The 115,343-nt window shown below is 60.9% G+C and carries 96 protein-coding genes, 1 other RNA gene and 1 pseudogene (1 of these 98 running past the window's edge); 53 read left to right on the forward strand and 45 right to left on the reverse strand.

The genetic code is table 11. The features are described 5' to 3' along the window. Positions 1–175: 175 nt before the first annotated feature. The 3 genes from H7688_RS17710 to ssrS form a co-directional block, all read right to left on the reverse strand. Positions 176–751, reverse strand: a complete 576-nt coding sequence (locus H7688_RS17710; protein WP_183362546.1) for a flavodoxin family protein — start codon at positions 749–751, stop codon at positions 176–178. A gap of 30 nt (positions 752–781) precedes the next feature. Beyond that, positions 782–1,135 carry a hypothetical protein gene (locus H7688_RS17715; RefSeq protein WP_183362547.1) on the reverse strand — a complete coding sequence of 118 codons (354 nt, stop codon included), beginning with the start codon at positions 1,133–1,135 and terminating at the stop codon, positions 782–784. Positions 1,136–1,273: 138 nt separating this feature from the next. Beyond that, positions 1,274–1,453: non-coding RNA, 6S RNA (gene ssrS / locus H7688_RS17720), on the reverse strand. A 257-nt stretch (positions 1,454–1,710) separates the two neighbouring features. On the opposite strand from ssrS, the pseudogene H7688_RS22715 reads away from it, so the two are divergent. From H7688_RS22715 to H7688_RS17750, 5 genes and pseudogenes are all read left to right on the forward strand, one after another. Continuing rightward, a pseudogene (locus tag H7688_RS22715) lies at positions 1,711–2,316 on the forward strand (DUF507 family protein). 259 nt (positions 2,317–2,575) lie between these two features. Beyond that, a complete protein-coding gene (gene groES / locus H7688_RS17735; protein ID WP_183362550.1) occupies positions 2,576–2,866 on the forward strand; it encodes a co-chaperone GroES in 291 nt (96 codons plus the stop codon). Between the two features lie 79 nt (positions 2,867–2,945). After that, entirely contained in the window at positions 2,946–4,598 is a 1,653-nt protein-coding gene (gene groL / locus H7688_RS17740) for a chaperonin GroEL (RefSeq protein WP_183362551.1), read from the forward strand. A 286-nt stretch (positions 4,599–4,884) separates the two neighbouring features. Then, positions 4,885–6,594 (forward strand): HEAT repeat domain-containing protein, encoded by a 1,710-nt coding sequence (locus H7688_RS17745; protein ID WP_183362552.1) that lies wholly within the window; start codon positions 4,885–4,887, stop codon positions 6,592–6,594. 10 nt (positions 6,595–6,604) lie between these two features. After that, a complete protein-coding gene (locus tag H7688_RS17750) occupies positions 6,605–8,035 on the forward strand; it encodes an HD-GYP domain-containing protein (RefSeq protein ID WP_183362553.1) in 1,431 nt (476 codons plus the stop codon). A gap of 74 nt (positions 8,036–8,109) precedes the next feature. Here H7688_RS17750 and H7688_RS17755 read toward each other — a convergent pair whose 3' ends face one another. Further along, complete coding sequence (locus H7688_RS17755) at positions 8,110–8,715, reverse strand: hypothetical protein (RefSeq protein ID WP_183362554.1); 606 nt, start codon at positions 8,713–8,715, stop codon at positions 8,110–8,112. A 317-nt stretch (positions 8,716–9,032) separates the two neighbouring features. Here H7688_RS17755 and H7688_RS17760 point away from each other — a divergent pair, with 317 nt between their 5' ends. The 4 genes from H7688_RS17760 to H7688_RS17775 all read left to right on the forward strand — a co-directional run bounded on the left by H7688_RS17760 (position 9,033) and on the right by H7688_RS17775 (position 16,761). Further along, positions 9,033–11,093: a serine protein kinase PrkA gene (locus tag H7688_RS17760; protein ID WP_183362555.1), complete on the forward strand. Its 2,061-nt coding sequence runs from the start codon at positions 9,033–9,035 to the stop codon at positions 11,091–11,093. 159 nt (positions 11,094–11,252) lie between these two features. After that, positions 11,253–12,620 (forward strand): DUF444 family protein, encoded by a 1,368-nt coding sequence (locus tag H7688_RS17765; RefSeq protein ID WP_183362792.1) that lies wholly within the window; start codon positions 11,253–11,255, stop codon positions 12,618–12,620. 211 nt (positions 12,621–12,831) lie between these two features. Further along, entirely contained in the window at positions 12,832–14,457 is a 1,626-nt protein-coding gene (locus H7688_RS17770; RefSeq protein ID WP_183362556.1) for a SpoVR family protein, read from the forward strand. A gap of 15 nt (positions 14,458–14,472) precedes the next feature. Next, positions 14,473–16,761, forward strand: coding sequence for a serine protein kinase PrkA (locus tag H7688_RS17775; protein WP_183362557.1), 2,289 nt, complete (start codon positions 14,473–14,475; stop codon positions 16,759–16,761). A 133-nt stretch (positions 16,762–16,894) separates the two neighbouring features. On the opposite strand, the gene H7688_RS17780 is transcribed toward H7688_RS17775, so the two are convergent. After that, on the reverse strand, positions 16,895–18,079 hold the full coding sequence (locus H7688_RS17780) for a methyl-accepting chemotaxis protein (RefSeq protein WP_183362558.1): 1,185 nt from the start codon (positions 18,077–18,079) through the stop codon (positions 16,895–16,897). Between the two features lie 270 nt (positions 18,080–18,349). On the opposite strand from H7688_RS17780, the gene H7688_RS17785 reads away from it, so the two are divergent. After that, entirely contained in the window at positions 18,350–18,640 is a 291-nt protein-coding gene (locus tag H7688_RS17785; RefSeq protein WP_183362559.1) for a hypothetical protein, read from the forward strand. A gap of 103 nt (positions 18,641–18,743) precedes the next feature. On the opposite strand, the gene H7688_RS17790 is transcribed toward H7688_RS17785, so the two are convergent. The 10 genes from H7688_RS17790 to H7688_RS17835 form a co-directional block, all read right to left on the reverse strand. Further along, entirely contained in the window at positions 18,744–20,864 is a 2,121-nt protein-coding gene (locus H7688_RS17790; protein ID WP_183362560.1) for a methyl-accepting chemotaxis protein, read from the reverse strand. A gap of 290 nt (positions 20,865–21,154) precedes the next feature. Beyond that, positions 21,155–24,721, reverse strand: a complete 3,567-nt coding sequence (gene nifJ / locus H7688_RS17795) for a pyruvate:ferredoxin (flavodoxin) oxidoreductase (protein WP_183362561.1) — start codon at positions 24,719–24,721, stop codon at positions 21,155–21,157. Positions 24,722–24,749: 28 nt separating this feature from the next. Further along, positions 24,750–24,908: a ribbon-helix-helix protein, CopG family gene (locus H7688_RS17800; protein WP_183353337.1), complete on the reverse strand. Its 159-nt coding sequence runs from the start codon at positions 24,906–24,908 to the stop codon at positions 24,750–24,752. A 320-nt stretch (positions 24,909–25,228) separates the two neighbouring features. Next, positions 25,229–27,481: an NADP-dependent malic enzyme gene (locus H7688_RS17805; RefSeq protein ID WP_183362562.1), complete on the reverse strand. Its 2,253-nt coding sequence runs from the start codon at positions 27,479–27,481 to the stop codon at positions 25,229–25,231. A 378-nt stretch (positions 27,482–27,859) separates the two neighbouring features. Continuing rightward, complete coding sequence (sucD, locus tag H7688_RS17810) at positions 27,860–28,753, reverse strand: succinate--CoA ligase subunit alpha (RefSeq protein WP_183362563.1); 894 nt, start codon at positions 28,751–28,753, stop codon at positions 27,860–27,862. Between the two features lie 39 nt (positions 28,754–28,792). Continuing rightward, positions 28,793–29,950, reverse strand: coding sequence for an ADP-forming succinate--CoA ligase subunit beta (gene sucC / locus H7688_RS17815; protein ID WP_183362564.1), 1,158 nt, complete (start codon positions 29,948–29,950; stop codon positions 28,793–28,795). Between the two features lie 695 nt (positions 29,951–30,645). After that, positions 30,646–32,019, reverse strand: a complete 1,374-nt coding sequence (dctA, locus tag H7688_RS17820; protein ID WP_183362565.1) for a C4-dicarboxylate transporter DctA — start codon at positions 32,017–32,019, stop codon at positions 30,646–30,648. 626 nt (positions 32,020–32,645) lie between these two features. Continuing rightward, positions 32,646–33,959 (reverse strand): dicarboxylate/amino acid:cation symporter, encoded by a 1,314-nt coding sequence (locus tag H7688_RS17825; RefSeq protein WP_183362566.1) that lies wholly within the window; start codon positions 33,957–33,959, stop codon positions 32,646–32,648. Between the two features lie 480 nt (positions 33,960–34,439). Beyond that, a complete protein-coding gene (locus H7688_RS17830; RefSeq protein ID WP_183362567.1) occupies positions 34,440–35,843 on the reverse strand; it encodes a sigma-54-dependent transcriptional regulator in 1,404 nt (467 codons plus the stop codon). Then, a complete protein-coding gene (locus tag H7688_RS17835) occupies positions 35,840–37,657 on the reverse strand; it encodes a transporter substrate-binding domain-containing protein (RefSeq protein WP_183362568.1) in 1,818 nt (605 codons plus the stop codon). The genes H7688_RS17830 and H7688_RS17835 overlap by 4 nt, the downstream gene beginning before the upstream one ends. A 293-nt stretch (positions 37,658–37,950) precedes the next feature. On the opposite strand from H7688_RS17835, the gene H7688_RS17840 reads away from it, so the two are divergent. Next, the gene (locus tag H7688_RS17840) at positions 37,951–38,385 is read left to right on the forward strand and encodes a hypothetical protein (protein WP_183362569.1); all 435 of its coding nucleotides are present in this window, start codon (positions 37,951–37,953) and stop codon (positions 38,383–38,385) included. A 10-nt stretch (positions 38,386–38,395) separates the two neighbouring features. Here the strand turns inward: H7688_RS17840 and H7688_RS17845 are convergent, their stop codons facing one another. The 4 genes from H7688_RS17845 to H7688_RS17860 all read right to left on the reverse strand — a co-directional run bounded on the left by H7688_RS17845 (position 38,396) and on the right by H7688_RS17860 (position 40,799). After that, positions 38,396–38,626, reverse strand: coding sequence for a hypothetical protein (locus H7688_RS17845; protein WP_183362570.1), 231 nt, complete (start codon positions 38,624–38,626; stop codon positions 38,396–38,398). 166 nt (positions 38,627–38,792) lie between these two features. Beyond that, complete coding sequence (locus H7688_RS17850) at positions 38,793–39,134, reverse strand: hypothetical protein (protein WP_183362571.1); 342 nt, start codon at positions 39,132–39,134, stop codon at positions 38,793–38,795. 16 nt (positions 39,135–39,150) lie between these two features. Next, complete coding sequence (locus H7688_RS17855; protein ID WP_183362572.1) at positions 39,151–39,633, reverse strand: DUF4124 domain-containing protein; 483 nt, start codon at positions 39,631–39,633, stop codon at positions 39,151–39,153. Positions 39,634–39,764: 131 nt separating this feature from the next. Continuing rightward, positions 39,765–40,799: a GGDEF domain-containing protein gene (locus H7688_RS17860; RefSeq protein ID WP_183362573.1), complete on the reverse strand. Its 1,035-nt coding sequence runs from the start codon at positions 40,797–40,799 to the stop codon at positions 39,765–39,767. Positions 40,800–41,138: 339 nt separating this feature from the next. Between H7688_RS17860 and msrB the strand changes: the two genes are divergently transcribed. Together msrB and msrA are read left to right on the forward strand one after the other, a co-directional pair. Beyond that, on the forward strand, positions 41,139–41,687 hold the full coding sequence (gene msrB, locus H7688_RS17865) for a peptide-methionine (R)-S-oxide reductase MsrB (RefSeq protein WP_183362574.1): 549 nt from the start codon (positions 41,139–41,141) through the stop codon (positions 41,685–41,687). A gap of 54 nt (positions 41,688–41,741) precedes the next feature. After that, entirely contained in the window at positions 41,742–42,368 is a 627-nt protein-coding gene (gene msrA, locus H7688_RS17870; protein ID WP_183362575.1) for a peptide-methionine (S)-S-oxide reductase MsrA, read from the forward strand. A gap of 408 nt (positions 42,369–42,776) precedes the next feature. On the opposite strand, the gene H7688_RS17875 is transcribed toward msrA, so the two are convergent. Further along, the gene (locus H7688_RS17875) at positions 42,777–43,157 is read right to left on the reverse strand and encodes a PilZ domain-containing protein (protein ID WP_308470311.1); all 381 of its coding nucleotides are present in this window, start codon (positions 43,155–43,157) and stop codon (positions 42,777–42,779) included. A 244-nt stretch (positions 43,158–43,401) separates the two neighbouring features. On the opposite strand from H7688_RS17875, the gene polX reads away from it, so the two are divergent. Together polX and H7688_RS17885 are read left to right on the forward strand one after the other, a co-directional pair. Further along, positions 43,402–45,129, forward strand: coding sequence for a DNA polymerase/3'-5' exonuclease PolX (polX, locus tag H7688_RS17880; RefSeq protein ID WP_183362577.1), 1,728 nt, complete (start codon positions 43,402–43,404; stop codon positions 45,127–45,129). A gap of 93 nt (positions 45,130–45,222) precedes the next feature. Beyond that, entirely contained in the window at positions 45,223–45,699 is a 477-nt protein-coding gene (locus H7688_RS17885) for an EVE domain-containing protein (RefSeq protein ID WP_183362578.1), read from the forward strand. Between the two features lie 3 nt (positions 45,700–45,702). Here the strand turns inward: H7688_RS17885 and H7688_RS17890 are convergent, their stop codons facing one another. Beyond that, positions 45,703–46,611, reverse strand: a complete 909-nt coding sequence (locus tag H7688_RS17890; protein WP_183362579.1) for an AEC family transporter — start codon at positions 46,609–46,611, stop codon at positions 45,703–45,705. Between the two features lie 42 nt (positions 46,612–46,653). Further along, positions 46,654–49,296 carry an aminopeptidase N gene (gene pepN / locus H7688_RS17895; protein ID WP_183362580.1) on the reverse strand — a complete coding sequence of 881 codons (2,643 nt, stop codon included), beginning with the start codon at positions 49,294–49,296 and terminating at the stop codon, positions 46,654–46,656. 295 nt (positions 49,297–49,591) lie between these two features. Here pepN and H7688_RS17900 point away from each other — a divergent pair, with 295 nt between their 5' ends. Beyond that, positions 49,592–50,470 (forward strand): CopD family protein, encoded by an 879-nt coding sequence (locus tag H7688_RS17900; RefSeq protein ID WP_281379510.1) that lies wholly within the window; start codon positions 49,592–49,594, stop codon positions 50,468–50,470. A 62-nt stretch (positions 50,471–50,532) separates the two neighbouring features. On the opposite strand, the gene H7688_RS17905 is transcribed toward H7688_RS17900, so the two are convergent. The 7 genes from H7688_RS17905 to H7688_RS17935 form a co-directional block, all read right to left on the reverse strand. Continuing rightward, positions 50,533–52,227 (reverse strand): sensor histidine kinase, encoded by a 1,695-nt coding sequence (locus H7688_RS17905; protein ID WP_183362582.1) that lies wholly within the window; start codon positions 52,225–52,227, stop codon positions 50,533–50,535. Next, entirely contained in the window at positions 52,224–53,069 is an 846-nt protein-coding gene (locus H7688_RS17910) for a phosphate/phosphite/phosphonate ABC transporter substrate-binding protein (RefSeq protein ID WP_183362583.1), read from the reverse strand. Before H7688_RS17910 ends, H7688_RS17905 begins: the two co-directional genes overlap by 4 nt. A gap of 59 nt (positions 53,070–53,128) precedes the next feature. Beyond that, positions 53,129–53,695, reverse strand: coding sequence for a response regulator (locus H7688_RS17915; protein WP_183362584.1), 567 nt, complete (start codon positions 53,693–53,695; stop codon positions 53,129–53,131). A 59-nt stretch (positions 53,696–53,754) separates the two neighbouring features. Beyond that, positions 53,755–55,314 (reverse strand): response regulator c-di-GMP phosphodiesterase, NosR family, encoded by a 1,560-nt coding sequence (nosR, locus tag H7688_RS17920; protein WP_183362585.1) that lies wholly within the window; start codon positions 55,312–55,314, stop codon positions 53,755–53,757. Between the two features lie 49 nt (positions 55,315–55,363). Continuing rightward, positions 55,364–56,179 carry a response regulator gene (locus H7688_RS17925; protein ID WP_183362586.1) on the reverse strand — a complete coding sequence of 272 codons (816 nt, stop codon included), beginning with the start codon at positions 56,177–56,179 and terminating at the stop codon, positions 55,364–55,366. After that, the gene (locus H7688_RS17930; protein WP_183362587.1) at positions 56,176–59,271 is read right to left on the reverse strand and encodes a PAS domain S-box protein; all 3,096 of its coding nucleotides are present in this window, start codon (positions 59,269–59,271) and stop codon (positions 56,176–56,178) included. Before H7688_RS17930 ends, H7688_RS17925 begins: the two co-directional genes overlap by 4 nt. Before the next feature lie 182 nt (positions 59,272–59,453). After that, positions 59,454–60,722: a sensor histidine kinase gene (locus tag H7688_RS17935; RefSeq protein ID WP_183362588.1), complete on the reverse strand. Its 1,269-nt coding sequence runs from the start codon at positions 60,720–60,722 to the stop codon at positions 59,454–59,456. Between the two features lie 282 nt (positions 60,723–61,004). Between H7688_RS17935 and H7688_RS17940 the strand changes: the two genes are divergently transcribed. Further along, entirely contained in the window at positions 61,005–62,306 is a 1,302-nt protein-coding gene (locus H7688_RS17940; protein ID WP_183362589.1) for a nitrite/sulfite reductase, read from the forward strand. Positions 62,307–62,388: 82 nt separating this feature from the next. Here H7688_RS17940 and H7688_RS17945 read toward each other — a convergent pair whose 3' ends face one another. Beyond that, complete coding sequence (locus H7688_RS17945; protein ID WP_183362590.1) at positions 62,389–63,288, reverse strand: YceI family protein; 900 nt, start codon at positions 63,286–63,288, stop codon at positions 62,389–62,391. A 236-nt stretch (positions 63,289–63,524) separates the two neighbouring features. Between H7688_RS17945 and H7688_RS17950 the strand changes: the two genes are divergently transcribed. Beyond that, entirely contained in the window at positions 63,525–63,959 is a 435-nt protein-coding gene (locus tag H7688_RS17950) for a rhodanese-like domain-containing protein (RefSeq protein ID WP_183362591.1), read from the forward strand. Between the two features lie 525 nt (positions 63,960–64,484). Here the strand turns inward: H7688_RS17950 and H7688_RS17955 are convergent. After that, entirely contained in the window at positions 64,485–67,931 is a 3,447-nt protein-coding gene (locus tag H7688_RS17955; RefSeq protein ID WP_183362592.1) for a pyruvate carboxylase, read from the reverse strand. A 260-nt stretch (positions 67,932–68,191) separates the two neighbouring features. Here H7688_RS17955 and H7688_RS17960 point away from each other — a divergent pair, with 260 nt between their 5' ends. The 10 genes from H7688_RS17960 to H7688_RS18005 all read left to right on the forward strand — a co-directional run bounded on the left by H7688_RS17960 (position 68,192) and on the right by H7688_RS18005 (position 79,202). Further along, positions 68,192–68,866, forward strand: coding sequence for a DUF554 domain-containing protein (locus tag H7688_RS17960; RefSeq protein WP_281379511.1), 675 nt, complete (start codon positions 68,192–68,194; stop codon positions 68,864–68,866). Between the two features lie 226 nt (positions 68,867–69,092). Beyond that, the gene (gene murI / locus H7688_RS17965) at positions 69,093–69,932 is read left to right on the forward strand and encodes a glutamate racemase (protein ID WP_183362594.1); all 840 of its coding nucleotides are present in this window, start codon (positions 69,093–69,095) and stop codon (positions 69,930–69,932) included. After that, positions 69,916–70,578 (forward strand): GerMN domain-containing protein, encoded by a 663-nt coding sequence (locus H7688_RS17970; RefSeq protein ID WP_183362595.1) that lies wholly within the window; start codon positions 69,916–69,918, stop codon positions 70,576–70,578. Before murI ends, H7688_RS17970 begins: the two co-directional genes overlap by 17 nt. A gap of 241 nt (positions 70,579–70,819) precedes the next feature. Beyond that, the gene (locus tag H7688_RS17975) at positions 70,820–73,231 is read left to right on the forward strand and encodes a homocysteine S-methyltransferase family protein (protein ID WP_183362596.1); all 2,412 of its coding nucleotides are present in this window, start codon (positions 70,820–70,822) and stop codon (positions 73,229–73,231) included. A gap of 110 nt (positions 73,232–73,341) precedes the next feature. Further along, the gene (locus H7688_RS17980; RefSeq protein ID WP_183362597.1) at positions 73,342–73,725 is read left to right on the forward strand and encodes a RomY N-terminal domain-containing regulatory protein; all 384 of its coding nucleotides are present in this window, start codon (positions 73,342–73,344) and stop codon (positions 73,723–73,725) included. A 22-nt stretch (positions 73,726–73,747) separates the two neighbouring features. Next, positions 73,748–74,572 (forward strand): transketolase, encoded by an 825-nt coding sequence (locus H7688_RS17985; protein ID WP_183362598.1) that lies wholly within the window; start codon positions 73,748–73,750, stop codon positions 74,570–74,572. A gap of 18 nt (positions 74,573–74,590) precedes the next feature. Beyond that, positions 74,591–75,523: a transketolase family protein gene (locus H7688_RS17990; RefSeq protein WP_183362599.1), complete on the forward strand. Its 933-nt coding sequence runs from the start codon at positions 74,591–74,593 to the stop codon at positions 75,521–75,523. Beyond that, entirely contained in the window at positions 75,520–76,119 is a 600-nt protein-coding gene (locus H7688_RS17995; RefSeq protein WP_183362600.1) for a type II secretion system protein, read from the forward strand. The genes H7688_RS17990 and H7688_RS17995 overlap by 4 nt, the downstream gene beginning before the upstream one ends. Positions 76,120–76,261: 142 nt before the next feature. Continuing rightward, positions 76,262–77,761 (forward strand): two-component system sensor histidine kinase NtrB, encoded by a 1,500-nt coding sequence (locus H7688_RS18000; protein ID WP_183362794.1) that lies wholly within the window; start codon positions 76,262–76,264, stop codon positions 77,759–77,761. Between the two features lie 67 nt (positions 77,762–77,828). Next, complete coding sequence (locus H7688_RS18005) at positions 77,829–79,202, forward strand: sigma-54-dependent transcriptional regulator (RefSeq protein ID WP_183362601.1); 1,374 nt, start codon at positions 77,829–77,831, stop codon at positions 79,200–79,202. A 10-nt stretch (positions 79,203–79,212) separates the two neighbouring features. Here H7688_RS18005 and H7688_RS18010 read toward each other — a convergent pair whose 3' ends face one another. Further along, positions 79,213–79,395 (reverse strand): hypothetical protein, encoded by a 183-nt coding sequence (locus tag H7688_RS18010; RefSeq protein WP_183362602.1) that lies wholly within the window; start codon positions 79,393–79,395, stop codon positions 79,213–79,215. Positions 79,396–79,430: 35 nt separating this feature from the next. Further along, positions 79,431–80,537 carry a DUF362 domain-containing protein gene (locus tag H7688_RS18015; RefSeq protein ID WP_183362603.1) on the reverse strand — a complete coding sequence of 369 codons (1,107 nt, stop codon included), beginning with the start codon at positions 80,535–80,537 and terminating at the stop codon, positions 79,431–79,433. 145 nt (positions 80,538–80,682) lie between these two features. On the opposite strand from H7688_RS18015, the gene H7688_RS18020 reads away from it, so the two are divergent. Further along, positions 80,683–81,417 (forward strand): response regulator, encoded by a 735-nt coding sequence (locus tag H7688_RS18020; RefSeq protein ID WP_183362604.1) that lies wholly within the window; start codon positions 80,683–80,685, stop codon positions 81,415–81,417. Between the two features lie 302 nt (positions 81,418–81,719). Here the strand turns inward: H7688_RS18020 and H7688_RS18025 are convergent, their stop codons facing one another. Then, the gene (locus H7688_RS18025) at positions 81,720–81,986 is read right to left on the reverse strand and encodes a hypothetical protein (protein ID WP_183362605.1); all 267 of its coding nucleotides are present in this window, start codon (positions 81,984–81,986) and stop codon (positions 81,720–81,722) included. Between the two features lie 740 nt (positions 81,987–82,726). Here H7688_RS18025 and H7688_RS18030 point away from each other — a divergent pair. The 4 genes from H7688_RS18030 (at position 82,727) to H7688_RS18045 (ending at position 88,063) form a co-directional block, all read left to right on the forward strand. Further along, positions 82,727–85,714 (forward strand): PAS domain S-box protein, encoded by a 2,988-nt coding sequence (locus tag H7688_RS18030; protein WP_183362606.1) that lies wholly within the window; start codon positions 82,727–82,729, stop codon positions 85,712–85,714. Positions 85,715–85,985: 271 nt separating this feature from the next. Then, entirely contained in the window at positions 85,986–86,513 is a 528-nt protein-coding gene (def, locus tag H7688_RS18035; protein ID WP_183362607.1) for a peptide deformylase, read from the forward strand. A 291-nt stretch (positions 86,514–86,804) separates the two neighbouring features. After that, the gene (locus H7688_RS18040; protein ID WP_183362608.1) at positions 86,805–87,167 is read left to right on the forward strand and encodes a response regulator; all 363 of its coding nucleotides are present in this window, start codon (positions 86,805–86,807) and stop codon (positions 87,165–87,167) included. A gap of 29 nt (positions 87,168–87,196) precedes the next feature. Then, positions 87,197–88,063: a cyclic di-GMP-binding domain-containing protein, MshE-related gene (locus H7688_RS18045; RefSeq protein WP_183362609.1), complete on the forward strand. Its 867-nt coding sequence runs from the start codon at positions 87,197–87,199 to the stop codon at positions 88,061–88,063. A 126-nt stretch (positions 88,064–88,189) separates the two neighbouring features. Here the strand turns inward: H7688_RS18045 and H7688_RS18050 are convergent, their stop codons facing one another. From H7688_RS18050 to H7688_RS18060, 3 genes are all read right to left on the reverse strand, one after another. Further along, the gene (locus H7688_RS18050) at positions 88,190–91,189 is read right to left on the reverse strand and encodes a hybrid sensor histidine kinase/response regulator (protein ID WP_183362610.1); all 3,000 of its coding nucleotides are present in this window, start codon (positions 91,187–91,189) and stop codon (positions 88,190–88,192) included. A 127-nt stretch (positions 91,190–91,316) separates the two neighbouring features. Continuing rightward, positions 91,317–91,613, reverse strand: a complete 297-nt coding sequence (locus tag H7688_RS18055) for an AzlD family protein (RefSeq protein ID WP_183362611.1) — start codon at positions 91,611–91,613, stop codon at positions 91,317–91,319. Further along, positions 91,613–92,380, reverse strand: a complete 768-nt coding sequence (locus H7688_RS18060; protein WP_183362612.1) for an AzlC family ABC transporter permease — start codon at positions 92,378–92,380, stop codon at positions 91,613–91,615. The genes H7688_RS18055 and H7688_RS18060 overlap by 1 nt, the downstream gene beginning before the upstream one ends. Positions 92,381–92,734: 354 nt before the next feature. Between H7688_RS18060 and H7688_RS18065 the strand changes: the two genes are divergently transcribed. Further along, on the forward strand, positions 92,735–93,154 hold the full coding sequence (locus H7688_RS18065; protein WP_183362613.1) for a response regulator: 420 nt from the start codon (positions 92,735–92,737) through the stop codon (positions 93,152–93,154). A gap of 145 nt (positions 93,155–93,299) precedes the next feature. Here H7688_RS18065 and H7688_RS18070 read toward each other — a convergent pair whose 3' ends face one another. The 5 genes from H7688_RS18070 to H7688_RS18090 all read right to left on the reverse strand — a co-directional run bounded on the left by H7688_RS18070 (position 93,300) and on the right by H7688_RS18090 (position 97,012). Continuing rightward, positions 93,300–94,439 (reverse strand): DUF2931 family protein, encoded by a 1,140-nt coding sequence (locus H7688_RS18070; RefSeq protein WP_308470312.1) that lies wholly within the window; start codon positions 94,437–94,439, stop codon positions 93,300–93,302. Beyond that, on the reverse strand, positions 94,324–95,625 hold the full coding sequence (locus H7688_RS18075) for a T6SS phospholipase effector Tle1-like catalytic domain-containing protein (protein WP_183362615.1): 1,302 nt from the start codon (positions 95,623–95,625) through the stop codon (positions 94,324–94,326). Before H7688_RS18075 ends, H7688_RS18070 begins: the two co-directional genes overlap by 116 nt. Next, positions 95,622–95,981, reverse strand: coding sequence for a hypothetical protein (locus H7688_RS18080; protein ID WP_183362616.1), 360 nt, complete (start codon positions 95,979–95,981; stop codon positions 95,622–95,624). Before H7688_RS18080 ends, H7688_RS18075 begins: the two co-directional genes overlap by 4 nt. Before the next feature lie 89 nt (positions 95,982–96,070). Then, positions 96,071–96,652: a DUF4123 domain-containing protein gene (locus tag H7688_RS22940; RefSeq protein ID WP_183362617.1), complete on the reverse strand. Its 582-nt coding sequence runs from the start codon at positions 96,650–96,652 to the stop codon at positions 96,071–96,073. A gap of 3 nt (positions 96,653–96,655) precedes the next feature. Continuing rightward, complete coding sequence (locus H7688_RS18090) at positions 96,656–97,012, reverse strand: PAAR domain-containing protein (protein ID WP_183362618.1); 357 nt, start codon at positions 97,010–97,012, stop codon at positions 96,656–96,658. A gap of 821 nt (positions 97,013–97,833) precedes the next feature. On the opposite strand from H7688_RS18090, the gene H7688_RS18095 reads away from it, so the two are divergent. The 14 genes from H7688_RS18095 to H7688_RS18160 all read left to right on the forward strand — a co-directional run bounded on the left by H7688_RS18095 (position 97,834) and on the right by H7688_RS18160 (position 109,822). Further along, complete coding sequence (locus H7688_RS18095; RefSeq protein ID WP_183362619.1) at positions 97,834–98,934, forward strand: dipeptide epimerase; 1,101 nt, start codon at positions 97,834–97,836, stop codon at positions 98,932–98,934. A gap of 224 nt (positions 98,935–99,158) precedes the next feature. Further along, positions 99,159–99,851 (forward strand): hypothetical protein, encoded by a 693-nt coding sequence (locus H7688_RS18100; protein WP_183362620.1) that lies wholly within the window; start codon positions 99,159–99,161, stop codon positions 99,849–99,851. Positions 99,852–99,901: 50 nt separating this feature from the next. After that, positions 99,902–100,120 (forward strand): Ada metal-binding domain-containing protein, encoded by a 219-nt coding sequence (locus H7688_RS18105; protein WP_183362621.1) that lies wholly within the window; start codon positions 99,902–99,904, stop codon positions 100,118–100,120. A gap of 68 nt (positions 100,121–100,188) precedes the next feature. Continuing rightward, complete coding sequence (locus H7688_RS18110; RefSeq protein WP_183362622.1) at positions 100,189–100,416, forward strand: hypothetical protein; 228 nt, start codon at positions 100,189–100,191, stop codon at positions 100,414–100,416. Continuing rightward, complete coding sequence (yidD, locus tag H7688_RS22945) at positions 100,413–100,622, forward strand: membrane protein insertion efficiency factor YidD (protein ID WP_183362623.1); 210 nt, start codon at positions 100,413–100,415, stop codon at positions 100,620–100,622. Before H7688_RS18110 ends, yidD begins: the two co-directional genes overlap by 4 nt. Positions 100,623–100,749: 127 nt before the next feature. Next, positions 100,750–101,472, forward strand: a complete 723-nt coding sequence (locus tag H7688_RS18120; protein ID WP_183362624.1) for a hypothetical protein — start codon at positions 100,750–100,752, stop codon at positions 101,470–101,472. After that, positions 101,469–102,089: a PM0109 family protein gene (locus H7688_RS18125; protein WP_183362625.1), complete on the forward strand. Its 621-nt coding sequence runs from the start codon at positions 101,469–101,471 to the stop codon at positions 102,087–102,089. The genes H7688_RS18120 and H7688_RS18125 overlap by 4 nt, the downstream gene beginning before the upstream one ends. Before the next feature lie 57 nt (positions 102,090–102,146). Further along, the gene (locus H7688_RS18130; RefSeq protein WP_183362626.1) at positions 102,147–103,361 is read left to right on the forward strand and encodes a T6SS phospholipase effector Tle1-like catalytic domain-containing protein; all 1,215 of its coding nucleotides are present in this window, start codon (positions 102,147–102,149) and stop codon (positions 103,359–103,361) included. Positions 103,362–103,568: 207 nt separating this feature from the next. Next, on the forward strand, positions 103,569–104,861 hold the full coding sequence (locus tag H7688_RS18135; protein ID WP_183362627.1) for an ABC-three component system protein: 1,293 nt from the start codon (positions 103,569–103,571) through the stop codon (positions 104,859–104,861). After that, positions 104,861–105,547 (forward strand): ABC-three component system middle component 1, encoded by a 687-nt coding sequence (locus H7688_RS18140; RefSeq protein WP_183362628.1) that lies wholly within the window; start codon positions 104,861–104,863, stop codon positions 105,545–105,547. The genes H7688_RS18135 and H7688_RS18140 overlap by 1 nt, the downstream gene beginning before the upstream one ends. A 1-nt stretch (position 105,548) precedes the next feature. Beyond that, positions 105,549–107,888: an AAA family ATPase gene (locus H7688_RS18145; protein WP_183362629.1), complete on the forward strand. Its 2,340-nt coding sequence runs from the start codon at positions 105,549–105,551 to the stop codon at positions 107,886–107,888. A gap of 96 nt (positions 107,889–107,984) precedes the next feature. After that, positions 107,985–108,473: a DinB family protein gene (locus H7688_RS18150; RefSeq protein WP_246329875.1), complete on the forward strand. Its 489-nt coding sequence runs from the start codon at positions 107,985–107,987 to the stop codon at positions 108,471–108,473. Between the two features lie 83 nt (positions 108,474–108,556). Further along, positions 108,557–108,964: a bacteriohemerythrin gene (locus H7688_RS18155; RefSeq protein ID WP_183362630.1), complete on the forward strand. Its 408-nt coding sequence runs from the start codon at positions 108,557–108,559 to the stop codon at positions 108,962–108,964. Positions 108,965–109,081: 117 nt separating this feature from the next. Beyond that, positions 109,082–109,822: a DUF4197 domain-containing protein gene (locus H7688_RS18160; RefSeq protein ID WP_183362631.1), complete on the forward strand. Its 741-nt coding sequence runs from the start codon at positions 109,082–109,084 to the stop codon at positions 109,820–109,822. A gap of 53 nt (positions 109,823–109,875) precedes the next feature. Here the strand turns inward: H7688_RS18160 and H7688_RS18165 are convergent, their stop codons facing one another. After that, positions 109,876–110,700: a mechanosensitive ion channel family protein gene (locus H7688_RS18165; RefSeq protein WP_183362632.1), complete on the reverse strand. Its 825-nt coding sequence runs from the start codon at positions 110,698–110,700 to the stop codon at positions 109,876–109,878. A gap of 366 nt (positions 110,701–111,066) precedes the next feature. On the opposite strand from H7688_RS18165, the gene H7688_RS18170 reads away from it, so the two are divergent. The 5 genes from H7688_RS18170 (at position 111,067) to H7688_RS18190 (ending at position 113,912) form a co-directional block, all read left to right on the forward strand. Beyond that, positions 111,067–111,291 carry a YbhB/YbcL family Raf kinase inhibitor-like protein gene (locus H7688_RS18170; protein ID WP_183362633.1) on the forward strand — a complete coding sequence of 75 codons (225 nt, stop codon included), beginning with the start codon at positions 111,067–111,069 and terminating at the stop codon, positions 111,289–111,291. A gap of 289 nt (positions 111,292–111,580) precedes the next feature. Next, positions 111,581–112,537, forward strand: coding sequence for a CsgG/HfaB family protein (locus H7688_RS18175; RefSeq protein WP_183362634.1), 957 nt, complete (start codon positions 111,581–111,583; stop codon positions 112,535–112,537). An 11-nt stretch (positions 112,538–112,548) separates the two neighbouring features. Next, on the forward strand, positions 112,549–112,842 hold the full coding sequence (locus H7688_RS18180) for a hypothetical protein (RefSeq protein WP_183362635.1): 294 nt from the start codon (positions 112,549–112,551) through the stop codon (positions 112,840–112,842). Continuing rightward, positions 112,839–113,198: a DUF4810 domain-containing protein gene (locus tag H7688_RS18185; protein ID WP_183362636.1), complete on the forward strand. Its 360-nt coding sequence runs from the start codon at positions 112,839–112,841 to the stop codon at positions 113,196–113,198. The genes H7688_RS18180 and H7688_RS18185 overlap by 4 nt, the downstream gene beginning before the upstream one ends. Before the next feature lie 12 nt (positions 113,199–113,210). Beyond that, positions 113,211–113,912 (forward strand): GNA1162 family protein, encoded by a 702-nt coding sequence (locus tag H7688_RS18190; RefSeq protein WP_198424510.1) that lies wholly within the window; start codon positions 113,211–113,213, stop codon positions 113,910–113,912. Positions 113,913–114,491: 579 nt separating this feature from the next. On the opposite strand, the gene H7688_RS18195 is transcribed toward H7688_RS18190, so the two are convergent. Both H7688_RS18195 and H7688_RS18200 read right to left on the reverse strand, forming a co-directional pair. Then, complete coding sequence (locus H7688_RS18195; protein ID WP_246329876.1) at positions 114,492–114,926, reverse strand: hypothetical protein; 435 nt, start codon at positions 114,924–114,926, stop codon at positions 114,492–114,494. A gap of 143 nt (positions 114,927–115,069) precedes the next feature. After that, on the reverse strand, positions 115,070–115,343 hold the 3' portion of the coding sequence (locus H7688_RS18200; RefSeq protein ID WP_183362638.1) for a type II toxin-antitoxin system RelE/ParE family toxin. 35 nt of this gene lie beyond the right edge of the window; 274 of the gene's 309 nt are visible here — the last part of the coding sequence; the start codon falls outside the window, past its right edge — the gene reads right to left on this strand; it ends in the stop codon at positions 115,070–115,072.

Raw genomic sequence — 115,343 nt, forward strand, 5'->3', positions numbered from 1 at the left:
AGGCAGGAGGAATGCGAGTGATTTGGGCAGGTTGTTGAGCTTCAGTCATAAAAATACTCCCCCTAACCCGAAGATTAGAGGGAGTATACCTTACGTTACGAGTTTTTCAACACTTTAAGTAAGGGCGTTGAGTCCACGGACTCCGCCCTTTTTGCGTTGCGGCCCCAAGAACCCGTCAATCCTTGAGTTTCTTCAGAAGCCAGGCCATGTTGCGCCCCAGGGTCTCCATGGTCGCCATCCCTTCGGCATCCGCTTCGACCTCCCCGATCTCCCTGCCGATCCCGATGTTCCAGTAGCTCGATCCCGGTACCACCATCTCCGAGATGAGGAAGAAGTGGTTGATGCTGTCGAAGGCGTGGATGGCGCCGCCGCGCCGGACCGCCACCACCGCGGCACCCGCCTTGCGCCGGTACAGGAAGTCGTTGGCGCGCCCCACCATCCCGGCGCGGTCGATGAGCGCCTTGGTCTCGCTGGTGATGTCCGCGAAGTAGGTGGGCGAGGCAATCAGGATCCCGTCCGAGGCGACCATCTTCTCGATGGCGTCGTTCACCAGGTCGTCCTTGATGGTGCAGCGCCGGTCCCGGTTTTTGAAACAGCCGTAGCAGGCGATGCAGCCGCGGATCGGCGAGCCCGCCAGTTCCACCAGCTCGGTTTCGATCCCCTCCTGGTGCAGCTCGGAGAAGACCCGGTTGATGAGCAGGGTGCTGTTGCCCCCCTTGCGTGCGCTGCCGTTGAATGCGGTTACCTTCATCTCTCACCTCCGTGGTGGATTGGGCGGGGATCAGTGTTCCTTGTGCCGGTGCTCGGACTCGGTGCTCTCCTCCTGCAGGAGTTGGCGCACCCAGGCGATCAAGAGCCCCATCATGAGCAAGAAGGCGGTGTCCTGCAGGGAGTTCCAGTAGCTGAAGCGGGTTCCGGTGTAGCTCAGGTAGTCGGAGGCGAGTCGGGCAAGTCCCGAGGCGAGCGAGATCGCCACCGCGCCGGCACGCCCCAGGAACCAGGCCTCGAGTGCCACCGGGATGGCGTAGAAGATGAGCAGCGAGTAGTCGCCGGTGAGATAGTCAAGGACTCCGAGGCAGGCGACCAGCACAAAGCCGATCACCAGCACGAGCCAGGGCGGGAGCTTTTCCAGCATGAGTGCCACCGGTTACCTCGCAGCTAACGTAGAATCAGGTGCATCCTGGTACTGTCAACCAGCTCCCTATATACTGTTAAAAACATAAAGCGCAAGAACAAAAAAAGGGACCGCGGCTACGGTCCCTCATTTCATACTGCTCTCTCCACCATGCCGTTGGTTCGGGGCCTCACAGCGAGTTCCCAATCAGGTGGGCTCCTGTAGATCGCTTTAGGCAATTCCCGCGCAATGGGGCAGCACACCACGATCGTAACAGTCGCCCGTACAATGAATTATTCCGCAGGGGCGTTAGTAACCTAACGGGCAGGGCAGAGAGAGCTAAATCCTGGGCGTATGATAGCTTTGCTGTAGACAGAAAGCAAGGATTTTTAAGCGTTGCAACGTGCGTCTCAGCCTCTGCTTGAGAGGCCGGCGCAGCCTGTGTCGGCGGGGTCTTGGCGACTGAGAAGCAGCAGCAAAATTATGAGGAAAGAGCGGCGCGCCGGCGTGGTGCGCAAGCCGCCGACTGCGGGAAATCAGATTGCTATTTTGCCCGTTTGCCGTAGAATACGCCAACACTTTTATGGGGGGTACCGATGCGGCTGAGAGACGAACAGATCGCGCGCCTTGCTGAGAAGGTCCTGGGAGAGCTGGAACGGGGCGCGCTGATCGACGAGAAACAGGGACGTCCGGCGCTTTTGGCGGCAATCCGCGGGGCGATCGATGCGGACCTGAAGGCGGAGCAGGCGCTGGAGCGGGACGCCGAGCAGCTTCTGGAGCAGTCGCTGCGGGGCATGGGGGGCGGCGCCGGCATCGACCGGCACAAGATGCTCAAGATGATCAAGGACAAGCTCGCCAAGGAACGAAAGATCGTCCTGTAGCCGTCAACCGGCGGCGTAGTCACGCGCCGCTACCACCAGGAGTCAGCCATGCAGATAACCGAAGACCGCATCTCGCATATCGCCCACAAGATCTACGACAAGCTCTACAACGACGACCTGGCCGACTTCCCCGACGAGCGGCGCGCCCTGGACTGCATCAAGGGGTCCATCGAGGGGTTCTTCTCGGTGATGGGGCAGGTGGACCAGGCGGTCCGGGACAAGCTCGCCTCTTACAGCCAGGCGAAGGTCCCCGGCAGCCGCGAATGGGAGATCCTCTACCAGAAGTTCTACCAGGAAGAGTTGTCCAGGCGGAAGTGGTAACCGATTCTGGCCGGGTGATTCCGGCGCTCCCGTCCCGGCCGGCGGAATTTTTTGCGCCGCCGGGAGGCTGGTGCCGCTATCCGGCGGAAAAACAGTAAGTTATGCATCATGAAGGGCCGGTAAATTTAATTTTGCCGGCCCCTTGATTTTTAAAGGCATGCTGTTTATATTTAGCAGGCGATTAGCACTCGGCAGTATGGAGTGCTAATACTTTTTCTACTACGAGAGATCCTCGATCTCAACGAAAGGAGAGTAAGGCATGAATCTGAGACCGCTGCAGGACCGTATCATCGTGAAGAGGGTTGAGGAAGCAACCATGACCGCCGGTGGGCTGTACATCCCGGAGACCGCGAAAGAGAAGCCCCAGCAGGGCGAGGTTGTCGCGGTTGGCAACGGGAAGAGGGGCGAGGACGGCAAGGTGTTCCCGATCGACTTGAAGGTGGGCGACAAGGTACTGTTCGGCAAGTACGCAGGGACCGAAGTGAAACTCGATGGCGAGGACTTCCTGATCATGCGCGAGGATGACATCCTCGGCGTCGTCGAGAAGTAATCCCGTTTCCGGGGCACGTCCCCCGATGCTTTCCCTCAACATCGCTTGACGCATAACATCCCAAGGAGGATATCAAACCATGGCTGCAAAGATCATCAAATTCGACCAGGATGCCCGCAACTGCATCCTTAAAGGTGTCAATACCCTGGCCGACGCCGTGAAAGTGACCCTGGGCCCCAAAGGGCGCAACGTGGTCATCGAGAAATCCTACGGCGCACCGCTCATCACCAAGGACGGCGTCACCGTCGCCAAGGAAATCGAGCTGGAAGACAAGTTCGAGAACATGGGCGCACAGCTCGTCAAGGAAGTGGCATCGAAGACCTCCGACGTGGCTGGCGACGGCACCACCACCGCTACCGTCCTGGCCCAGGCTATCTACCGCCAGGGTTCCAAGCTGGTCGCCGCAGGTCACAACCCGATGGAGATCAAGCGCGGCCTGGACCAGGCTGTGGAGACCCTGGTTGCTGAACTGAAGTCCATCTCCAAGCCGATCAAGGACCACAAAGAGATCGCCCAGGTCGGTACCATCTCCGCCAACAACGACAAGACCATCGGCGACATCATCGCCCAGGCGATGGAGAAGGTCGGCAAGGAAGGGGTCATCACCGTCGAGGAAGCCAAGGCGATGGAAACCACCCTGGAGACCGTGGAAGGGATGCAGTTCGACCGCGGCTACCTCTCCCCGTACTTCGTGACCGATCCGGAGCGCATGGAGGCGAACCTCGAGAACGTCTCGATCCTGATCCACGACAAGAAGATCTCCAACATGAAGGACCTCCTCCCGGTACTCGAGCAGACCGCGAAGAGCGGCCGTCCGCTGCTGATCATCGCCGAGGACATCGAAGGCGAGGCCCTGGCCACCCTGGTGGTCAACAAGCTGCGCGGCGTCCTGAACGTCTGCGCCGTCAAGGCCCCGGGCTTCGGCGACCGCCGCAAGGCGATGCTGGAAGACATCGCCATCCTGACCGGCGGCAAGGTGATCTCCGAGGAAGTCGGCTTCAAACTCGAGAACACCACCATGGACATGCTGGGTAACGCGAAGAAGATCACCGTCGACAAGGACAACACCACCATCATCGACGGCTACGGCGCAGAGGCTGACATCCAGGGCCGCGTCAAGATGATCCGTGCCCAGATCGAGGAGACCTCCTCCGACTACGACCGCGAGAAGCTCCAGGAGCGTCTGGCGAAACTGGTGGGCGGCGTTGCCGTGATCAAGGTCGGTGCCGCTACCGAAGTCGAGATGAAAGAGAAGAAGGCCCGCGTGGAAGACGCGCTGCACGCTACCCGCGCTGCGGTCGACGAGGGGATCGTCCCCGGCGGCGGCGTCGCCTACCTGCGCGCCATGGCTTCCCTCGAGAAGCTGCAGCTCTCCCCCGAGCAGCAGTTCGGCGTCAACGTCATCAAGCGCGCCATCGAGGAGCCGATCCGCCAGATCGCCCAGAACGCGGGCGTGGACGGCTCGATCGTGGTGGACAAGGTGAAAAACGGCCAGGGCTCCTTCGGCTACAACGCCGCAGACGACACCTACGTCGACATGCTCGAGGCCGGCATCATCGACCCGACCAAGGTTTCCCGCTACGCGCTGCAGAACGCGGCCTCGGTTGCCGGTCTCATGATGACCACCGAGGCGATGATCGCCGACAAGCCGAAGGAAGACGGCGGTATGCCGGCAATGCCGGGCGGTATGGGCGGCATGGGTGGCATGGGCGGCATGGGCGGCATGATGTAATTGGCAGCCCAACCTGCCTAGGTACCAGGAAAAGGGGAATCGGCTCAGCGCCGGTTCCCTTTTTTTGCGCCTGCCAAACCGCAGGGTACGGCCCGAACCTAAGAGGTACCTCCTCACATTGAAAGCAATTTCCTGAGCTCTTCATGAATTTGCTTCAGTTTTACGGTAAATAAGCCGAATATAGGTTGCGAAGAGCGCGTGCTGTCGCCGCTCGACCGACCGGAGCGGAGAGTTTCGGGATGGCGGGCAGTGGCAGCGTGAGCCGTAAGGAGGATTTTGCCAGCGCATGGATCACCAGGAACGCTCAGGACAGACTGCAAAAGCACCGGGGACACAGCCGGACCACGCCCAGGAGGAGCTCCGCTCGGCGACCGAGGTGATGGCCGCTCTGCTGCGCAGCGCCAAGGGGGTGCGCACCTACCTGGCCAACAATCCGGTGCTGGTCAAGTACCTGGAGGAACTCGAGGAGAAGCTCGGGGCGCACCTGGCGCGCTACGGCTCCTTCCCTCTCGAGGTGGAACCGTTTTCCCTGAGCTACCGGGGGAGCGAACTCTACCGCAACGAGGATAGGCGGGACAACCTGGCCCTGCGGCTGCACGCCGACGGCATCCGGGTGGTCCAGTTCGCCAGCGGGATCCAGGGGGCCGAGCTGGCCACTTTCCTGGATATTGCCGGGTTCGAGCGCCCGGACCGGGACGACGATGACGTGGTGACCCGCCTGTGGGGAGCACATCTCCCCCACGTGAGCTACCTCCTCGAGGAAGACCTGGTCGGCATCGATACCCTGGTGATCGAAGGCGAGGCGGTGGCCTCCCAGCAGGAGGCTCTCAGCGAGATCACCACGGCGCTCGCGGAACAGCCGGCAACTCCCCAGCAGATGATTCCCAAGCACCTGCTCATGCTGACGGCCGACGAGGCCGGTTGGCTGCGCAAGGCGGTGCAGGCAGATGCGCGCCGCAATCCGGCGGACGATGTGATCAGCATCCTGGCGGCGACGCTGGCCGGTGTGCAGGACCCGGCGAGCTTCGAGGACTTCACCGCCGTCACCGGGAAGCTGGCGATCGACCTGTTTGTGACCGGTCAGGTCCCCCACGCGCAGCGCCTGGTCCGCTTCCTGGGCCAGCTCATGGGCCTGGGGAGCCTCCCCGCCGAGCGGCGCCAGAAGGTGGGTGAAGTACTCGGCGAGATATTCGGCGAGGAGGTGCTGCAGGCGCTGGCCAGGACCATCAACGAGACCGATGCGCTCAGCCGCGAGGATTTGCACGAGCTGCTCCTGGTGTTCGGGGTCCCCTCCCTGGGGGGGATCTGTGAGCTGCTGGGGCGCATCGAGAAGCTGAAGATGCGCAAGGTGGTCATCGAGGTACTCATCGAGCTGGGCGCCCCGCGCCCAGAACTCTTCGCCCCGTTCCTGGCCGATCCGCGCTGGTACCTGGTGCGCAACGTGGTCCTGGTGCTCGCGCTGATCGGTGGCCCCAAGGCGCTTAAGATGATCGTCGGACTCAGCACGCACCGGGAGGCGCGCATCCGCCGCGAGGTCCTCAATTTTCTGGCCCAGTCGCCGGACCCCAAGGCGCGCCCCTACCTTTTGAAGTTCCTGCGCGACGACGCGAGTGCCCTGCGCGTGAGGGCACTGAAGATCATCGCCCAGCAGCAGCTCAGCTTCGCCCTGAAGCCGTTGCTGGCCCTGGCTGCCAGCGAGGAGCTGAAGCACCGCGGGATGGAGGAGCGGCTCGTTGTGTTCGAGACCCTGGGGGAGCTCGGCGCGGGGCAGGTGGTGCCGCTTTTCAAGGAGATGCTGGTGAAAAAGGGGTGGTTCAAGCGCGCGGTGTCGAGGGAGAGTGCGCAGTGTGCGGTCGCCGGGCTGTTGAAGGTCCGTCACGACTCGGCCCGGCAGCTCCTTGATGAACTGCGTCGGCAGGGAAGCTCCGAATTGCGCGCGGTCATCGACCAGGCGGTCCAGGCGCGGCATGGCGATGCGGGAACGAACGCGGCCTGAGGGGACAGAGATGGTGGCAAACAAACGCGACGAATTGGTGCAACTGGGCAAGGGGCTGGTCGGCAGGCTCTTCGTCCTGATCAAGACGTCGCATAACTACGCACCGGGTCATGCGGCCATGGAAACGCCCGTCGACGACCTGCTCAAGACGGTAGAAGAGATCCGACGCCGCAACGAGGAGGCGCTGATCCGGGTCAAGGGGCACACCCTGTACCTGGGAGATGTCCGACTCAAGCCCGACAACGGTGCCTTCACCAGTTTCGGGTTCATGATCGACGAGTTCGCCCGGCAAAACGTGGGTGGCATAGGTTTCGGCGACGGGTTGACCGCGCAGGGGGTGCAGAACTTCATCTACATCCTGCGGGACCTGGAGCCGGCAGGGGGTAACGACCGGTACAGCCGGATCCTGGACCGGATGCAGCAGCTCTCCATCGCCGGTATCGAGGTGGAGGCTCAGCCCGAGGACGTTCCCAAGGTGCCGGTGGGGCGGTTGCACCTGCGCCTGGAGGGGTTGAAGGCGCGGCTTTTGTACCAGCGGGCCGCCGAGGCGATTGCCGGGGAGATGGCCAACGCCGCCGCGGGCAAACAGCTGCGGCTGCGCTCCGCCAAGCGGGTGGTACAGCAGATCATCGACCTGATGGCAAGCGACGAGGCGAGCCTTTTGGGGACCTGCACGCCGAACCGGAACTGGGCCGGCCGCAGTCATGCCACCAACGTCTGTATCCTGTCGCTCGCCCTGGGACGGCGCCTCGGGATGTCCAAGTTCACCCTCTCCGAGCTGGGCATGGCCGCCCTGTTCCACGACATCGGCATGGCCGGGCTCCCCGAGGATCTCAGGGAGCGCGAACCTGCCCTGTTGACCGGCGAAAAACGGCAGCTGCTGGAGAGCCATCCCCTGACCGGGGTGCGTAACGCGATGCGCTCGCGCGGGCTCGACAGCCTCACCTCGCGGATCGTCACCGCGGCCTTCGAGCACCACCTGCTGGCGGATTTCTCCGGCTACCCAAGCTTTCCCTACAAGTGGCTGGGGCTCTTCGGCAGGATCATCAGCATCGCGGACCGCTACGACTTGCTCACCACCCTCCCGCAGGCCAACGGAGTACCCTTCCCGCCGGAGACGGCGCTGCGCTACCTCTTGACCCAGGCTGGCAAGACCTACGACTGGGGGCTCGTGAAGCTCTTCCTGGGCTGTCTCGGGCTGCACCCGGTCGGCTCGCTGTTGCAACTGGACAGCGGTGAGCTGGCGGTCGTGGTGGGGAACCATCGCGACCCGGACCGCCTGGGGCATCCCCGGGTGAAGGTGATCGCCGACCCGCAGGGACGTGAGGTGGACGGAGTGCTGCTCGACCTGGCCGACCCGGCGGTGGGTCGGAGGATCATCGGGACCTTGGACCCGAACCGGCACCAGATCGACGTGAGCCGGTATCTCTTGGCGGGGTAGAGAATAGAGGAAAGGACGCAGGAAAGGGGAACCGTAGCTGGTTCCCCTTTTCTGTTTCAGCGCCCCGGCTTCGGCTAAAAGAAGTCGACCCTCAGCTCGGGTGGGGATGTGGTCTCGTTGATTGAGATAACACCGGGAGGAACCAGACTCGGGCCATACATGATGCGCACCTGGAAGAAGTTGCCGTGGCTCCAGGCAGTTTGGACCAACGGGGTGACCGGGATCTCGATGTAGCCGTCGATGGGGACGATGTTTCCTAAATCCGCAGGTGTAATGGTATCGAGGACTACCGTGGATCCGACCGCGGGGGTATTGAAGTCAGCGGCACTAAGCGGGGGGATAAATTCAACCAGCTCGATACGAATGGGAACCGACGCTCCTCCTGGCAAAATGTCGTTGATGTAGAGCCGTAATCCCGCATAGTCGATCACCGCATTTGGCGGGAGATTAGACGCTAACGAGAAGTCCAAAAAACTCCGGAAATCTCCTCCTAAAGAGTCAATGCCGGCGAACACGTTGGCAGTTCCCAGGTTGACCGAGGTCCCGTTCAGTATGTAGCCATCGACATTGATGTTCCGCGTTATTTGGGTGGTGTACACCGTTGGGCCGCTGCTACTGCCACAACCGGTCAGGGTCAAGGCGAGTATGACAGCAAAGACAGCCGAAAGTTTTTTCCACATAAGTCCCTCCATGTCTTCTTTCTCATGATGCTGGTCCTCTCTGAATAGTAGCAAAGGTTGGTTAAAACGGAAGCGGCTTTTGGTAACTCCTTGTCAACCAACCTGGCACCTGTTGCACTGCGGAACATGGGGTATACAATAGGTGTCTAGTTCATTAGCTGCACGATTAGAAGGCCCGCGCAGCTTCTCATGAAAGCTAAGTCCAGTCGCAGCGGCGAAAAAAAACGGCATAAAATTGGGGAAAGGCGTATCATTTTTTCGAGAGCTTGCAAATCAATGAGAGAGATATCTTGAGCAGTAGGACGCGGAGGAAAACCATGACTGCGCAGAAGAACAACTCGCTCCGGCAGCATCTGACCGCCGTCAAGGCAGGGGAAAGGGTCTTTGAAAACGCGTTCCAAGGCATCAGCCGCATGATCCTGGAACAGGGTTTCGAGAAGGTCGTGGTGAACGCCAAGACTACCTACGACTTCAACATCTTTCGCACCGGACGCAAACACACCATCGGGATGTACGACGAAATCAACAGTTTCGTCTCATTCGTCAAGGATGCGGCCGAAGGGGGCTCCAGCAAGGAGATGGCCTTCGTGCTGGTCGGTGAGCCGGGCAACGGCAAGACCTTCTTCGTGGAGTTCCTCTGCGCCCAGTACCGCAACTTCCTGGCCCGCGAGCGAAACCGCAAATACAGCTTCCGCTTCCTGAACATGGACAAGCTGGGGACCTACGGCAAGATCCGCGAAATCGATTCGCAGACCTACGAGGACCCCATGATCCTGGCCATGAACTTCTACGACAGCGTCGAGGAGAACCGGCGCTTTCTGGCCGAGCAGGGGGGCTTCACCGAGGACGAGCTGGATCTTTTGTACCGGAACTACCGTCCCCTGGGGGCCTGCAGCGGCTACATCTGGAACGACATCCGCCAGCACGCCGACAACAACCTCGAAGCGATGCTGGATCAGTTGGCGGTGATCCCGGTTCCCATGAGCGAGAGCCTGGGGACCCTGACCGGCAAGTATCCCGCCAAGGACAAGATCACGTCCTCGGCGGTGGACCTCCTGGGTGAAGAATCGATCCAGCGCCTGCTGCACATCACCGACACCAACAACCCGTACCGCTTCGACTTGAGACGCGGCGCGCTGGCCCGCGTGGCCGGGGGTGGCATCCACTTCTCGGACGAGATCTTCAAGAACAAGAAGGACCTGGTCCAGGTGTACCTCGGTGTCATCCAGAACCGGGCCATCGAGATCGACGGCTACAAGTGGCCCATCGACTCGATGATCATTGCCACCAGCAACAACTCCGAATTCAACCGCTTCCTGGCCGAGAAGGAAGAGGCGCCGATCGTGGACCGTTGCCGCATCTGCTACGTGTCGCACAACACCAACTACCGAATGCAGGAAGGGCTCACCTCCTATGCTATCGGCTCCGACTCGAAGACGACCTTGACCAAGGAGACGCTGCACCAGGATCCGAACCTGAACTACGCGGCATCGGTAGGCGTGGTGCTGACCCGGTTGCCGCGGAGCGAGAAGCTGACCCCCATCGAGACCATGAAGCTCGCGGCCGGCGAGGTGGCCGGCGAGAAGAGCATCAAGGCGCTCGCCGAGGTGATCGACGCCTTGGGGCAGGAACCGGACATCACCAAGCGCTTCGGACAGCGCGGGCTTGGGCATCGCTCTTTAGGGCGCAGCATCCAGATCCTCAAGGAGAGCTCGGACACCAACGAGGGGCGCTGCATGGTCGCCTACGACATCTTCAAGGCCCTGGAACGGGTGGTGCTCGACTACGTGGTGGATACCAACGAGCGCGCAAAGTACCTCGAGGACCTGAAGACCGGCAAGAAGCTCTACCGTGAGCGGATCATGACCGAGATGTTCAACGCCTACATGGACGAGCCGATGGCCATCCGCAAGGATGTGCAGAACTACGTGAACATGATCATCGGCATCGACGCCGAGAACCTGGGGCCGGACCGGATGTGGAAGTACAAGGATCCCCAGACCGGCGAGTTGCGGGCGCTGAAGATCGACGAGCGTTACGTGAAGAGCGTCGAGGAGCGCATCGGGCTCAAGACCGAGGAACAGCGCGCCTCGTTCAGGACCTCGATCCGCAAGATCTACGGCCAGAAGATCTCGGTCGATCCGAACTACGACTTCATGGACAACCTCGAACTGGTGAAGGCGGTCACCGATGTGAGGCTCAAGTCGGACATTGCCGGCGCGGGAAGCCTGATCGGCGCCTTGGCCAACCGAACCAACGAGGAGAACCAGAAGCTCTACGACCGCATGATCGTGACCATGCTCGGCAAGCTCGGCTACTGCCGCACCTGTGCCCAGAAAACCATCGAGTACTTCTGCACTCAGGAGGACGAGAGCTAGAGGCAGGGGCGCGAAGCCCCCCCTCCCCTTGCGGGAGGTTGCCACGGAGTGACACTCACCCTGGGGTCGCGTCCAGAGCTGGTCAGAGGTTACTGGAGCCTTGAGAGGCTACAGGTCCACTTTAAGTAGGGCAATTGTCAACGAGGGCGGATGGACGCCATGAAAGATCCGGAAAAATACCTGGAAGAGCTGAAAGCGAAGGGGCTGGACCCGGAACGAGCCGAGCGGTTCGCGCGGGAGTTGGTCCTGCCGGGACATCGCGAGATCTCCACCGGTGACCGTGGTGGCCCGTTCCCGCTCTTTTCCCGCGGGCTCTACACCTGGCACGACCTGGCTGTCCTGCAGGCCCAGGAGCGGGTGGCCAACCCCTTCACCATGCAGATGAAGGCGCTCGACGAACTCCTGGAGCGGGACCGGCAGCGCGAGAAGGACGGCTTCCCCCGCAAGATCAAGGTGGGGCGCCTGGTAAAGCCGGGGAAAGGTGGCAAAGGGAAGATCGTGGTGGTCCCCTCGACGGAGGAGGAGAAGCTGGTCCACGACCCGACCATCCGTCCTCCCGGCGAAGGGGGATCGACCGGCGGGGCCGGCAAGGGTGAGGAAGGCGAGGTCATCGGCGAGCAGAAGGTGCGGGAAACCGGTGAGGACTCGGGGCAGGGGCCGGGGCAGGGCGAAGGTGAGGCCCACGAACTGGACACCTCGGCCTACGAACTGGGCCGCGTGCTGACCGAGCAGTTCCAGCTCCCCAACCTGCGCGAAAAGGGTAAGAAACGCTCCTTCACCCGCTACGTCTACGATCTTACCGACCGCAACCGCGGCTCCGGCCAGGTGCTGGACAAGAAGGCGACCTTGCGCAAGCTGGTGGAGACCAACATCGCGCTGGGGAACCTCCCGGACGTGGGGGATATCGACCCGAGCCGTTTCCTGATCTCGCCGCGCGACAAGGTGTACCGGATCTTCTCCATGGAAAAGGACTACGAGCCGCAGGCCATGGTCTTCTTCCTGCGCGACTACTCAGGTTCCATGGCCGGCAAGGTGACCGAGTTGGTCTGCACCCAGCACGTCATGATCTACAGCTGGCTCTTGTACCAGTACGCGGGGCAGGTGGAATCGCGCTTCATCCTGCATGACACCGAGGCGAAGGAAGTCCCCGACTTCAACACCTACTACAACTCGCGGGTGGCTGGCGGCACCGAGGTGGCCAGCGCCTACAAGCTGGTGAACGAGATCGTCGCCAAGGAAAACCTGGCGGCCGACTACAACATCTATGTGTTCCACGGCACCGACGGCGACGACTGGGACACCGGCGGCGACAAGTCGATCCCCGAGCTGGTGAAGATGCTCAGCTACGTAAGCCGCATGGGGGTGACCATCGCCGAGCACAGCGGCACCCAGTGGACCGAGGTGGCACGCTACCTCGAAGGGTCGGGGCTTTTGCGCGACAAGGCGGACCTGCTGCGCATGGACGTGATGACCGAGGACGCCGAGGAAGCCCGGGTCATCGACGGGATCAGGAAGCTGATTTCCTAGGGGCAATCCCCCCTGTCCCCCCCTTTCAAAGGGGGGGACGCGAGGTCAGCTGCAGCGAATCAAGGGCGGCTTCTTCCGCAAGGGACAAGGGCGTTCAGGTAGAGGCGAATAATCAAGCGCCCGACGCTGCTGACCAAGGGCGGAAAGGGGGCAGGCACCTGGCGGAGCCAGTCCCCCTCATAAAACGGATACCGATCATCCAGAGGCTGTTATGGAACTGATCAACCAACATACCAAAGAGATCATGGAAGGGTGCAAGGTACGGGCGCGCGAGGCGGGCCTCTCCTTTACCGACGAAACCCTGGAGTACATCGTCACCAACCGGGACCTGATCGAACTCTCACCCAAGGTGATGATCCCCACGCTCTACGACTACTGGGTGCACGACGTCGAGGTGCTGCGCGGCAAGGGGGAGTACGAGCTCTACCCGCACAACCCCTACGAAACCGTCATCAACACCCGGCCGGCCATCTCTTTTTACAACGACAACAATCCGGACTGGTTGAACGTGATGATCTTCTACCACGTGCTGGGGCATATCGACTTCTTCCAGAACAACCACTGCTTCCGGCACACCTGGGAGTACGACTTCACCGGCGAAGCGCTCTCGGACAAGCGGGTCATCGCCAAGCTGCGCGCCGAGAAGGGGCGCTGGGTCGACTACATCCTGGAGTTCGCCCGTTCCATCGACAACCTGGTGGGGTACCACGAGGAGCTCTCGCCGCTTCTGGCACCGAGTGCCGCAGAGTGCTCGGCACGGCTCAACTACTACTTCGACGTCTTCTTGCAGGCGGTCAAAAAAGTCGCGATCGGCGACTACCTGAAAGAGGTGGCGCACTTCAACGAGTTGGTGCAGGCGCATGGTTCGGAGCGCGGCGAGCAGCTCTTTTTTGCCGACGTGATCGCCAAGTATCCTGAGCTCGATGCCCACTTCGCCAGGAACGCCGGGGTGCAGCACCGTGAGCGCCACGACCTGTTGCGCTTCTTGATCGAGAACTCGGAGTTTCTGGCGCGCGAGGAGAACCAGTGGATGCGCTCGGTACTCGAGGTCGTGAGGAAGACGTCGATCTTCTTCCAGCCCCAGATCCGCACCAAGATCATGAACGAGGGGTGGGCGAGCTACTGGCACGAGAAGCTCTTTCTCGAGGACGACCGGATCAAGGGGCACGAGGTCGACTTCGCCCGGGTGCACGCTGGCGTCACCTCGTTGCCGCGGGTCGGCATGAACCCCTATGCCTTGGGGATGCGGCTCATGCAGTTTTTAAAGGAAGCGGGCGACGCCGGTCGGGTGGGGTACGACTTCCACCGCCTCACTGATGCCGAGGCGCGCAAGAATTACAAAACGGACGCGGGCCTGGGCGACCAACTGATCTACAAGGTGCGCTCCGAGCTCTCCGACTTTTTGTTCATCAAGTACTTCGTGGACCAGGAGTTCACTGACCGCCATAACCTGTTCGTTACCGGCAAGCGCCTGGATCCCCAGCGCATGGTCTGGCAGTACTACGTGAAGAGCCGTAAGGCCGAGGATTACCGGGACATGGTGCTGGCATCCCTGTACCACCCTCCCTACATCGAGATCGCTCCGGAGCGCGGCGAGAACGGCACGCTCTACCTGGTGCACCATTTCGAGGGGAAGCAGCTGGTGCAGGAGTACATCGCCAACACGCTGGTAGGGATCGAGTTCCTCTGGGGTAACGAGGTCCAGCTGGAGACCAGCGAGGCGGTGGTGGACGCGCCGCGCGGCGCCGGCCGTGAGGGGGCCGAGGAACCGCAGATCACCTGGCAGCGGGTGCTCTACACCATGAAGAACAAGACCTTGAATCGTAAGACCCTGTGACAGGCGGGACAAGCCATGCCAGACATCGAAACCGTACTCAAACAGCTAAGCCGCACCATCGTGGAACGGGAAAAGGGTGGCGCAATCTCCTACCAGGAGTACATCAAGCTGGTGGCCGAGCATCCGGCGCAGATGATGCGCAACGTCTTCCAGCTGTTCCACGACATGGTGAAGAGCTACGTGAGCCAGGGGGTAGACGAGTACCCCGACGACCCCGAGTCGATCAACTTCGCCAGCTTCGACACCCGTAGGCTCTTCGTAGAAAATTCAGACCGCCCCTTCTTCGCCGACCGGCTCTTCGCCAACCGGTTCATGAACCATGTGGCCGCTATGAAGAGCGGGGCACGCCAGAACAAGATCTACATCTTCGAAGGACCGCCGGGTTCGGGAAAGAGCACCTTCCTCAACAACCTCCTGATGAAGTTCGAGGAATACGCCAACACCGAGGCCGGGCGCACCTACGAGGTGGTCTGGCACCTGGACCGGCGTATCCTGGGGCGCTTCAAGGAACACCAGGTCGGGGCCTTCATGGAGAAACTGTCGCACCTGTTGGACGAGTACGAGCTCGACCCGCAGGACCTGAACGAGGCCAAGGGGTCACTGCACCGCAACGACGTGGTGGAAATCCCCTGTCCGTCGCACGACAGTCCGCTCCTCATGATCGACAAGGTGCAGCGGCGCCCCTTCTTCGACGACCTGTTCAACAACGACTCCTTCAAATGGCAGCTCTTTACCGAGAAGGAGTACGACTGGGTCTTCAGGGATGCGCCCTGCACCATCTGCAGCTCGCTGTTCCAGGCCCTCTCGGCGCGGCTCGAGGACCCGGCTGACCTCTTCAAGATGATCCAGGTCCGTCCCTACCGCTTCAACCGTCGCCTGGGCGAGGGGATCACCGTGTTCAACCCCGGCGACAAGCCGATGCGGCAGATCGTTCTCACCAACGAGCTGTTGCAAAAGCGGATCGATCACCTGTTGGGTGATTCGAACGAGGTGAAGTACCTCTTCTCCAACTTCGCCCGGACCAACAACGGCATCTACGCCCTCATGGATGTTAAGTCGCACAACGCCGAGCGGCTCTTGGAGCTGCACAACATCATCTCCGAGGGGATCCACAAGGTCGAGGACATCGAGGAGAACGTCCGCTCGCTCTTCATCGCGCTCATGAACCCCGAGGACGAGCGTTCCATCGAAGGAGTACAGTCCTTCACCGACCGCATCGAGTTCATCAACATCCCCTACGTGATGGACCTCAATACCGAGGTGGAGATCTACCGGAACATCTTCGGCAAGCACATCGACGGCAGCTTCCTGCCGCGGGTGTTGCACAACTTCGCCCGGGTGATCATCTCCACCAGGATGAACATCAAGTCGGACGCGCTCATCGAGTGGATCGGCGATCCCGAGAAGTACCGGCTCTACTGCGACGAACACCTGCAGATCCTCAAGATGGAGATCTACACCGGGCACATCCCGGAGTGGCTTACCGAGGAGGACCGCAAACGGCTCACCGCCAAACGGCGCAAGAAAATCATCGCCGAGAGCGAGCACGAAGGGGATCACGGCTTCTCGGGGCGCGAATCGATCAAGATCTTCTCCGATTTCTATGCGGCCTACGCCCGCAAGGACAAGATGATCAACATGAGTCACCTTTCCACCTTCTTCCTGCGCTGGAGAAAGGAACTCAAGGAGCTGATTCCCGAGGGGTTCATGGAGAGCCTGGTGCACAACTACGATTTCGTGGTGCTCCAGGAGGTGAAGGAGGCGCTCTACTACTACAACGAGGCGCAGATCGAGCGCGACACCCTGCACTACATGTTCGCCGTCAACTTCGAGCCGGGTTCCGTCGAGGTGTGCCGGTTCACCGGGGAACGTTTGGAGATTACCGAGGAGTTCCTTTTGGCCATCGAGGGGAGGCTCTTGGGACAGAAGGCAGACGAGGAGAGCCGGCATCGTTTCAGGAGAGAGACCCAGAAGGAGTACACCGGGCGGGCACTTACCCAGGAGATCCTGGTGGAGGGGAAACGGCCGCAGGAGACCGCGCTGTACCAGGACCTGCACGACCGTTACGTGTACAACCTGAAAGAGAAAGTGCTGGAGCCGTTCCTGGAAAATGCCAACTTCCGGCGCGCCATCAAGGACTACGACACCGAGGCCTTCAAGACCTACGACAAGCGGATCCGCGACGACGTGAGCTTCCTGATCAACAACCTGAGCTCTGATAAATTCAAGTACACCAAGCAGGCTGCCAAGGAGATCTGCGTCTACGTGATCGACAACGACCTGGCGCGGAAGTTCCATGTATGAGACGCAGGGACTAGGGGCTGGGGATCAGGGATTAGGGAGAGGCAAAAGCGGGAAGCAAAAAGGGCAGGACGCCGAATGGCGCCTGCCCTTTTTTTGTTTGACAATCGGTGATGGTAATAGGTCGCCCCTGGCCTTACCCCACCAGTTTGAACCGGTTCACAACGGTGTTCAGATCGCGTGCCGAGTGTGCCAGGTTTGCCGCGGCCTGCTCGGACTGGTGGGCACCCTGGGCGGCATCGTGCACCACGCCGGTGATCTGCTGCATGCTCTCGGTTATGGTGGCGCTGGTCGCCGACTGCTGTTCGACGGCGGTTGCCACCTGGTCGACGTACTCCAGAAGCGGCGAAATCTGCTCCTTGATGAAGGCGATGGCCTGGCTGGAGTGCTGCACGTCCTCGCTGCCGGTACGCACGCTCTCGGCACTGCGCTCCATGGAGTCGACGACCTTCTTCACGTCCCCCTGCAGCGCGCCGATGATGGACTGGATCTCCCGAGTCGCCGTGGTGGTCCGCTCGGCAAGCCGGCGCACCTCGTCCGCCACCACCGCAAAGCCGCGTCCCTGCTCGCCGGCCCGGGCCGCCTCGATGGCCGCGTTCAATGCCAAAAGGTTGGTCTGGTCGGCGATGTCCTGGATCGCGACGATGATATCACCGATCCGCTCCGAGTTGGTCCCCAACGCCTTCACGTCATCCATGGTATCGACGACGCTCTTCTCGATGGCACCCATGATGGCCGCCATGTGAGCGATGGTCTCGTCCCCTTTGCGGGTGGCGCTTTCGGTGCTCCCGGCACGCTCGGCCATCTTCTGGCAGCTGAGCGCGATGTCGCTGCTCACGGTTGCCATCTCGACCACGGCCGTCGACACGGAGTCGGACTGCTGCGAGGCCCGTCCTGTCCCCTCCGCTATCTTGCTGGAGGTGGCACTCAGTTCGCCGGAGGCGCTGGTCAGCTGGTTCGCCGTGCTCTGGATCCCGGAGATGATGTTACGCATCGACTCCTGCAGGTTCTGCAGGCTTCTGAGCATCTTGCTGATCTCGTTGTTGCGGTTGATCACGATGCGCTGGGTGAGGTCGCCGTTGGCCATGGTCTCCAGGTACCCCACCGTGCGGATCAGCGGAGCCCGGATCGACCAGATATTGAGTCCACCAAAGAGCGCGCCCAAAAGGATGAAAAGCACGATCGATCCGTAGCGGATCAAGCCGGACTCAAATCCCGCTGCCAGGGCCGCGGCTATGATGCAGAAGCTGTAGCAGACGCAGAGCAGGGTGAGCCGGAACCTGATGCTCATGTTGAGGTAGAAGTTGACGAGTTGGTTCATATAGCGGCCTCCTTTGGCGCGGAACTCGGGCGGGGTGCCCTGCTGCTGACCGCGGTTCTCTCATGAGCTTATCGGCAGCTGCTGTTGTGACTTGAACGGAACTCGCCATTGTAGGAAAAAGTTAGTAGGATCTTGGGTGCTTGGCTGTCGGCCATGGTCATCGCACAGCCAGCGGCCCTCATAAAAAACGCTTGCATGGCGTTGCTAATCTGGTATAAGGATAAATAAGATCGATATGGTCCTGTTGCTTGAGGGCGAAGGGGGGACTCGATGGAACCGATACTGATATGCGCTCTGGCGGTGGTGGTATATGGAGGGTTGATTACCTTGCGCGACTTGGTGCGCGATCTGGGAGTAGAAGGAATCGTGGTGAGCCGGCTTCTGGCGGGGTACTGGCAACGGGCGAAGGCCAGTGTGGTACGCTCCGGGCATGATTTCCTCGGGTGGTTGGCGCCCCCTCGGCAACTGGTTTCCTACCGGTACGCGCGAACCACGGCGCCCCTTTCTTACAGCTCCGCGGTGCAGCATGCCGCACAGCAACGTATTCGCGGCGTAAGGTAATCTACCAAACCGCGGAAGCCAACGAGGCTGCCGCCCATCGAACAACAAGGTCCCAGCTCCTGCTCCTCGGGAAACCGGAGCAGGGAGCTGGGACCGTTTTCGTTTAAGATGAGGTTTGCCAGCCCCTGATCCCTGCCTCTATCCCCTGCTCTTCACCGGTGCGGAAGGCGGCCATCTCCTTTTGCAAAAGGTCTACCTGGGCGGCGAGCCCCTGGACCGCTTCACTCAGACCGGTGCTGGCGGCCAGATTGCCGTCGGCGGAACGGGTGATGGTCTCCATCTCGGAGGCGATACGCACCCCGAAGCTGCGCTGCGCCACGCAGGCCTCCTTGATCCGCTGCACCATCGCGGTGACCCGCTCGGTTGCCTGGGCGATGTCCGCGCTCGCGCTGTTGTGCTCCCGGGTCGAGTTGCGCACCTGGTGGTTCAGGCTCTTCATGCGCTCCACCGTGGCGACGATCAATTCGCCCCCCTTCTCCTGCTCGCGGGTCGCGTTCCTGATCTGCAGCACCATGTCCGACATGTCTTCCATGGCCTTCATGATCATCTGGCCGCCCTTGCCCTGCTCGATCGTGGCACGTGCGATACCTGCCGCGTGGTCCGCAGAAAACTTCACCCGCTCCACGATCCGCTCCAGCGCCTCCCCCGATTGGCGTGACAGCGCGGCACCCGAATCGATGCCGGCCTGGGCCTCGTGGATGGTCTTGACCGCGGTCGCGGTCTTATCAAGGACGTCGTTGATGACCTTGCCGATTTCGACGGTGGAGGATTTGGTCTGGTCGGCGAGCTGCTTGATCTCTCCGGCTACCACCGAGAAGCCTTTGCCGTGCTCGCCCGCCTGGGCCGCGATGATGGCGGCGTTCAGCGCGAGCAGGTTGGTCTGCGAGGTGATCCCGTCGATGACCCCGAGGATGGCGCTGATCCCGGCGGCACTGGAGGCGAGCGTCTCGATGACGTCGGTGGTGGTCTGGGAGGCGCTGCGAATTTCCTCGATACCGGAGATGGTGGCTTGCACCGAGTTCCGGCCGGCCTCCGCCTCGACCAGGACCTCCTGGGAGATCCGCGCGGTGCTCTCGGCATTTTCGCCCACCTGGCGAATCGAGTAGTCCATCTCCATGATCGAGGAGCCGGTGGTAGCGGAGACGTCCATGAGCCCCTGTACGCTCATGCCGATCTGTTTCACGGCGGCGCTCATCTCGGTGACCGACGAGCTCACCTCCTCGACCGCGGCGGCGAGGTTTTCCATGTTCAGGGCGACCTCTTCGACGCTGGCCCGCATCTCCAGGGTCGAGGTCGAGGTCTCGGCTGCCGAACCGGCCAGTACCTCGATCCCCTGGCTGACCAGCTGCACCGAGGCGAGGATGTCCTCCACCGCCTGGGAAGCCTGGGCCACGGCGCGGGACTGGGTGCCGGCCCCCTCGGTGACCTGCAGGGACGACGCGGAGACGGTCTCGGAGATGTCGGAAAGCGAGTGGCAGCTTGCGTTGATGTGGCGCACCATGCTGTTGAGCCCGGTGACCATGGCCTTTTGCGCGGCCAGGAGCCTGCCCAGTTCACCGTGGCTCATCTGCTGGTCCGGCTCCTGGCCCAGGGTGAGGTCGCCGGTCGCCAGGCGGTCCGCGAGTGCTGCTGCCTGCTCGACCGGGCGCGCGATCTTCCTGCTGATGACCAGGCTGGCAACCGAGAGGAGCAGGATGATGACCGCGCCGCACCCCACGTTCCACTTCAAAAAGCTCGCCTTCAGCTGGTCGAAGTAGTCGGCCTTGTTGACCCCCGGCACCACCCAGACCTTCCAGGCCGGCAGGTAGCGATAGGCGACGATCTTGTCCTGCCCCGTGGTCCGCGCGGTGTATTCGTAGAAACCGCTGCCGCGGTGGCTGCGGATGTAGTCGATGTGCGGCTGGCCGGCCAGGTTCTTCCCTTCCTCCTTGTAGTGCACCACCAGGGTGCCCTGCTCGTCGAGCAGAAACGGATAGCCGCTCTTGCCGATTTTCACCTGGTAGATGGACTTCTTGAATCCGGGATCGCCGAGAGCGTCGGGTTTGATCGCGGCGACGTAGTTGATGCTCTTCTCCAGGGCATCGGCCACGGCGGCAACGTCGGTCTTCATGATGGTCTTGATCTCGTTGACGGCCAGGAAGTAGGAGAGGGAGACGCTGAGCGCCACGGCGAGGAAACCGAGGGCGGAAAGGAGGGCGAGCTTTGCCTTGATACTGGTGAACATGGCATCCTTTTGCTGCGAAAAAAATGGGGGGCCATCCCAAGGGCGGCAGGTGCCAGGTGCACGCCTAGGCAATACCCCTAGCAGGATAGGGGATTATGGCATAGCTGCCAATTAATATCAAATAGTTGCAACTCATTGGCGGCAATTGTGTTTTGAGGAGGCAAAAGCCTCAAGTTTCCCGTCCTGACTACCTATGTAAAACAGTAGGAAACTCCCGACGTTTGCACAAAAAGAGCCCTCCCCATCGCCTCGGGGAGGGCTCCTTGTTCGTGCCTGGGCCTCCGGCCCCTCTAGGACTCGAAATCGAGCCCGGCGAGCTTCTGGTAGTAGTCGAAGCGCGCCTTGGCCACCTTGCTCGCCTGCTGCATCAGGCGGTCGGCGACTTCCGGGTTCAGCTTCTTGATCGACTTGTAGCGGTTCTCGCCGTAGGCGTACTCCTCGAAGGCGATGCTGGGCGCCTTGCTGTCCAGCTGCAGCGGGTTCTTACCCTCTTCGGCGAGTGCCGGGTTGTAGCGGTAGAGCGGCCAGTGCCCGGAGGCGACTGCCTTTTTCTGCTCGTCGATGCCCCGGGTCATGTCGATGCCGTGGGCGATGCAGTGGGCGTAGGCGATGATGAGCGACGGACCGTCGAAGGCCTCGGCCTCCAGGAAGGCCTTGACCACCTGGGCCGGATTGGAGAGCGCCACGCTCGCCACGTAGACGTTGCCGTAGGACATGGCCATGAGCCCCAGGTCCTTCTTGGGCATGGTCTTGCCCCCTGCGGCGAACTGGGCCACCGCCCCCAGCGGGGTCGACTTGGAGGCCTGGCCGCCGGTGTTGGAGTAGACCTCGGTATCGAGCACCAGGAGGTTCACGTTCTTGCCCGAGGCGATCACGTGGTCCAGGCCGCCGTAGCCGATATCGTAGGCCCAGCCGTCGCCACCTACGCACCAGACCGATTTTTCCACCAGGTAATCGACCAGCGGCAGGAGCTTCTGGGCGGCCTCCACCGGCGAGGTTCCGATGAGGGCGCGCAGCTTTTCCACCCGTCCGCGCTGGGTCTCGATGCCGGCTTGGTTGGACTGGTCGGCGCCGTTTATCTCGCGCAGCAGTTCGCGGCTCCCTTTAAAGGAGGGGTCCTCGATGAGCTGGTTCACCAGTTCGCGGGCGAACATGGTGAACTTGTCCACCGCAAGACGCATCCCGTAGCCGAACTCGGCGTTGTCCTCGAAGAGCGAGTTGGACCAGGCCGGGCCGCGACCGTCGGCGCGCTTGGCCCACGGGGTGGTGGGGAGGTTGCCGCCGTAGATCGAGGTGCAGCCGGTGGCGTTGGCGATGAGCGCGCGGTCCCCGAAGAGCTGGGAGAGAAGCTTCAGGTACGGGGTCTCGCCGCAGCCGGCGCAGGCTCCGGAGAACTCGAAGATCGGGCGCACCAGCTGGCTGCCGCGCAGGGTGTCGAGCTTGAGGCTCGCCGGGTCAAGGTCGGGAAGTGCCAGGAAGAAGTCGAAGTTGGCCGCCTCCTGGGCGCGCAGCGGGGGCTGGAACTTCATGTCCAGCGCCTTGTGGCCGGGGTTCGTCTTGTCCTTGGCCGGGCAGTTGTAGGCGCAGGCGCCGCAGCCGGTGCAGTCCTCGGGTGCCACCTGCAGGGTGAGCTGCATCCCCTTCACCTCGGGGATCTTCGCCTCGCAGGACTTGAAGCTCGCCGGCTTCCCGGCCAAGAGCTCGCCGGGATAGGCCTTCATCCGGATGGCGGCGTGCGGGCAGACGAAGGCGCAGATGCCGCACTGGATGCAGAGCGCCTCGTCCCAGACCGGGATCTCCACCGCGATGTTGCGCTTCTCGTACTGCGAGGTCGCGGTCGGGAAGGTGCCGTCGCGCGGGATGAGCGAGACCGGCAGCTGGTCGCCGCGACCGGCGATGATGGGGGCGGTCACCTGCTGCACGAACTGGGGGGCCTGGCCGGAAACCGCCGGGGGCATGACCAGCTTGCTGGTGGCCGCCGCCGGAACGATGACCTCGTGGATGTTCTTGAGCGCCTCGTCCACGGCGCGGTTGTTCATCTCGACCACCTTGTCGCCGGCCTTGCCGTAGCTCTTCTTGATGGCCCCCTTGATCTCCTTGAGAGCCGTGGCAAGCGGCAGGATCCCGGAGATCTTGAAGAAGGCGGTCTGCATGATCACGTTGATGCGGGCGCCCAGCCCCAGCTCCTCGGCAAGCTTGATGGCATCGATCACGAAGAACTTGAGCTTCTTGCCGATGATCTGCTGCTGCACCTCGACCGGCATGCGGTCCCAGACCTCTTCCTTGGCAAACGGGGCGCACAAGAGGAAGGTGCCGCCGGGCTTCGCCTTTTCGAGCATGTCGTACTTCTCCAGGAAGGTGAAGTTGTGGCAGGCGATGAAATCGGCGTTGTCGATGAGGTACGGTGAGTTGATCGGTTTTTTCCCGAACCTCAGGTGCGAGGTGGTGATGGTGCCGGCCTTCTTGGAGTCGTAGACGAAGTAGGCCTGGGCGTAGTTCTTGGTGGTCTCGCCGATGATCTTGATGGAGTTCTTGTTGGCCCCGACGGTGCCGTCCGAACCGAGACCGTAGAACATCGCCTCAAAGGTTTCGGTCATCGGGGTGCGGAAACTCGGGTTGTAGTCCAGGCTCGATCCAGTCAGGTCCTCGGTGATCCCCACCACGTAATGGTTCTTCGGGTTTTTCAGCTTCAGGTTGTCGAAGACCGCCTTGGCCATGGCCGGGGTGAACTCCTTGGAGCCCAGGCCGTAGCGCCCACCCACGATGACCGGGTAGCCGGTGCCGCGGTACTTGCCCGCGGCCATCGCCTCGCCGATCGCGGTGCGCACGTCGAGGTAGAGCGGCTCGCCCAAGGAGCCCGGCTCCTTGGTGCGGTCCAGCACGGCGATCTTCGTGACGCTCGAGGGAAGGGCCTTGACGAACGCATCGAGCGGGAAGGGGCGATAGAGGCGCACCTTGATAAGCCCCACCTTCTCACCCTTGGCGCTCAGGGTCTGCACCGTCTCCTGCACGGTGTCGGCGCCGCTTCCCATGATCACGATGACCCTTTCTGCGTCCTTGGCCCCCACGTACTGCACCGGCTTGTACTTGCGGCCGGTCAGTTTAGCGAACTTGTCCATCTCCTGCTGCACCACCTTGAGGCACTCGGGGTAGCTCGCGTTCACCGTCTCGCGGGCCTGGAAGTAGACGTCGGGGTTCTGGGCGGTGCCGCGCAGCACCGGGCGGTCCGGGGTGAGGGCGCGGGCGCGGTGCTCGTTCACCAGGTTGTCGTCGATCATCTGGCGCATGTCGTCGAAGGAGAGCTCCTCCACCTTCTGGACTTCGTGCGAGGTCCTGAACCCGTCGAAGAAGTGCAGGAAGGGGAGCCGGCTCCGAAGCGTCGCGGCCTGGGCGATGAGCGCGAAGTCCATCACCTCCTGCACGTTGTTGGAGCAGAGCATGGCCCAGCCGGTGGAGCGGCAGGACATAACATCGGAGTGGTCCCCGAAGATGGAGAGCGCCTGGGTGGCGACGGCGCGCGCCGAGACGTGGAACACCGTGGAGGTGAGCTCGCCGGCGATCTTGTACATGTTGGGGATCATCAGCAAAAGCCCCTGGCTCGCCGTGAAGGTGGTGGTGAGGGCGCCGGCCTGCAAGGCGCCGTGCACCGCGCCCGAGGCCCCCCCTTCGGACTGCAGTTCGGCCACCAGGGGGACGGTCCCCCAGATGTTCTTCTCGCCGCGGGCACTCTTCTCGTCCGAGATCTCGCCCATGACGGAAGAGGGGGTGATCGGGTAGATGGCGATGACTTCGTTGGTGGCGTGGGCCACGTGGGCGGCGGCGGTATTGCCGTCGATGGTTACCATGTTCCTGGGCATCGGGCTTCTCCTGTAGCCGGTGGACGGCCTACTTGGTGGTGTCGGTGTACAGTTGCATCGCCTCGCGCATCAGCTCCGAGATGGAGGTCCGGCTCTGGCGCGAGATCTCCTCGAGCTCGCGTTTCTCGTCCTCGCTGATCCTGAGCGAGACGACGGTATGCTTGGCGTGTTCCTTGGTCTTTCCCATTGCTGCCTTCTCCCGAAGTTTGCTGAGGGTGGTACGGTACGAGGTTCCGCACAGACTTCTGTGCTGCAGGAAGGTGCGAGTGGAAGCAACCCCTCACCCGTTCGCTCTTTTCATGGCCTGCCGTACCTGTCTCGTCTGGACTCCTGCAGGCTCTCCCTCGCCCCCTGGGAGAGGGCAGGGGTGGGGGAGCCGCAGGCTTTGCCGGACCTAGCTTCTGCTGCTTCTGTAGTGCTCTTTGCTGGCGGCAGTTTCGGAGCCGGCCGCCCCCTCACCCCCTCCCCTCTCCCGGAGGGCGAGGGGAGGGTCGGATTCCCTCTGTTTTACCTGGTCTGCGCGTCCACCACGGCGATGGCCGCCATGTTGACGATGTCGGAGACGTCGTCGCCGTACTGCAGCACGTGCACCGGCTTGTTCATCCCCATGAGGATCGGGCCGATGGCGTCGGCGTTCCCCAGGTGGCTCAAAAGCTTGTAGCAGATGTTCCCCGAGGTGAGATCCGGGAAGATGAGCACGTTCGCGGCACTCTTCAGCGCAGAGAACGGGTAGCTCTGCTGCAGGATCTCGTCCACCACCGCGGTGTCGGCCTGCATCTCGCCGTCGATGACGAGGCCGGGCTCCCGCTCCTTCACAAGCTGCACCGCCTCGCGCACCTTGGCGGCGAGCGGGTGCTTCACCGAGCCGAAGTTGGCGAAGGAGAGCATGGCGACCTGCGGCTCGATCTCCAGGATGCGGGCGGTCTGGGCAGCCAGGATCGCAGTCTCGGCCAATTCCTCCGAACTCGGATCGATGCAGACCGTGGTGTCGGCCAGGAAGAAGATCCCCTTTTTCAGCACCATCATGTAGAGGCCGTGCACGCTGGAGAGCCCCTCTTTCTTGCCGATCACCTCGAGCGCCGGCCGGATGGTGTCCGGGTAGTGGGCGTCGATGCCGGCCAAGAGCGTATCGGCGTCACCCTGGCGCACCATCATGCAGCCGAAGTGCACCCGCGACTTGCGGGTGATGAGCCGTCTGGCCTCGGAGAGGGTGAGCCCCTTTCTCTGCCTGAGCTCGAAGAGCTCCTGGGCGTACTCCTCGGACTTCGGGCAGCTTGCCGGGTCGATGATGGTCATCAGGCCCGGGTCGATCCCTATCTCGTGCAGACCGTCGGTGATCTTCTGGGCGTTTCCCACCAGGATCGGCTGGCCGATCCCTTCCTCGAGCACGGTCTGGGCGGCGCGCTGGATCTTCGGATGCTCCCCCTCGGGGAAAACGATGCGCTTGGGATCGCTCTTCGCCTTGTTGATGATGAGGCGCATGGTCTCTTTGGAACGCCCCTGCAAGGCCTCGAGCTGCTCGACGTACTTGTCGAGGTCGATGTGCTGGCGCGCCACGCCGGTTTCCATGGCGGCCTTGGCCACCGCGGGGGCCACCTTCAAAAGGACGCGCGGGTCAAACGGCTTCGGGATGATGTAGTCGCGGCCGAAGCTGAACTTCACGTTGCCGTAGGCCCGGGCCACCGAGTCGGGGACCTCCTCGCGGGTCAGTTCGGCAAGCGCCCGGGTGGCGGCGAGCTTCATCTCCTCGTTGATCACGGTGGCGCGCACGTCGAGCGCCCCGCGGAAGATGAACGGGAAACCGAGGACGTTGTTCACCTGGTTCGGGTAGTCTGAGCGGCCGGTCGCCATGAGGACGTCGCCGCGCACCGCGTGGGCCTGCTCCGGGGTGATTTCGGGATCCGGGTTTGCCATGGCGAAGATGATCGGGTTGGCCGCCATGGAACGCACCATCTCGGGGGTGAAGGCCCCCTTCACGGAGAGGCCGTAGAGAACGTCTGCGCCGTTTGCCGCTTCCTCCAGAGTTCTCAGGGGGGTGTCCTGCGCGAAGAGCTCCTTGTACTTGTTCATCCCCTCGGTGCGCCCCTTGTAGATGACCCCCTTGGTGTCGCACATGATCAGGTTCTCGCGCTTAAGGCCGAGCGAAATCGCCAGGTTGGCACACGAGATGGAAGCAGCACCCGCGCCGTTTAAGACCAGGCGCACGTCCTCGATCTTCTTCCCCACCAGCTCGAGCGCGTTCACGAGCCCCGCCGCCGAGATGATGGCGGTACCGTGCTGGTCGTCGTGGAAGACCGGGATGTTCATGGTCTTTTTCAGTTCTTCCTCGATGTAGAAGCACTCCGGCGCCTTGATGTCCTCCAGGTTGATCCCCCCGAAGGTCGGCTCGAGCATCTGTACGGCGCGGATGATCTCGTCCGGATCCTCGCTGTCCAGCTCGATGTCGAAGACGTCCACGTCGGCGAAGCGCTTGAAGAGGATCCCTTTCCCCTCCATGACCGGCTTGCCGGCCAGTGCCCCGATGTTCCCCAGACCCAGGACGGCGGTACCGTTGGAGACCACCGCAACCAGGTTCCCCTTTGCGGTGTACTGGAAGGCATCATCGGGATTCTGCTCGATGGCGAGGCAGGGCTCGGCCACCCCGGGGGAGTAGGCGAGCGAGAGGTCCTGGGCGGTCCGGCAGGGTTTGGTGGGGACGACCTCGATCTTTCCCTTGCGGCCGGTGGAGTGGTACAGCAGCGCGTCCGTTTTCTTGCTCATGGCGGTTGTTCCTCCTTTATGCATAAGAATCGCAGGCAGTCTGATACTCCCAGGCGGTCACCGTGGGAGGGGCCTGGGCCGTGACGCCGGCGCCGCGGCCTAAGCCGCTCCCACGGTGGGACTGACCCGGACTGCTCCGGGGCCTGGATGCACCTTGAGCCGGGCTCGCTGGCGAGCTGTCGGCTGCAGCCGTACCCCAGGCATGCTGCGGTCGGCTAAGGTGGTTCTTCTTGGATGTGTGCTGGGACCAGCGCCCGACTGGCGGAGGGGTGGACGGGGGGCTGCAGGTAGGGCAGGGGCCAAGCCCCCGGGTGGGGGCCGCGCTGCCGTCTGCGGAGCCGGAAGCCTGGGGCCTCCGGCTCCGCCTGCTTGGGCGAACTACTTGGACTTCTTCCTGGTACCGGCGGCCATGGCTTCCTGCATGGCATCGCCCATCCGGGTCGGGCTCGTTGCCACGACGACGCCGCACTCGGACAGGGTGCGGATCTTGTCCTCGGCCTTCCCCTTGCCGCCGGTGATGATGGCACCGGCGTGCCCCATGCGCTTGCCCGGAGGTGCGGTGACCCCGGCGATGAAGGCACCGACCGGTTTCTTCATGTTCTTCTTGATCCAGTAGGCGGCCTCCTCCTCGGCAGCACCGCCGATCTCGCCGATCATGAAGACACCTTCGGTCTGGGGGTCCTCGTTGAAGAGGCTCAACACGTCGATGAAGTTCATCCCGATGATCGGGTCGCCGCCGATCCCCACGCAGGTGGACTGGCCGAGGCCGTTGTCGGTCAGCTGCTTGACCGCCTCGTAGGTGAGGGTGCCGGAGCGCGAGACCACCCCGATCTTGCCGGCCTTGTGGATGTGCCCGGGCATGATGCCGATCTTGCACTCGCCCGGGGTGATCACGCCGGGGCAGTTGGGGCCCACCAGGCGCATCTTGGACTGGTTGATCATCCCCTTCACCGGCACCATGTCGCGGACCGGGATCCCCTCGGTGATGCAGACCGCCAGTTCGAGCCCGGCATCGGCCGCCTCGAGGATGGCATCGGCCGCACCCGGAGGGGGTACGAAGATCATGGAGACGTTGGCCTCGGTGTACTTGACCGCCTCGGCCACGGTGTTGAAGACCGGGATCCCTTCGATGTGGATCCCGCCTTTGCCGGGGGTGACGCCGGCCACGATGTGGCTGCCGTACTCGCGGCACTGCTGGGTGTGGAACAGGCCGCTGCGGCCGGTGATCCCTTGTACGACGATCTTGGAACTATTGTTGATCAGAATGGACATGAAAGGTCTCCTGTTCGCTTGTGTGGATGTCCGCCCGGCCTAGCCCAGCATGCGCACGATCTTGCCCGCCGCATCGCCCAGGTTGTCGCCGCACTGCACGTTGAGCCCGCTCTCGGTCAAGAGGCGCTTTCCTTCCTCCACCTGGCTGCCGTCCATGCGGACCACGATGGGGAGCGTGCAGTTCACTTCGCTGGCTGCCTCGATGATGCCGTGGGCGATCACGTCGCAGCGCATGATGCCGCCGAAGATGTTGACGAAGATACCTTTCACGTCCTTGTCCTGCAGGATGATCTTGAAGGCCTCGGCCACCTTCTCGCGGGTCGCCCCGCCCCCTACGTCCAGGAAGTTGGCCGGCTCGCCGCCGAATTCCTTCAAGACGTCCAGGGTGGCCATGGCGAGTCCCGCGCCGTTCACCAGGCAACCGATGGAGCCGGTGAGCTTGATGTAGGCCAGGTCGTACTTGCCGGCGGTGATCTCCAGGGGGTCGAGCTGCGAGTAGTCCATCATGTCCGGGTACTCGCGGTGCCTAAAGATCGCGTTGTCGTCGAAGGTGATCTTGGCGTCCATGGCCATGAGCCAGCCGGCCTGGGTCACCACCAGGGGGTTGATCTCCACCAGGGCGCAGTCCTTCTCGAGGCAGACCCGGTACAGGTTCAGGATGAGCGTGACGCAGTCCTCGCAGACGCTGCCGGTGAGCCCCAGCTGCAGGGCGATGTGGCGGGCCTGGAAGGGGCGCAGCCCCGTGAAGGGATCGATGTTCAGGGTCTGGATCTTCTCCGGGCTCTTGGCCGCCACCTCTTCGATGTCCATCCCCCCCTCGGCGCTGGCGATCAGGACGTAGCGCGAGGTGCCGCGGTCCAGGGTGATGGAGAGGTAGAACTCGCGCGCGATGTCCACCGCCTCCTCCACCAGGATGCGCCTGACCCGGAGCCCTTCCGGACCGGTCTGCGGGGTGACCAGCGACTTGCCGAACAGCTCCTTGGCGAGGGTCTGGGCCTGTTCGGGGTGGTGCACCAACTTGACTCCGCCTGCCTTGCCGCGTCCCCCCGCGTAGATCTGGGCCTTCACCACGCAACGCCCGCCCATCTCCTTGGCCGCACGCTCCACCTGGTCCGCCGTCAGTGCCACGCGGCCACGCGGGATGGGAATGCCGAAGGCATTCAGAATCTCCTTGGCCTGGTACTCATGGATATTCATCGTGATCTCCTGTTTCCGGTGCTGGGATTTGTACTCATGCTGCAGATCGATGATGCCGATTGGCTGCTCTTTGGCTGGAACACTCAGGAGGCCGCTTTCCACTGACAAAGAGCGGCCTTCTTAGGGGGGAGTTTTCCAGATACTAACACTACTGCTGATTGCCACAGTGTCAACGACTCCCGCCCTTGCTGCTAAGCCTGTGGCGAGCACACACCACTGAGCGCGAATCGGTTCTTATTACATCGGCGGGTACCGCTGTTTTATTGATTTCTGTGTGACTGTCGACCGCTGTGTTGGAGTGGCCTGGGTGTAACTGCCTGAAAAAGCGTAAAACGATGATTTGGTCCTCGCTTTTCCGGAAAGCTGTCGTTGTTTTAAAAACACGTATACTTGAAAGCGATTGATAAATCAAGCTTTTTTGGGGGTTGTGCCGAGATTGTGTCTTTGCTGGAGGGGTGCTGTTCTATTTTATAGTAACGGCTGTAGGAAATAGTGTCGATATTGCAGGGATTTTTTCGATATATGGCGGCGTGGCAGAGGTGTCGCGGGGGATAATAAAACACCTAGAAGCGAAGGCTGGCGCGGGATGGCAGGCCGAAAGGCTGGTGTCCATGCCTGGAAATAAAACACCCCGGTGCCGGGCCCTGAAGGCCCCGAAACCGGGGTGACGTTGGTTGGGGTAGCGCTGCTGCGTTTTAGGCTGCGCTGGCGTCCTCGAGCGCCGGATCGGCGTCCTCCTCGGCGAGCACCGCCTCGAGCTCCTGGGCCAAGGCGTAATCACCCTCCAGGACCGCGTAGAGACGGTCGGTATCTACCGAGTTCTCCCACTTGGCAACCACGATGCAGGCCACGGCGTTTCCGATCATGTTGGTGAGCGCGCGGCAGGTGGCCATGAACCAGTCGACGCCTAAAAGGAGCACCAGGCCCGAAACCGGCAGGGTGTGCAGCGAGGCCAGGGTGGCGGCCAGGCAGATGAAGCCGCCGCCGGCCACGGCGGCCGCCCCCTTCGAGGTCAGGAGCAGCACCAGGAGGATGGTGAGCTGTTCGCCCAGGGAGAGGTTGATGTTGAAAGCCTGGGCGATGAAGACCGCGGCCATGGTGAGGTAGATGGAGGTGCCGTCCAGGTTGAAGCTGTATCCGGTCGGAATCACCAGGCCGACCACGCCGGACTCGATCCCCAGGTTTTCCAGCTTGGTCATCAGGCGGGGGAGCACCGTCTCGGAAGAGGAGGTCCCCAGGACGATGAAGAACTCTTCGCTGATGTACTTGAAGAGCTTCCAGAGACTGACGCCTGCCATGCGGCAGACCAGCCCGAGCACCACCACCACGAAGAGGACCGCGGTCCCCCAGACTCCCAAAAGGAGCTGCCCCAAGCCGGAGAGGGTACCGGTGCCGAACTTGGCGACCGCGAAGGCGATGGCGGCGCCGGCGCCGATCGGGGCCAGCTGCATGATGTAGTGGATGCACTTGAAGAAGCCGTGGGTCACCTCGTCGATGATGTCGACCACGCGCTTCCCTTTCTCGCCCAGGGCAGCCATGGCCATGCCGAACATCACGGCGAAGAAGAGCACCTGCAGGATGTCGCCCTTGGCAAACGCGTCCACCACGGTGTCCGGGATCACGTTCATCAGGAAGTCGGTGGTGCTCAGGTGCTTGGCGCCCTCGGTGAACTTGGCGATCTGCCCCACGTCCAGGGCCTTCGGGTCGGCGTTGATGCCGGCGCCGGGTCTCAACCAGTTCACCATGACCAGGCCGATCACCATGGCAAAGGTGGTGAGCACCTCGAAGTAGACGAGCGCCTTTACGCCGACGCGCCCTACCTTTTTCATGTCCCCCATCTTGGCGATCCCGACCACCACGGTGCCGAAGATGATCGGGGCGATGACGAAGCGGATCATCTTGATGAAGCCCATCCCCAAGGGTCTCAGGGTCTTGGCGAGTTCCGGGGACATGAGCCCCAGCGCCACCCCGATTACGATGCCGATGGTCACCCGGAACAGCAGTGAACTGAAAAACGCGCGCTTCTTGCTGGTCGGTTGTGCCACTTCAACTGCGGTGCTGCTCGCCATCTTCGGCCTCCTCAAAGGTGAATCGCGTAATAAAAACGGGGCAGGGACGGTGCCGGAGCTGCCGACGCCATGCGTTTGCCCCAATCAAACCTTTGTTTGTGAAGCGTGCGGCGCGCTGAGCCGGGAGCCGTTTGCCGGGCAGCTTTTTCTCGGCTCCGCTTTGCGCGTTAATAAAACTGTGTTAGCAATGGTTATACCAATGGGAGCCGGCAGGAGCTAACCCCTCGATATCGTATACGAGTGTGCTGTCTGGTGGGGTGCGGCTCCCCGCGAATGGTTATAACCGGGGATGGGGGTTTAGGGGGTAAGGGGTGGGTACTGGACGTTTATTCCGCAGGTTATGGGGCGTATAACCTGGGTTATGCGGATAACTCTGGTTATACCCTTTTTTGAGGGGGTGGCAGCAGGTCGCACCGGGTGCCGACGCCAACAAGACGCCGGTTTGTTGGCGCGGGAATGGCCGGCGGGCGCCAGGCCTGGCGCGGCGTGTGAGGTGGGACGCATGGCGTCGTGAACCGGTATTGGGAGGTGCTGTGGGGCGTGACGGCGAGGCGCTGCAGGTCGTGGGCGCAAAAAAAGAGGGTGCCGTAACGGCACCCTCTTTGGAAAAACCCGGGAAAAGGACTTTAGATCTCTTCGGACAGCGGATCGAGGCCCAGTTCCGGCTCGTCGAGGGAGGCTACCGCCTGGTTGCTCAGAACGGCGTTCATCCGGTGCGTGTCGAGTTCGTTCTCCCAGCGGGAAACCACCACGGTGGCAACGCCGTTGCCGACCAGGTTGGTGAGGGCGCGGGCCTCGGACATGAAGCGGTCGATGCCGAGGATCAGGGCCAGGCCGGCTACCGGGATGGAAGGGATGGCGGCGAAGGTCGCGGCGAGGGTGACGAAGCCCGAGCCGGTGACACCGGCGGCACCCTTGGAGGTCAGCATCAGGATGGCGAGGATGGTAAGGGTCTGGGTCATGGTGAGCGGGGTGTTGGTGGCCTGGGCCACGAACACGGCTGCCATGGTGAGGTAGATCGAGGTGCCGTCCAGGTTGAAGGAGTACCCGGTCGGAATGACCAAGCCGACTACCGACTTGGTGCAGCCCAGGTTCTCGAGTTTCGCCATCATGCGCGGCAGGGCGCTCTCGGAGGAGGAGGTCCCCAGGACGATGAGGAGTTCTTCTTTGATGTAGGCGATGAACTTGAAGATGTTGAAGCCGGCCAGCTTGGCGATGATCCCCAGCACCACGAAGACGAAGAGCAGGCAGGTCAGGTAGAAGCATCCCATGAAGGCGCCCAGCTTGGAGAGCGAGCCGACCCCGAACTTGCCGATGGTGAAGGCCATCGCGCCGAAGGCGCCGAGCGGGGCGGCCTTCATGATGATCCCTACCACGCCGAAGAAGGCGTGCGAGGTCTTGTCGATGAAGCGGTACACCGGCTTACCCTTCTCGCCCATGGCGGAGAGTGCGAAGCCGAACATGAGGGCGAAGAGCAGTACCTGGAGGATGTCCCCCTTGGCGAAGGCGTCCACCACCGAGGAGGGGATGATGTTCATCAGGAAGTCGACGGTGTTGGTCGACTTGGCCTGGGTGGTGATCGCGGTGAGCGCCTTGGTGTCGATCTTGGTGACGTCGGCGTTGAAGCCTACCCCCGGCTGCAGGAAGGTGATCACGGCGAGGCCGATGGCCAGCGCCAGGGTGGAAACCACCTCGAAGTAGAAGAGCGCCTTGGCTCCCACGCGGCCGACCTTCTTCATGTCGTCCATGCCGGCGATGCCGGTCACCACGGTGCAGAAGATGACCGGGGTGATGATCATCTTGATCAGCTTGATGAAGCCGTCACCGAACGGTTTCATCGCGACGCCGGTCTGCGGAGAGTAGTAACCGAGGGCGATACCGATGGCGATCGCCGTCAGTACCTGTACGTACAGATGCTGGTAAAACTTTTTCCCGTTCATGCCCTTCTCCTTTATGCCAAAAAGTGAACTTCTTTTGTTTTCCGCGGTCTGGGGCCCGTGGGAGGGCGCCGAATCACCTTTTGAGCGCAGGTACTTGCGTCAAAATTTAAAACGATGTTAGCAACTAGCGTACCAAGGGGCGTAAACGGCGCCGATCTCAGCCAGTGGCGCGATTTCGCCGTATACGTGAGGGTGCGGGCCGGGCGGTAATGGGTATAACCGTATACCTCTCTAGTAGAGGGGCTTCAGAAAAAAGAGCTTTACCTTCAGGCTGTTCCGGCGATATAACCTGGGTTATTGTTATAACCTGGGTTATGACCATTGCCGGTGCGGGTGTTTTTGAGGCGGGAAAAACCCTCATTAAGAGAGACGCCGGTTGATTTTTGACCTGTTTGAAAGGCGGGTAAAAACGAACTATCGTTTGGTACTGGCGGGAAGTGGGTTGGGGAAGGGGGGGGGGGGCGGACCCCCGGGCGCGGGTTAGCCGCGCGCCGAGAGTCGCTTGCTGAGAGCGGGCTGGGAGATGCCCAGGAGCCGGGCTGCGATGGTCTGGTTGCCCCCGGAGCGGGCCAGCGCCTCGGTGACCAGCAGATCGGCAGCTTCACCGAACGTGGGGAGCCGCTCCAGCCCGGAAAAGAGGTTGTGGTCTTGGGCCGCAGCAGCCGGCTGCTGCTCCTTGGCCGGACCGATCGCCTTGATGAAGGTGTCCAGAGAGAGGATGCGCTCGCGGTGCACGCTCACCGCGTCGTAGACCATGGCCCGGAGTTCGCGGATGTTGCCGGGGAAGCTGTAGGTGGCGAGCAGCTGGGCGAGTTCCTTGGGCGGGGTCGGTCTCTTCTTGCCCAGCGACTCGGCGGCCTCGGCCAGGAAGTAGTCGAGCAGAAGCGGGATGTCGCCGGCCCGCTCGCGCAAGGGGGGCAAGAGGATCTGGTGGGTGCGCAGGCGGTAGTAGAGGTCGCGCCGGAACTCACCCTTTTCCTCCTTCGCCTTCAGGTCGCGGTGCGTCGCCACGATGACCCGTGCCTTGAGCCTCTTGGGGCGGTCGCTCCCCAGCGGGAAGTACTCCCCCTCCTGCAACAGGCGCAGGAGCTTCACCTGGCTTGGGATGGAGAGATCGCCGATCTCGTCGAGGAACAGAGTCCCGTCGGTCGCCTCCTCGATCATGCCGCGCCGGGCCTGTTCCGCGCCGGTGTAGGCACCGCGCACGTGCCCGAAGAGGGTATCGGCGAAGACGGTGTCGTCGAGCCCCGCCACGTTCACCGCGACCAGGGGCCCGGTGGCTCCGGAGAGGGTGTGCACCGCGCGCGCCACCAGCTCCTTCCCCACGCCGCTCTCGCCGGTGATCAGGAGCGGTTGCCGGCTCACCGCCACCGCCTCGATGTAGCCGAAGATCCCGAGCATGGTGCGGTCGGCGGTGACGATGTTCACGAAGGCCTCGGGGTGGCGCAACTGGTTCGAGAGGATGCGGTCCGAGATCGCCTGGTTCTCGCGCTCCAATTCGAGCATCCGGATGGCGCGCAGGACGCCGGTCACCAGGCGGTCCTCCTCGACGGTCTTCACGAAGTAGTCGAAGGCCCCCAGCCTCATGCAGCGTACCGCGGTCTCGATCTGGTTCATGCCGCTTACCACGATGGTGAGGATCTCGGGGTGCTGCTCGGAGATCATGGTGAGCAGCGCCTCGCCGGGGAGGTGCGGCATGGTGAGGTCCAAAAGCACGAGCCTCACCTGGCCGCGGGCCAGGATCTCGGGGACCTCGCGGCTGTCCGAGCAGGTGAGGATGTTGTTGATGCCGGCGCGCGCCAGGGTGAGGCTCACCGAGCGGAGCCAGGCCGGTTCGTCGTCGACCAGCAGGATGGAGAAATGAGGTACCAGTGCTTCGGTCATCTAGGGTTCTCCTCGTTGAATAGGGGGAGCGTGAGGGTGGCCGTGGTCCCCTGGCCGGGAGGGGAGTCGAAACTGAGGCTCCCGCCGTGCTCCTGGACGATGCCGGCCGAGATGGAGAGCCCCAGGCCGGTGCCGCCGCTCTCGCGCTTGGTGGTGAAAAACGGGTCGGTGAGCCTGCCCAGCGATTCCGGAGGGATGCCGACCCCCTCGTCCCTGATGGTGAGCCGCACCTCGCCCGCCTCGAGGTCGTAACCGGTGGCGAGGAAGATGCCGCGCTCGCTTGAGGGGAGCGCCTGGCAGGCGTTGATCAAAAGGTTCACCACCACCTGCTCGATGCGCAGCGCGTTGCCGCTCACCTGGGGCAGCGGGGTGCAGTAGATCGCCTCGAAGCGCGTGGTGGCGCGCCTGAGCGAGGTGTCCACCAGGCGTACCGCCGCCTGGGCCACGGCGTTCAGGTCGAAGGGTTCCCGGCGTACCACGGAATCCTGGCGTGCGTAGTCTTTCAGGTCCTCCACGATCCGCTTGATGCGCGCGGCGCCGTCGGACATGTCGGCGAGCATCTGGGGGACCTCGTCGCGCATGCGCGAGTAGGGGAGCCCGGCCACCAGGAAGTCACCCTGTTCCCGGTAGCGCGCCTCCAGGGTTTCCAGGGCGTCCTGGTAAACGTCCTTGAGGATGGGGAGGTTCAAGAGGATGAGCCCGTTGGGGTTGTTCACCTCGTGCGCCACCCCGGCGACCAGCACCCCCAGGGTCGCCATCTTGTCGGCCTGGATCAGCTTGTCCTGGTGCAGCCTCAACTCCTCGTAGGCGCGGTTGCGCTCGGCGACCTGGCGGGCCAGCTCCTCGGTGCGCTCCTCGACCCGGCGCTTCAAGGTGTGCGACCAGGCCGCGGTGGCGATCAGGATCACCAGAAGCGGCAAAAGCACCATGGAGCCGTACTTGATCACCTTCTCGCGGGGGAAACGCTGCTGCTCGTGGGGCCCCAGCCAGCGGTCGTAGATCGCCTGGTACTGTCCGGTCTGCTGCAGGATGGCGAGCCCCTCGCTGAAGCGGGTCAGAAGTTCGTGGTTTCCCTTGGCGACCGCGTAGCCGTACTTCTCCGCGGCGACGTTCTTCGCAACCGGCACCACGTTGGTCAGGTGCAGCTGCTGGATCAAGAACATCCCGGGGAGGCTTGCCAGCACCGCGTAGTCGCAGCGCCCGGAGGCCAAAAGCCTCAGCGCCTCGGCGGGGGAGTCGGTGAGCAGCAGTTCCGGTCCGAACCCCAGGCGCACCAGGGAGTCGTGCATGATCCCGTCGCGGAACACCACCACCTTCTTGCCGCGCAGCTCCTCGAGGTTGCTGACCGATCTGGTGCCGCGCCGGGCGAAGATGGCGTGGTGCACGATGGTGTGCGGCGGGGAGAAGTCGAGAGTCCTGGTGCGCTCCTCCGAGTAGGAGATCCCCTGCAGGATGTCGATCTTCCCCTCGGTCAGGTCGTTACGGAGCGTGGACCAGGCCCCGAAGCGGAACTCCACCTTCATCCCCATCACGTCGGCGATGGCGCGGGTCAGGTCGACGTTGTAGCCGGCGGGCTTGCCGTCGGCGTCGAGAAATTCGTAGGGGGGATAGGCCCGGTTGCCGCCGACGATCACGGTGCGGCTGTCTGCGCCGTTTTCTGGCGCCTCGGCACGGGCCGGTGCCGCAGTGAAGAGGCTGAGCGTCGCCAGGAACCAGGCGAGGAATAGCGCCCTCGCAAGCAGGATAGTCGGGGAGCGCCGGAAGGTGGGGGACGTTTTTGGTGGCGCGCTGTGCTGCCTGAAGCGCCGGATCATGTGGTTACCGATAAAAGCACGGGTGCGGGTCCGTAAGGGTTGCTGGAAAAACTGGCGTTTACCATAGCACATCAACGGCAAAAAAAAACGTATTTATCAGGTGTGGCCGGGTTGCTGGGTGCCGAGTGCCGAAACAAGGAACCCCAAAGAGCCCGACAGTATCAGGCGCAATCCCGTGCTGGCTGTAACCTTCGGTGCCGGCACCGAGATAGTGAAACGGCCCAGGGCTTACTGTACAAACGGCTGCAGCGGGCTATCATCTGGGTAAGCCTCTAACAGGGGAGGTAGTCGCTATGGAAGAGGTCTTTGCAACTCTCTGCGTGTTTGTCTCACTGTGCCGCCTGCTCTCCGAGGAGATGGCGCACGGCCTCTGCTCCGGCATGACCTGGGGGCTGGGGATCCACCTGTTCTTCTGGCATGCCATCATGTCCGGGTCGCTCGCGCTCCTCGTCAAGTATCTCGCGGCACTGCGGGTGGTCCCGCTCTACAAGGTGCTGTCGGGGAGTCTCTGCCTGCTCTTGGTGAGCTGGTACGTCGACCGGATCCTCAAGCACAACACCTACCTCATGGTGCGCGCGGTCGGCGTTGCCATCATCTTCTGTGCGGCATTGGGTGTGGTCATCGTGAGTGACGCAGGATTTGCACGGCGGCAGGAACAGGTTCAGGCGAGCGCCCCGGCACAGGGTGAGACGCTGGCCCAGGCGGACTACGAGGTGCACAGGGACTGACGGGGATCGTTCAGGAGGGGCGTGCCTGGCGGTTCGATGCGGCAGGGGGAGAACCGTCGGTTGCGGGACGCGGTTTTGCGGGGGTCTTGCCCGCCGCCGACCCTTTGAGGGCTGCCCGGACCCGGGAGAAGGAGAAACAGGCAAAACCGAGCGCGATCGCGCTCACCGCGGCGAACTTAACGTAGTAAAACCATTCCAGGTAACCCTGGGTGACTTGGTAGTTCGACCAGCCAGTCGCCATGACCCATCCTTTGGGCGCCCAACCACTCCCGCCCCGGTAGGTTTTTCTGCCGCGGCAGAATAAACGTTTTACCCCATTCTGTAAACATAATTAATGTTAGCCCGCCGGGCCCCTCCTGGCCCGTCGCAACAGGGTGCGCCAGCCGACGGCGCCGCTCAACCATCTTTCAGGGCGCCGTCTGCAGCAGCCGCTTTACGGTCTGCTGCACGGCTCCCCGGCTGCAGCGCAGTTCCACCTCGGAAAACTTCTGGAAGGGGACCCCCGGCGCCGAGCGCGCCGCCTTGTTCTGCCGCTGCTGGGCGATCTTTTTGCAGTTCTCGAGAACCTCCCCTACCTCCCCGCCGGTAACCTCGCTCACCTCGAAATGAAAGATCTTCACCACCAACCCACTCCCCTGCTTGCTGGTTATGGTGCCGCGGCAGACCATCTGGTCCTGGGCCTGTGCCGAGGCGACGCCAACGAGCAGCGCCACTGCAGCGATTGCCGACATCGCGAAGATCCTGGTCATGGCAGACTCCGTGGGGTTACTCGTCGTCATCCGAGCGTACCCGGTGCGGCCGGGCCCGTTTGGGGGACGGTACCCGGGGCGCCGAGCTTGCCGCGGGTACTGGCGCCGGGTTGTTGGGGATGATGGTGTAGCCGGGACGCTGCCCGGGGGCCCCGGTTTGCGTATCCCGCAGCTGCTGCACCGAACCTGGCTGCCCGGCCTGCGCCGGTCCCGCAGAGGGGGGCGCGGGCTGCGGTACGGGAGCCGGCACGGGTGTGACGACCGGCACCGCTGCCGGGGCGGCACCCGCCGGTGCGGGGCTGCCTGCCGACGGGCCGGCGGGGATGGGGACTTTCTTGCCGGTGGCCACGTCGAGCAGCTTGGCCCGCGCCCGGTAGCGGGCCGGGATCTCGTGCAGGCTGTTGGTATAGAAGGCGGTTCCGGCACGGTCCTGCCAGGTGTAGATCTCGGCCGAGGCGCTGGAAGCAAAGAGCAGCAGGAACAAAAGCAGGTTCTTCATCGAGGGAACCCTCCCGAAAGGTAGCGGCAGACGCGCCATTATTAAAGATTACGGCACGCTATTCAATCGGAAAAAAGGGGAGGGACTTTAGCCGGGGCCCTGGTAGAACCCCGCAGCGGAGCGGCGCGGCTTTAAGAGAGGAGACCGGAGACCGGGTTTTCGGCGAAAAATACGCCGTTTCGTCCCCCTTCCTTGACCCGGTACAGGGCGGCATCTGCCCGCTCTACCAGGCTTTCCACGGTGTCGAACTCGGTTGCCTCGGCGGCGCCGATGGAGAGCGTCACCGTTATGCCGACGTTTTCAAAGGCGTAGCGGCGCTCGCGCACGCCGGCGCAGAGTTTCAGGGCCACCGCCTCGGCTGCCTGCGGGGTCGACTTGATCAGGATCACGGCGAATTCGTCGCCGCCGAAACGCGCCACGAAATCGCTCTCCCTGAGCGTGGTACGGATCTGCTGCGCTACCCCCTTCAGGATCAGGTCGCCCGCCTGGTGACCGTGGGTGTCGTTGATCGACTTGAAGTGGTCGACGTCGAGGATGATCAGGAAAAAGCTCTCGTCGTAGCGCTGGCGCAGCCTGAGCATCTCGGCCAGCTTGTCGTCGAAGTAGCTGCGGTTGGCGAGCCTGGTCATGCCGTCCACCAACACCGCGGTGCGCAGCATCTCGATCTGGCGCTGCTGTGCCGAGAGGATCTTCTGCGAGCTGGCGAGCTTTTCCCGGAGGCTTGCGTTGTTGGAGATCATCCGGTCGATCTGCTCGGTGAGCCGCGAGGTTGCGGCGGCGACCTCCGCGGGGAGCCCGGCCCGGTCAAAACTCTCCCGCAGTTTCTTGAGCGCCTGCGAGGACTCGCTCGCCGCCTGCTCGGTGCGCTCGATGACCGCGGTCAGGATGAGCAGGATGCTGCGCACCGCCTGGGCCGAGTCGTTGATCTGCTGCTCGCGGGGGTCCACCGGGTGGCTGGCGGGATCGGGGGAAAGCGGCTCGATCAGCGCCTCTTTTTTGTCGAACGGCGGGACCGTGCCTAATTGGGCGACCGGGAGCAGGCGCTCGAAGACCTCGCGCAGTTGCTGCGCGCCCATGCTTTTCAGGGTGCGCCGCAAGGCGGGGAGAAGCGCGAGGCCCAAGATGAGTCCGGCAAGGAAAACGAAGAGTTGCGTCAGGGAACCCACGGTGCCACCTCCTTGCTACGCGCGGCGTAGCTGCCGTGTTGTAGGCGGTACTGACAAATATTAAAGCATTATAACAATCTGTCGCGCGTGCACAAGCAACTAGGTGAAGTTTGCTCTGTCAAGAGAGAACCCGGGACCCGATTCGGCCGGGTGACTTCTTGTTCGAGGGAACCTTGGTGACCGGTATGCCGGTGCCTGGAATACTGACAGTGAAACCCTCGAGTGGCAGCTCGGGGGTGAGTCTGACAGGGGCGTGTAGATTTGATGCCGGTGTGATATTCTTATACCTGCATGTTATGCCTGCTGCTGGAGTGAGCCGGCAGAACAAAGGAGGCGAGGATGAGATATGCGGCACTTTTAACCGGGCTGCTGTTGCTGGGCATCACCGCGCTAGTCCTTTTCTCAGGAAACGGCGCCTTCATGACCAGCAGTGCTGACGCAGCGGCACGGATCAGAGTCTATTCGGCAGAAAAAGGAAGCTATGTCATGAGTGACGAGGTGGTAAAAACCAAGGAAGAGTGGCGGAAGATGCTGTCTCCCGAGCAGTATCACGTCCTGCGCGAAAAGGGGACCGAGCGCCCCTTCAGCAACAAGTACGCGAACAACCACGAGCACGGCGTCTACCGTTGCGCCGGGTGCGGCCTCGACCTGTACCGCTCCGAGGACAAGTTCGAATCCGGCACCGGCTGGCCCAGTTTCACCAAGCCGATTGCCCCGGAAAACGTGAAGACCGAGGTCGATCGCAGCTTCTTTTCAACCCGTACTGAGGTTCTCTGCCGGCGCTGTGGCGGACACCTGGGGCACGTGTTCGATGACGGGCCCAAACCGACCGGGCTGCGCTACTGCATGAACTCGGCGGCACTCAGCTTCGTGCCGACAGCCAAGTAGCCGCTTGTGTGGCGGTTCGGGAGCTGGGGCAGGGGGACCTGCCGAGGAGGGAACATGAAAGCGATGACGCTCGTGGGACTGATCCTGGCGAGCTTGTGTATCGTCCAGCCGGCCGGCGCCGCGGAGTCCGGGAAGGGGCCGGCCGCTCCGCTGCAACTGGCAACCTTCGCGGGTGGCTGTTTCTGGTGCATGGAACACCCGTTCGACGAACTTAAGGGGGTGGTCTCGGTTACCTCCGGTTACACGGGGGGGCAGAAGAAGAACCCGACCTATGAGGAGGTTTCGGCAGGAGGGACCGGGCATGCCGAATCGGTGCAGGTGCTCTACGATCCGGCTAAAATCAGCTACCAGAAGCTTTTGGAGCGCTACTGGCACAACGTGGATCCCACGGTGAAGGACCGCCAGTTCTGCGACGTCGGGCACCAGTACCGGACCGCCATCTTCTACCACAACGAGGAGCAGCGGCGCCTGGCGCTCACCTCCAAGACGGCCCTGGAGCAAAGCCGGCGCCTGCCGGGACCGATCCAGACCGAGATCGTGCCGGCCGGCACCTTCTATCCCGCCGAGGAGTACCACCAGCACTACTACAAGAAAAACCCGCTGCGCTATCGCTACTACCGCACCAGCTGCGGGCGGGACCACCGGCTCAAGGAGCTCTGGGGGGACCAGGCGGGGCGCTAGCCTGAAGAGTGCAGTTATCAACAGAAAAAGGCCGCGTCTCGGTGTACAACCGGGGCACGGCCTTTTTTGTCGGTGGGGACCGGCATGTGGGGGGAAACGCGGGGCCGGTCCTCCACACCCCGTCCACAGCCCGTGCACAGCTTTTACCGGGGTTATCCACAGAAACGGGGAGTGCTCGGGGGCGGCCTCCCCCGAGGTTCCCCTCGTGGAGTTATCAACAGAAAAAGGTCGTGTCGCAGCGTGCAGAGCCGGAGACACGACCTTTCTTTTAGTGCGGCTGCCGGGCCTGAGGCGGGACGGCACCTGCGAATCCACACGCCATCCACAGTTCTTGAACAGCTTTTCCCGCCGTTATCCACAGACGTGGGGACTGGTACCTCAGGTGCCGGTTCCCCCTTGCGGTTCCCCTCAGGAGGCGCGCAGGTAGTTGGCGATCTGCCACTTGAGGATGTCGAGCTCCGAGGCAAGTTTCTCGGGTTCGGTGCTGAAGCGCTGCACCAGGTCGAGCAATTGGTGCTGACCCGCCTCGTCCAAGGGGACGAAGCGCATGCCGATCATGGCGTTGTTGCAGTGGATCACTTCGATATTGAGCCTGAGTTGTGCGGTTTCCTTCAGGTACACGGTCAACAGGCAGATGGCGCCGACCGGAATGGTGACTGGTTCAGCGAAGCTCACCACCGCTCCGTTCAAGGAGATGTTGTCAAGCTGGCCATGATAGAGGGTGCTCTGGAAGCTGAGAGAGCAGGTCTCTGTCATGCGCACCCGGTGAAACATTCGCTGTTCTGTCATGGCTTACCTTGGTCGACGCTGTTAGTACAACCAGGAAACTGGTTGCCAGTACTGCTCATCGGGACAACGCGTGGGAAACTTTAGGAGAGAAGCGCTGGACCCTCCTTATACCTTCTTTTGCATTCTGAGCACAGCACTTTGTTGCTCGTAATGACGGGGGCCGTCATCGAAGCTCCCGGAACCCATGCGAAAATTGCTATACTGGGGTCAGACCGCGAGGGTTCGGCGCGGCAGGAGGCGAGCCATGAAGAACAGGGAAATTGCCAGGATCTTTGGCGAGATTGCCGACATCATGGAGATCAGGGAAGAGAACCCGTTCAAGATCAGGGCCTACCGTCGGGCCGCCCTGAACCTGGAGGGGCTGAGCCGGGACCTGGCCGGGCTCTCCCGCAAGGAGCTGCGCGAGATCCCGGGGATCGGGGCGGATCTCGCGGCGCGCATCGAGGAGTACCTGGCGACCGGCAGCATGGAGCTCTTCGAGCGGATGAAACAGGAGGTCCCCGCCGGGGTCTTCTCGCTCATGGCCGTGCCGGGACTGGGGCCGAAGACCGCCAAGGCAATCCACCAGCAGCTGGGGGTGGCAAGCCTCGAGGAGCTGGAACTTGCGGCCGCCGAGCACCGCCTGGCCGGGATCCGCGGCATCCAGGAGAAGACCGAGGAGAACATCCTCAAGGGGATTGCGGCGCTGAAGCGCGGCCGCGAGCGCCAGCCGCTCGGGCGCATGCTGCCGGCGGCCTGGGACCTGGTGGCGGCGCTCAGGGAGCGCGCCCCGGTGGACCGCATCGAGGTGGCCGGGAGCATCAGGCGCCGCAGGGAGAGCATCAAGGACATCGACCTGGTGGCGACCTCGCCCGACCCGCGAAGCGTGATGGAGGCCTTCGTGAACCTCCCCCAGGTGGAGGCCGTGACCATGCACGGGGTGACCCGCTCCAGCATCGTCATAAGGCCCGGGGTGCAGGTGGACCTGCGCGTGGTGGAGCCGGACTCCTTCGGCGCGGCGCTTGCCTACCTCACCGGAAGCAAGGACCACAACGTGCGCCTGAGGGAGATGGCGGTGAAGCGCGGCCTGAAGCTGAACGAGTACGGCATCTTCCGGGTCGAGGACGATGAGCGGTTGGGAGGGGGCGAGGAAATAGAGGTGTACCGGCTCTTGGAACTCCCCTACATCGTGCCGGAGCTGCGCGAGGACCGCGGCGAGATCGAGGCGGCGCTCGCCGGTAGCTTGCCCGATCTCGTTCAGCTGGCCGAGCTGCGCGGCGACCTGCACGTGCACTCCAGGTGGAGCGATGGCGGGCATCACCTCCCGGAACTGGTCGAGGCGGCACGGGCGCACGGCCTGAGCTACCTGGCGCTCACCGATCACTCCAAATCCCTGGGGGTGGCACGCGGGCTCACCGTGGAGCGGCTCATGGAGCAGGGCGAGGAGGTGGCGGCGCTGAACCGGGAGCTCACGGATTTCCGGGTCTTGCGCGGCACCGAGATGGACATCGGGCTCGACGGGAGCCTCGATTTCCCGGACCAGGTGCTCAAGCGGCTGGACGTCGTGGTGGCGGCGATCCACTCCGGATTTACCCAGACCCGCGAACAGCTCACCGCGCGCCTGATCGCGGCGATGCAGAACCCCTTCGTCTCGGTGATCGCGCACCCCACTGGCCGGGTCCTCGGGGAGCGCGAGGCCTACCCGCTCGACCTCGAGGCGGTACTGCGGGCGGCACGCGACACCGGGACCGCGCTCGAGATCAACTGCTACCCGATGCGCCTGGATCTGAACGACCTGGCGGTGAAAAGGGCCAAGGAGCTGGGGGTGAGGCTCGCCATCAGCACCGATCTGCACAGCGTGAGCCAGTTCGATACCTTCCACTACGGGATCTCGGTGGCCCAGCGCGGCTGGCTGGAAAAGGGGGACGTGCTCAACACCATGGAGTTACCTGAGCTGCTCAGGTGGGTGAGGGACAAGCGGAACAGAAAATGACGAGATCCCGCTGAGGTAGGAAATCAGTTCAACTTTCTTCCTAAAGCTGCTATGAACTGCTGCAGGAAGTGCAGCCCTTTTTGAGGAGGTCCCATGTCCGAACCACGCTACTGGCTCTTCAAGTCTGAACCCTCCAGCTTTTCCCTCGCCGATCTCAAGGAGCGCCCCGGCGCCACCGAGCACTGGGACGGGGTGCGCAACTTCCAGGCGCGCAACTTCCTGCGCGACGAGATCAAGGTGGGCGACCAGGTCTTCTTCTACCACAGTAACATCGCGGAGCCGGCAATCGTCGGCATCGCCGAGGTGGTGCGCGGTGGCTATCCGGACTTCAGCGCCTGGGACCCGCAGAGCAAGTACTTCGACCCGCGCTCCACGCCGGAAAAGCCGGTCTGGTTCATGGTGGATGTGCGCTTCGTACGCGAGCTCCCCCGCGCGGTGACCCTGAACGAGCTGAAGGAGATCCCGGAACTGGCCCAGCTGCCGCTTATGAACCGCAGCCGGCTCTCGGTGCAGCCGGTGACCGCGGATGCCTGGCAGGTGATCCTGAGAGTCGCCGGAATTAAGGCATGACGTTCAGCGGGTGAGGTGGATGAGGGCATAGATGAGGGGGACGCTGCCGAAGGCGAGCAGGATGCCGGCTCCCACCAGGGCGACCGAGAGCTCGGCATCCATGCCGGCGATTACGGCGAGTGCCGCTGCGGTGACCATGGGGGGCATCCCGGCCTCCAGCACCGAGACCTCGAAAGCCGGTCCGGCGGCACCCAAAAGGCGCCCCAGCGCAAGGGCGCTCATCGGGGCGACCAAAAGCTTGATGGCAAGCCCGACGCAGAGCGGTTTGAAGACCTTGGGGCGCAGCCTGAAGCTGAGCTGGTAGCCGATCGCGGTCATCACCAGGGGGACCAGCGAGAGCGAAACGTTGTGCAGCCCCTGGGCGAGCGCCGGCGGGTAGGGCCAGGGGCGCAGCAGAAAACCGAGCACCAGGGCGATGGCGGGCGGGAAGAGGACCAGGCGGCGCACAATCCCGCCGACGTCGAGCTTCCCCTCCTTGCCGTACAGGGGGAGGATCACCGAGCCGTAGCTCGTGAAGATCAGCATGGTCCCCAGCTCGTCGTAGATGATGAGGTTCGGCAATCCCGCAGGGCCGAAGAAGGCCTGCACCATGGGGATGCCGAGAAAGGCCGTGTTTCCCATGGGGACCGCGAGCAGCAGCACCCCCACCACTTCGCGGGAAAAGCGCCAGATGCGCGCCGCGAGCAGCACGAGCCCCGCCGAAAAGACCAGCATGCCCCACGGTACCAGGAGCGGCACCAGGGCCGCCGGGCTCAGGGCGATCTCCGGCACCTTGAGCAGGATGAGCGCCGGCATCGACACGTAGATGGCAAACATGTTGAAGACCTGCGGGGTGTCCTTGGGGAATGCCTCCAGGCGCCGGAACAGCATCCCCAAAAGGACAAACACGCCGATCAGTACGAAATTCTCCATGCTCCTTCTTTCCCGCCGCTACCTGCCGACGGACCACCATCCCTAGAGACTCTTAGCCGCCAGTTCGTAGACGTCACGCGCCAGCCCGGGCTCCGCGAGGATGCGCTGCAATTGCTGTTTCATGAGCTCCTGCCGGGAGGGGTCGAAGCGCCGCCAGCGGCTGAAGGGGGTGAGCAGGCGCGCCGCGATCTGCGGGTTCATGCTGTTCAGCTTGAGGATCTGGTCGGCGAGGAAGCTATAGCCCGCGCCGCTTTTCTCGTGGAAGCGGACCTGGTTCGCCTGGCTGAAGGCGCCGATCAGCGAGCGGGCCCGATTCGGGTTGCGCAGGTCGAAGTCGGGGTGCTCGAGGAGCGCCAGCACCTCGGAGAGCGTGCCGGGTAGCCGGGAGGTCGCCTGCAGGGTGAACCACTTGTCGATCACCCCGCGATCCCCCTGCCAGCACTGGTAGAAGGCGGCGAGCGCCTGGCTGCGTTCCGGGCAGTCGCAGTTGGAAAGCGGCGACAGGGCGCCCAGGCTGTCGGTCATGTTGTCGGCGCTCTCGAACTGGCGCATCCCCAACTCGATCGCCTGCTGCTTGCCGGTGGCCATCAGGTAGGAGAGGCTCAGGTTCTTCAGCTTCCGACACCCGGAGAGGCCGTCGTCGGGGTGGTAAGGCTCTCGCGCTACGCACTTCTCCCGGGCGGCCAGGAAGAGGTCCCAATGCCGCTCGCCCAGGGTGCTGCGCACGAACTCCCGGGCCTGGTGGATCGCCTCGGGATCGATCACCTCAAGCTGTTCGGCCAGGTAGCTCTCCGCCGGAAGGGTGAGCGCCTCGGCCAGAAACGCGCTGTCCTGGTCCAGGTCGGCCAAGAGCTTCCCGAAGGCCGCGATGAACGGCTCGCTCACGACAAGCGGTCGCCCCGCCTGGATATCCGCGACCAGCCCGCAGATCAGCTTCACCGCCTGGATCTGGCCGGCCTCCCAGCGCTGGAAGGGGTCGCTGTCCTGCGCCATGAGGAGCATCAGGTCCTCGTCGCTATAGGGGTACTGCACCTTGACGGGAGCCGAGAAGTTGCGCAACAGCGACGGGACCGGCCGGGACGGGACGTCGAGGAAGCTGAAGCTCTGGCTCGCCTCGGTCACTTCCAGCACGCGGCTGGTGCCGCCGGCCGCCCCCTCGCCGGAAAGGCGCAGCGGTATTTCGCGGCCGCCGCGCTCCAAAAGCCCGAGCGCCAAGGGGAGGTGGAAGGGGAGCTTCTCGGGCTGGCCCGGGGTGGGCGGGCAGCTCTGGCTGACGGTCAAGGTGTAGGTCTTGGCGGCCTCGTCGTAGCTGTCGCTTATGCTCAACACCGGGGTGCCGGCCTGGTCGTACCAGCGCATGAACTGGGTGAGGTCGCGACCGCCGGCGTCGGCCATCGCCTGGACGAACTCGTCGACCCGGACCGCCTGGCCGTCGTGGCGCTCGAAGTAGAGGTCCATCCCGCGGCGGAACCCCTCCTTGCCCAAAAGGGTGCGCAGCATGCGGATCACCTCGCCCCCCTTGTGGTAGACCGTCATGCTGTAGAAGTTGTTGATCTCCACGTAGCTCTCGGGGCGCACCGGGTGGGCGAGCGGCCCGGCGTCCTCGGCGAACTGGGAGCTCCTGAGGAGCTTCACGTCCTCGATCCGCTTCACCGGGCGCGACTGCATGTCGGCGGAGAACTCCTGGTCGCGGTAGATGGTGAGCCCCTCTTTCAAGGAGAGCTGGAACCAGTCGCGGCAGGTGATCCGGTTGCCGGTCCAGTTGTGGAAGTACTCGTGGCCGATCACCTCCTCGATCGCCTGGTAGTCGGCGTCGGTGGCGCTCTCCGGACTCGCCAGCACGTAGCGGGAGTTGAAGATGTTGAGCCCCTTGTTCTCCATGGCCCCCATGTTGAAGTCGTCCACCGCCACGACCATGTAGGTGTCCAGGTCGTATTCGCGGCCGAACTCCTCCTCGTCCCACTGCATGGCGCGCTTGAGAGAAAGAAGCGCGTGGTCGCACTTGTCCCGGTTCTTCTCCTCGACGTAGATCTCCAGGTTCACGGTGCGGCCCGAGCAGGTGGTGAAGGTCCCGGCCTTATGCACCAGGTCACCGGCCACCAGGGCGAAGAGGTAGCTCGGCTTCTTGAAGGGGTCGTGCCAGGTTGCGTAGTGTCGCCCCTCGGGAAGCTCGCCCTGGGCGGTACGGTTGCCGTTTGCCAGAAGGACCGGGCAGCTTTTCTTGTCCGCCTTGAGCGTCACCGTGTAGATCGCCATCACGTCGGGGCGATCCAGGAAGTAGGTGATGCGCCGGAACCCTTCCGCCTCGCACTGGGTGCAGAGCATGGGACCCGAGGCGTAGAGGCCGGAGAGGGCGCTGTTGGCCGCCGGGTTGATCTCGGTGCCGATCTCCAGGGTGCAGCGCTCGGGGAGGTCGGGGATACTGAGCTGCTGGTCGGTAACCTGGTAGTACTCCGTGGGAAGCTCCACCCCGTCCAGCTTCAGGCTCACCAGTTTCAGGTCGTCGCCGTTCAGAACCAGCGGGCGCTGGCCGTTACCGGTGTCGTGGTTCAGGTGCAGGGTCAGGCGGGAGAGCACCCGGGTGCACTCGGGCGCCAGGTCGAAGTCCAGCTCTACCGTGTCGATCAGGTAATCGGGGACGCTGTAATCTTTCTGGTGGATGGTCCGGTGCTGGTTCTCATGCATGGCGGGGTCCTCGTCGGGTATCTGGAATGGGAAGCGCGTCAGGTGATGCTGGGTCGCCGCAATCTGGATCGGCAACTCTTACGCGAAAGAAGACATTGTAGCGGGTATGCATACTGTTTTCAATGGCCGAGGGCGCCGGGAGACAGAATCTGGTTCCCGCTGCACACAGTGCGGAGCGTTTTTTTTGCTCACAATCCGGCGCTCCATCCAGAGACGGACAGGTTTGACTTTCCAACCCGTAAACGGTATATCTTCCCCCATGAAAACTCTATGGACTTGTGCTCTATTCCTTCTTGTGCTGTACTGCCACCCCCTGGCAGCTCACGCCACCGAAGCCTACGCCAAACAGACCGGCAAGGCCTGCGCCGTCTGCCACCTCGATCCCGGGGGCGGTGGCGAACTGACCCCTGCCGGCAAAGAGTTTGCCGCGTCGCTCACCGCCAAGGCTGCGCCGGCCCAGGTGTCGCCGGTGGCGAAGGGTGTCCGCTTCGTGGCGGGGTACCTCCACCTCTTGACCGCCATCCTCTGGTTCGGCACCATCCTGTACGTGCACCTGGTCCTCAAACCGGCCTACGCCGCGGGAGGGTTGCCGCGCGGCGAGGTGCGGGTCGGCGTCCTGTCCATGGCGGTCATGGCGGTCACCGGTGCGGTGCTCACCCGGTTTAGGGTCGATTCCCTCGACACGCTGCTGCACACCCGCTTCGGGATACTGCTCCTGGTGAAGGTCTCGCTCTACCTGGTCATGGTGCTCACGGCGGCCTACGTGGTGGCGGTGATCGGGCCCAAGCTCAAGGCGAAGAAACGCAGCGGTGACGCTCAGCTCCCCGCAGGCGGAGAGCTCACTGCCGATCAGCTGGCGAGCTACGACGGCAAGGAAGGGCGCCCGGCGTACTTCGCCTACCACGGGAAGATCTACGATGCCACCGCGAGCCGGCTCTGGAAGCAGGGGGTGCACATGGGGCGGCACAATGCGGGGATGGATCTGACCCAGGCCCTCGACCTGGCGCCGCACGGCGAGGACAAGGTTTTGGGGTTGCCCGAGGTCGGCACGCTCATAGCCGAGGGGGAGCGCAAGGCTCCGCTGCACGAGCGGGTGTTCTTCTTCATGGCCTACATGAACCTGACCATCGTCTTTTTGATCGTCCTGGTCCTGGCGCTCTGGCGCTGGTGGTAATGTCGGCGGGATTTCATCGAGGTACGCAGGGGGGGAACTCCAACAGCTTGGGGCGAGAGACCTTACTGGGGAAGTCGTTCGACTGCGGTGAGTCCGTGCAGCGGTTTCGGGGGAGGGCCGTCCGCTGAAACCGGGGGCTCGGCGTCGTTGGCGGGCTCCGGAATGGCCGGCAGGCGCACCGTGAAGGTGCTACCCGTCCCCGGCGTGCTTTCCACGGTGATCTCTCCGCGGTGCTTGTTCACGATATCGTAGCTGATCGAGAGCCCGAGCCCGGTCCCCTGTCCCACCTCCTTGGTGGTGAAGAACGGCTCGAAGATGCGCCCCCGGATTGCCTCGGGGATCCCACGGCCGGTGTCGCTGACAGCCACGAAGACGCTCCCCGGCTCGCTCCAGGTCCGGATGGTGATCTCACCCTGTCCATCAAGCGACTGCGCCGCATTGACCATCAGGTTGAGCAGCACCTGGTTTATCTGCTGCGGATGGCACTGCACCTGCGGCAGCTCGCCGTACTCCCGCTTCAGCACCGCCACGTACTTGATCTCGTTCCAGGCGATGTTGATGGTGGTCTCGATGCACTCGTTGAGGTCCACAGGGGAACTCTCCGGCTGGTCCAGCCGGGAGAAGGTCTTCAAGTCCTGCACGATGCGCCTTACCCGGCTCCCCCCCTCCTGCGACTCCTCGATCAGTTCCCCCGCGTCGGCGAGGATTCGGTCGATCTTCAGCCTAACGCGCAGCGTCCGCAATCCCTCCAGCCGCTCCTGGTCTCCTGTCTCCCGCAGCGCCTGCTCCTGGCTCTCCAGGTACTCCGCAAGCCGCCCCAGGTACTTCTGCAACGTCCCAAGGTTGCTGGTGATGAATCCCATGGGATTGTTGATTTCATGGGCAACCCCGGCCGCCAGCTGCCCCAGGGAGGCCATCTTCTCTTGCTGCATCAGGAACTTGTCCTTGTCGCGGTTCTTGGCGACCTCTTCCTGCACCCGGCTTTCCAGGGTCCGGTTCAGCTGTTCCAGCTCCTCGGCCCTCACCAGCAGGGCCTCCTTGGCCTGGGTCAGCTCGCGCACCCGCTCGGCGATGGCGCGCGACATGGTATTGAAGGCGGCCCCCAGCCGCCCCAAGTCGTCCACCCCCTCGGGGAGCGGCGCCGGGGTCAGGTTCCCCTCGGCCACCTCCAGGCTTGCCTGGGCCAAAGGTGTTAGGTGCCGGGTCAGCCAGTAACCGATCAACATCATGATGATGGAGGAGAGCACCAGCTCGAGCACCGCGATGCTCCCACCCTGGGTGAGCAGCAGCTTGCGCGCCGTGAAGATCTGGGAGAGGTCCAGCCCGAAGTGGAGGGTCCCCAGCGGCTCTCCCTGTTGGGAGATGGGGCTCTCCACGTGGTAGTCCTCGTCGGCTCCCCCCCCGAAGAGCGGGAAATCCTTGCTGGGCGACGGTAAGGGGAGGGACCCGGGCCAGCCGCTACCGGCGACCCTTTTCCCGAAGCGGTCCAATACGGCGATGTACTTCACACCCCCGACCGACCGGCTTTCGTCGATCACCGCCTGTACCGTCGCGTAGTCCCGCTGCACCAGGGGGGCGGTGAGCGCCGCCTTCAGCACCGGCGCCATCTCCTCCGCCTGCCAGCGCGCCTGTTCGGTCATCGCCCGGTGCAAAAGTCTCAGGCTGTTGGCCACCATGATGGTGAGCATGACCAGCTCGACGCCGATCGCCAAGACGATCAGCTTGCCGCGCACCGTGCGCCACGGGGAGAGTCTCATGGCCTCGCCTTCTTCAACTCCCGGCGCACCTCGTCGGCGAAGTGTTCCATGGAAGGGAGCTCTCCGGGGCGCAGTCTACGGTACCCCCCGAGCTTGTGAGTCTCGAAGTAGCGCCTCCCTTCCGGGGAGGCGGCGAAGCTCCAGAGCGCCTCGTCGATCGCCGCCTGGCGGGGGGCCTGACGGGCTCCCAGCAGGTAGACCCGGCCGGGAATCGGGGGGCTGCTGGCCAGGACGCGCAGCTGGGACCGTACGGCGGGGGCGAGCATATCGAAGTTGGACCGGGAGGTGAAGCCGGCCGCCGCCTCCCCGGCGAGTACCAGATGGGCGACGCTGTCCGAGGCGCTTACGTAGCGCACCGGCACCGAGGAAAGGCGCCGGTCCCTCAGCCACTTTTCACCCCAGAGGGTGACCAGCGAGGTCGCGCTCAGCCCAAGCACCCCGCGCCCCTCGAGGTCCGCGGGGCTGCGGATCGGACCCTGGGCCGCGACGATCACCACGGCGCGGAACTCGGCCCGGTAGGTGAACAGCGGCAGGTAGTGCGCGTCTTTCTCCAGAAGCCGCGCCTGGTGCGCCGTGGTGATGGCCAGGTCGTAGGACTGCTTCATCCCGGCGCGGGCGAATTCGGTGAAGTCGGTGGCGGTGACGATCTCCACCGGCTGCCTGAGAGCGCTCTCCAGGTACCGGCGCAGCGGCTGGTACATCTGGACGATGACCCGCGCGCTGGTGTGCGGGGCCACCCCGACCACGAAGGGTTCCTGCGCCCCGGGGGCCGTGGGAATGCCCAGTGTGAACAGCGCGGCAACTGCCGCCAACCATCCCTTCCATCGGGGGAGACCTGCCATGGTCCTTCCTCCTGCCGTATATGCCGGGATCCCGGATGCCGCTGGAGCGGTCCGCTTTTTCACGGTGCCAGTGCGTTGCACTCGGCGATGGTCCGGGCGATCTCCTCGTCGGAGACCTCGGTCTCCAGGCGGATCGCTCCGCGGGCGTCGCGGCGCAGCGCGGAGATGCCGGGGAAGCTCTGTTCCAGGTGCTTGAGCTCCTGGGACTGGCGCCGCACCGTCTGCAACAGCCGGCGGTTCTCCCGTTCCAGCTCGTACTTCTCCAGGGCCCCCCGGATGGCGAGCTTGATCTGGAGCTCCTCCCACGGTTTGGTGAAAAACCGGTAGATCTCGCCGCAGTTGACCGCCTGCATGGTCGACTGGATGCTGGCATGGCCGGTCAGCATGATCCGGATGGTCTCCGGGTAGCCAAGCTTCACCTGGCGCAGGAATTCGACGCCGTCCATCCCGGGCATCATCTCGTCGGAGATGACCACCTGGACCGGCTGCTCCTGCAAAAGCCGCAGCGCCTCCTCACCCCCCCCCGCGCCGATCACCAGGTACGGCTCCTCGACGAGCGCCCGCTTCAGGGCCGAGATCACGTGTGGCTCGTCGTCCACGATCAGTACCTTGCACGTTGTCTGCATCTGGTTTCCTCCTGAGGCGTTGCGGCCCAAACGGCGCCGGCCGCTGTGCCGGCGGCCGGTCAACTCTCCGGCCTGGTGACGAAGACCCCACCGGGCGGGGGGTCGATCTGGTAGTAGCGCTTGACTGAAACGATCTTTTTCGCGTCCAGCGGGGTCCCCGCGGTCAACAGGAGCAGCCCGGTGCCGCTGTACAGGTTGCGGGTGGTGCACATCCCCTCGACGAGGTCCCTGGGGCGCAGCTCCAGCTCCAGCTCCAGCGGATCCTCGGGGGGGGCTGGACTCGGAGCGGCGTCCTCGGGGCGGAAACTGACGAAGACTCCGCAGGGGGGCGGGTCGCTGTGGTAGAGATGCCTGACGCTCCCGATCTTGCGCTCGTCCATGCAGGTTCCCTTGGCGAGCAGCAGCGCCCCCGAGCCGCTCACCAGGTTCCGGGTCAAAAACATGCCCGGCTCGAGCTCCCCGGGGGGGAGTTCCCGCTCTGCGGCTTCCGCCTGGGCCGAACGTCCCGGCAGGTAGCGGGCGCGCACCAAGGGCTCCAGAAGCAGGAAGAGCCCCGGGTCGAGCTGATGCCCCAGTTCGCGGCGCGCCCTCTCCAGCACGAAGTTCACGGCAGCCTCGCCGCGCTGCTTGTCGATCTGACGGTCTATGAAGTCGGCGCAGCTGAGGATCCTGGCGCCCAGCGGGATGTTGCTGCCGGCCAGCCGGTCGGGGAACCCGGTCCCGTCGTAACGCTCATGGTGGTGCCGGATCAGTACGCCGGCCTCCCTGAGTTCCTCCACCTCGTCAACCGCCGCCTGGCCGCGTACCGCATGCTGCAAGAAGATGCGGGTCTCCTCGGCGCTCAGCAGTCCGGGGTGCTTTTCCAGGATCTCCGGGGCGATCCCGATCACCCCGATGTCGTGCAGCAGTGCGGCGGTCCGGATGGTCTCCACCTCTCCGGGGTCGAGCCCCAGCGCTTGGGCGAGTTCCGTCGCCAGTTCGGTGACCTGGGTGGTGTGCTCCTGAAGCCGGCTCGAGTGCTGCTCGATGAGCCGGGAGAAGGCGACCAGGGTCTGGCGGAAGGCCCGCTCGATCTGCCGGTGGCGCTCGCTGAGCTTCTCGTTTTGCTGACGGATGGTGGAGGTCTGCTCCAGGACCCGCCCCTTGAGGTTCTGGTTCCAGGCCGAGAGCTCCTGGTTCTGGCGCTCCACCAGGGCACTGAGCTGGCGGTTGCGTTGCACCAGCAGGTACTGCTCCAGCCCCTCCAGGACGGCGTGGCGCAGCATCTCATCGTCCCAGGGCTTGGTGATGTAGCGTGACGCCCCCCCCTTGTTGATGGCGTCCACGGTGGCAGCCATGTCGGCATAGCCGGTCAGCACCATGCGCACCGCCTCGGGGGCTACCTCGCGCGCCTGTTGCAGGAACTCCGCGCCGCTCATGCCGGGCATGCGCTGGTCCGAGAGGATCAGCCCGACGTCGGGGTGGGCCTTGAGGAGCTCGAGCCCTTCGGTGCCGCAGGTGGCGGTGACCACCTCGAGGTCGTCGTCCTCGAGGAGCAGCCGGGTGATGGAACGCAGGATGTTCTCCTCGTCGTCGACGAGCAGCACCTTGCGCGGGATGTCGGGTAGCTGGACGTTCATGCCGATGCTCTCCAGGTTGCGTGGCGTTGGCCGGGACCGTCCCGACGGGTTAGCAGATTCCCTTGCGCATGAGGGTGAGGACGATGCCGGCCGGGGCGTCCTCCCGCATGGCGAGCCCTTTCACGGTGAGCTCGCAGCCGGCGACGCTGAGGGTCTGGTAGCCGCAGGAACAGGCCGAGATGCAGCCGAGCAGGCCGACCAGTTCCTGTGGCAGCGCTTCCTCGGCAGGGCGCCCGAGTGCCGCTGCCCGGTCGAGCCCCAGGAGCAGGGATGCCTCGTGGTTTGCCTGTACCAGGATCCCGCCGCTTACCCCGAGTACCCCGTAGGGGAGCTGCTCGAGCACGTTCCTGGCGTGCCAGAGCTCCCGGTTTTGCTGCTGGAGTTCCCGGGTGCGCTCCTGCACCAGCGCCTCGAGGTTCGCATTTAATTCCCTGAGCTCCTCGTTGCGCAGCCGCAGCTCCTCGGTTAGCTGCACGTTCTTGCGGCGGCTGGCGAAGTGCTCCAGCGCCGTGGCGACCGTCATGCGCAGCTCGTCGTCGTTCCAGGGCTTGGGGATGAACTTGTAGATCTTCCCCTCGTTTATGGCCGCCACCACCGATGCGGTGTCCGCATAGCCGGAGAGCACGATCCTGATGGTGTCCGGGTGGCGACTGAAGACCTCGCGCAGGAACTCCACCCCGTTCATCCCCGGCATCCGGTAGTCCGAGATCACCACCTGCACCTGCGGGGTCTCCGCCAAAAGGCGCAGCCCCTCCTCGCCGGAGCCCGCGCTGAGGATCTCGTAATCGTCGTCCATAAAGATCCGCTCAAGGGAGCGCAGCACGTTGCGCTCGTCGTCCACGCAGACGATCCGGGTCTGGTTCATGTGGTCACCCCCTCCACGGGGAGCCAGACGGTGAAGGTGGTCCCCTTGCCGGGTTCGCTCTCCACCTCAATGCTCCCGCCGTGCTTCTTGATGATGTCGTAGCTTATGGAGAGCCCCAGGCCGGTCCCCTTCCCCACCTCCTTGGTGGTGAAGAACGGTTCGAAGATCCGGCCGCGGATCTCCTCGGGGATGCCGCAGCCGGTGTCGGCTATGGCGACGCTGACCCGCTCCCCCTCGGCGCGGGTGGTCACCGTTACCCCCCCCTGCTTCTCGATGGCGTGGGCCGCGTTCACCAGGATGTTCAAAAACACCTGGTTGAGCTGCTGGGGCAGGCACTTCACCTGGGGGAGCGTGCCGTAGTCCCGGTTCAGGGTGGTCTTGTACTTGAGCTCGTTCCAGGCGATGGAGATGGTGCTCTCCAGGCACTCGTTGAGGTCGACGTAGGTCGCCTGGGTGTCATCCACCCGGGAGAAGCTCTTCAGGTTCTGCACGATGCGCCGCACCCGGTCGGCCCCCTCCTGCGACTCGCTGAGCAGGCTGGCGGCGTCGGAGAGGATGTAGTCGACCTTGAAGCTGCGCCTGGCCCGGGCCAGCTCCTCCCTGAGCGCCTCGGGGGCGCACTGGGCCACCGCGTCCGACTGCTGCCCGAGGAACCCGGCCAGCCGCTGCAGGTACTTCTCCATGGTCCCCAGGTTGCTGGAGATGAACCCCATCGGGTTGTTGATCTCGTGGGCCACCCCGGCCGCCAGCTGGCCGATCGAGGCCATCTTCTCCTGCTGCAAAAGCTGCGAGTGGGTCGCCTTGAGCTCCTGAAAGGCCTGGGCCAGCTGCTCGGAGACCTCCTTGATCTGGGTCAGGTCGTGCAGGGTGATCACCTCGCCGCGCCCCTCGTCGTAGGGGTAGGTCTTCAGGGTGAGCCAGCGCCGGCTGGCGGCATGGAACAGCTCGCCGCTCCCCCCTTCCAGGCTCTCCAGGCCGAGCCCCGCCTCGCGCAAAAGTTCGCGCCAGTCCCGGTTGCCGAGTTCCTGGTGCGAGTACCCCACGAAACTCTGGAAGGCGCGGTTGTAGCGCCGCACGGCGCCGGTGCGGTCCGCCATGACAACCATGTCGTCGATGCAGTCCAGGGTCTGTTCCCACTCGCGCTTGCCCCGTTCCACCAGGCGGAACAGCTCGGTAAGCTGCTCGTGCTTGACCACGAGCTCCGCCTGCTTCTGCTGCAGGCGCCTTTCGGTCTGCTTGCGCTCGGTTATGTCCTCCTTGATCGCCAGGAAATGGCTGATGCGGCCGTCAGCGTCCAGGATCGGGGAGATGATCACCTTCTCCCAGAACGCGGTGCCGTCCTTGCGCCGGTTGTGGAGTTCGCCGTGCCACTCGCGCCCCGAGCGGATGGTCCCCCAGAGTTCGGCGTAGAGCTCGGGCCCCTGCATCCCCGACTTCAGGATGCGGGGGTTCTGTCCGATCGCCTCGGGGAACTGATAGCCCGTGATCTCGCAGAACTTGCGGTTCACGTAGCTTATGGTGCCGTTCGGGTCGGTGATCACCACGGTGCTCGCGCTCTGCTCCACGGCCTGGGAGAGCAGGCGCAGCTGCTCCTCGGCGCGCACCCGGGCGGTGATGTCGTAGAGGGTCTCCACAACCGCGACCACCCGTCCCTCCTTGTGGACCGGGGCCGCGTCGAAGATCAGGTAGCGCTCCCGGCCGCCGAGGCTGGCGAAGCGCCCCTCGGCCCGCACGATGCCGTGCATCACCACATCGCAGGCGTAACTGTGGTAAAAACGGCCGATCTCGTCGGTCTTGTCGTCGAGTACGAGGTCGCACAGCGTCGGGCGTTCCTCCTGGTAGAAGGGTTGCCATTGCCGGGAGCTCCCCAGCATCTGCTGGGCCCGCACCCCGGTGAGCTCCTCCATGGCGCGGTTCCAGATGATGACCCGGTGGCCGGTGTCTATGGCGAACAGGGGGGTGGAGGTGCTTTCCAGCAGCTTTTCGGCGAACTCGCGCTGCTCCTCGAGCAGCCGCTCCAGTTCGCGCCCCTGGCGCAGCCGCAGGTCGATCTCCTGGACCATCTCGCTCACCGCCCCGCTTAACGCCTCCACCTCGTCGCCGGCGAGTTCCGGGCGGTGTTCGCGCTCCGGCAATACCGGGAGGGCACGCACGCGCTCGGTGAGCCGGCTCAAGGGGGCGGTGACGTGTCGGACCAGGTAGCAAAGGGCGAGGTAGGTGAGCCCGAGCGTACATGCCAGTACGACGGCCGCCCAGAGGCGGGCACGCTCCAGGGGGGCGTAGAGCACCGAGAGGGGGTTCTGGCTCACGTAGAGCCAATCGGCCCTCTTGAGCGCCTGCGCCGTGGTGATCTCCTGGTCTCCCCGTTGGTTGGCCGCCTGGACCGGGGCGCTCAGGTTCCCCTGTAGCGCGAGATCCAGCCCCGGCGAGGTTCCCGGCTCGATGCGGGTCAGGACGCGGCGCCGGTCCGGGTGCAGGATGACGGTGCGGTTGCGGCTGATCAGGAAAAAGGTGCTGTGCTTGCCGAGGTCGAGGTGCCCGAAGTCGGCGAGGCCGCCGCCGCGCAGCAGGTTGATGTGACCGGCCAGCACCCCGGTAATGGCACCCTCCGGGTCGCGGAGTGCGACGGCGATGCTGACCGTGGGGGTCTGCACGTTGAGGTACGGGTTGGATACGTAGGGCTTGCCGGTGGCGAGGACCATGGCGGCGTAGTCGTGTCCCTTGAGCGACGCCCCTCGCTTCCCGGCGACGGCCGGACTGGCGGCGACCACCCGCCCGTCCTGGTCGAGCAGCTGCAGCCCCCCGTCGAAAAAGGCACGGGCAGTCTCCTCGTGGTCCAGCAGCCGCTGGGCGTGCTGCGGGTCCGCGAGCGTCTCCGGGGTGAATTCCAGGGCCAGCTGGGCGAGCATCTGCTGGCTGTTGCCGATGTCCTCATCGATGTGCCGTGCCCCCATGCCGACCAGGGCGAGGCTCTGCCGGGACACCGCCTCCTTGAAGGTTTCGGCGAGGTGGTAGCCGACCAGGGTCAAAAGCACCGTCAGCGAGGCGACCAGCAGGAAGACCGTCCAGGTTATCTTCGTCTTGATGCTCATGGCAGGGTTTCTCCGCGGCTGCCCAGGCAGCGCGCGTCGGACGGAGCGGGCCCCGTTGCCCGCAAGCTCCTCTATCGGTGGAAAACGCCCGCTTCTTGAGTGGTTTGTACGGTAACTGGCTGGAAGTAAGAGCTATTTAACGGCTATCTCGGGTCGAAACGCAGGGGTAGGTAGGTGCGGCGTCAGGTGCGCCGGCTGGACCCGGGCGAGGAGGTGCGTGGCATCTCGATGCTCACCCGTGTGCCGTTGCCGTCGCTGGTGATGCTGATGCGCCCGCCATGGCCGGAGATGAAGCGCTCGGCGATGGTGAGCCCCAGCCCGACGTGGCTTTCGGGGGGCTTGGTGGTGAAGAAGGGGTCGAAAAGCGAGTGCAGGTGCTCGTCGGAGACACCGTGGCCGGAATCGGTGATGATGATCTCCGCCAGTTCCGGGTGTGCGACCAGTTCGACCCCGATGTTCCCCGGCTCGCTTCCCAGCGCCTCGCAAGCATTTTTCAAAAGGGCGATCAGGGCGGCGTTGAGCAGGGGGAGCGAGCCGTGCACCGTGACCCCCTGGTGCGGCTGCTTCCACTCCACTCGGGTTCCGTCGGGAGCCAGAACGTCGAGCATCCGGATCAGCGGCTGCAGGACAGTCACCAGGTCGAGGTCGGCCATGCGCTGGTTGCCAAGCCCCACCTCGAGCTGGGCGAGTTGCTGCACGATGAGCGCGATGCGCTGGTTTCCCTCGCGAGTCTCGTCGAACAGCGCGGGGAGGTCGCGGCGGATCTGCTTCAGGTGGTTCACCCGTTCCAGTTCCTCGAGGGTGCCCCTGAGTCCCGGATTGATGCCGAGCAGTTCCCGGCTCAGTGCGTCTACCTGGCGGTCCAGGGCCTGGGTGTAGCGTTCCAGGGTGGCGAGGTTGCTCATCACGAAGCCCAGCGGGTTGTTGATGTGGTGTGCCGCCCCCGCGGCGAGCCGCCCGACGGCACCGATCTTGGCCTGCTCCACCAGCTTGCGCTGGGCGCGCTTGAGGCGCGATAGGGCCGCGTCGGTCTCCTGGTGGGCCTGTGCCAGGGCACGCTTGTGCAGGGCGTTGCGCAGGGCGGCCCTGATCCGGGCCAGCAGATCGACCTCCTGAAACGGCTTCACCACGTAGTCGTCGGCACCCAGGTCGAGTCCTGCCACGATCTGCTCCAGGGTGGATTGGGTGGTGAAGAGGATCACCGAGTAGAGCCTGGGCGTAGGCCCCAGGGTCTGCAGCACCTCGAGGCCGGAGATCCCCGGCATCTCCACGTCGAGCAGCACCACGTCGGGAAGCGCGAGCTCTAGTGCCGCGAGGCATGCCGCGCCGTCGCTGGCTTGCCGCACCAGGTATCCTTTGCCGGAGAGCAGCTCGGCTACGTAGCTGCGCACCGAGGAGCTGTCGTCGACGAGCAGGATGGTCGGCTGGTTATTACTGGTAGTGATGGTCATGGCTGACGCCCCGAAGTGATCGGTCGGCAACTGCCGGCGGATCGGTCGGTTGAGGTCGGGTATCTCCCTTAAAAGAGGGGCCTTGCATAGGTATCGGCAGCGCGCGGCCGCTGCTGTAGAAGTTATTTTGCCAGGGGGGGTGCGTGCTCCTGGATGCAGATTTGGGGGTGACAGGGCGAGCCGGAAAAGGTAGTATCGGGCGCTATCGTCAAGCGGCCGAAGCCCCGCCGACCCGAGGGTAAGGCGCCGGCTGTCTGCCGCATCCAGAGAGGAAAGAGCTAGATGACCATCGATATCCAGAAACTGCGCCTCGAGGGGATCTACCCGCAGCGCCAGAAGGAATTCCACATGCAGCGGGTGAAGCTTGCCGCCGGCATCATCAGTTCGGACCAGGCACTCAAGGTGGCGCAGGTCGCCGAGCGCTACGCCCGCGGCCTGGTGCACCTCACCACGCGCGGCAGCATCGAGCTGCACTGGCTCACCCTGGAGGACCTCGCCCCGGTGGCGGTGCAGCTCGCCTCGGTGGGGCTGGTGAACCGCGGGGCCTGCGGCGGCGCGGTGCGCGGCGTGGTCTGCGGCTCGCTCTCAAGCAGCGCCCTGCCGGAGCTCGAGGCCCTGGCGCGGCGCATCCACCGCCACTTCACCGGGAACCCGCGCTTCGAGAACCTCCCCAAGAAGTTCAAGGTGGGGATCGAGGCGGACACCGCAAGCGGCCGACACCTGATCCAGGACGTCGGGCTGGTCTGCACCGGGAGCGCGGAGGGGAAAAACCGCTTCGACGTCTACTGCGCCGGGGGGCTCGGACGCGAGCCGCAGCCGGGGTTCCTCTTGGCCCAGGGGGTTGCCGAGGAGAGCCTCCTGCCGCTCATCGAGACCATCGCGCGGCTCTACCGGGAGAACACCCCGCCGCCCAAGCGCCTTAAGTTCCTGGTGCGCCAGATCGGCGAGCAGGCCTTCCGCGACATGGTCTTCGCGCAGCCGGGTGTGCTCGACGAGCTCCCCATCGCCCCGACCCTCTCCGCGAGCCTGGTTCCGGCCCCCCAGCAGGAGTTGAGGCTGGTGGCACGCGTCTTTGCCGGAGAGCTGAGCTGCCACACCCTGGCAACCCTCGCCGGCATCGCGCGCGACTACTGTGGCGGGATGCTCATGGTGACCGGCGACCAGAATATCGAGATGCACCTCGTCTCGGGCGAGGACCGCACCCTCGCCCTGCAGCTTCTGGGCGAGGCCGGATTTGCCGCCGAGTCTGCGCGCGAGCGGGTGACCTTCCGGGTCTGCCCGGGTAACCACGAGTGCATCATGGGGCTCGCACCGACCCGCGAGGTGGCCGGTGAGCTGCTCGACGCCATGGGGCCGGCGGCGCAGGCGCTTACCTGGGCGATTTCCGGCTGCCCCAACTGCTGTGCCCAGCCTCAGCTCTCCAGGGCCGGGGTGGTGGCGAACCGGTTGGTGAAAGAGGAGGGGAGCGAGGAGCGCACCCCGCGCTACGACCTGTACCAGGCCGGCAGCGCCCCCTTCGCCGAGGCGGTCAAGCAGGGGCTCACCCGCGAGGAACTGGTCGAGGCGGTGCGCCAGCTGGGGTAGGACGACCAAGCTACCACGCAAAAAAGGGCAACCAGTCACTGGTTGCCCTTTTTTTATGTCTTCTGGAGTTGACGTTCCCTTACTACACCGCCAGCAGGAAGAAATCGAGCGTCACCATGTCGTTCACCAGGTGCATGCCGAGTTTCTCGAAGAGCTTTCCCGAGCCGTAGCGGATATTCCACTGGGTGCGGTCGATCTCCAGGGTTGCCTGGGCCTTGATCCCTTCGGCCTCCGGGGCGACCAGGGCGGGAAACTGCACCGGGTGGGTGATCTCCTTGATAGTGAGGTCGGCCTCGATGAGGTAGTTGGCGCGCCCCGGGGTGGCCCCTGCGATCGGGCTCCAGCTTTTGAGCCGCGCCTCGGCCTGCGGGTAGTGCTCTACCTCGAAGAAGTCGTCGGAGAGCAGGTGGTTGATCAGCATGTCGCGGAAGTCGGCCTGCTGCAGGTCCAAGTTGCTGAGGCTCTTCATGTCGATGACCAGCCGCCCGGTGAGCTGGCCGTGGGCGATGCTGATCTCGCCGCTGGAGATGGCCAGCGTCCCGGTGTGCCTGCCGTTCAGGTTGCGCCCGGTCCAGGCTACCTGGCTCTTCCCAATGTCGATCCGGTAGCTGCGTTCGGCAATTTCAGGGCTCGGCTGCAGGGCGGCCCCCGCGGGCTCCAGCGGCCGCCCCGCGGCGAGCCAGGCTTCCAGGCCGCCGGTCAACTCGCAGACGTTTCGGTAACCGGCGCTGCTGAGCTTTTGCAGGGCGCACTCGGAGGCCTGCGAGCGGCTGCTGGTGTCGTAGACGACGATCGGGGTCTCCGGGTTCGGGATGAGCCGCCGTACGGTCTCCAGGAAGACCACTTCGTAGACACAGGCGTTCAGGGCGCCGGGGATATGGTGGGCTTGGTAGTGTTCGGGGAGCAGGACGTCGAGGAGGACTGTATCGGTGGAAGTTTCCAGCTTGCGTGCCAGCCCCGCCGGGTCGATGGTGCAGGTCATGTGAGACACCTCCGGTGATTAATTAAGATGCCAGATCACATTGTACCGCATTTGCAGGGAGGCTCGTCGCTGTTTTGCCGTGCTTTCTTCCGGTGTTGGTGTGGCGAGGTGTTTACGGGGGAGTGTGGCCGCTATCGGGCATGGCGATCAAATTGATTGAAAAAGCCGCTCGCGGCTGCTAGATTGACACGGCCCGAACTGTGTCTCGGTACCTCAATTACCAAGGAGTTTTCCCCATGAAGAAATTGCTGCTGGGTACCCTTTTGGCTTCCCTTCTCCTGGGGGGCGTCGCCTGCGCCTCCGGTTACACCTACACCGCGACCAAGGAGTTCAAGGAGTCTCTGGAGAAGGCAAAGCCGATGATCATCGTCGACATCCAGGTGCCGGTGGAGTTCGCCAAGCATCACTTCAAGAACGCGCTGGAAACCGATGCCTTCCCCGCCAAGAGCGATGCCGAACGGGCCAAACTGGACAAGGTGCTGCCGGTGATCGCAGCAAGTCAGGACGAGGTGGTGATTGTCTGCCCGCGCGGCGGTGGCGGCGCCAAGAACACCTGGGACTACCTGAAGAGCAAGGGGGTCGCTGAGAAGCGGATGCGCATCCTGGAAGGTGGCATGCAGGGGTGGCCGCACCAGGAACTGACCGTCTCCGGGACGCCGGTACAGAAGTAGCCCACGACACCGGGGCGGCGGGTTCCCGCCGCCCTTTTTGCATCTCCTTCCCCGTTTCCCCTGCCTCCCCTCAGAGGTGCCCAGGCACCTGTATTTTGGTCGCCGTTTGGCACTCCTGGGGCTCTCCGCATTTGCGAAATTTTGTAGTCAATTCTTACGGCATTCGTGAAAATACGCCACTTGGCTGCTACGATGGCGTCAATTATCTGTCGGTTGCCTCCTGGTCCAGCTCAAAGTGGACAACTTTCAGCAAGTTAGCGTGCTATACACGTAGATGGTTGCCAGTGGATGTTCCGCTATCCACCGCACCTGTGGAAAACCGTGTGGACAACCGGAGCGTCGCGTGTCTCATTTTGACGATTTTTGCGGATTTCCAGCAATTTGCCCAAGAAATGGGCAAATTTTGCGCTCCAGGAGCTTTCCTGTCACACCCTTGACGTAAGAGTAAGCTTACAAAAAAGGGAGGGCCGCAGCCCTCCCTTTTTTGTGTATACGCCGTAACCCGTCTTGTGGTCGGGGAAACGTCTAAGCCACTACGATGATCAGCTCCTCTTTTTCGACCTTGCCACCCTCCTTGCAACGCACCTCGACGATGATGCCGTCCTCCTTGGCCTTCACGTTGGTCTCCATCTTCATCGCCTCGGTGACCACCAGGATGTCGCCGGCCTTGATCACGTCGCCGGGCTTCACGTTCACCTTGAGCACCTTGCCCGGCATCGGGGCGCCGATCTGCTTCGGGTTGTGCTTGTCCGCCTTTTCGTGGGAGGCCTCCTCGGACTGCACCGAGTTGTCACGCACCGTGACGCTGCGGGCGTTGCCATTCAGCTCGAAGTAGATCTGGCGGGTGCCGTCTGGTTGGGTCTTCCCTATTGTGTTGAGCTTGATGATCAGCGTCTTGCCCGGCTGGATCTCGATGGAGGTCTCCTGTCCCGGCTCGAGCCCGTAGAAGAAGATCGGGGTCGGGATCACCGAGGTGTCCGAGTACTCCTGGCGCTGCCGGTCGAACTCCACGTAGACGTTGGGGTACATGAGGAAGGACATCAGGTCCTTGTCGTTTACCGGGTGGCCGACCTTGGCGGCGGCCTTCTCGCGCTCGGCCTCGAAGTCGATCGGCTCCAGAAGGTCACCCGGCCGGCAGGTAATAGGTTCCTGCCCTTTCAGGATGATCTTCTGCAGCTCCTTGGGGAAGCCCAGGTACGGTTGGCCGATCATCCCCTTGAAGAAGCCGACCACCGACTCGGGAAAGGCGTAGTCGGCACCCTCGACGTAGATGTCCTCGGGTTGCAGGTTGTTTTTCACCAGGAACATCGCCATGTCGCCGACGATCTTGGAGGAGGGGGTCACCTTCACCAGGTCGCCGAACAGGTGGTTCACCTTGTGGTACATCTCCTTGCACTCTTCCCAGCGGTCGATGAGCCCGAGACCCGCCACCTGCGGCTTGTAGTTGGAGTACTGGCCGCCGGGGATCTCGTGGTGGTAGACCTCGGCGGTGGAGCTTTTCAGTTCGCTCTCAAACGGCACGTAGTAGTCGCGCACCGTTTCCCAATAGTTGGCGAGCTGCTGCAGGCCGCGCTCGTTCACCTGCGGGTCGCGCTCGGTCCCCTTCATGGCCGCCACCAGGGCGTTCAGGTTGGGCTGCGAGGTGAGCCCGGAGATCGAGGAGAGCGCCGCGTCCACGATGTCCACCCCGGCCTGGGCAGCCATGATGAGCAGCGCGCCGCCGTTTCCGGAGGTGTCGTGGGTGTGCAGGTGGATCGGGATGCCGATCTCTTCTTTCAGCGCCTTCACCAGCTGGTAGCCGGCGTAGGGTTTCAAAAGCCCCGCCATGTCCTTGATGGCCAGGATATGGGCCCCCATCTTCTCCAGTTCCTTCGCCATGTTCACGTAGTAGGAGAGCGGGTACTTGGTGCGGTTGGGGTCCGAGATGTCGCCGGTGTAGCAGATGGCGGCCTCGCAGACCTTGCCGCTTTTGCGCACCGCTTCCATGGCGACTGACATCCCCGGGGTCCAGTTGAGCGAGTCGAAGACGCGGAAGACGTCGATCCCCGCCTCGGCCGCCACCTCGATGAAGCGCTGCACCACGTTGTCCGGGTAGTTGGTGTAGCCGACGGCGTTGGCACCGCGCAGGAGCATCTGGAACATCACGTTGGGGATCGCCTCGGAGAGCTCGTGCAGCCGCTGCCAGGGGCACTCCTTCAAAAAGCGCATGGTGACGTCGAAGGTGGCGCCGCCCCAGTTCTCCAGGGAGAAGAGGTTACTCCCCAGCCGCGCGGTGGCCGGAGCGATCTGCAACAGGTCGTGGGTGCGCACCCGGGTGGCCAAAAGCGACTGGTGGGCGTCGCGCATCGTGGTATCGGTGATGAGGAGTCCCTGCTGCTCAAGCACCCAGGCAGAGAGCCCCTCGGCGCCGCGCTCGCGCAGGATGTCGCGGGTCCCCTTCGGGGGCGGCACGAGCAGATCCACCTCGGGCACGAGCGGCTCGATCATCCCGGCCGAACGCTGCGGGGTGGCCACGCCGGGGGAGCCGTTCACGATCACGTCGCCCAAAAAGCGCAGCACCTTGTTGGCGCGGTCCTGCTTCTCCTTGAGCTGGAGCAGCTCGGGATGCTGGTCGATGAAGGAGGTGTTGCACTCGCCGGCCAGGAACACCGGGTGGTTGATCACGTTCTCCAGGAAGCCGATGTTGGTCTTCACGCCGCGGATGCGGAACTCCTGGAGGCTGCGGTTCATGACCCGGGCCGCGGCCTCGAAGGAGAGCCCCCAGGCGGAGACCTTGACCAGGAGCGAGTCGTAGTGCGGGGTGATCTGCGCGCCGGTGAAGGCGTTGCCGGCGTCGAGGCGCACGCCGCATCCGGCCGAGGAACGGTAGGTGGAGAGGGTGCCGAAGTCCGGGGCGAAGTTGTTGGCCGGGTCTTCAGTGGTGATGCGGCACTGGATGGCGTAGCCGCGCATCTCGACCGAGCCCTGGTTGGGGATGTTGATCGCGGGGTCGGAGAGGCGTTTCCCCTCGGCGATCAGGATCTGGGCCTGCACCAGGTTACGGCCGGTGATCATCTCGGTCACCGTGTGCTCGACCTGGATGCGCGGGTTCATCTCGATGAAGTAGTAGCTCCCCTCCTCGTCGAGCAGGAACTCCACGGTGCCGGCGTTACGGTAGGCGACCTGCTTGGCGATCTTCAGCGCGTCGGCGCAGAGGGCGCGGCGGGTGTCGCCGTGCAGGGCGAGGGACGGCGCGAACTCGACCACCTTCTGGTGCCGGCGCTGGATGGAGCAGTCGCGCTCGTAGAAGTGCACCAGGTTCCCGAAGGAGTCGCCCAGTACCTGCACCTCGATGTGCTTGGGGTTTTTCAGGTAGCGCTCGAGGAATACCGAGGGGTCGCCGAAGGCGGCCTTGGCCTCGCTCGACGCGGACTGCAGCCCCTCGAGGAGCTCCTTCTTGTCGTGGGCGACCCGCATGCCGCGCCCGCCGCCACCTGCAGCCGCCTTGATGATGATCGGGTAGCCGAAATTCTTGGCGAAGATGAGGGCCTCTTCCTCGTGCAGGATCGGCTCTTCGGTTCCCGGAACGGTCGGGACGCCGGCTGCCTTGGCCACCTTGCGGGCGGCCACCTTGTCCCCCAGGGCGCGCTGCATCTCGGCGGTAGGGCCGATGAAGGCGATGCCGTTTGCCTCGCACTTCTCGGCGAACTCCGCGTTTTCGGCGAGGAACCCGTAGCCCGGGTGGATGGCGTCCACCTCGCGCTTCTTGGCCAGCGCGATGATCTCGTCGATGCCGAGGTAGGCATCGATCGGCTTCTTCCCCTTGCCAACCTGGTAGGCTTCGTCAGCTTTGTAGCGGTGGAGCGAGAGTTTGTCCTCCTCCGAATAGATTGCTACGGTGCTGATGCCCAGTTCGGTACAGGCCCGGAAGATGCGGATGGCGATCTCCCCGCGGTTGGCAGCCATGACCTTCTTGAATTTCCGTGCTTCCATTGACTCTCCTTTTGCTGTTCTGGTTGAATAGAGTAGAACAAAGTGTGGCCAAATAAAACAGCTGGTAAGACCAATTCCTATCAACTATTGAATACTTAGGCGGCTTTTGGGGAGGATCGACATAGAATCATGTTCACATATGTTTGTCAATATGTAATGCTGTTATATCACGTTAAAATCCCCCTACCCGCACCGGGTCCCTTTCGGGGCTGTTTTTGCTTGCCTTTCCCCGGTCAACTTACTATCTTTGCGGGATGATTATGTTGGGAACGACGGTAAATGCCTCTGCGATTGTGCTGGGAAGCTGCCTGGGCCTGAAGGCCGGGCATCTTTTGTCTGAGCGGGTGCGCGGCACCATCATGGCGGGGTTGGGGCTGGCGGTACTTTTGATCGGTGCGCAGCTGGCGCTTAAAAGCCAGGAGCCGATGATCGTGATCGGCAGCCTGATCGGCGGCGGCCTCTTGGGAGAGCTGATCGGCATCGAGGCGCGCCTGGAGGCCTTCGGTGCGCTCCTGCAGCGCCGCTTCAAGGGAACGGGCAAGATCGCCGAGGGGTTCGTGACGGCGAGTCTTTTGTACTGCGTGGGGGCCATGGCGATCATGGGGGCCCTGCAGGACGGCTTGGGGCAGCGCCCCGAGATCCTCTACGCCAAGGCGGCCCTGGACGGCATCGCCTCGGTGGCGCTCGCCTCGACGCTGGGGGCTGGTGTGCTCTTCTCGGCGGGCCCGCTTTTGCTCTACCAGGGATCCATCACCCTCGGTGCCACGGCGGCACAACAGCTCTTGACCCCGGCGGTGGTGCGGGAGATGAACGCGGTGGGAGGGCTCCTGATCGTGGCGATCGGGCTCGACCTCCTGGGTCTCAAGCGCTTGCCGGTCGGGAACCTGCTCCCCGCAGTGTTCCTGGCTGTGCCGCTCGTCCAGCTGTTCTGTTAAAAGCGAAAGGCTCACTACAGAGGACACTGAGGGAAAATCGAGGAACACAGGGGAAGGCAAAACGGGTAAAGACTTAAAGATTTGAGGTTTACCCTGTGTGACTCTCGCCGTTCCCCCTGTGCTACTCTGTGGTCAGTTTTTAAGTGTTTAAAGATTAAAGGTGTTCCTCTGAGTGCCTCTGTGTCCTCTGTGTCCTCTGTGGTTAACGCTTTGTCTGGAGTGTTTCGTGGCGTGGAAAGCAATCGGCATATTTGATTCGGGTGTGGGCGGGCTTACGGTGCTCAAGGAAGTGGTGCGCTCGCTCCCCCAGGAAGACACCATCTACTTCGGGGATACCGCGCGCGTTCCCTACGGCACCAAGTCGCCTGAGACGGTCCTTCGCTACTCGCGCCAGATCGCCAACTACCTGCTGAGCCGCGACATCAAGCTCCTGGTGGTCGCCTGCAACACCGCCTCGGCGGTGGCGCTCTCCCAGCTCCAGAAGGAGCTCCCGATCCCCGTGGTCGGCGTCATCGAGCCGGGAGCCCGTGCCGCCTGCCAGGTGACCCGCAGCGGCAAGGTGGGTGTCATCGGCACCGCCGGGACCATCGGCTCCAGCGCCTACACCAAGGCGATCAAGCGGATCAACCCGGACATCGAGGTGGTCACCAAGGCCTGCCCGCTCTTCGTGCCGCTGGCAGAGGAGGGGTGGGTGGATAACGAGGTGGCGCGGCTCACCGCACGGATCTACCTCGAGGAACTCAAGGCCCAGAACGTGGACACCCTGGTGCTCGGCTGCACCCACTACCCGATCCTCAAGGAGGTCATCGCCGAAGTGATGGGCCCCGAGGTGACCTTGGTCGATTCGGCGGAGCAGACCGCCATCACGGTGACCCGGATCCTCTCGGAGTCGCACCTGCTGCGTCCCGACGGCGAGCAGGGGAACCACCACTACTACGTATCCGATATCCCGGCGGGCTTCATCCGGGTCGGCAACCGCTTCCTGGGGGGGCGGCTGGGCGATGTCTACCAGGTGAACCTGGAGCAGGAACAGCAAGACGGAGGGGGCGGTGAGGAAGAAGCCTAGCAGGGCAAAGGGGATAGTGATACTGGCCTTCGTGGTCTTCGCCTGCGTGGTGGGCGCGCTGGTGGTCAAGAAGTACCAGACCGCGCACCGCAAGGCGGAACAGCCCCAGCAGACCGCACCCGCACCGGCGGCGACCCGGGTGGTGAACCTCTTTTTCGCCTCGCCCGATGGCGACCGGCTGGTGCGCGAGGGGCGCGAGGTCGAGATCGAGGAGGAGACGGAGGCCGACATCGAGAGCGTGGTCGACGAGCTGGTGCGCGGCCCGCTGGGTGAGCTGGGGCCGACGCTGCCGCCGAACACCCGGATCCTCGGTGTGCAGCTCAAGGGGGACCAGGCCTTTATCGACTTCGGGCCCGAGCTGCAGCAGGGGCTTCCCGAGGGGAGCTCCGCCGAGCTGGTGGCCGCCTATTCCCTCGTCGACACCGTGACCGCCAACTTCCCGCAGGTAAAGAAGGTGCAGATACTGGTGAACGGGGTAGCGGTCGAGACCTTGAAGGGGCACCTCGATATCAGGTATCCGTTGGTCCCCGACTACTCGCTGGAGCAGCCCGCCGAGGGGGATAAGGGGGCGGGCGCTGCAGAACCGAAGGGTGAGAAGGGTGGCAAGCCCGGGAAGGCTGGGAAGGGCGAGAAGGCGGGCAAGTAAGCTCCACCGCTGACGGCCTCACGTCTCCCCCTTTGCAAAAGGGGGGGCGCGGGTTGACCGGCTTGAGTGATGAGCTTCCTGGTTGGCAGGGCAACTTTTACCGAGACTCTTTGATCGGTCTTCAGGAAACACCACGCGAACCACCGGCGCCGTAATCGACGCCGTTTTCTTTTCAATGTCCTTCAACGTAGAACCTAGACCTAGAACTTAGAATTTAGCAGCAGTCCCGAGGGGGGTAACGATGATGAAGCCGTTTATGCAGGCGATCGAAGAGCGGGTGCTGATCCTGGATGGTGCCATGGGGACCATGCTGCAGGAGCGCGGCCTGAAGCCGGGCCAGTCGCCGGAGGAACTCAACATCACCGCCCCCGAGATCGTCGCCGGGGTGCACCAGGCCTACCTTGACGCCGGCGCGGACATCATCGTCACCAACACCTTCGGCGGCACCTCGGAGAAACTCTCCCACTACGGCCTTGCCGACCGCCTGGTGGAGATCAACCAGAAAGCGGTCGAGATCGCCAAAAAGGTGGCCGGCGACAAGGCCTACGTGGCGGGCTCCATGGGCCCCACGGGGCGCTTCGTCGAGCCGGTGGGGGATCTCTCCTTCGACGCGATGCGTGACATGTTCAAGGCGCAGGCCGCCGCCCTCATCGACGCCGGCTGTGACCTGCTCACCCTGGAGACCTTCCTGGATATCAAGGAGATCCGCGCCGCCGTGATCGCCATCCGCGAGATCTCGCAGGAGATCCCGGTCATCGCCATGCTCACCTTCGAGGAGAAGGGGAGAAGCGTCCTGGGCTCCCCGCCGGAGGCCGCTGCCATCACGCTGGAGGCGGTGGGCGCCAGCATCGTCGGCTCCAACTGCGGCCTCGGGGTGGACGGCATCTACGAGATACTCTCCGCCATGCGCCGGGTGACCCGCCTGCCGCTCATCTGCCAGGCAAACGCGGGGCTCCCGGTCCTCAAGGACGGCAAGACCCTCTTCCCCGGCACCCCGGACGAGATGGCCTCCTACCACGACCGGCTCATCGAGCTCGGCGTGCGCATCATCGGCGGCTGCTGCGGCACCACACCCGCGCACATCCAGGTCATGCAACAGGCGCTCTCCGGCAAGCAGAAGCCCTTCAGCCGCCCCCCCGAGGCCGGCATCACCTGGCTTTCCAGCCGCGGCTCCTTTGCCGCCATCGGCGGGGGCCACAAGACCGCCCTCATCGGCGAGCGGATCAACCCGACCGGCAAGAAGCTCTACTCGCAGGAGCTGAGGGACGGCAAGGTGAGCTACATCCGGCGCGAGGCCATGGAGCAGACCGAACTGGGGGCGACGCTTCTCGACGTGAACGTCGGAACCCCGGGGATCGACGAACCCGCGGCCATGGAACGCGCCGTCTTCTGCGTTCAGGGGGCGGTGCAGACCCCGCTGGTGCTCGACTCCTCCTCGCCGGCCGCGCTCGAGGCGGGGCTTAAGGCAGCCGACGGCAAGGTGCTCATCAACTCGGTGAACGGCGAGGAGAAGAGCCTCGCCGCGGTGCTGCCGCTTGCCAAGAAGTACGGCGCGGCCCTGGTCTGCCTGACGCTCGATGAAGCGGGGATCCCGGCCGACGCCGCGGGGCGCGTCGCCATCGCCGAGAAGATCGCCCAGGCCGCCGGAAAGGCCGGCATCTCCCGCGACCAGCTGGTGGTCGACTGCCTCACCCTCACGGTGAGCGCCGAGCCGAAGGGGGCCGTGGTGGCGCTCCAGGCGATCCGCCAGGTAAGCGGCAAATTGCAGCTCAACACGGTGCTCGGCGTCAGCAACATCTCCTTCGGGCTCCCCTCGCGTCCGCTCATCTCCTCCACCTTCTTCGCCATGGCCATGGAAGCCGGGCTCACGGCCGCCATCGTCAACGTGAAGGAGGCCCCGATGCTGTCCGCCTGGCGCTCCGCGATGGTCCTTCTGGGGCGCGATCCCAACGCCGCCGGCTACATCGACGCCTACAAGAATGTCGTTGCCGATAGCGCACCGGCCGCAGCGACCGCCGAGCCGGAAGGGATCCGCGGGCGGCTTGCCAAGGCGGTCATCGACGGCGACCTGGAAAACGTGGTGGGTCTGGTGGAGATCGCCCTCGCCGAAGGGCTCACCCCGATGGAGGTGAGCTCCGAGGCGCTTTTGAAAGGGCTCGAGGAGGTGGGGCGGCGCTTCGACAAGGGGGCCTTCTTCCTGCCGCAGGTCATGCTCTCCGCCGACACCATGAAGGCCGCCTTCACCCGCCTCAAGCAGGAACTCTCCGGCGGCGGGCTCGCAAACCTCGGGCGCATCCTCATGGCCACGGTGGAAGGGGATATCCACGACATCGGCAAGAACATCGTGGTGACGCTTCTGGAAAACCACGGCTTCGAGGTGATCGACCTCGGCAAGAACGTCCCGGCCGAGCGGATCCTCTACGAGGCCCAGGCGCACCAGGTGGATGCCGTCGGCCTCTCGGCGCTCATGACCACCACCATGGCCCAGATGGAACAGGTGGTGGCCCTTTTGAAGCGCGAAGGGGTGAAGACCTTCACCATGGTGGGGGGCGCGGTGGTCACCCAGCAGTACGCCGACGAGATCGGTGCCGACCTTTACGCCAAGGACGCCATGGAGGCGGTCGAGCGTATCAAGAAACTGCTGGCAAAATAGCGGTTTCGGCCGGGTCGCTTCTCATGGGAGAGCTGCGTAATTAGCTTGCAACGCCGACGGCGCTGTGCTACTTTGCGCAGGTACGCCATTTGGCGTAGAGGGTGATGGACATGGTGCTCGGATTCAATCACAACATACGGTATAAAGGGGAGTTATTCCACGTGCAGACCGAAGACAGCGGTCTGGCAAATCCCCACATCATCACCCTGCTCTACCTGGGCGGGACAATCCTCTGCTCCAAGAAGACCAGCTACGCCGACATCATAAAGACGGAACAGCTGGAGCAGGTGGTTGAATCCATTATGAAAGAGCAGCACAAGGAGATGATGCGCCGCCTCAAGGGGGGCGAATTCGACGCCCGCATCTTCCCCAATGCCAATCCCCACGCAGCGCCGGCTGCGTCAAGTCCCCCCGCCGAACCGGCCCCTGCCCAACCCACACGCAGCCTGGATGAGGTGATCCTCGATTACCTGATTACGGGCGAGGAAAAATAACGCCACCCTGAAAGGAACCTCCGTGAAAGAAAAGATTGCAGAGCTCGAGGAAAAGGCGAGGCGGCTGCGCGTCGCCATCGTGAAGACGCTGCACAAGTCGCAGTCCGGGCATACCGGTGGCTCGCTGTCCGCCATCGACATGATCTGTGCGCTGTACTTCCACAAGATGCGCCACAACCCGCAGGACCCCTCCTGGGACGGACGTGACCGTTTCGTTTTGTCCAAGGGGCACGCGGCACCCGCGCTCTACGTGGCGCTCGCCGAGGCCGGCTACTTCCCGGCCGAAGACCTCATGATGCTGCGCCGCCTGGGAAGCCACCTGCAGGGGCACCCGGATGCCAAGGTAACCCCGGGCGTTGACGTCTGCACCGGCAGCCTCGGCCAGGGACTTTCCATGGCCAACGGCATGGCATTGGGCCTCAAGCTGGAAGGGAAGCCGAACCGGGTCTACGCGGTCCTGGGCGACGGCGAGCTCCAGGAAGGGCAGATCTGGGAGGCCGCCATGGCCGCCGCCCACTACAAGAGCGACAACCTCTGCGCGCTCATCGATTCGAACCGCCTGCAGATCGACGGCTTCGTCGAGAAGGTCATGAACGTGGGCGACATCGCCGGCAAGTTCCGCGCCTTCGGCTGGAACGTGATCGAGATCGACGGCCACGACATGGGCGCCATCGTGGCGGCCCTGGATGCTGCCGAGGCCCACAAGGGTGCGCCGACCGCCATCGTGGCCGCCACCGTCAAGGGCAAGGGCGTTCACCTCTTCGAGAACAAGGCCGCCTACCACGGCGTCACCCCCAACGACCAGGAGCTTCCCGAGGCGCTCAAGTGCCTGGGCTGCTTTGACTAGACAGGAAAGGATCCGACTATGATTGCAACGAGAGACGCCTACGGCGAGACCCTGGCTGAGCTGGGCGCCGAAAACGATAAGATCGTGGCCCTGGACGCCGACCTGTCCGGTTCCACCAAGACCGGCGTGTTCGCCAAGAAATTCCCGGAGCGCTTCTTCAACTGCGGCATCGCCGAGGCCAACATGGTGGGTACCGCCGCCGGCCTCGCCGCCGTAGGGAAGATCCCCTTCGTCTCCACCTTCGCCATTTTCGCCGCCGGCCGCGGCTGGGAGCAGATCCGCCAGTCGGTCGCCTACCCCAAGGCCAACGTGAAGATCGTCGCCACCCACGGCGGGGTCACCGTCGGCGAGGACGGCGGTTCGCACCAGTCCGTCGAGGACGTGGCGATCATGCGCGCCATCCCCAACATGACCGTGATCGTGCCGGCCGACGGCGAGGAGACCAAGGCCGCCATCCGCGCGGTTGCCGCCTACAAGGGGCCGGTCTACGTGCGCCTGGGGCGCAACAAGGTCCCCAGCATCTTCCCGGCCGGGCACACCTTCGAGATCGGCAAGGGTAACCAGGTGGTGGATGGCTCCGACCTCACCTTCATCACCACCGGCCTGATGACCGCCGCCGCGGTGACCGCCGCCGAGAAGCTCAAGGCGGAAGGGATCTCCGCACGCGTGGTGCACCTGGGGACCGTGAAGCCGCTCGACAAGGAGCTGGTTCTGAAGGCTGCCGAGGAGACCGGCGCCATCATCACCGCCGAGGAGCACTCCGTGGTGGGCGGCCTGGGCGGCGCAGTGGCCGAGTTCCTCGCCGAGAACTGCCCGACCCTCATGAAGCGGGTCGGCGTCTACGACCGTTTCGGCACCTCGGGCAAGGCCGACGAGCTCTTGAAGTACTTCGGCCTCAACGCCGAGACCCTCATCGAGGAAGCCAGGGAGATCCTTCCGAGGAAAAAATGACCCCTCATCCGCTCCGCTCGCAGGCCGGACTGACCTACATCGCCACGATCATCATGGTGGTGATCCTGGGGATCATGCTCTCCCAGGGGGCACAGTACTGGACTACCCGGATGCAGCGCGAGCGCGAGGTGGAGCTCCTTTTCCGCGGAACCCAGGTCCGGGACGCCCTGAGGATCTGGTACGGCTTCAAGCCCCCTTCCACCGACTCGAACGGGAGGCAGACACCGGCGAGCGACGGGTCGCTGACCGGTGCGGTAAAGCGGCCGCCGCTGTCGGAGTTGAAGATGCTCCTGAGTAACCCGGGTCAGGCGGGACGGGCCCGTTACCTGCGTCCCTCGAACCTGGTGGATCCCATCACCGGCAAGGAGTGGGCGGTGGTGAAGGACGCTTCGCAGCGCATCGTCGGGGTGGCCAGTACCAGCGAGAAGCAGCCTCTCAAACAGGCCAACTTCCCGCTGGACCTCGATCCGCAGGATTTCGAGGGGAAGAAGAAGTACAGCGAGTGGCAGTTCATCTACAACCACTACCCGAAGCCGGGTGGCGGCGGGTATCAGAAAAACCTGAACCCCGAGTCTCCCACTCCCCAGGGGAAATAGTTCGCCCCCCTGCTTCCAGGAACCTGGCAGCCGGGAAAACCGTTCAGCGATGTCGCCCGGCCTGGCCGGGCTTTTTCGGCAGTAGGCCGATCGCCAGGAGCCCCGGGGCTCGCGACCCCTTTACGCCTTACGCGGAGGTACTCTGAAATTCAAGAGTCTGACAACGAGGGTCATCCTCCTTACGATCGCCCTACTCATCTTCGGCATCGGGACCTTTGCGGGTCTGACCCTGCGCCGCGAGCAGCAGCAGCTCATCAACTCCGCCCGTGAGAGCAGCGACCTTCTGCTCAACACCATCGAGCGCAGCGTCTACAACTCGATGCGCATCGGCAACACCGAGGATGTCCAGGTCATCCTGGAGATGGTCGGCCAGAACGAGAAGCTGGTCGGCGTGCGCATCTTCCACCCGCACGGCGTGATCCTCAAGTCGTCCCAGCCCGGCGAGGTGGGGCGTCCGGTCGACGAGCGGGACTTCAAGCTTTTCCTGGACAACAAGCGCGAAGGTGTCTTCAACCTCCCCGGGCACGGTGAAGTGCTCGGCATGGTGAAGCCGATCTACAACGACCGGCAGTGCAACCTCTGCCACGGTTCCAAGAGCCGGATCATCGGCCTTTTGAACGTGAACTACTCGCTGGTGGAGACCAGGAGCAAGATCGTCGAGCTCACCAAGCTCTTCGCCGCCTCCACCTTCGCCATCATCTTCTTCCTCTCGGCGGCGATCTCCATCGTCATGGTCCGCTTCGTCAAGAAGCCGCTCTCCCGGATGGCCGAGAACATGGCCAAAGTCGAGGCGGGGGACCTTTCGGTGCGCATGACCTCGCACGGCCAGGACGAGATCGGCAGGCTGATCCTCTCCTTCGACTCCATGGTGGACCGGCTGGACCGGGCCAAGAAGGAGCTCGAGGCCTACCACTTCCAGCAGATGGAGCGCGCCGACCGGCTCGCCTCGGTAGGGGAGATGGCCGCCGGCATCGCGCACGAGATCAAGAACCCGCTGACCGGCATCGCCGCCGCGATGACCGTCATCAAGGACGACTTCTCCGAGGGGGACTCCCGCATCGGCATCATCAACGAGGTGCTCGAGCAGATCTCCCGGCTGGACAAGACGGTGAACGACCTGCTCTTCTTCGGCAAGCCGACCATCTCGGAGCCGGCCTGTACCGACATGAACCAGGCGCTCAAGAAGATCCTGGTCTTCGCCTCGCAGCACCGCGGCGGCAAGGACATCCAGAAGCAGCTCGACCTCGAGGAGAACCTCCCGCCGGTCTACGTGGACCCCAAGCACATCCAGCAGGTGTTTTTGAACCTGTTTCTGAACGCGGTGCAGGCGATGGCCAACGGCGGCACCCTCACCGTGCAGAGCCGTCGGGTGCTCGTCGACGGCGAGGACCTGGTGCAGGTGAAGGTCACCGACACCGGTCAGGGGATCCCGCCCAACATCCTGGAAAAGATTTTCACCCCGTTCTTCACCACCAAGGCCCAGGGGACCGGTCTGGGCCTGGCCATCAGCCACCGGCTGATCGAGCAGCACGGGGGACGTTTGACCGTCGTGAGCGAATGCGGCCAGGGGACCACCTTCACGGTGGAACTCCCGGCCTTCGGCAGCGACGGGGAGTGCAAGTTGCCCGACGCGGAAGCCTGAGCTACAGGGCCGGCGCCGGCGCGGCAGAGTCTGCTGGTTAGGTACATCACAGCTTGAAGGAGCAGCCATGCGCAGAACAAAAATTATGGTGGTGGACGACGAGCACCTGATCCGTTGGTCTCTCGAGCAGAACCTCAAGAAACAGGGGTACGAGGTCTGCACCGCGGGTACCGGCGAGGATGCCCTCCGGCTGGCCCGTGAGGAGCAGCCGGACCTGGTGCTTTTGGACTACCACCTGCCGGGCATCAACGGCCTGGAAGTGCTGCAACGCCTCAAGGAGAGCGATGACGACATCGTGGTCATCATGGTGACGGCCCAAGGGGGGCTGGAGACCGCGGTCAACACCATGCGGCACGGCGCCTACGACTACATCAACAAGCCGTTCAACCTCGACGAGCTGTCCATCGTGATCCGCAAGGCGCTGGAGACCTCGGACCTGCGTCGCGAGGTGGTGCAGCTTAGAAGCGAGCATAAAAAGCAGGGGCCGCCCAAGATCCTCGGCACCTCGAAGCACATGAAGAACGTCCTGGATATCATGGCCAAGGTGGCGAAGAGCGATGCCTCGACCGTGTTGATCCAGGGAGAGTCCGGAACCGGCAAGGAGCTGGTGGCCAAGTGGATCCACTACGAGTCCGCCCGCGCGGAAAAGCCGTTCGTGGCGATCAACTGCGCCGCGGTGCCGGCGACCCTCCTGGAGAGCGAGCTCTTCGGCCACGAGAAGGGCGCCTTCACCGACGCGAAGGCCTCCAAGAAGGGTCTCTTCGAGCTGGCCGACGGCGGCACCGTGTTCCTCGACGAGATCGGGGACATGGAGATCGGCATGCAGGCGAAGCTCCTGCGTTTCCTGGAGGACCGTACCTTCAGGAGGATCGGCGGCACCAAGTCGATGCCCGTCGACGTGCGCATCGTCTCGGCGACCAACAAGGACCTCTTGAAGGCGATCGAGGATAAGACCTTTAGAAACGACCTCTACTACCGTCTCCAGGTCATTCCGATCTTCCTCCCCCCGCTTAGGGAGCGCAAGGAAGACATCATCACCCTGGTGAACTTCTTCATGGAGAATTTCTCCAAGGAGTTCAACAAACCGATGAAGGGGATCTCCAACATGGCGGAGAAGCTCCTGGTCGATTACAGCTGGCCCGGCAACATCCGCGAGCTGAAGAACGTCATCGAACGTGCCATCATCCTGGGCACCGACGAGAACCTGCTCCTGGAGAACCTGCCGCTGGAGATCGTGGCGAAGGCGAGCCAGACCGGTGCGGTCCCCATGACCACCTTCAAGCTTCCGCCCGAGGGGATCGACATCGAGGAGGTCGAGCGCGAGCTGATCAAGCAGAGCCTGGAGATCACCGACTGGAACCAGTCGAAGGCCGCCAAGAAGCTGAACCTCGGCATCGACGCCTTCCGGTACCGGATGAAGAAGTTCGGGTTCTTGAAGTAAGGACAACAAGTCAACCCCCTGGAAGGCGGATGGTGCGGATGCAGCCGGATTTCCACGGATAAACCACAAACGTTAAAAGCATCCTTACGATAAAAAAGAAAAGGCCGACACCGGGATACTCACCCAGGTCGGCCTTTTCTTTTGCTTCAGGTAAATGACGTTGCAGGTAATCCGCGGAAATCGGCCCGATCACCCGATCCGCTCAATCCGCGTCCAGAACTTTGGACGTTAAATCTTCACCAGCTGGTACTCCCTGGTCCCCAGCCCGATCTTCTCCGCGTGCTCCAGCTGCACCTCCCAGTCGATCTCCGGGTGCACCCCGCGGAACTTGTCGCCGCCCGGCTCATGTCCGCTCGAGAGGGCCGTGTTCTCGTTACCGCGCGCGTTGTTCACCAGGTCCGCGCAGGCCTGGTCCAGCGCAACGGGATCGGTCGAGGCGCAGATGCCGATGTCGTTCACGATCGGCGCGTCGGCGTGCCCGTAGCAGTCGCAGGCGGGCGACACCTGGGTGATGAAGTTGAGGTACAGGGTCTTCTCACGCTTGCCGGCAACCGACCCCAGGGCGTACTCGGCCATCTTGCGCATCACAAGCGAGGCGCTCTCGTTCCACTGGATGTTGATCGCCTTCTGCAGGCAGGCGGTGATGCAGCGGCTGCACCCGACGCAGGCCTCCGGATCGATGCGCGCCTTCCCCTCCAGGATGCTGATCGCCTCGTGGGCACAAGATTTCAGGCAGATTGAGCAGCCGTTGCAGAACTTCTCGGCCACCTTGGGTGCCACCGTGGAGTGCTGCTGCATCTTGCCGGTACGGCTCGCGCACCCCATCCCCAGGTTCTTCAGGGTTCCGCCGAAGCCGGTCAGTTCGTGGCACTTGAAGTGTGAGACCGCGATGAGGGCGTGCGCCTCGACGATCTCCGTGCCGATGGAGACGCTCTTCAGGAGCTCCCCCTCAATGGGGACGTCCACGGCGGTATGCCCGCGCAGGCCGTCGCTCATGATGAGCGGGGCTCCGACCACCGCGTAGGCGAAGCCGTTTTCGATGGCGCAGACCAGGGCGCTCGCCGCCTCCTTGCGCTCGCCGGGGTACAGGGTCGAGGAGTCGGTCAGAAAGGGGATTCCCCCTTTGGCCTTGATCTCGTCCACCACCCGGCGCACGAAGATCGGGCGTACGAAGGCGTGGTTCCCCTTCTCCCCGAAGTGCACCTTTACCGCGGTCAGGTCCCCCTTGGCGACAACACGCTCCAGACCCGCCTCCTGCATCAGCCGGCCGATCTTGGCAAACAGGTTCTCGCGCGAACCGGCCCTCATGTCGGCGAAAAATACCTTGCTGGACATATGAAACTCCCGTCGTATCAGTGTTAGAACAGCTCCTTGGTGGTACCACAGATCCGGAGTGATTTCAATAAGCTCAAGGTTTCGCTTGCTCTGCCGGCAAAATCTGTTATTTATTAAAAAAATTGTTCGGCAACCGGGGGTGCCAATGAAAGAATGCGAAGATCGCGAGCTCTGGCTTTTGGGGCTTGGCGATAAAATAGAACGTGGTGCCGTGGTGTGCAGCTATCTAGCCGAAGGGGGCTACCGGGCCAAGGTGGCCGGCATTGCCGACCTGGCCAAGTGCACCCCGCTCGCCATCCTCCTGGACATCTCTCCCTGGTCGGACGACGGCTGGGGAATACTGCAGACCCTGAACGGTGACCCGGCGACCCGCGACATCCCGGTGCTGCCGCTCTACCTGAGTGAAAACGGTCAGGTGGGCGAGGTCTTCCCGGTGGCCGGCTTCTTCACCCTGCCGCTCGAGAATGGCTACCTGACCCAAAAGCTGCAACGCTTCGGCCTGACCGACGAGTCGGATGACTACGACCTGCAGGCCATGGTGGTCACCCGCAAAGGGGAGGAACGCCTCGAGCACGCCATCGTCAAGTTGGGGTTCGAGGTGGTCAACGCCTACACCGGCAAGGAGGCCATCGCACTGGGGACCATCGTGCACCCCTACATGATCTTTTGTTCGCTGATGCTCCCCGACCAGACCGCCTTCGATCTCCTGGAGCGTTTCCGGCTCTACCCGCAGACCCGGAACATCCCCTTCTTCGTGCTGTTGAAGGAGGCGATGAAGGAAGGGGAGCGCGGTGCCATGAGCCACGCCATCGATCACCTGGTGCGCAAGAACTACCTGACCCGCGACGAGTTCCTCTCCTACTTCAAGAAGTCCGCCTAGCCCGGGAACGCGATACACGAAAAAAGGTGAAAGGACCAGCCGCACGACCAGATCGGTCGCCGCGGCTCGGCTCTTTCACCTTTTTTTATGACCGACGTGCGAGTCGCCTGCTATAGCTGCCCGGCAACCTGGGTACCTCTAAACCCCTTCCCACGAAGCGCCGCCTTTGAACCAGCGTTCCCCCCTTTGGAGAGGGGGGGGCAGGGGGGATTCGCCTTTCGTCGACCTTTAGCTTATAAAGAACCTTCGCGCTGGTGCTACCGACAGGTAGCACGGTGGCAAGCTTTGGCGTGTAACCCTTCCTAGTACGTTATCCCCGCATAGAAATCCTGCAGGAACTGGCGCTGGTTCTTGGTCATTACTCCGCGCACGTCGATTTCCGACAGGATGCGCCAGATGATCCCCAATTCGCTGAAGACCCTGAGCACCGCGGAGAGCTTGTGACGCGCGCCGGTGTCCTCGCCTATGAGACAGCCCTTCACCAGTTCCTCGGTGAAAACCGAAAGCCGGGTGATTTCGTGATGGGTTGCCATGACGGCTATCGGAGTGATTTCTTCTTCTGTCGTCATATGCCTCTCCAGTCCGCAAACGGGCTGAACCAGCCGGCCGGCATCCTTTGGGTACGCTCCCTGCCGGTTCAGGTGTGGATACTGCTGCGGTCGGGGTTGGGAACTCGGGTGGGCTCCGGGGCTGGAGCCGCGTCGCGTTTGGGGACGACGCTTTCCCAATCTGTTCGGCACCGGGAAGAGAAAGTTTAGGCGAAATAGTGAAAAAATTTTGTATTCCGCGGCAGCCTGCCGTCAACCAAAAGCCGCCCGAGGGCTCGAGGGGCCTCGCTCTGCCACCGTTTCGAGCGCGCTGGCGGAGCTGCTCTCAGGGCTGGTGGACAGAGGGCTGTGACACTCGCCCGGCTCCTTGGGTTGCTGGCTGTCGCCGAGGCGGGGACCCGAGCCCAGCACTGATCTGGCGTCGAAGCTGCACTAGATCCGGTGGGAGTGGTTCGGCATAGGGGTAGGTAGTCTTCTAGCGCCAGCTCAGGTGCTGCTAATAACTGATTTATTAAAAATCTTGACATGTTTGTCCTAAAGATATTAATTCTTTCTGCCCACAGCCTCCGCCGCGCCTGCGGGACAACCTGGCATTTCCCCTTGCTGACTCGGTGTTTTAGGCCGTCCAGAGAGCGGAGCGCCCGGTTGCCGTGGCAGAACTGCGCCGCACTGCTGCCTGCACGACCCATAGAGATCCTCAATTCGCATCTTCTGCGCACTGCCAGGTAAAACCCTTGCTCAACGACGTCAGAGTCCGACACATGCCCCACACCACAGCTGACATTCACGACATCGTCGTGCCTGCTACCGTGCTGGTTGTAGAAAAGAGCGCCGACCCCCTGCTGCCCACCGGCCGGCTCCTCGAGGAGGCCGGCTACAGCGTGATCCTGGGTAACAGTGCTGCCCAGGCGCTTTCGCTCACCTCGCTGTACCGCCCGGACCTCCTGCTTCTGGACGATGAACTCGTCGACGGCTGCGCCGAGGAACTGGTCACGGCCATCAAAAGCGACCCGCAGCTCTCCGGAGTGTTCGTCGTGCTGCAGACGGCGCAGCGTCAGCGTTACGGTTCCTTGGCGGCGGGGCGGCGCAAGGGAGGCCCGGACGCCTTCCTGGTCTCCCCTTGCCAGGGGCTCGAACTTCTGGACCGGGTGGCGGAGTACCTTTGCCTGCGGGGTGCCCGCGAGCAACTCAGGGAGAGCGAGCGGCGTTACCGTACCCTGTTCCTGGGAACCGAAAAGGGGATCGCACTCCTCGAGATCATCAGCAGCGAATCCGGCATCCCCTACGATTGCCGCTTTCTCGAGGTAAACCCCGCCTTCGAACAGTTGGTCGGGCTTCCGGCGGCGCAACTGGTCGGTCACTCCGTGCCGGAGGTGCTGCCGGGTTCGGCTGCTCTTTGGGCTCAGGCCTACGGGCGGGTGGCGCTCTCCGGCCAGGCCATGCTCCTCGACGAGTACCTCGGGGTAGGGGGACGCTCCTGCCAGATTGAGATCCACGCACCTCAGCCCGGGCGGCTCTCCTGCATCTTTATCGACGCCACCCAGCGCAGGTCCCTCGAAAATCAGCTTGCTGCCACCGAAGAGCGCTGCCGGGCACTCATCGCAGCCTTCGATGGCTCGGTCTATACCTGCTCCCCGGACTACCGCATCACCTACATGAACGACGAGCTGATCCGGCGTCGCGGCAACGGGGTGGGACAACTATGCTACCAGGCGCTGCACGACCTCGAAGAGGTCTGCCCCTGGTGCGTCAACGACCGGGTCTTTCGGGGGGAACGGGTCGCCTGGGAGGTGAAGAGTCCCAAGGACGACCGCTGGTACCACTGCATCAACACCCCGGTGCACCACGATGACGGCAGTATCTCCAAGCTGGCCCTGATCCGCGACATCACCCACCTCAAAGAGGCCGAGGCCGAACTCAAGTTCAAGAACTTCACCTTCGAGAACCTGGGCGCGGAGGTCTTCTGGCTCAGCTCGGATTGCCGGATCATGGATCTGAACCGGGTCGCCTGCGAGAACCTGGGCTATACGCGGGAGGAACTCGTGGGGCGTCCGGTAGGGGAGATCGACCCGAACTTCGACGCCGAGAGGGCCCGGCGGGCCTGGATCGAGCTCAAGGAGCGGGGGACCCGGCAGTTCGAGACCACCCACCAGGCCAAGGACGGGCGCTGCTATCCGGTCGAGGTGCTGGCCAACTACCTGAACCACGAAGGGCTTGAGTACAACTGCTGCATTGTGCGGGACATAAGCGAGCGCAAGCGCCTCGAGAGCGCCCTCCACGACGGCAGAGAACTCTTCCGTACCCTGTGCGATTCGGCTCCCATCGGCATCTTCCGCTGCGACGCGCAGTGGAACAACATCTACTGCAACGCGCGCTGGGAGGAGATCACCGGGTTGTTCGCCAGCCAGGGCGCCGGCAACGGCTGGCAGACCGCCATCCACCCGGACGACCGCGAGGATCTCTTACGGGTGCGCAGCGAGGCGACCGCACGAGGCCAGGGGTACTGTCACGAGCACCGCAAGCTGACTGCCCAGGGGAAGGTGGTCTGGGTCCGGGTTCTGGTGAACCCGATCAAGGACCAGCAGGGGGCGATCGTAGGGTACGTCGGGACGGTTGAGGACATCACCGAACTGCGCCTGGCCCGCCAGGAGATCCTCAAGGCCCAGAAGCTCGAGTCGATCGGAGTCCTGGCCGGGGGGATCGCCCACGACTTCAACAACATCCTGACCGCGGTCTTGGGGAACATCTCGCTGGCCGGCTTCCAGCTCGATGACCCGAAAAAGGTGGCCGAGCGACTGGAGGAGGCGGAGAGCGCCGCAGCGCGCGCCCGCGACCTCACCCAGCAACTGCTCACCTTCGCCCGTGGCGGCGAGCCGGTAAAGAAGAGCCTCGAGCTTGCCGGCCTGCTCAGGGAGGCGGTCGCCTTCGGGCTGCACGGCTCCCAGGTCGGCTGCGAGCTGAGGCTCGACGATGATCTCTGGCCGCTGGAGGCCGACGAGGGGCAGCTGGTGCAGGTAGTGCACAACCTGGTGCTCAACGCGGTCCAGGCGATGCCCGAGGGGGGGACGCTGGTGGTCGCCGCAGCCAACCACCGGGGTCCCCACGGGGATCCCTTCGTCGAGATCAGCGTTACGGATACCGGCATCGGCATCTCCGAGCAGCACCTCGAGCGGATCTTCGATCCCTACTTCACCACCAAGAAACAGGGGAGCGGCCTCGGGCTCGCCTCCTGCTACTCCATCGTGAAGAGGCACTTGGGGACCATCACGGCGCAGTCGATCCTGGGGCAGGGGAGCACCTTCCGGGTGCTGCTCCCGGCTTCCCGTGAGCGTTCCGTATCGGCTGCTCGCAGCGAGATGGGCGTCTCCGGTGGCGCGAGCCGTGTCCTGGTGATGGACGACGAGGAGATCGTGCGCACCCTTGCCAAGGCGATTCTGGAACAGTTGGGTTACCAGGCCGAATGCGTGGAGAACGGTGCGCAGGCCGCCGAGCTCTACCAGCACGAGAAAGAAGGGGGCGAGCCGTTTTCGGTGGTGATCCTCGACCTCACCGTTCCCGGCGGTGTCGGTGGAAAAGAGGCCATCAAGATGCTGCGCAGCTACGACCCGCAGGTCAGGGCGGTGGTCTGCAGCGGCTACTCCACCGATCCCGTGATGGCCAACTTCAGGGAGTACGGTTTCAACGCGGTGCTCGCCAAACCCTACCGCCCCCACGACCTAAGCCGCGTGCTGCGCGAGGTCCTCGCCTAGGTCCGGCGCAGCGGTTCCGCCACGTGTCATTCATACCCGGTGCCCCCTCGCCGGCCCGTGTCCGTTGGCACCCCCGCGTCCCCCCTCCCAAAGGTCCTCCGATCGTTCCGCTCCGATCTATCGGTCTGATTCCCGGGCAAGTCCGCGTCCGATGCCCTACACCAACCCCTGCTCCAAGCCCCACCCCCGGTCACCCAGCAACCCCTTTCAGGACCACTTTGGTCGTGTTAAAATAGCACAGCAGTTACCGTATGCTTTCAGGGGGAACCCCATGCCGATCATCCGCCAGATAGCCCAGTTAGGCCAGCCGGTACTCAGGAAGGTAACCCGGGACATCGACGATCCCGCCCATCCCGAGGTGCAGGCCCTCATCGACGACATGCTGGTCACCGTGGACGATGCCCACGGGGTCGGCCTCGCTGCGCCGCAGGTTTTCCAATCCCTCTCGCTCTTCGTGATCGCCTCGCAGCCCAACCCGCGCTATCCCAAGGCGCCCGACCTGCCCCCCTTCGCGCTCATCAATCCGGAGCTTGTCTGGGCCTCGGACGAGAAGGAGAAGGGATGGGAGGGGTGCCTGAGCATCCCGGGGTTGCGGGGCATCGTTCCCCGGCACCGCAGGATCGGGGTCCGCTACCTGACCCGGCATGGGGAGGTGCGCGAGGACGAGTTTGCCAACTTCGCGGCGCGCATCTTCCAGCACGAGTTCGACCACCTCAAGGGGGTCGTCTTCCTGGACCGGATGGAGAGCCCGCAGGAGCTGGTGACCGAGAAGGAGTACATCCGGATTGTCTCCGGCTGAAAACGGCAGGGCGCCACGGAGGCTTCAATCCCAAACTCACCTTGGTTCGGCCCTGGCGTTCACGTTTCAGGGCCGAACCCGTCTCCGGTTCTTGGTGTGTCTTCTCCGTGTGCTCCGTGTCTCCGTGGCGAAAGCTCTAAAGGCTTTCCCGATTTTCCCCTAGCCCCCAGTCTCTGATCTTTTAATTTATCTCTCAAGCTACTGTCACCACTCTCCGATTACTCAGTCAGGATCGTTCGTTCCGGCAGGTCGGCGCATCCAGTTTGGTCATAACCGTAAGAGGAGAGCATCATGCCCAAAAAAGTACTGGTAGTGGACGACAGCCTGGTAGTAGCGCGCCAGCTGGAACAGATCATCGGCGGTTCCGGTGACTTCTGCTGCATCGGCTCGGTAAGAAATGGCGCGGAGGCCATCAAGGCAAACATGCAGGACAATCCCGACATCATCTGCATGGACATGAACATGCCAGGGATGGACGGACTCACCGCCCTGCGCAGCATCGTGGCCCTGGACAAGGAGGTGAAGGTCGTCATGGTCACCTCGCTGGGCGGGGTCAGCGACAACTTCAACGAGGCGATGAAGCTGGGCGCCCGGTGCGTCGTCTCCAAGCCCTTCGTGGCGGAAGACATTCTGCGGGCCCTGCGTGCACTCTAGCCGCGGCCTTTCTCAAAAGGGGAACTGATATGGCAGTGAAATTTTTCGGGCAGTACCTGGTGGAAAAGGGGGTGGTGTCGCGTGAAGCGATCGTCGAAGCCATCGCACTGCAGGACAAGCAGAACCTGAAGCTGGGCGAGATGGCCATCGCCATGGGGCTCGTTACCCCCGCCGACATCGAGCGCGCCCACCAGAACCAACTCTCCCGCGACATGAAACTGGGCGACCTCCTGGTAGGCACCGGCATCCTCAGCGAGGGGCAGCTTGCCGAAGTGGTGGCCCGACAGAAGGCGACACACCTCTACATCGGGGAGGCCCTGGTGCAGGTCGGGGCTCTCGATAACGAACAGCTGGCCCGCCAACTGGAGGCCTTCAAGATCGATCAGGCCCCCTACCTGGGTGAAAGCGTGCAGCTTCCGCCGGGGCTTGCCAACTCGGCGCTCTGGGAGATGGCGGTCGATCTCACCTACAAGCTGGTGACCCGGGTGCTCGGGCTGCGTTTTCGCCCCGGCACCTGCCAGGTAGTGACCCAGCTGTCGGCTGCGCACCAGGTGGCAGCCCTGGACTTCGCCGGAGACGCCAAAGGGCGCTATCTCGTTGCCGTATCGGCGCCGGTGCAGAAGAAAGTGGCCCAGGCCCTTTTGCACACCGCTGTGGTCGATCACGAGCCCCTCGAGGTACTGGAGGACTGTCTCCTCGAGTTCATCAACGTGGTTTGCGGCAACGTGGCGGCCAAGGCCTCACAGCAGGGGAGCGCCCTCAGCATCAATCCGCCCGTCAACATCCATCCGCCAGCCACCGGCCTGCCGCTCGCGGCGCAGGAGCAGGGGTTGTGCTTCCCGATCCACCTCGAGGACGGCGACCTCATGGAGCTCTACCTGGTGCTCCCGAAATAGAAACCGCCGAGGGCGCAGTGCGTCCACGAAAAAAGAGAGGCCCGAGGGTTGTCACCTTCGGGCCTTTTTTGTTGGACGCTGCCTGGTCTCAGGCGGCGCACTGCGCCTCGGGGTGGTGCGGCAGGTTCACCCCAGCGCCTCCTTGACCTTCTCGCTCAGGCTCGCCAGGTTGAAGGGCTTCGCGATGAAGTGGACCTCTTGGTTGCCCTGGTAGCGCTCGGAAAGCTCGCTTGCTGGGTAGCCCGACATGAAGACCACCTTGGTTCCCGGGCGCAGCACCTGGATCCGCTCCACCAGTTCGCGGCCGTTCAGCTCGGGCATCACGATATCGCTCAGCACCAGGTCGATCGGGAGCGAGCCGCACAGGGCCAGTGCCTGCCCCGGTGTGGTCGCCGTGTGCACCGTGTAGCCCAGCACCTTCAGCATCGACTCCGCCAGCCGCAGCACCTCCGGGTCGTCCTCCACCACCAGGATGGTCTCCTTCCCCGGCAGCGGCAGCGCCGCCGGCTCCGGCGCCTGCGTCAGGGCCTCGGCCTCGCGCGGCAGGAAGATCAGGAAGCTCGTGCCCCGGTCCGGCTCGCTCTCCACCGTGATCAATCCGTGGTTCTGTACCACGATGCCATAGATGGTGGCGAGGCCGAGCCCGGTCCCCTTGCCGGTCTCCTTGGTGGTGAAGAAGGGCTCGAAGATGTGCCGGCGTACCTCCCCGGTCATCCCGGTGCCGGTGTCCGAGAAGACCATCCGGACGTAGTCGCCCGGCGGGGCCTCGAAGGGCTCCAGCAGGTCGGGGTCCTCGACCCGGACGTTGTCGGTACTGATGCGGAGGCTCCCCCCCTGGGGCATGGCGTCGCGCGCGTTCACTGCCAGGTTCATGACGATCTGGTCCAGCTGGATCGGGTCGATGAGCACCCTCCAGAGCTGGTCGGAGAGCTGATAGCTGAGCGTGATATCCTCGCCGATCAGGCGCGGTAGCGTCTTTTGGGTGGCCTGCAACGCGGCGCTCAGGTTCATGGGCTGGGGCCTGATCAACTGCTTGCGCGAGAAGGTGAGCAACTGCGCGGTGATGTCGCGCGAGTGCTCTGCCGCCTGCTGGATGGCGTCCAGCTGCTCCTGGAGCTTCTGGGCCGCCGGGTACTGCAGCTTGATGAGCTCGGCATACCCCAGGATCACCGAGAGCTTGTTGTTGAAGTCGTGGGCAACCCCGCCGGCCAGCCGCCCCACCGATTCCATCTTCTGGGCCTGGCGCAGCTGCTCCTCCAGTTTGCGGTGCTCGGTGATGTCCAGGGCGATGCCGGTGGTCCCCAGCACCTTGCCGTTGCGGTCGATGACCGGCGTCTTGCAGGTGATGGCCCAGCGTGTCCCGCGCGGCGTGGCGATCTGCTCCTCCACCTGCACGCTGAGTCCACTGGCGCAGACCTCCCGGTCGTCGGCCATGTACTTCTCGGCCAGGGTGTCCGGGAAAAGGTCCAGGTCGGTCTTGCCCAGGCACTCTTCGACGTTGCGACCGCAGGACTCGGCGTAGGCGGCGTTCACCATTTCCAGTCGCCCCTCGGTGTCCTTGAGCCAGGCCATCATGGGGAGGTTGTCCAGGATGGAGCGCTGGCGCAGTTGCAGGCGCTCGGTGGCCTCCGCGTGCCGCTTCTGTTCGGTAACGTCGGCGAGCATCACCATAAGGTGAGGGGACTCTCCCTGCTGCAGGATGTCCGCCGAGTAGAGCAGGTCGAGCACGTTGCCGTCCTTGCGGGTAAGGCGCAGGTCGCGGTTCACCACCTTGCCGGTTATCCGGATGGCGGTGACCATGCCGTCGCGCACCTCGGGGCTGGGGTAGAGGTTTAGTTCCGTGGTTGTCCGGCCCAGCACCTCCTGGCGCTGATACCCGAAGAGGCTGAGCCAGGAGTCGTTCACCTCGAGGAGCTTGCCGGAGGCCAGTTCCCCGATGCCGATCGCCAGCGGCGAGTGGTCGAAGACCGCTCGGAAGCGGCGGGCGCTATCCTTCGCCTGGCGTTCGGCGTGGGCGATGCGCCTGTTCTGCAGGGCAAGGGCGGTGACCGACAGGCTGAGCATCACGATGACCGCCAGCAGCGCGCTCAGCTCGACCCGGTAGCGGTGCCACAGCGTCATCGGGCGGTTCAGTAATACCGTTTCCTGAGGCAGCGCCGAAGCCGAGGCGCCCCAACGGGTCAGCTGGTCCCAGTTGAACATGGGCTTGATGAAGGCGGAGTTGGGCTCCAATGCCACCTGGCGCCCCGGCTCGAAGGCGACGATGGCGCGCCCCAGCACGGCGCCGGCGGCCTGGAAGTCGATCACCGATCCCCCCAGGATGCCGGTGTCCAGGTAGGCGGAGGTGACCCCGAAGGTGGGGACCGGCGCGGCGGCAACGATGCGCTGCAGGACGTCGCGGGGCACGAAGATCTTTCCGGTGCGGTCTGCAGTTACGATGGAGTAGAGGATGATGGTGTCTTGGGAGAGCTTGGGGAGCTGTTGCACCAGTTCGTCGATGGAGCGCTCGCCCAGGTACTCGAAGTTGAGCTTGCCGGCGAACAGGCGGTCGAACTCGGCGCGGGCGCGCTGTTCCACCGCTTGGTTGGTGCGCGAGTTGCCCGCGACGAAGAGCACCCGCTTGGTTTTGGGGAAGAGCTTCAGGGCGAGCTTCAGGGTTCCGGCGCAGTCGTAGCTTATGGGGCTTGCGGTGATCTGCCGGTCACTGTGGGAGAAGTCGCGGTTGGGGAGGCAGAACAGGGCGATGCAGGGGGTGCCGGGGGAGAGGTCCTTCCCCTCGTTGAGCAGGAAGTCCAGCGCCTGATCGTAGACCGTCACGACCAGGTCGAAGTGTTGCCCGGCGTACTTACTGAGCAGCAAGCGGCGCAGCTCCTGGTTCTGGGTGGCCGAGCGCGGGGGGGCCACGTCGAGGTATTCGTGCAGCACGTTCCCCAGCGGGATGTGCGAGCTCTTGCTCACCGTTTCCAGCCCCTCGGCAATGTCCTGTTGTGCCGGGAGGTTGTAGTTGTACGAGTAGAGCACCAGGATCCGCTTTTGCGGTGCGGACCCGGGGAGGGGAGCGGCATATGCCGCTGCAGCCCAGAGCAGGCTCAGCAGGGTTCCCAGCAGGAAAAGAGTAGGTTTCATGCCGACGGTTATAGTCCGAGAACTCCGGTAAAGTCAACAAGAGTAGAGCGCAAGTATACATTAATACCTGAGCAACTCTGATCACTTCCACGCCGGTGCCTCTGGGCGAGGGAGGTGGTGGTCAGTCTTACCCCAAAAGATGTCGGAGAAAACCCGCCGTCACCACCCCGATTACCACCGTGTTGAACATGGAAAGTCTCATAGCCGCGAGCACCGTAATCACCAGCGCGATCAGATCCGCCGGGCGCGGGGAGACGAACGCCGGTGCAATCACCGAGATGAGCACGCATCCCGGCACCGCCTCCAGCACCGCCATGGCGCGCGGGCTCAGCTTTCGGTTACGCAGCGCCACGAACCCGATGATCCGGGTGAGGTAGGTGGCCGTTGCCATCCCGAAAATGGTAAGGACGTTATCAAGCTGCATCAATAGTCCTCCCTGGCCCACAGGGAAGCCGCCACTATCCCCGATACCGCTCCCGCCGGCACGTACCAGGCGCCGGGAACGAGCAGCGAGGTGAGCCCCGCCACCACCAGGCTGATGATCCAGGGGCGTCCCTTGCGGAACCCGGTCCACATCCCCTTCAGCAACACCAGGAACACCGCGGGGAACGCCATGTCGAAGCCGTAGGTCTCCGCGTTCCCCATGATCGGACCGAGCAGCGATCCCAGCGTGGTAAAGCTCACCCACATGAGGTACATGCCGACGCAGGTCCCTACGTAGTAGGGGAGGCTGAAGCACCGCACGATGCCGTCCGCGGCGCGTTTGCGTGCGTCCGCGAGCGCCAGCGCCCAGCTCTCGTCCGTCATGAAGAACAGTGCGGGAAACGCCTTACGTTTGGGAAGGTGCTTTAGATAAGGAGCGAGTGCCGCGCCCATGAGGAGGTGGCGGCTGTTCACCAGGAACGTCATGGCGGTGATCAGTGCAAGGTGCGGTGGTGAGGTCCAGAGCTTCACCGCGGCGAACTCCGATCCACCGGCGAAGTTGCACCCCGTCATGAGCGGGACCTCCGCGACCGTAAGCCCCTTCTGTGCCGCCTGCGCCCCCAGAACGAGTGCCATCGGGATGACCCCCAAGAGTACCGGAGCCGTATCCGAGAGCCCGCGCCGGAACTCAGATTTGGTCGAAACCACAGCCGTCTCCAGCTCAGCAGCAACCGCCCCGCTTACTTCCGTCCCCGCATCCTCACTCATAAATCCCTCCAGACTCGATACTGTAAACCAAATTTGCCGTCAGGTACAGGTGCAGACAGATCGTTTTCGAACAGTAACAGTTGATGGATTGAATACATGCCGGAAGCTGTCACATCGTTGAGGAGCCGGCATTGTCAATTGTTCATGGTCCATTGTCAATTGTTCCTCGCCGTTACGCCGATTGTTCCCAACGAACACAACTGTGCCCTGTAGGGACACTTCCAGTTCCTTCCCAGCTCCGTAAGTGGCTGAATTGGCTCATAAGCTCGCTCTGGCACTTTGCCTGCTCATTATAGGGGACGCTGCAAGGCAGCTGTTCCCTGAGGGGACACATTTCATCAAGGAGGAACGTGAATGAGAGGGGTATCGGTGATTGCGGGGAAAAGCGACGATGTGCATTCCGACCTTGTCCTTGTCCTGGATGACGACGAATTCATTCGGGACTTGGTCAAAAACATGCTGCAACATCTGGGCTACAGCGTTATCACCTGCGCCACTGGCGAGGACGCCATCGAGCGCTACAAAAGAGCCATGGAGGCAGGCTGGCCCTTTTATGCAGCAATTTTGGACCTGCTGGTAGTTGATGGAATGGGAGGGGCGGAATCGGCCAAGGAAATTCTCAGGATCGATCCCGCGGCTAAGTTGATTGTTTCCAGTGGCTACTCGGATGAGCCAGTGTTAGCCAAATGGAAAGCTTACGGGTTCACCGCAAGTCTGGCGAAGCCTTATACCCTCAAGGCCTTGTCGGACGTGCTGGAATCCCTGCGCTCTTGACGGTGGGCACGAGTGCAGGACCGGAACCTGGAGGTGAGCTCAAAGTACCTGGGTAGGGCTGGCACAATGGTTTGCACTTGCGGGTGAGCTTGATGTCATGGCGCTAGTCCCCTCACCCCTTTCGGGAGAGGGGACCGCTTGGTTTTCAACGCCTGCTGTACGTCTTTACCTCCGTCTTACCCAGCAGGATGACGTACTTCCCGTCGTTGAGAGAAGTATGGATGACCTCCGGATTGTCGCTGATCTCGAGCTTAAGTTGCATAGGGTAATCCGTCTTTTCACCCGAGAGCTTCTTATAAGCAGCGGTGACCTCAGCCTCGTCGAAACGAACAACAGCTTGGAACTTCCGCCCGGTTTTATCATCCCAATACACTTCCAGGCTTTGCGGCAGCCCACGAGAAGTCCGTGCATTCGAGGTTTTGACAAAATCAAAGTATTCCTCTTCACCATTCAGCGTCTTCAGCCACAGCATTCGATTTTTCTGCCCGATAACCTCGAGGTTCCATCGGTACTGCTTGCTGAAATGATCAGATATCCCCGGAGGCACCCCGTGCTCGTTAAGATCTCTCAGTTCTTGCGGCTTAAGCGACTCGTGGAGAATTTGATCAATAAAATCAGCCCTGGACACTTCCTCATTATCTAGAACAGTCTTCCAGTCCATAGCCACTTCTGCGGCTCTAAAGTTGCCAACTTCTACCGAGATGCCTTCTGCTGAAACCCAAACTGAGACTGCGCCCTCCGGACCAAAACCGAACCTGATGTAGTAGGAATTGGGGGTTTTACCCGTCTTGGGACTGATCATCGTTTGGCACAATTCCAGGATGGTGTCGTACGGTAATACAAAATCACCAGCAAAAAATTTGTTCTCCGTAAAAGAGAACCATGTTGCAGAAAGCTTAGCGGGAAGGGATTTCATTGTTTTCCCTACAACGTGCGTGGAACCGATTTCTCCCCATCTATTATCGATCAGAAACTTAGCGGGTACGTATAGATACGAGCCATCTTTAAGGGTGAGGTCTCCACGTATTAGCGTCATAGGGTAGCGCCTGTGAGCACTTTCTGTTGGTAACCAATCAAATTTCTCTGTATGCATAATGGAAAATATTCCTTTTGCCTCAGAATTAAACGGAACTAGAATAAATAAGGTTATTAACAAAATGCGTAGATGTCTAACCATCGAATACCTCCCGTTTCCGGTGCCCAAACACAAGATCCTCATGTGTAAACTGAGGATCATTGCATCCCAAAATACAGCCAAAACGTGCAGAGAAGTGAAGATAGTCATGCCTTACTGTTTTGATGGTGTCAGAATTTAAATTAAGCCAGTCTTCAGGTGAAGACAGAGGAGAATTATTAATTAATGCATCAATTTCAAGGAGGGGTGTAGGTATGAAATATTTTGTTATTAGTTTGGAACTAAAGTTAAGACCTTTATTTGCTGCGAATTTTGCCATCATTTTCAAAGGGATGCGATGGTATTTGTTACTGATTGCTTTTCGCGTCGCTTTTACGGAGTTCCAAAGTTCATCTTCCTGAATCTCATCCTTGTAATACCATCCCGTCGCTAGCAGCCAATCTCTTTCTCTGATAAGTGCAACCTTATCAGAGACGCTGAGGGCGTTTTTCCTTAGAATAAACATTATCAGGTATTCATTCTCATCCTCATTGTCGACATACCCGCCCCCAATGTCTGAATGAGCTCCTGGCAGGTATAACTCTTTACCGTGAGGGCTACTGCTAATATTGGTAAGTGGGTAGTGTTTCCTGTGCTCCTCTGCGGCCGCCAATTGGACTACGTCCTCAGCATATTTTATTGCGTCTAGATTAAGCTCACGTGTATCATTGCTTGGATTAAAACCATAAGAAGCCACCGTATCAAACAATCCAATGAATTTTACTTTGATTTCATGTACTACATGGCCGCAGGACTTTAGTTTGAGCTTCAGGTTGCTCTGCTTTCCGAGCAGCGCAGAGTGTATAAAGCTTCTGGCTGCAGCTGCGCCTCGGCTGAAACCAAAACAATCAAGGTGCAGGCAATTGATATCTCTGTCATTTTTTAACAATTGATTGATTTCTTTCATGACTCTAGTAATCGCTTTTTCTACTTTGCCCAGTATCCCCCTTGAACCCAGCCCGGTTCCTGCCGTTATTGACGAATCAGCTTCGTCATCTTCTGTTCCAATGCCTTCAATATAAATAGATAGACTATGGTCATACTCAGGATCTTTCCGGTAATACAGCTCAAGTATCGCAACGTTGGTAAGCGCATTTTCATAGCTTGCTCCCCGGTTTATTCCTTTCTCCCCCAGCCCTGTGTTCGTCCTGTTATTAAGAGTCCCGTCGAAGAAGAGTGCGACTCGTATCTTAACTCGCGCTGTTGCCGCGCCAATTTGTTTCTGACAGTAGTAACAGGGCGATCCGGCCTCGTTGGAATTGCCGGAATATTCCACTTTCGATGCCGTTCCCGTCATGGCCACTTGTCCAGGACATCTTCCAAGGTCAGCTTGATCAGCGGCGACAGGTCCTCAAACTGGCGCAGGAAGTACTCCAACTTGCTCTCTTCTGTCATGTCGGCCTTCGTCAAAATGGAAGCCAGCTGGGGCGACAGCGGAATGTCGTAGTGGAACAAGATCTTGTACGCGATCAGCTTCTGAATGCCGATCTCTTGGCGGATCCCGTGTTCCTGGGAGAAGGTGATCATGGTCCTCACAAAGACGGTGAGGACATCGTCGGTCTGGTTGCGGCTCCACTCGGGGAAGTTCATCTTGATGAAGTCGAGCGTTATAGTGACAAAACGCTCCATCATCGCCTTTCCCATTGCCTCCATTTGCCTCTCTCCAATGACAAACATCGCCTTTCTCCTCCGGTCCCCATCGTCGAACCTTAGTCGCAAAGGGTGGAAAACAGCGCTGCTCGCTACGTGAGTTTAACCCGGTACTCACTCAGGCATTCGGTAGGTGGTTGCTCGTCCGTCCCGCCGGCTCTGTCCAACGAAAAGCAAACTACCTCCCGACCAGTATGCGATTCCAGATACGCCGCCGTCAGAGGCCCAAAGAACTGGAGGAGTTCCTCCTTGGTGCAATTCGGCAAAAGATCCCGTAAAACCCGCGGGTCATAGAACCTGAAGAGCGCTCGCTCTCCCCCTTGGAGTTGTACGAAGAGCATTCTCCGCAGATGGCGACGAACCGCGGCGAAGTTGTCCGGTCCTGCAAGGTAGATTCCCCAGCTGTTCCCCCAGCCGGCTGTTGTGAGTCGGTCGAGAAAGCTCGAGTTCGGGCGCAGCGCTACCAGGTGTGGGCCTCGGTGGTCCATTGCCAGGGAAAAACCCGGAGGGTAGAGAGGTTGGACGTCGCAGTCGGCGTCTTCGAGTAACGAAAAGATCCTACGATCCCGTGCCGTGTCGATGACGGCATAGAGCGGTGTTGTGAGACGATTGAAGAACCGGTAGAGAACCATGGAGATTTCTGGGGAGTTGTGCCGAGGAAGGTCGCCCTGCATTTCTTATTTCTCGGCAACGATGAAAGGGCTTCCTGCGGCAGCAGCTTGTTCGGCGCAGCGCCCAAGCGAACTCGTCCCGATGAAGACGTTCGCGCAGCCACCGACGATGACTCCACCATGGGCGGTCTTATCCCCCAGTCGTGCGGTTGGCCGGCCGTTGATGAAGACGGACGGCTCACCTTCGACGATCACGTCGACAGGTCCAATACACTTGACCTTGTCACCAACACGCGCCGCCGGCATCCCTCCGACAAAGACGTCGGGAGATCCCTCCAATATCGGCCCGCCCTCATGCGGACGGGTGATTTCCTTCGCAGGGCATGTGTGGGCGTCACCAACTCTTGCGGCCGGCATTCCCATGGTTTTCCTCCTTCAGGGAAGGTGCCAGTTTTGTCCCCGGATCAGCTCGGGTTAATATAATCTAACCAGTTGATTCGTCAAGTTGGTCAATTCGGCATTTGAGCCACCTCCGGGTGGACAGCCGAAAAATTTCCTTATTAGCTCTGATCTTCCTCTAGTGAGTCCCTCTCCCTTCAAGGGGGAGGACAGGAGGGGGGTGGGGGTCAGCTTCGTACCAGTTTGCCCATCGGTGCGAAGTGGCGGTTTGGTAGCTAGTCAGTGGCTGAAGCACTTTCGGATATCTCTAGTCCATTTTCATTGTCAAATCATAGCTTTTGAACCATCAAAATACCCTGAACACCAGTTGCTGGAGCCAGCCTGTACCAGTGTTGTCTTTTCTGATACCCAATCATACAGTGTCCTTAGCATCTTCATGACCCTCAAAACTTTGAGAATTTCTGAGTAAGACCAAAACTTACACTGAGCAAGATTTAATTGTAGTTGACTCAATCTCTGAAACGGTGTAAGTCAGAGTGCATGTGAATTGTAGTCATGTACTGGGGATGGAGGGCATGGTAGAACTGAAAGATAGCCGCCTAAGTCAGCAAAGCTGAGTAGGCGGCTTTTTTTATGACAGAAGCCTGGAAACTTAACGCCTAGCATGAAATGCACGCGAAGGGATCTTGGACGATAAGTCCCCACTCCCCAAAACATCGGCTAGGTGTTATCCCATTAATCCGTTCATCCCTGTTAGCTTTAAGGTTTTATCCCATTAATCCCGTTCATCCCTGTTGGTTTTAGGGTTTTATCCCTTTCATCCCTATTAGTAATTGGAGGGTTTCATGTCGCAGTTCGTAGTAGCCGATGCCATCGTATCCATCATCAGTTCCCCGCTTGTTACCCCCTTCAGGATAGCCACCGGACAGCACGACGAGTTGGAGAACGTCTTCCTCTGCCTGCGCACCACTGACGGCGTCTGTGGTTACGGCGAAGCCGCCGTGGCCACCCACATCACCGGGGAAACCATCCCCGGCACCCTGGCGAACCTCGAGCGCATCGCGGCAGCCCTGAAAGGGTGCACCGTTGAAGACCCCGAAGCTCTCTGTCGCGAACTCGCCCCGAGTCTCAAGGGAAACCACGCCGCCCTGGCCGCCCTCGAGATGGCCATCCTCGACATCACCTGCCGAATCCAGGGGATTCCCCTCTACCAGTACTTCCCGCCCGCTACCGACAAAGGGAACAAGTTCACCTTCAACACCGACATCACCATCGTCATCGGCAGCGTCGAAGAAGCGCGTACTGCCACAGCTCAGTACAGCGCGCAGGGTTTCACCACCTTCAAGATCAAAGTCGGCAAAGACGAGGCAATCGACCTCGAGCGCGTGTTGGCCGTGCGCGAGATAGCGCCCCAAAGCGAGCTCATCCTCGACGCCAATATGGGCTTCAACGCCGCCCGGATGCTCGCCTTCCTGGACCAGCTCGACCAGCACGGCGCCCGCCCCGTCCTCCTTGAGCAGCCCGTCCCCAAGTACGACTGGGAGGGGCTCTCCACCATAACCAAAGCCCTGGAGGGGAGCGAGACCCTGGTCTGCGCCGACGAGAGCGTGGGGAGTTTGAGCGATGCCAAGCGCGCCATCGACACCGGAGCCGTCAGCGCCATCAACATCAAGACCATGAAGAGTGGCCTGTTCGAGGGAGCCGAGATAGCCAGGTTGGCCGCCCGGAACAACATCCCCCTCATGTTGGGTGCCATGATGGAAAGCGCCCTCTCGATAACTGCCTCCGCCCACATGGCCGCGGGCCTCGGCTGTATCGACTACGCCGACCTCGACACCACCTTCTTCATCAAAGGCGAGCTGTCGCACTCGCCGTACCTGGATAACACCGGAAAGTTCGAGTTGGTAGGAGCCGCACCTGGAATTGGAGTTGAGCCTAAGTTCTAGGTCATCTGTAAATTTCAGACGAGCACGACCTTTAATCGGCAAAAGATTCGCTCACGTTTCCTCCTTTGGAGAAAGGGGATCAGGGGAGAGTCACTTTTGAGTTCTTGACAGATAAGGCCTGAAGGTAACGCAACACCGTAAGTTTGGCACCAGGTTGTCGTGGGGATAACGAGAAGACAGCACAATAAACTGAGCGTTACTAAACGGGTATACAGGGGGGAGTTATGCCGAAAAAAGCGTGGTACGCAGCGGTGCTTCTCATTGTTGTGGTGCTTGGACTGTTTGGCTGTGGCGGTGGTGGGGGCGGGGGCGGTACTCTCACCCCGACCGGGACACCCGTTAATCTCGCGGCCTTCAAAGCCGTGTACATCGGTGCTACAACCGGCACGCAGTACTCGTTTCCCGCTCTCGTCGGCTCAGATTCGCTGGGGCGTCCCTGGTCCGGTTCCTTAGCTGTGATTGCCGATGGCCCGACGACCTTCGAGGGACAGAGCGTAACCAAGCGGCGGATCCAGGCTACGGCACGGCTTGGTAGTGGAACTCCCGTCACAGAAACGACAACGGCCTACTTCCTGGCATCGACAGGGCTTCCTTACAAGTCCGTCACAAGTACCGGCATCACCTATATCCCCACCACAGCCGCGAACATCCCGTCGACCGCCAATGTCGGAGACTTCGGTGAACTCGGCACGTATTCAGGCAGTGATGGAACCACCGAAAGCGCGACGTGGTCACTTGCTCCCGGCATAAATGGGGCTTCGAAGTTGTCCTTCTCCTCAGCAATCAAATCAGGTTCAACGATTGTTTCTGCAGAGGTAGATACCTTCACCCTTGACCCAAATGGGGGCGTACTCGGGTTAGAGGTGAGTGTTACGATCAGTGGCGTCACCGTAAACATGGCGGGAAGCAAAAACTAGCTGTGCCAATTGCTTAGCTTTGTCTGGCTGTGCAACCTTGGGAGGGATGCATGAGAAAGCTGATCTCGATAATCCTGCTTCTGTTTGTACTGGTTCCGGTTGCCCTTGGGGCTGAGTTCTGGGGATCACGGCAATCGAACAAGTACCACTTCCCGTCCTGCAAATGGGCACAGAAAATCAGCCCCCAGAACCTGATCAAGTTCAGTAGTCCCAGCGATGCGCAAAAGATCGGGTATGTGGCGTGTAAGGTCTGCCGCCCCCCTAAATGAGGGGCGGTCGAGGGAAAGATGCAGGCTTGTGCGGTGAATACGGGTAGGAAAATAGGGAGGGGATAGATATGGCAGTAAATTACATGGTTAAGGCCTTTGTTCCAAAAGTAGCAGGCTGTGGCGCTCAAGACAAGGGTTGGGATGATGAAAGATGTCGCCAGTTTCAGGAGTTCCTGAACACGCATGCGGTAAATGGGTGGCGCTTTCATTCAAGTGACTTCCGGGAAGTTGCTGTTGCAGGTTGCGGCGGTGGGAAGGGGGCGTGGCTGGTTTGCACGTTTGAACGCTCAGAATGAGGAGACTCGCGATTTTCTTGATCAGGACATATCAAGCGAGATTAAGGCATTTGCACAACAGGTCCTGCATCTACACGCCATCCTGCTCAGATTACGGGATACAGGCAATAGAAAAGTACGGTGTGTGGCAAGGAACCCGATTCACCTACTTAAGGATCAAGCGCTGCAATGGAGCGCTCTATCAAGGTGGCGTTGATTATCCGTAACGCGGAAGAAATCCTGGGAGGCAGGCCTGAAAGACTGAAAGTCCAGTCGCATGTTTCAGTCTTTTAGGCCTGATCCCAGGTACGCCCTGATGGTTAGTTTCAACCTGTGAAGGTTTTGGGAGCTGTCATGTTTAAGGCGGTTGTGAAGGGGAAGGCCGGCCGTATCCAACTCGAGAATGGGTCGAGCTTGAGTTGGCGCGATCTGTTCCGCAAGCGCGAGGACTTGTTGACTGCTACGTTCTTCGGTAGGCTCCGCTACCTCTCCCAAGCGGGCGAGCAAAAGGTCTTGGCCCTTCTACTGGATCAGGATGCGGCCACTCGTGCTGGTGCGATCAAGCACATTGAGTTCTGGCCAAAATTCAGCAAAGAAGATCAGGGGTATGTTGAGCCTGATGTGCTGATGATATGTGAAAATGCCTGTGTTCTGGTTGAGGTGAAACCTCCTTTTGGAGGTGACCAGCATATAGGCCAGTGGAAACACGAGATTACTCAAGCAACCAAGGAATGGGCAGCAGATGGGCTGTTTACGGGCGATGACCAATGGCAGCTCCATTTTCTGGCGTTGGGTAGGAACGTGCCCGAATGGAAGGTGAATGCACGAAGCCTGGAGGAGAAGTTCTCGCAGTGGAAGTTGCGCGTGCATACCCAGGAATGGCTCCCGCTGAGAGACTGCATCGCTAAAATCTGCGAACAGGAAGCAGGGCGTGACAGGTTTATCTACCAGGACTGGCTGGAGGCTCTCCAGCTTTTCGGCGTCAGTAAAAGACTCCTACCATTCAGCGAGATGGAGATGATGGACAAGGTAACCATGGATGTAAAACATCTATTTATGGGATGGGAGCCTTTATGACCTGCAGCGTGAAGTCAAAAGAACTTGTTGAGCAGATACAAAACTCGCACCGTATAGCAGTGGCCTTTTATCGAAGGATATTGCCCCTGTTCGACGCAATCGCGGATGCATTCAATTGCGAGTTTGCCTACTGGGAACCTATCGAAACGCAGAGGCCTTGTCGCAGTGGCTCCCAGCCGAGTAAGTACTGGGCATGGGACTACGTGCCTCTGTTCGCCTCGAACCATTGCTATTTTAGGCAGGCGGGAAGTAAGGCCTCACCTGAGGATCTTGCGTTCGAATTTAATCTTTACATAGATGAGAATTTCAAAGAGGAAAAGCGTAAAGAGCTCAAGCTTTCAAATGGCCGGCAACCAGGAGCGATTACGTTGGAGAAGGGGCGGGCGATTGTTGATGTCTACATTTTCAAACCAAGGGAGGCTGCAAAAAGATCTTTTGATCACCTTTGGAGTAAATGCGATCCCGCTCCTATCGGTACAGAAAAATTTAAAGACGTTGGACACGGTATCGACGCCGTTGCATTTGAAGTACTGCTTGAAGAGCTAGTTACCGATCACCATGTGGTGATAGAGAAGATCTCGAGGCTTCTAAAAGAGTCAGTGGAAGAGAAAGGCTGAACGTAGTTTTGTGGGTACGCCCCTGCAATCACCAGGAAGAGGGGCGGGGAGGATTTGGTGAACAAACGCAGCTTGCTGAGCGAGCAGGAAGAGCTACATCAAGGGCTGCGTCCTGCAGGGAGAATGAACATGGCACGGAATATCATTATCTGCTGTGATGGGACGGGTAATCAGTTCGACTCCACCAACACCAGTGTGGTCCGGATAGTTCAATCTCTTGATAGGGATCCAACCAAGCAACGTCTTTATTACGACCCCGGGGTTGGCACTATGCCCGAACCTGGTGTGTGGGGTAAGGTGCAGCAGAAGGTATCATTGCTCGTAGGTCTGGCGGTAGGCCACGGGCTCATGTGGAAGGTTCAACAAGCGTATACCTATCTGATGAATATTTGGGAACCGGGTGATCGTATTTTTCTGTTTGGGTTTAGCCGCGGCGCCTACACTGTCCGCGTGCTGGCGGGGATGCTCCACACCATGGGGCTTTTGCCCAAAGGAAATGACAACCTCGTCCCATATGTCGCCAAAAACTACCAAGCTCTCAAAAGGAAGGATTTTAGACAGTGGAAAACGCTGTGCGATAGCTTCCGGTGGACCTTTGCGCGGCCCATGCCTGGAAGAAATGATCGACGCTGCCCCGTCCATTTTATGGGAGTTTGGGACACTGTCTCTTCTGTAGGGCTTTTCTGGACGCCCCCAGCCTTCCCCTTTACAACGCGCAATCCGAGTATCGGTATTATCCGCCACGCTGTTTCAATTGATGAACGACGCTGTTTTTTTCGTCAGAACCAGATGGAGCCCGAATCCGAGCAGAATTTAAAAGAGTACTGGTTCCCCGGAGTCCATTCCGATGTCGGAGGTGGCTATCCTGAGGTAGAGTCGAGCCTCTGGCGCGAGCCTTTTGAGTGGATATTGGAGGAAGCCCGCAAAAGTGACCTCGTACTGCTTGGAGACCGGGTGCAGGCGGTAAGGCAAAAGAGTTCACACCTAGCGCAGAGCAGTTGGGATGGACCACAGCATGAATCGCTTAAGGGGCCATGGTGGCTACTGGAATTTATGCCTAAACCGGTCTGGAATTCCAGATTTAGAGCTAGGTTTCCCCAGTGCGGTTTTGGTAGGCACCGTATTATCCCAGAGAAGGCACTAATCCACAGTTCAACCATTCACCGCCTAAATAATTGTGGTGATTACCATCCGCCCAATATTTCAGATTCGTTCAGGCAGCAAGTCGCAACTCTTCGACAGATTCCGGAGGCAATTGAATATGTGCCGTAACATTTAACCTCGGCGACTCAAAATTTCAAAGACGTACATGTGGACTTCTAAGCTTATAACTGAGTATAAGCTGTCGTAAGGGGTGCCATGGGGGCGTTATGAAAACGATGGTAAAAGCCAGCAAATGATCCGGTGGTGAAAATCAACAACCTTTGCGGTGTCCAGTTTTGAAATCTGCACAATAAAAATTTAATTGCGAGGAACCCAGTGCCAAAGAATGAGTTTGATGCAACACCCAGCTGGTCCGGATACACTTATCAGGGTAAACTGGCAATTTTAGAATCTATTAAAATCATCGGTGACCTTGCCAAAAATAAAAATCTCACAGAACATAAATACCTTTCAGTTGAGATAGAATGGGAAGAAGACTTTGCTATTAAGAAAGGTGACAGTTACCAGTCTTTGCATCAAGTAAAAGCTCATAAAACATCAGTACCAAGCAAATATAAAACTGCATTACAAAACTTACTGTTCAAGGTAAACAAACACAAAAACGCAATTGGGTATTTACATGTATGGAAAGATATAATCTACACAGACGAATTTAAAACCTTTGACAGTTTGGTTGGTGGTTCCAATGACAAAGGATACGCTGCAGCAGTAACTTCAAAAGTTAAATTGTACAATTACCAGAAGGGCCAGTCCTGTGACTTAGATCAGGCGAGTCAATACATTAAAGCTGAGATAGAAAAATATTATGCATCATGCAATGGAGTCCCGGCCACCTCACGTCAAATTGATTGTGCCCTAATGGCACTAAATGACATTATTGACAACCATGTCATGTACCGTCATAAGAACAAGGGCTCCAAAAAACAAAGCAAAGAGATAGGCTTTCATGAAATAATAAAGGTTCTAGAAACAAATTTTGAAGAGTCGAGTCAAGATTATATCTTTCAAAAAACGAAGCAATTTGCATTGCACATGGCATCTAAGTATTGCGACAGCAAAGTCCTATGCGGCAAAGATAATTGTGAGGAAGAATGCGGCGTAAATAAAATATCTATTGACATTGAAAGTATGTCGCCACGTGAGTTGTTTGTTTTTCTATCAGAACGAAGCCCAGATAAAATTGTGAACTTGAATCAAGTAACTATTGATGACTACAGCGCAATCTGCGATGAGGTGGGTATAAGAAATTCTTTATTCAGAGCATTGTACGAACTCCCGCTCAATCGTTATACCGACGGTGGCCAGTACAAGGGTAAAAATAACCTCTTGTATTTGCCTACAACTTTGCACGAAAATGACAATTCTGCAGAAATCGCAAAGAATATTTTACAAAATCCGTCGTTAAAGGCAATTATGCCACTGTACAATTACGACAAATTTATATCAAAAGATGTGATAATTGAAGATCTTGAAACTACTGCTGGTGGACTTAGATCATGGGATCCCCAAGTAATCAGCACTTTTATAGATTATGATGGTGATAAGATCAACAAAATTAAAAAAATTAAGGTGTTACCAATAGACATTGCAAAAGGTGAGGTTCAATAATGATAGCACTAGACCTTCTATTAAAAATTTTCAGTCAGAACAAATGTAAGGTAGTTGAATTCACATTAAATAACTTCAGAGGTTTTTTTGCCTCGACCGAAGGTGAATCCGAATATTATATGGTATTAGATAAGGAATATCTCGAAAGTGAAGAGATTAAATATCTAATAAGTGAGGGCGTCGGAGCGCTTGCGAAAAAGATAAAAACATTTGAAACATATACCCCTTGTGCTGACAAGAATACTGTTTTGATTATATGCATGGATGCAAGTGTGTCGCTATTAGCCGAGGGGGCACGAATTGAAGAAGATGCTTTCACATTCAAAAAAAATGTTCTGCGGTACTCTAAAGCTTCAGTATTTCAATTAAACGAGGCTTTAGCGGGTGACTATACCAAAAGCAATCTATCTAGCCATTTATTTAATCCTGACAGATTTGATGATATGAAATCAAAAGTTGAGCCTGATGAATACAAGTTGTTACTAGATGTGTTTATTAAGGTCCCCATGCTAACGCTTGATGGCAATAAAATCAAAAAAATTAAGAACCTGTCTGAAAAGGTTAGAAATCGGCTCTCCAAGTTGAATTTAGGGATCTTGCTAGACGAAACTTTAAACACACACTGGGATTCTGTAGAAGGGTTTGATGATATAAGCAAACTGTGTCTACTCATAGATGAGGTATGATATGCCAAATTTTTCGATAGATTCGATAACGGTTAATAACTTCAAAGTTTTTTCTCAATACTCCGTTGGTTTTTCAGGTAACGAGATGGTCGTCTTATCCGGACCCAATGGGTTTGGCAAAACAACCATATTCGATGCGTTGGAGTTGGCGTTTACTGGTAACATTGATAGATTCAAGAACATCGAATCTTCAACTGGATGCGAAGATGTTTTAGTTTCTCGAGAACAGGGAAAACCAGTTACAGTCGAAGTTGTTTTGTCTTCTAGCAAACAAAAGATCAAAATAGTTAGGAGCTTAAAAAAACAATACATAGAATCTGCAGGGAATAAGATAGACAAAAAGGCTGGTAATTTTCAAAATTTATGGCACTTGTACGTTAGCAATGGGGGTGACGGGAAGTTGTCATCGTCGACCCAGTTTGAATTGGAAAAGTTGATAGGTCAGAATGAACTATCTCGATACTACAATCTGTTCTACTATGTGCGCCAAGAGGACACAACTCACTTTTTAAAGCGTTCAGAGAAAGAGCGTCTTTCGGAAATTTCCAGACTTTTCGACACAGTTGAGGAAGAAAATGCGCTAAAGACGATAGACACTGCTAGAAAGAGAGTTAGCCTCATAAAAAAGAATCTTGAAACTTCAATGACGGAATTAAAACGTGAGCTTTCAATTAATATAAGTTTGCATGAGCCTGCACCATACATAAGGTTATTCCCCAACATGGATGTTTCTTGGGATGAAGCAGAAGTACTGATCGAAAACCAAAAGGCTAAAGACAATATCATATTCGAGTTGCAACGCATCGACGCTATTGTTAAGCACAGGCATGAATTCATAAGGTACAGGAAGTTTCTTCACGTGGCGGCCCAAACTGACACCCTCCTCTCAACTTTATATATCTGTCGGTGGTTGAATAGTCTTGATGAAATTGTAAAAAACTATCAATTTAAAGTCAGCCTTATACAACTTCTTGCGGATTTAGAAATAGATTCCTTGTTAGAAAAAAAGTCCATTCAATCCGATTCACTATCGATACTGTTGCCAGATTTCGATTTTGAAAGTTTCCAGACTCGGGTTTCCGAAGTAAGAGAAGCGAAAAAACAGATAAATTCAACCGCGTCTATTTGTCAGCAATTGCTTGATATACGTGCTAAGCTTGTCAACGTTTTTGCGCCAGGTTCTGGTGTAGCCGACAATGAATGTCCTCTTTGTGGATATGATTGGGGTGCGCATTCCAAAGTGTTAGAAGAAATCTCTTCCAAAAAAGAGTCTCTTTCTGCCTTTCTTACAAAAGAACAATCCAGCTATAACAAAACTCGAGATGATCTTGACAACTACCTTCTTGCCCCCATTCGCAAAAAAATTAAAGACTATTTATCTAATGAAAGATTTAATATTTCTAAAAGTATGTTTGATTCCATTGTCAGTCACCGTCCTCACGCAGATGTCGTCAAGCGATTGATTGGGTGGTTGGATGATAACAGAGTCAATATTGATGATCTGGTGTGCAATTCTCTCAGCCAAGAGACAAGTCCCGACATGGTTGCACTTAATCTTGAGAGATTTAAGTCCAGAATTAAAGAAAATATGCCGCCACTCTCAGAATATTTTCAAACTCATAGCCAAGAATTTGCTTTTGAAAGCGCTTTTAGATCTTACTTCAACAGTTATGACAAGTTGCTTGCAATATCTTCCACAGACATAACAGATAAGATTAAATACATAAACTACAAATATGTTTCCAGTTTGGACCAAAAGAAAAATGTAATGGCTGATTATGAAAAACGTATGTCTATGATCAATAAACTAGAAAATAAACTCAAGAATATCGGTGAAGTATATAAATCGGAAATCGGCCTGCATCGTAGGGATATTATAAAAGATATCGAGATACCTTTTTATGTTTATAGCGGGAAAATTCTTCAGTCTCTTCGTGAAGGCTGCACTGGAGGCGTTTTCGTAAAAGACCCATCACCAGGTGATGAACTCAAAAATATTCGATTTGTATCTGACTGGAAAAGCGATCATGACGTCATTAATACAACAAGCTCAGGACAACTCTCTGGAATAATTATAGCCTTGACTCTTGCCATGAATAAGGTTTACAGCAGAGGCTTGTCCTCCATCTTTATAGATGATCCGGTTCAGACCATGGACGACATTAATATAGTGTCACTTGTAGATTTGTTGCGGCACGAATTTAGAGATAAGCAAGTTTTCATATCCACACATGAAGACGATTTTGAAAGATATGTTTTGTACAAGTATTTAGTGCAGAATCGGAGTGTGAAAAAAATTAATGTCATGACAAGGCGGGAGTACAGTAATCAGGCGAACTGAAATCTGTCCGCTTCTGGTTTGGGGCAGTCGCTGGTGCCGGGCTTGCACGTTTGCAACTTTCTATTTACACGAGCGCTGATGGTTACCGCAAAGGAAATGGTTATGGATGATATCAAGGAGTTGCTGACGGGGCTCGGGCTGACACCGAAGCTCCTTACTGCGTTGGTGCAGGGGATCCCGGCGGAGAGGCTTGATCTGCGCCGCGGGGAGGGCTCTTGGACCATCGCGGAACATGTCAGCCATCTGGCCGAGGTGCAGCCCATGCTCCTGGGACGGTTGCATCGGCTCGCGACTGAAGACCATCCTGTGTTTGTGCCCTTTCTCCCCACGGATGAGCCTTCCACTCCGTTCCGGCAAGATATGACCGTGGCGCTGGAGCAATTCGCCACCTACCGGACCCGGCAGCTCGAGCTTCTTGAACAGCTGGATCAGGCCGTCTTCGCCAAGGCCGGCAGCCACCCCGAGTACGACAGCTACACGCTCTACATCCTGACCCGCCACATCCTGATGCACGATCACTGGCACATGTACCGCATCGAGGAACTCTGGCTCACCAAGGACCAGTACCTCACCGCGCTCAGCTGACCACCAAAATTGCCACGGAGCACAGGGAGAATGAAACTTGGTGCAGAGCCCGGGGCAGGCTTAAAAGAGAGGAGGAGTGAACTGTGTCTCTTGTTTTAGATGAGAATCTGCGTCTGGGCCACCCGGGAATCGACAGGCAGCACCAGGAGGTGCTGGAGCAGATCAACAAGTTGTCGGATAAATTGACGGAGGGGGCCGACGATGTCGAGGTCCGGGACGTGCTGGACTTCCTGCACACGTACGCCGACAAGCACTTTTTCGAGGAAGAACGGCTGATGAAGAGCTGTAATTACTACGGCTTGTACAAGCAGCAGAAGGAGCATGCGCAGTTCAAGCGGGAGATCGAGGGTCTGCAACTGATGCTGCGTAAGAAGAGACCGTCGATTGATTTGGCCCACCAGGTGGAGACCAGCCTTTTCAGGTACTTTGTCGAGCACATCAACGGTATGGACCGGGAATTCGCCGACTACATAAAACGAAATGATCTCTAGAAGGTGCCGGCCAGGAAAGGGAAAAGCCTGGGGTCAGCCTTTAAAGAATGAAAGTCTAGGAGCATGTTTCAGTCTTTCCCAGGTACTGTTGATTGCACGGGCAACTTTGGAGGTACCATGAAGCGTCGCCACATTCTGGTAGTCAGTCTAGTGCAGATCCTTGTTATGCTCTCCTTTACCGTAGCCCAGGCCGGCTTTCTGGGTGATCTGGGCAAAAAACTGGGACTTTCCGACACTCAAAGCAGCAATCTGGATGATTCCACCATCATCAAGGGGCTCAAGGAAGCTCTTGCTACGGGGACCTCGCGAGCCGTCAAGTCGGTTGCAAAAACAGACGGTTACTTCGGTAACGACCTGATCAAAATCCCGATACCAGAAAAAATTAGCAGTGTTACCAATCTCTTGGGTAGATTCGGCTTCCAGCCCCAAGTGGACGAATTTGTCCTGAGCATGAACCGCGCTGCGGAAAAGGCGGCACCCAAGGCCGCGGAATACTTCGTTTCCGCGCTTCGTGAGATGACGTTCGACGATGCCAGGAAAATCCTCCAAGGTGGCAACACTGCTGCAACCGAATACTTCAAAGAAAAGACCGGGGAGAAGATCTTCTCGGCATTCAAGCCTGTGGTAGCCTCCAGCATGCAGGATGTCGGCGTGACCCGTCATTACAATCGGATGACCGACAAGCTCAAGTCCATTCCCTTTGCCGGAGCCACCGCGGGTTCCCTAGACCTGGACAACTACGTGACGACAAAGGCAGTCGACGGGCTGTTCGTAATGCTTGGAGAGGAAGAAAAGAAGATCCGCACCGATCCTGCAGCTAGGGGAACCGAGTTGTTACGGAAGGTGTTCGGTAAGTAAGGCAGGGACTGAGGGCCGGGGAGTAGTCCCTCGTCCCTGCTTTCCGCTCCTCTTCAAGCCGCCTGGGGCTGACTGACCAAGACCATCTGTGCCGGCATAGGTGCGGGGAAACCGGCAGCCGCGAGACTTTCGCGAACGGTGCGGTTTCCGTCGAAATACACCTGCCAGTAATGATCGTTGTGGCAGAAGGGGCGGACCACCAATACGGGACCGACCAGATTGAACTCCAGAATCTCCACCTCCACCCCCGGTTGGGCAAGCACGTTGGGAACCTTCCCAAGTTGGTCCCTCAACAGCTGCATCGCCGCGACGTGATCGGCACTTCCGGCCAGCTGGCATTTCAGCTCGACTCTGCGGAACGGATTGGCGGTGTAGTTCTGGATGTTGTCGCTGAAAATCTTGGAGTTGCCTATCAAGGTGAGGACGTTGTCGGGGGTGTTGACCGAGGTGACGAATAATCCGATCTCCTTAACCGTACCGGTCACTCCACCGACTGTGACAAAATCACCGACCTTGAAGGGATGCAAAACAACGAGAAAAATCCCTGCTGCAAGGTTAGAGAGCAGTCCCCCCCACGCAGCACCTATCGCGATACCGATACCGGCTACCAATGCTGCAAACGTGGTGGTCTGGATCCCGCAGTATCCCAGGATGGCTACAACGAGGATGATGTTCAAGGTAACCGCGACAAAGTTACCGACATAGCGCATCAGGGTGGGGTCCAGTTTCTGCCGCTCAAACACACTTTGCAGCATCCGCCCCACAAGCCCGATCAGCCAACGACCAACTAACCAGAAAATGATTATCGCTATGACTTTGGTCCCAAACTCCGTGGCGTAGGTGACTGCGAGTTGCTGGTACCGATCAATGTCTGTCATGTGCGCCTCCTCTCAGGTTGATGAGTCTTGGATGTCATAGCGTCTTACCTCATTGGATCCTGATCTACGCCCCCTCTGTTTCTTGATAAATTTTACAACAAAAGATCAAACATACTATGCTGGAACGTTCAGTGTACCCTTGTATTTCTCAGATGCCGCGACCGTAGATGTCAGATGCTCAATGCAGACACATTAATATATAGGCGTGACAAGACAGTTTGATATTGATTTTGACGCTACATGGCCAAGAGTTCGCAAGTAAAGGGGCGGGCTGGGTGAGGAAAATGCAGCGACCATAGGGTGATCTCTCGGCCCCAGGCGTAAGACCGGTGCTGGTTCGCTTCTCTGAGGGAGGGTGAAGCATGCGTGTCGAGCAGGTACCTGATCGTGGGTGTGCGAGATGTGGTGCTTTTGCCGGTAAGTCGCCGGAAAAGCCGCACCGATTTTGGCAAGCCCGGCTACGGCGGAGCCTGTCACCGTTACCGCTTCACCATCTACGCCCTGAAAACCGAGCGGCTCCCGCTGGACCGCGAGGCATCGGCAGCGATGGTTGGGTTCTACCTCAACGCGAACAAACTCGACTCCTGTTGAGGCAGGGCTTGCTGAAGGAGAACCAGAAACGGCATGACCTGAAACGGCCATCCCTTTCTTTTTGAACGGTTACCTCCCCTGTCACTTATTCTTGCCGGTAGGGCGTGCCCCTGGCTCTGGTTTTCTTAGTGCATTAATAATAGTATTTAACATTAAATAAGTTGCGAATCTGATGCGAAGAGGCTTATTTAAGAAAATGTAGGCTCTCGTTTATCCTCATGAAATTATTGCGGATATTCTATGTGTAGCTGGCGTAAACTCTTGCCCCGTGGTTGGTTAGGAGGTGTCTATGAAGAGAAACGTTTTAACTTTGCTGGTGCTCGGCTGCCTCACGAGCGGATGCGTTGCAGCTACGGTGGTGAACGAGCCGGGCGGTGACCTGAGGACCGGCTCTCCGGCTGTAGCCCCCGCACTCAAACAGCAGCTGGAGTCCCGCACCCTGAAACGCAAGGTCGCCATCGCCAGGTTCTCCAACGAAACCAAGTATGGCAACAACTTCCTCACCGACAACTACGGGGACCGGATCGGCAAGCAGGCGTCCGACATTCTTGCTGCCCGACTCACCGAAACCAACAAGTTCATCATGCTTGAGCGTGCCGACTTCAACCGAATCCAGGACGAAGTGGAACACGGCAGGATCGCGGCCATAAATGTCCCCGCAGACTACCTCATCATCGGATCGGTGTCCGAGTTCGGCAGGAAGGACACCAGCGAGGTCGGGATGTTCAGCCGCACCAAAAAGCAGACTGCCTACGCGAAGGTCAATATCAGGCTGGTCGATACCAAAACAGGCCAGGTCGTCTTCGGTACCGAAGGCTCCGGTGAGGCGGCCAGCGAAGTGGGATCCACCCTGGGTATGGGCAGTAAAGCGGGGTACGATGCCACACTGGACGATAAGGCGATCTCTGGGGCGATAACCAAGATGATCGGAAACATCATCGACAAGTTGCTCGACAAGCCCTGGAGGAGCTACGTGCTCTCCTACGCCAACGGCCAGTACATCATTGCCGGCGGCAAAGCACAGGGGATCAAGGCCGATGATGAGTTCGCCATGTTCCAGAAGGGGCAAGTCATCACGAACCCCCAGACGGGGTTACCGATCGAGTTGCCGGGGGTGAGCCTTGGAAAGATCAAGGTGGTCGCGACTCTCGGGTCTACCGTGGACGACGAGGTGAGCATCTGTGTTCCGGTGGGCGGGGCGCACATGCCGGATCGGGATTTCGACAAGCTGTATATCGCGCAGTGAGGGGAGGGCACATGAAAACCACCAAGATTCTGCTGGCGCTGCTGCTGGTTGCCGGGCTCTGCTCGTGCCGAAACACCAACATTGTCACCGGGACCAGCTACGGCATCATCTCGTTCACCGGCGACTACAACAAAGCCCTGCTGTACCTGGATGACCGCGCTCCCATCACGATTACCGGCGACAACAACATGTCGAAGATTGGTGAGGGGATGCACCGGATTAAAATCGAGAAAAACGGTGTCACCGTGGTGCACAAGACGGTGTACATCGTAAACGACGTGACGACGGAGGTACATGTACCGTGAGAAAATTCCTTGCCCTTGCCCTGGCGGCGCTCAGCCTTGCTGGATGCGCGACAAAACCGGTGTACTACTACGGCAACTACACCAGGTCGCAGCTCGATTATGTCCGCGAGCCCAACGAGGAGACGCTTAAACAACGCTTCGAAGTGCTCGACGACATCATTGCAAACTCCAAGGACAAGAGCACGAGTGGCAGGGTGCCACCGGGCATCTTTGCCGACTACGGCTACCTCCTTGCCCTCAACGGTAAAAATGCTGAGGCTGTGGCCAAGTTCAAACAGGAACGGGAGCTGTATCCCGAATCGTCGGTGTTTGTCGAATACATGATCAACAAGGCCAACAGCAAGGCTGGCAAATAAGCGGAGGAGAGCGTGAGAAAACTGATCGTGTTGGTGCTTCTTGCAGGTGTTGTGGCAGGGTGCGTACCCAAGCAGATAACCAAGATGGAAGCTTTCCCCAACATGTACCAGAACATGCCGGTAACGGTGCTGGTGCTTCCCCCTATCAACAATACCACTGCGGCGGACGCTTCCGACTGCCTCACCACGACGCTTACTTCGGCTCTTGGTAGGGTCGGGTTTTATACGTATCCCGCCATGGCGATCTCGGACATCCTGAAGTCGGAGGGGATCAGCTCCACCGAGATGCTGCTCAACGTGCCTCCGGCCAAGTTCAGGCAGTATTTTGGCGCCGACGCCGTGATGTACGTCACTGTCGACCAGTGGGATACCAGCTACTATGTCATCGGCGGTCATGTGACGGTGGGCATCACCTATGCGCTCAAATCGACCGCGACCGGCGAGACGCTCTGGAAATACCGGAACGTCCTGCAAGTCGATACCAGTGGCCAGAATTCAGGTGGCGGGCTCGCTGGATTGATTGTTCAGGCCGTCGCGACGGCGGTTAAGACCGCTACCCAGGACTACGTGCCGGTAGCGAACCAGCTCAATGTCATCTCGCTCAATACGGTTCCCTTCGGGAAATACCACCCTGAACATGGCAAGGATCAGAATGTCATGACCGTGTTCGAGAAAAACGCACGTTTCGACGAGTCTGCTCCCGCAAAAAAGTAGTCAGTGCAACGCGATGAGGTTACGGAGAAAGCCCCGGATTCGGGGCTTTTTTCATGTGCCGAGACAACTTGAGTCATCGCTTGCCGTTATCCCGTTCCCTCCTCCCCAAGCGGAACCCCTCGCTTCAACACCCCGACCACTCTCCAGCCCAGCTGCCAAATCCTCAGCTGCCAGAAGTAACTTCTCAGGAGCAGACGAAAGGCTATCAGTCGCAGGATATAGGGTATCAGTTGCACCTTATAGGCTATTGGCCGCCGGTGATAGGCTATCGGTTTCGACTTATAGCCTATGTCTCGCATATTATGGGCTAAAAGTCCAAGGTGATAGCCTATCGGCTGCAGGTGATAGGCTATAAGTTGCAGGTGATAGGCTATAAGGTGCGGGTGATAGGCTATCAGGTGCGGGTGATAGGCTATCAGGTGCGGGTGATAGGCTATTGGTCAAAGAAAAACAATTCTCTGAGGTGGGGAGTCGGTCTAGTGGGCGGGATTTGAGAGAAAGGTAGAGGGGTTGCCTGATCTGGTAACCCCTCTTCTGTTGGCGGTGGGCGTATGTCGACCTGGATAAAAGGTGACAGGTTCAAATACCGGCGCCAAGGTCAAGGCTCTCGGTTATGTGGTGGGCAGGCTCGGAAGCTGGGACCTTGGTGCTGGTGCGCCCTTTGAGCTCTTTTGCCAGTGTGAAGCCTGAGGCAATGAGAATCTCCGGATTGCGCACCGCTGCCGCCTCCAGGTAGGCCGCGATCTCGTCGAGAAGGAGCGTTACCTGGGCCTGGAGCAGGTCGCGCTCTGCGATCGACAGCGTACTGCGGAGCAGGGCTTCGTGGTAGAGAACGTCGTACTTTGCCGACGCTGCGAGATATCTTGGAAGTAGCGTCGTGTTCATCGCCCAGACCCACTCCGGAATCCTCTCGGTGTCGACCAGCGCGCTGGCAACTCGCTGGTTGAAGTCGTGGAATCTGCCCGGCATCATGCTCCTGTAGTTCCGGAGCAGCCGGGGAGCCTGCCTTGCCACGGTGCACCTCCTGCCGTGCTGCATGCTGCTTGAAAAGATTGGCGCGTGCCAATGTTTCATCCGAGCATATCGGGTCACCGCAGTAAAGCAAGTGACCAGGCGAGCTGGGTGCAGGGCAGCTGAATGTGGCCCGGCCCGACAACTCACTCCGGCGCGTTTATCCGTTTTACCCATTGTTTTGGACTGCGCCTTGCGTGAAGGATGGCCAGTACGATTATACGGGTATCATCGGCAGCAAAGAAAATCTGGTAGGGGAATCGGCGAACTAGTGCTCTGCGGAGGGTCTTGTAAATGACGGGGAACTGCTGGTGGTTTTCCTGCACTGCCATAAATGCGGCATCGACTGCCGCTAGAAACAGGGTGCCATATCCATGGCATTGAAGCTCATACCAATCGAAAGCTTCGGCGAGATCCGAT

The organism is Geomonas limicola (genome assembly GCF_014193675.1).
Lineage (GTDB): Bacteria > Desulfobacterota > Desulfuromonadia > Geobacterales > Geobacteraceae > Geomonas > Geomonas limicola.

What these genes read in the sequence shown, in the direction of transcription:
- H7688_RS18025 (WP_183362605.1), bottom strand. Translation starts at nt 81,986, where the DNA reads ATGACGACAGAAGAAGAAATCACTCCGATAGCCGTCATGGCAACCCAT.
- dctA (WP_183362565.1), bottom strand. Translation starts at nt 32,019, where the DNA reads ATGGCGAGCAGCACCGCAGTTGAAGTGGCACAACCGACCAGCAAGAAG.
- H7688_RS17890 (WP_183362579.1), bottom strand. Translation starts at nt 46,611, where the DNA reads ATGGAGAATTTCGTACTGATCGGCGTGTTTGTCCTTTTGGGGATGCTG.
- H7688_RS17825 (WP_183362566.1), bottom strand. Translation starts at nt 33,959, where the DNA reads ATGAACGGGAAAAAGTTTTACCAGCATCTGTACGTACAGGTACTGACG.
- H7688_RS17805 (WP_183362562.1), bottom strand. Translation starts at nt 27,481, where the DNA reads ATGAGCAAGAAAACGGACGCGCTGCTGTACCACTCCACCGGCCGCAAG.
- H7688_RS22940 (WP_183362617.1), bottom strand. Translation starts at nt 96,652, where the DNA reads ATGCAGGGCGACCTTCCTCGGCACAACTCCCCAGAAATCTCCATGGTT.
- H7688_RS18070 (WP_308470312.1), bottom strand. Translation starts at nt 94,439, where the DNA reads ATGACTATCTTCACTTCTCTGCACGTTTTGGCTGTATTTTGGGATGCA.
- msrB (WP_183362574.1), top strand. Translation starts at nt 41,139, where the DNA reads ATGAGATATGCGGCACTTTTAACCGGGCTGCTGTTGCTGGGCATCACC.
- H7688_RS17755 (WP_183362554.1), bottom strand. Translation starts at nt 8,715, where the DNA reads ATGTGGAAAAAACTTTCGGCTGTCTTTGCTGTCATACTCGCCTTGACC.
- H7688_RS17790 (WP_183362560.1), bottom strand. Translation starts at nt 20,864, where the DNA reads ATGTTCACCAGTATCAAGGCAAAGCTCGCCCTCCTTTCCGCCCTCGGT.
- H7688_RS18090 (WP_183362618.1), bottom strand. Translation starts at nt 97,012, where the DNA reads ATGGGAATGCCGGCCGCAAGAGTTGGTGACGCCCACACATGCCCTGCG.
- H7688_RS18120 (WP_183362624.1), top strand. Translation starts at nt 100,750, where the DNA reads ATGTTTAAGGCGGTTGTGAAGGGGAAGGCCGGCCGTATCCAACTCGAG.
- H7688_RS18020 (WP_183362604.1), top strand. Translation starts at nt 80,683, where the DNA reads ATGAAAGAATGCGAAGATCGCGAGCTCTGGCTTTTGGGGCTTGGCGAT.
- H7688_RS18125 (WP_183362625.1), top strand. Translation starts at nt 101,469, where the DNA reads ATGACCTGCAGCGTGAAGTCAAAAGAACTTGTTGAGCAGATACAAAAC.
- H7688_RS17990 (WP_183362599.1), top strand. Translation starts at nt 74,591, where the DNA reads ATGATTGCAACGAGAGACGCCTACGGCGAGACCCTGGCTGAGCTGGGC.
- H7688_RS17770 (WP_183362556.1), top strand. Translation starts at nt 12,832, where the DNA reads ATGGAACTGATCAACCAACATACCAAAGAGATCATGGAAGGGTGCAAG.
- H7688_RS17915 (WP_183362584.1), bottom strand. Translation starts at nt 53,695, where the DNA reads ATGCAGACAACGTGCAAGGTACTGATCGTGGACGACGAGCCACACGTG.
- H7688_RS18160 (WP_183362631.1), top strand. Translation starts at nt 109,082, where the DNA reads ATGAAGCGTCGCCACATTCTGGTAGTCAGTCTAGTGCAGATCCTTGTT.
- H7688_RS17745 (WP_183362552.1), top strand. Translation starts at nt 4,885, where the DNA reads ATGGATCACCAGGAACGCTCAGGACAGACTGCAAAAGCACCGGGGACA.
- H7688_RS18015 (WP_183362603.1), bottom strand. Translation starts at nt 80,537, where the DNA reads ATGTCCAGCAAGGTATTTTTCGCCGACATGAGGGCCGGTTCGCGCGAG.
- H7688_RS17930 (WP_183362587.1), bottom strand. Translation starts at nt 59,271, where the DNA reads ATGAGCATCAAGACGAAGATAACCTGGACGGTCTTCCTGCTGGTCGCC.
- H7688_RS18105 (WP_183362621.1), top strand. Translation starts at nt 99,902, where the DNA reads ATGAGAAAGCTGATCTCGATAATCCTGCTTCTGTTTGTACTGGTTCCG.
- H7688_RS18100 (WP_183362620.1), top strand. Translation starts at nt 99,159, where the DNA reads ATGCCGAAAAAAGCGTGGTACGCAGCGGTGCTTCTCATTGTTGTGGTG.
- H7688_RS17950 (WP_183362591.1), top strand. Translation starts at nt 63,525, where the DNA reads ATGAAGAAATTGCTGCTGGGTACCCTTTTGGCTTCCCTTCTCCTGGGG.
- H7688_RS17925 (WP_183362586.1), bottom strand. Translation starts at nt 56,179, where the DNA reads ATGAACCAGACCCGGATCGTCTGCGTGGACGACGAGCGCAACGTGCTG.
- H7688_RS18065 (WP_183362613.1), top strand. Translation starts at nt 92,735, where the DNA reads ATGAGAGGGGTATCGGTGATTGCGGGGAAAAGCGACGATGTGCATTCC.
- H7688_RS18165 (WP_183362632.1), bottom strand. Translation starts at nt 110,700, where the DNA reads ATGACAGACATTGATCGGTACCAGCAACTCGCAGTCACCTACGCCACG.
- H7688_RS17945 (WP_183362590.1), bottom strand. Translation starts at nt 63,288, where the DNA reads ATGACCTGCACCATCGACCCGGCGGGGCTGGCACGCAAGCTGGAAACT.
- H7688_RS17785 (WP_183362559.1), top strand. Translation starts at nt 18,350, where the DNA reads ATGGAACCGATACTGATATGCGCTCTGGCGGTGGTGGTATATGGAGGG.
- H7688_RS17855 (WP_183362572.1), bottom strand. Translation starts at nt 39,633, where the DNA reads ATGAAGAACCTGCTTTTGTTCCTGCTGCTCTTTGCTTCCAGCGCCTCG.
- H7688_RS17760 (WP_183362555.1), top strand. Translation starts at nt 9,033, where the DNA reads ATGACTGCGCAGAAGAACAACTCGCTCCGGCAGCATCTGACCGCCGTC.
- H7688_RS18030 (WP_183362606.1), top strand. Translation starts at nt 82,727, where the DNA reads ATGCCCCACACCACAGCTGACATTCACGACATCGTCGTGCCTGCTACC.
- H7688_RS17835 (WP_183362568.1), bottom strand. Translation starts at nt 37,657, where the DNA reads ATGATCCGGCGCTTCAGGCAGCACAGCGCGCCACCAAAAACGTCCCCC.
- H7688_RS17780 (WP_183362558.1), bottom strand. Translation starts at nt 18,079, where the DNA reads ATGAACCAACTCGTCAACTTCTACCTCAACATGAGCATCAGGTTCCGG.
- H7688_RS17960 (WP_281379511.1), top strand. Translation starts at nt 68,192, where the DNA reads ATGTTGGGAACGACGGTAAATGCCTCTGCGATTGTGCTGGGAAGCTGC.
- H7688_RS18075 (WP_183362615.1), bottom strand. Translation starts at nt 95,625, where the DNA reads ATGACGGGAACGGCATCGAAAGTGGAATATTCCGGCAATTCCAACGAG.
- H7688_RS17905 (WP_183362582.1), bottom strand. Translation starts at nt 52,227, where the DNA reads ATGAGACTCTCCCCGTGGCGCACGGTGCGCGGCAAGCTGATCGTCTTG.
- H7688_RS18150 (WP_246329875.1), top strand. Translation starts at nt 107,985, where the DNA reads ATGGTTATGGATGATATCAAGGAGTTGCTGACGGGGCTCGGGCTGACA.
- pepN (WP_183362580.1), bottom strand. Translation starts at nt 49,296, where the DNA reads ATGCATGAGAACCAGCACCGGACCATCCACCAGAAAGATTACAGCGTC.
- H7688_RS18095 (WP_183362619.1), top strand. Translation starts at nt 97,834, where the DNA reads ATGTCGCAGTTCGTAGTAGCCGATGCCATCGTATCCATCATCAGTTCC.
- H7688_RS17885 (WP_183362578.1), top strand. Translation starts at nt 45,223, where the DNA reads ATGTCCGAACCACGCTACTGGCTCTTCAAGTCTGAACCCTCCAGCTTT.
- H7688_RS18110 (WP_183362622.1), top strand. Translation starts at nt 100,189, where the DNA reads ATGGCAGTAAATTACATGGTTAAGGCCTTTGTTCCAAAAGTAGCAGGC.
- H7688_RS18080 (WP_183362616.1), bottom strand. Translation starts at nt 95,981, where the DNA reads ATGGAGGCAATGGGAAAGGCGATGATGGAGCGTTTTGTCACTATAACG.
- nifJ (WP_183362561.1), bottom strand. Translation starts at nt 24,721, where the DNA reads ATGCCCAGGAACATGGTAACCATCGACGGCAATACCGCCGCCGCCCAC.
- H7688_RS17775 (WP_183362557.1), top strand. Translation starts at nt 14,473, where the DNA reads ATGCCAGACATCGAAACCGTACTCAAACAGCTAAGCCGCACCATCGTG.
- sucD (WP_183362563.1), bottom strand. Translation starts at nt 28,753, where the DNA reads ATGTCCATTCTGATCAACAATAGTTCCAAGATCGTCGTACAAGGGATC.
- def (WP_183362607.1), top strand. Translation starts at nt 85,986, where the DNA reads ATGCCGATCATCCGCCAGATAGCCCAGTTAGGCCAGCCGGTACTCAGG.
- H7688_RS17750 (WP_183362553.1), top strand. Translation starts at nt 6,605, where the DNA reads ATGGTGGCAAACAAACGCGACGAATTGGTGCAACTGGGCAAGGGGCTG.
- H7688_RS17975 (WP_183362596.1), top strand. Translation starts at nt 70,820, where the DNA reads ATGATGAAGCCGTTTATGCAGGCGATCGAAGAGCGGGTGCTGATCCTG.
- H7688_RS17715 (WP_183362547.1), bottom strand. Translation starts at nt 1,135, where the DNA reads ATGCTGGAAAAGCTCCCGCCCTGGCTCGTGCTGGTGATCGGCTTTGTG.
- H7688_RS18040 (WP_183362608.1), top strand. Translation starts at nt 86,805, where the DNA reads ATGCCCAAAAAAGTACTGGTAGTGGACGACAGCCTGGTAGTAGCGCGC.
- sucC (WP_183362564.1), bottom strand. Translation starts at nt 29,950, where the DNA reads ATGAATATCCATGAGTACCAGGCCAAGGAGATTCTGAATGCCTTCGGC.
- nosR (WP_183362585.1), bottom strand. Translation starts at nt 55,314, where the DNA reads ATGAACGTCCAGCTACCCGACATCCCGCGCAAGGTGCTGCTCGTCGAC.
- yidD (WP_183362623.1), top strand. Translation starts at nt 100,413, where the DNA reads ATGAGGAGACTCGCGATTTTCTTGATCAGGACATATCAAGCGAGATTA.
- H7688_RS17850 (WP_183362571.1), bottom strand. Translation starts at nt 39,134, where the DNA reads ATGACCAGGATCTTCGCGATGTCGGCAATCGCTGCAGTGGCGCTGCTC.
- H7688_RS17995 (WP_183362600.1), top strand. Translation starts at nt 75,520, where the DNA reads ATGACCCCTCATCCGCTCCGCTCGCAGGCCGGACTGACCTACATCGCC.
- H7688_RS17935 (WP_183362588.1), bottom strand. Translation starts at nt 60,722, where the DNA reads ATGACCATCACTACCAGTAATAACCAGCCGACCATCCTGCTCGTCGAC.
- groL (WP_183362551.1), top strand. Translation starts at nt 2,946, where the DNA reads ATGGCTGCAAAGATCATCAAATTCGACCAGGATGCCCGCAACTGCATC.
- H7688_RS18045 (WP_183362609.1), top strand. Translation starts at nt 87,197, where the DNA reads ATGGCAGTGAAATTTTTCGGGCAGTACCTGGTGGAAAAGGGGGTGGTG.
- H7688_RS17830 (WP_183362567.1), bottom strand. Translation starts at nt 35,843, where the DNA reads ATGACCGAAGCACTGGTACCTCATTTCTCCATCCTGCTGGTCGACGAC.
- H7688_RS18140 (WP_183362628.1), top strand. Translation starts at nt 104,861, where the DNA reads ATGATAGCACTAGACCTTCTATTAAAAATTTTCAGTCAGAACAAATGT.
- H7688_RS18175 (WP_183362634.1), top strand. Translation starts at nt 111,581, where the DNA reads ATGAAGAGAAACGTTTTAACTTTGCTGGTGCTCGGCTGCCTCACGAGC.
- H7688_RS17840 (WP_183362569.1), top strand. Translation starts at nt 37,951, where the DNA reads ATGGAAGAGGTCTTTGCAACTCTCTGCGTGTTTGTCTCACTGTGCCGC.
- H7688_RS17980 (WP_183362597.1), top strand. Translation starts at nt 73,342, where the DNA reads ATGGTGCTCGGATTCAATCACAACATACGGTATAAAGGGGAGTTATTC.
- H7688_RS17765 (WP_183362792.1), top strand. Translation starts at nt 11,253, where the DNA reads ATGAAAGATCCGGAAAAATACCTGGAAGAGCTGAAAGCGAAGGGGCTG.
- groES (WP_183362550.1), top strand. Translation starts at nt 2,576, where the DNA reads ATGAATCTGAGACCGCTGCAGGACCGTATCATCGTGAAGAGGGTTGAG.
- msrA (WP_183362575.1), top strand. Translation starts at nt 41,742, where the DNA reads ATGAAAGCGATGACGCTCGTGGGACTGATCCTGGCGAGCTTGTGTATC.
- H7688_RS18055 (WP_183362611.1), bottom strand. Translation starts at nt 91,613, where the DNA reads ATGCAGCTTGATAACGTCCTTACCATTTTCGGGATGGCAACGGCCACC.
- polX (WP_183362577.1), top strand. Translation starts at nt 43,402, where the DNA reads ATGAAGAACAGGGAAATTGCCAGGATCTTTGGCGAGATTGCCGACATC.
- H7688_RS17710 (WP_183362546.1), bottom strand. Translation starts at nt 751, where the DNA reads ATGAAGGTAACCGCATTCAACGGCAGCGCACGCAAGGGGGGCAACAGC.
- H7688_RS17940 (WP_183362589.1), top strand. Translation starts at nt 61,005, where the DNA reads ATGACCATCGATATCCAGAAACTGCGCCTCGAGGGGATCTACCCGCAG.
- H7688_RS17955 (WP_183362592.1), bottom strand. Translation starts at nt 67,931, where the DNA reads ATGGAAGCACGGAAATTCAAGAAGGTCATGGCTGCCAACCGCGGGGAG.
- H7688_RS17800 (WP_183353337.1), bottom strand. Translation starts at nt 24,908, where the DNA reads ATGGGAAAGACCAAGGAACACGCCAAGCATACCGTCGTCTCGCTCAGG.
- H7688_RS18060 (WP_183362612.1), bottom strand. Translation starts at nt 92,380, where the DNA reads ATGAGTGAGGATGCGGGGACGGAAGTAAGCGGGGCGGTTGCTGCTGAG.
- H7688_RS18005 (WP_183362601.1), top strand. Translation starts at nt 77,829, where the DNA reads ATGCGCAGAACAAAAATTATGGTGGTGGACGACGAGCACCTGATCCGT.
- H7688_RS18180 (WP_183362635.1), top strand. Translation starts at nt 112,549, where the DNA reads ATGAAAACCACCAAGATTCTGCTGGCGCTGCTGCTGGTTGCCGGGCTC.
- H7688_RS17845 (WP_183362570.1), bottom strand. Translation starts at nt 38,626, where the DNA reads ATGGCGACTGGCTGGTCGAACTACCAAGTCACCCAGGGTTACCTGGAA.
- H7688_RS17910 (WP_183362583.1), bottom strand. Translation starts at nt 53,069, where the DNA reads ATGGCAGGTCTCCCCCGATGGAAGGGATGGTTGGCGGCAGTTGCCGCG.
- H7688_RS18145 (WP_183362629.1), top strand. Translation starts at nt 105,549, where the DNA reads ATGCCAAATTTTTCGATAGATTCGATAACGGTTAATAACTTCAAAGTT.
- H7688_RS18050 (WP_183362610.1), bottom strand. Translation starts at nt 91,189, where the DNA reads ATGAAACCTACTCTTTTCCTGCTGGGAACCCTGCTGAGCCTGCTCTGG.
- H7688_RS17875 (WP_308470311.1), bottom strand. Translation starts at nt 43,157, where the DNA reads ATGACAGAACAGCGAATGTTTCACCGGGTGCGCATGACAGAGACCTGC.